This window comes from Micromonospora cabrerizensis, from assembly GCF_022230955.1.
Lineage (GTDB): Bacteria > Actinomycetota > Actinomycetes > Mycobacteriales > Micromonosporaceae > Micromonospora > Micromonospora cabrerizensis.
In genome coordinates this window covers 1-101,913 of sequence record NZ_JAKKFI010000103.1, presented here as the reverse complement: position 1 = coordinate 101,913, position 101,913 = coordinate 1, and the positions used below count along the sequence as shown (strand labels likewise).

Below are 101,913 nucleotides of genomic sequence, written 5' to 3'. Positions count from 1 at the left end.
TCGCGGCCGGCCTCGCCGTGCTGGTCGGCGTCGGCGCCCTGCTCGCCGAGGGTCACCTCGGCACACCGAGCGCACCCAGCTCGCCGCAGGTGGCCGCCCCGCCGTCGTCCTCCGCGCCCAAGCCGACGCCCACAACGCAGTCGCCGACGCCGGCGGCGCCCTCCACGCCCCGACCCAGCGCCACCACCGCGCCGCCGACCGTCGGGCAGCAGGTGCCGGTCAGCCTCCGGGAGGTGACCAGCGGGTTCGCCGCCGTCCTCACCAGCGCGGTGGCCCGCGGTGACGTCGACCGCAGGACCGCCGAAGATCTGCGCGACGACCTCGCCGACGTGAGCCGCCACAGCAGGGACCGGGCCAAGCGCGTCGCCGACCTGCGGGAACGCATCGCCGAGCTGGTGGAACGCGACGAGCTGGCAGCGCGGACGGGTGCCCAGCTCGACGCCCTGCTCGCCCAGACCAGCAGCTTCACCACCGACCGTACGGACGACTGATATCCCCGTCGATCCCGCTGGCATGATGTCCCGATGCGGACACGTCTGATCTTCGTGCGACACGGCGAGTCGCTCCACCAGCTCGAAGGAATCGTGGGCGGACCACGTGGCTGTCGGGGTCTCACCGCCCTCGGTCACGAGCAGGCACACGATCTCGCCAACCGGCTCACCACCGAGGTCGCCGCCGACCGGCCGGTGGCGGTCTACTCGTCCGTGCTGCGAAGGGCGGTCGAGACCGCGCAACCGATCGCCACGGCCTTCGGCATCCGGCCCGTGGCCGACTGTGGCCTGTGCACCTGGCACACACCCCCGTACGCCGACGGCCTGCCCACCGCCCGCTTCCGCACCGAACACGCGGTGCCCGGCGGGGGAGTGTTCCGGCCGTTCGAGGAGGGAAACGAGAGTTGGGCCGAACTGGTGGTCCGGGTCAGCCGCGCGATCATGGAGATCGCACACCGGCACCGGGGCGCCACAGTGGTCCTGGTCGGTCACAGCGAAACCGTCGAGGGCGCGTTCCACGCGCTCGCCGCGCAGCCGGTCTTCCGGGCGTTCGACCTGGACGTGCCCCCGGCCTCGATCACCGAGTGGACCACCGACCACGACCCCGGCGGCTGGCCGCCGGCCCGCTGGACGCTGCGCCGCTTCGGTGACGTCGGCGGCTGGGCTAAAGCGTGATCCAGTACCGCCGTGCCGGGCCGAGCTCGGTGTCCCGGACGCCCTCCAGGACGCCACCGCAGCGCTCGATCGTTCTCGACGACGCGTCGTTGCCCGCCTCGCAGACCAGCAGCACCCGATCCAGGCCGAGCGCCCGCGCCTGGACGAGCATCCGGCCCAGCGCCCAGCTCGCCAGCCCCCTGCGGCGCGCGGACCGGCGGATGCCGTAGCCGATGTGGCCGGCGACCCGCAGCAGATAGTCGTTGAGCTCGTGCCGCAGCGCGATCCCGCCGAATACACGGTCGTCCTCGACGATCCACCGGTACGTGCACGGCACGCGACCCGCGTCCAACGGCTGCGCCGGATCCGGCCCGTCGGTCAGGCGGGCCACCCAGGCCGCGAACCCTTCCGGCGAGCGCACCTCGTCGGTCGACCGCAGCCCGAAACCGTCCTCGTGGAGACCGGGGCCCCACTCGTCGTGCGCCTCCAGCCAGGCGGCGTGCAGACGGACGGTGGGCGCCAGCAACTCGGGCATGGCCCCGACGGTATCGGTCCGCAACCCGGCAGGCACACGACGGATCTCGCCGGCACGTCGTGACCGCCCATCGGTTTCCGCCGGCCGTAGTCTCACCGACATGACGACACCGCAGACACACACCCTCGCCGTACCCGGCGTCGACCTGGTCTACGACGTCCGCGGCCCGCTGCCCCCGTCCGGCGGGCACCCCGTGCTGCTCATGATCGGTCAACCGATGGCGGCGGAGGGCTTCACCGCGCTCGCCCCGCACTTCACCGACCGCACCGTCGTCACCTACGACCCGCGCGGGCTCGGCCGCAGTGTCCGCACGGACGGCCGCATCGACCACACGCCGCAGCAGCAGGCGGCCGACCTGCACCTGCTGATCAAGGAGCTCGGCGCCGGCCCGGTCGACCTGTTCGCCAGCAGCGGCGGCGCGGTGACGGCACTCGAACTCGTCGCGACGTACCCGCGCGACGTCGTCACGTTGGTGGCGCACGAGCCACCGATCAACGCGGTGCTCCCCGACGCCGGGGCAGCCGAGCGTGCCCGGGCCGGCTTCTACGAGGCGTACCAGGCGAAGGGCAGCGGTGCCGGCATGGCCGCGTTCATCGCGATGACGTCGTGGCAGGGCGAGTTCACCGATGCCTACTTCAACCAGCCCACGCCCGACCCGGCGATGTTCGGCATGTCGACCGACGACGACGGCACCCGCGACGATCCGCTGCTGTCGCAGAACTCGTGGGCGATCACCGACTACCGGCCCGACGCGGGCCTGCTCACCGCGGCACCGACCCGGATCCTCATCGCGGTCGGCGAGGAGTCGACGGGGACGTACTGCGCACGGACGGCCCTCGGCATGGCGGCCCTGCTCGGTCAGGAGCCAGTGGTGTTCCCGAGTCACCACGGCGGCTTCCTCGGGGGTGAGTTCGGCTACGCGGGCAAGCCCGAGGAGTTCGCGGCACGGCTGCGGGAGGTGCTGGACGCCGGCTGACCGCCCGCGCTACTCCGCCAGGAGTTGCTCCCGCAGGATCTCGGCGTGCCCGCAGTGCTGCGCCAGCTCGCGCAGCACGTGCAGGTACACCCAGCGCAGCGGCAGCGGGCCGCGTCGGTTGCCGCGCAGCACGTCGTCCAGGCCCAGCGACGCCGTCGCGCGCCGGGAGGCCTCGCACGCCTCACGGTGCGCTCGCTGGACCGAGGCGATCGTGTCGTCGTCACCGAGGACGAACGACTCGTCCGGCGTCGCGGGAATGCCGATCTCGGAGCGGGGCCGACACGTGACAGCCTCGTCGAACCAGACCTTCTCCACGAACGTGGCGTGCTTCACCAGACCCAGCAGCGTGGTCCGGGACGGCACCAACGACCGGCGCGCCTGCTCCTCGGTCAGCCCGTCCAGGTAACCGTTGAGCGCCCTGCGGTGCTCGTCGACGAACGTCTCGATCTGCGCCCGCGCCGGCTGGTCGATGACATCGTCGGCGAAGGTCGGGGGAAAGGCTGTCATTCCCGAAGCATTCCAAGGTCATCGCCGCCGTGCAAACAGCACACTCAGCCAAAGGAGAGAAGAGCGCCGCGCTCGTCGAAGCGGGCGGTGCCCGCCCAGGCGATCTCCCACCGGTTGCCCTCCGGGTCGGCGATGTAGCCGGAGCGCCCACCCCAGGACCGGTCGGTCGGCTGCGCCACCACCGTCGCCCCCGCCGCGACGGACGCCGCGAAGGCCGCGTCGACCTGCTCGGGGCTGTCGACATTGCAGGCCAGGGTGACGCCGGACCAACCACCGGCCGGCGCCGGTGCTCCCGGCGCCGCCTCGGCGGCCAACTCCGGCAGCGGGTACAGCGCGAACAGCACACCGCCGAGCAGGAAGGCCGACCAGTCGTCGTCACTGGCCGGCAGCTCGGGCCACCCCAACGACCGGTAGAACGACCGCAGCGCGGCGATGTCGCGTGCTGCCAGCGTGACCACTGACAGTCGGGAGGGGACGGTGCTCATGAGCTGATCCTGCCCGAGGCGTACGACAGCGGCCAGGCGTCGCCGTTCAGTCGGCGCGGCCGGAGAAGTGGTCGGCCAGCACCGGCGCCAGCACCTCGTCCGAAACGCCGTGCCACTCGCCGGGCAGGGTGCGGTGCCGACCTGCAGGCAGCTTCTCGGCCACCCCCTGTGCCCAGCCTCGCAGCCGTGCGTCGCTCTGCGCACTGTTGAGCACCAACGTCGGGATCGTCAGTGTGGTCAGCGCCTCGGCCGGCAGGGCCGTGAGCAGGGTGAGGTCGTAGACCAGCGTGTGCGCCAGGGCTTCCATGGCCGGCCAGCCCGGCCCGTCGCGCATGGCGTCGACGAACTCCGCCGGCACCCCGATGCTGCGCTGGAAGTGCAGCACCGCATCGCCCCGCCGGCCGGCGGCGACCAGCTCGGTGATGTCCGCGGCCAGGTCCGGCTCGTCCGGCGACCGCTCGCCCTGCTCGAACGGCGGCTCCAGCACGGCCAACCGGGTGACCGGCAGCCCACTGGCCGCGGCCAGCAGCGCCAGCACCGCACCGGAGGAGAAGCCGTACAGGGCGGCCGACGCGCCGGCCACGTCGTCGATCAGCGCACGAAGATCCTCGACCTCCCGCTGCGGCGCGTACGGCACCGTGTCGGTGCTCTGCCCACGGCCCCGCCGGTCATAGGTCAGCACGGTGAACTCCTCGGCCAACTGGGCCGCCAGAGACCTCATCGGACCCATCTCGCGGAACCCGCCCGCCGCGTCCACCAGGATCACCGCAGGGCCGGTGCCGCTGCGCTCGTACGCGATGGTGGTGCCGTCCGCCGAGCGGACCGTGCCGGTCGTCGCGGCCTCGCCCATGGCCTCTCCTCGTGTCGATGACGGTGGCCCCACGGTAGGCGATGGGTCCGACGTCGACAGCCCGTTCAACCGAGTCTGACGCTGACCGACTCGCCCGGCTCGGTGCCCGCACGCCCGACCACCTCGCCCTGCGGCGTCCAGACCCCCGACCGCCCGGCCGCCTCGGTGAAGCCACCGCCGGTCGAGCCGGCGAAACTCGCCACCGCCACCCAGACCCCGTGGGCGGTGACGATCCGCCGCACCCGCTGGTCCGTCACGGCGGCGTCGCGCGCGGACTCCAGGACACCCGCCGCGTAGACGTCGATCCCGAGCGCCGCGGTGCGCTGCGCGTGGGCGGCGACGCCGGTGTCCCTGCAGACCGCCAACCCGACCCGCCAACCGTCCACATCGAGCACCACCGGCACGTCGCCTGGTCGGAACCGGCGGGCCTCCGCGTCGCCCAGCCACATCTTCCGGTACGCCACCGTCACGCCGGCCCCGGTCACCGCCAGCACCGCGATGTGGTCGCCCGCGATCGGCGCACCGGCCAGGGCCAGCGTGCCCGAGTCGGCGCACGCCTCGACCAGCGGCGCCAACCGCGGGTCGTCGACCGACACGACCGGGGCGTCCAACTCGTACCCAGTCAGCGACAGCTCCGGAAAGACCACCACCCGGGCACCCGCCGCGCGGACCGCGGCGGCGTGCGCCCGCGCGTTCGCCGCGACATCCAGGGGTACGCACAGCGGCTGCGCCACCGCGAGCCGCAGTGGGGTGCGGGTTTCCGCACCCCCGCGGTGGGGGTCGAGCCGCGCAGCCGGGTGGTCGGCCCCATGGTTGGCTCTCAGGATGACTTCGTAACGTGGGCGCATGATTCGAACGTCCCACGCCGTGTTCGCCACCGGAACCCCCACCGCTGCGGCCGAACCACCCCAGGATGGAATGGTCGGCTACGTCAGTGACCTGGTGGAACGACTCGGCGGGCCGGGTGCCGGCCTGGCGGTGGCGCTGGAGAACCTCTTCCCGCCGATCCCCAGCGAGGTGATCCTGCCGCTGGCCGGGTTCGTCGCCGCCCAGGGGCGGATCAGCCTGATCGGTGCGATCTTCTGGACCACACTGGGCTCGGTGGTGGGCGCGCTGGCGCTCTACCTGATCGGGGCGTCGCTCGGCCGGGACCGGATGCGCGCCATCGTGGCCCGACTGCCGCTGGTGAAACTCGCCGACGTGGACCGGACCGAGGCGTGGTTCCTCCGGCACGGCGTGAAGGCGGTCTTCTTCGGCCGCATGATCCCGATCTTCCGGAGTCTGATCTCCATCCCGGCCGGGGTGGAGCGGATGCCCGTCGCCACGTTCCTGCTCTACACCACGCTGGGCAGCCTGATCTGGAACACCACCTTCGTGCTCGCCGGCTACCTGCTCGGCGACAACTGGCATCTCGTCGAGGGGTATGTCGGCGTACTCCAGAACGTGGTGATCGTGGTCTGCGTGGCGGGGTTGGCCTGGTTCGTCGGGTCCCGTGTGCTGCGGGCACGACGTGCCGCCCGCAACCCCGAAGCCGACGACGTCGACGCCGGCCGGTCGGTCGGCATGTCTGGTGGGTCCGGCCCGGCTGGTGGCTTCGGGGCCGAAGGTGGGTTCGGGGCCGATGGTGGGTTCGGGGCCGAAGGTGGTTCTGAGGTGAATGGTGGGATTGGGGCCAGCGGTGGTGTGCGTGATCCGGGTGGTCGCGGGACGCTCTACCGCAGCGGTTCGTGGGGCTCGGACCAGCGGTAGGCTCTTGATCGACTCGGCTCTGATCGACTCGGCTTTCAGGAAGTCGGGGCATCCAGGCGCCTTGGATGCCCCGACTTCCTTGAAGACGAGTGGATCATGTCCGGTCCGGCAGGCTCATGACTGCCGGCGCGGGGGTCTTGGGTTTTTTGTCTGTTTCTGGGGGTCGCTGGGTTGTGACCGGTCGCACCCGTGGGTCGGAATGATGGCCGGGGCGGGGTCGTTACACACCCTGACGATCGCAGGACCACCGGTTCACCACCCCGCTCATGGGGTTGGGGGCGCTGGTGGCGGGGTTGGAATGGCTGCCCCCGCCGGGTCGTTGGAGCCTTCCGTAAGCGACCGCCCGAGTGCCCTGCCCGATCGGGTGCTGGTGGATGGGCGAACCCCGGAATGACCCGGGCCCCCCGGTCGTTACACATGGACCCGGCGCCACAAGCCCCCGGCTCGCGCCCCCGAACCGCGGTGCCCGAGCCCCGGCTCGCAGGCCGCCGACCCGGCGCCATGAGCCCCCGGCTTGTCAGGCGCCGACTTCCCCCAAGACTTTCTCCTTGAATCTGATGCGCCGGACGAGGTGCTCACACCCTGTACCGTCGACCCCCATCGGTGGCCTGGGTGTTTCCTACCCCCGAAGGAGCTACCCCCATGAACACGATCATCCGTAAGAGCATGCTGTCCGTTGCTGGCCTCGCGTTCGCCGGTGGTGTCTTCGCCGGCCCGATCGCCGCGCACGCCAACCCCGTGGATGCCAAGCCCGTCGCGGTGGCGGTGCAGTCGGGTGCGCCGAAGCCGCAGGGCGACCAGTCCCGAATCGCGTTGAATGACGAGCAGACCGCCAACGTTAAGGCGATCATCGCCGCGACGAAGAAGGCCGGCCTGCCCGAGCGCGCCGCGGTCATCTCGATCGCGACGAGCCTGCAGGAGTCGAAGTTGGAGAACCTGGGTCACCTCGGTGACGCCAACGACCACGACTCGCTGGGCCTGTTCCAGCAGCGCCCGTCCAGCGGTTGGGGCACCCCGGAGCAGATCACTGACCCGGAGTACTCCACGACAGCGTTCCTCAAGGGCCTGCGTCAGGTCGACGGGTGGCAGGACATGCCCCTGACCGACGCCGCCCAGACCGTGCAGGTCTCGGCGTACCCGGACGCGTACGCCCAGTGGGAGCAGCAGGCCACCGACCTGGTCGCCCAGCACTGGAACAGCTGACCCGCACACCGAACGACCCGACCACTGGCCGGCACCCCCATTCCGGGGTGCCGGCCAGTGGCATGTTCCGCACCTCGCGCGTCCCGGCTGGGGTCGTCGATCATGGAGTTGTGGTGCCGGACTGCTTCGGGCGACTTGTCCAGCACCACAACTCCATGATCGACCCCACTAGGCGGGGCCGGGCGGGGTGGGTCGGGTCGGGCGGCGCGGCGCGGCGCGGCGGGGCGCGGCGGGGCGCGGCGCGGGTAGGGCTAGGGCTGGCTCGGGTGGGGTGGGAACACGGGTGGGGTCTGGTTGGTTGTGGTCAGTGTCGGTGTGACTCAGTGTCCCCGGGCCTCACCTAATATCGCCTTCGCGGAATACCGTTCGGCTGGAGCCGCGTCGTGCCACTCGCCGAGAGGCGACCTGCACACCGACACCAGCGCCGCCCCCGAGCCCACACGGCCCGGGGGCGGCGCTGTCTGTGCCCGTGGGTCAGGCAGGGGCGGCACAATGCTCGGATGACCGAGCCGCAGCCATGGTCCGAGCAGACGGGTTTACTCGTACTCCCCAGCGGGGCGACGGTGCGCGGGCGCCGCATCGGTGCGGTGACCTCGCCCGCCGACTTCGCCCTGCTGTTGGCGCCTGGCCCGGAGCCGACCTGGCCGCACCGGAAGATCCGGTGGCCCGATTTCTGGGTACCGCTTGATCGGGCGGACGCTCTCGATGCCCTTCGGGTGGCTTTGCGGCGGGCGCACGACGGCGAGCGCATCGAGGTGGCCTGTCGGGGTGGGGTGGGGCGCACCGGAACGGCGTTGGCCGCGCTGGCGATCCTCGACGGACTGCCGGCCGACCGGGCGGTGCCGTGGGTGCGGGCGGGCTACCACCCGAAGGCCGTGGAGACGCCCTGGCAGCGACGCTGGCTGCGCCGCGTGGCCTGACCGCCCGTGCGACTGCGACGCGCCGCCGGTCCGCAGGCGACCACACGCGGCATGACCCACCGCCGCTCGCCCGCCGCTCGCCCCGTGCCGCCGCCCCGGCCGGTTGACCGTCGGTCACGCACCCCTAGGCGACCGCCACCGGCTCGTTGACGTACGCGCGCAGGTGGGTGGCGGTGAGGGTGTCTCCGTGGGCGACCAGGTCGGCGGGCGTGCCGGTGAAGACGATCCGGCCGCCGTCGTGCCCGGCGCCGGGGCCGAGGTCGATGAGCCAGTCGGCGTGCGCCATGACCGCCTGGTGGTGCTCGATGACGATCACCGTGTTGCCGGCGTCGACCATCCGGTCGAGTAGGGCCAGCAACTGGTCCACGTCGGCGAGGTGCAGGCCGGTGGTCGGCTCGTCCAGCACGTAGGTGGTGGTCTTCTCCGCCAGGTGGATGGCGAGCTTGAGTCGTTGCCGTTCCCCGCCGGACAGGGTGGTCAGTGGTTGGCCGAGGCTGAGGTAGCCGAGCCCGACGTCGACCAGCCGACCGAGGATGACGTGCGGGAAGAAGGCGTGCGCCTCGGTGACCGACATGGCCAGCACCTCGCTGATGTTCTTGCCGCGCAGTGTGTACGTGAGCACCTCGTCGGTGAAGCGTCGCCCCTCGCACCGTTCGCAGACGCTGGCGACGCCGGCCATCATCGCGAGGTCCGTGTAGATCAGCCCGATTCCCTTGCACGCCGGGCAGGCGCCCTCGGAGTTGGCGCTGAACAGGGCCGCCTTGACGCCGTTGGCCTTGGCGAAGGCGGTACGGATCGGGTCGAGCAGCCCGCTGTAGGTGGCCGGGTTGCTGCGTCGGGACCCGCGGATCGGGGACTGGTCCACGATCACCACCCCGGAGCGGCCGCGCAGCGACCCGTGGATCAGTGAGCTCTTGCCGGAGCCGGCGACGCCGGTGACCACGGTGAGCACCCCGAGCGGGATGTCCACGTCCACGTCGTGCAGGTTGTGCAGGTCGGCGTGGCGGATGGCGAGCTGCCCGGTGGGTCGGCGTACCTCGTCGCGCAGGGTCACCCGGTGGTCCAGGTGCCGGCCGGTGAGCGTGTCGGAGCGGCGCAGTCCGGGGATGTCGCCGGTGAAGCAGATCCGGCCACCGTCGGCGCCGGCCCCCGGACCGAGGTCGATCACGTGGTCGGCGATCGCGATGGTCTCCGGCTTGTGCTCGACCACCAGCACGGTGTTGCCCTTGTCGCGCAGCCGCAGCAGCAGGTCGTTCATCCGGGCGATGTCGTGCGGGTGCAGGCCCACGGTGGGTTCGTCGAAGACGTACGTGACGTCGGAGAGGCTGGAGCCGAGGTGCCGGACCATTTTCACCCGTTGCGCCTCACCTCCGGAGAGGGTGGCCGACTCCCGGTCCAGGCTGAGGTAGCCCAACCCGATCTCGACCAGGGAGTCCAGCAGGTCCCGCAGGTTGGCGATCAGTGGTGCGACCCCCGGGTCGTCGATGCCCCGGACGAACGTCGCCAGGTCGCTGATCTGCATCGCCGAGCAGTCGGCGATATTGCGTCCGGCGATCCGCGAGGACAGGGCCGCCGCGTTGAGGCGGGTGCCGCCGCAGTCGCCGCAGGTGGTGAAGGTGACCGCCCGGTCGACGAAGGCGCGGATGTGCGGTTGCATCGACTCGCGGTCCTTGGCCAGGAGGAGCCGCTTGACCTTGACGGCCAGACCCTCGTACGTCCAGGTGTTGCTGCCCACCTTGATCTTGGTGGCTGGCTTGTGCAGGAAGTCCTCCCACTGTTGCGGGGTGAAGTCCTGGAGTTTGACGTCCGGGTCGAACAGGCCGGAGCCGACGATGGTCTGCCAGTACCACGAGTCGACGGCGAAGTTGGGCACGGTGATCGCGCCGTCGTTGAGGGAGCGCTCGACGTCCACCAACTCGTTGATGTCGAGGTCGGAGACCCGGCCCAGCCCTTCGCAGGTGGGGCACATGCCCTCGGGCAGGTTGAAGCTGAACGCCCCCGCGCCGCCCACCGCAGGCACGCCGAGCCGGCTGAAGAGGATCCGCAGCATGGCGTACGCGTCGGTGGCGGTGCCGACGGTGGAGCGGGAGTTGACGCCCATCCGCTCCTGGTCGACGACGATGGCCGCGCTGAGGTTGCGCAGCGAGTCGACGTCCGGCCGACTGAGGTTCGGCATGAACGACTGGAGAAACGCGCTGTAGGTCTCGTTGATCATGCGCTGGGACTCGGCGGCGATGGTGCCGAAGACCAGCGACGACTTGCCCGATCCGGAGACGCCGGTGAAGACGGTCAACCGGCGCTTGGGGATGTCGACCGAGACGTCGGCGAGGTTGTTCTCCCGCGCTCCGCGTACCTCGATCATGTCGTGGCTGTCGGCGGCGGACCATGCTGGCTGCGACATGCGAACCCTTCACAGAGTCGTGGCGGGACTCTGCCCCGCCGATGCTGGCGGGTTCCATTGTCTCATTCATCCCCATGTAGACAGTTCTGCCAAACTCCGAGCGTGCATGAAAGCACTACGCCCCGTAAAGTCTCAAATCACGTCGTAAGCGGTAGGGTGGCTCGCGTGGACGGCGCCCCGAAGGATCGGCTCCGCGCCGTGGACCTGGCGGCCACCGTCGGGATCTCGGTGCAGCAGGTGCGCAACTACGTCGAGCTGGGGGTGCTGCCACCGGTGCGGCGCACCGCGAGCGGCTACCGGATCTTCACGAGCGAGCACGCCCGTGCGCTGACCGTGGCGCGGCGGTTGGCCGAGGGGCACGGCTGGAGTCGTACCCGGGAGATCATGGCGGCGGTACACGGCGGTGACCTGCCGGCGGCCCTCGCGGCGCTCGACGGCGGTCACGCCGAACTGGACCGGGAACGCGCCGAGATCCGCCGGGTGCTCGGCGCCTTCGAGACCGTGCTGGCCAGCGCACCGGCGGCCCGGCCCGCACCGCGCCGCGCCGCCCGCATCGGCGAGGTCGCCGCCCTGGTCGGGGTCCGCACCTCGCAGCTACGGCTGTGGGAGCAGCGCGAGCTGCTGCGGCCGCGCCGCACCCCGGGCACCAACTACCGGGTGTACGACGAGGCGGAGCTGCGCGCCGCGCAGGTCATCGCGCTGCTGCGCCGGGGCGCGTACCCGTTCGAGATCATCGAGGCGGTGCTGGGGGAGTTGCGGACCACCGGCAGCCCGCAGCGGGTGCGCGCCGAGCTCGCCCGCCGCGAGCAGGAGCTGCACACGCGCAGTCTGCGCCGGCTGCGGGGCAGTGCCGCCCTGCACGACTACCTGCGCGGGCGCGACGAGGCGGGCTGACCGAGCAGGGCAACCCGTCCCGCCGGAGGATCTTGTTGACTAGGGTCGGGCACATGAGGACTGCGCTGCTGGCGGCCACCGCGTCCGCCGTCCTGCTCGCTCCCACGCCCGTCGCCGCCGCGGGAGCGTCCGCCGCGTCGGCCGTGCGGTGCCCCCGCGCCCCGGCGCCGGGGGTGTCCCGTCCGCCCCGCCCCTCGCCCCCGCCTGCCGTGCCCGAGCAGCGGGTCGTCGGTGGCGCGGGGCTGGACACGACCGGCCTGGTCACGCCCGCCGGCGTCGTCGCGCCGCCGGGGGTCAGCGCCACCTCGTGGCTGGTCGCGGACCTGGACAGCGGCCAGGTGCTCGGCGGTTGCGGCCCCCACGAGTACGGCACGCCGGCCAGCGTGCAGAAGCTCCTGCTGGCGGCCACGATGCTGCCCCGGCTCGACCCGGAGCAGACGGTCACCGTCACCGAGGACGATATGAATATCGAGCCCGGCTCGTCGGCCGTGGGGCTGGTCGCGGGCGGCCGCTACAGCATCGAGACGGTCTGGTTGGGGTTGCTGCTCAACTCGGGCAACGAGGCGGCGAACGTGCTGGCCCGGCTGGGCGGGGGAGCCGACGGTGCGGCGGGCGGGGTCCGCGCCATGAACGAGCAGGCGCACCGCCTCGGCGCGCTCCAGACGCATGCGGTCACCCCGTCGGGGCTGGACGGCCGGGGGCAGTTCACCAGCGCGTACGACCTGGCGCTGATCGCCCGGGCCTGCTTCGCCGAGCCGACCTTCCGCCGGTACGCGCTGACCGAGCAGACGCAGATTCCCGCCCAGCCGGCGCAGCGCACCAAGGGTTTCGAGATCCAGAACGAGAACCAGCTCGTCTACCGGTACCCGGGCGCGCTCGGCGGCAAGACCGGCTTCACCGACCTGGCCCGGCACACGTACGTGGGGGCGGCGGAACGCGACGGGCGACGCCTGGTGGTGGCGTTGCTGGGCGCGGAGTCCACGCCGATGCGCGGTTGGGAGCAGGGCGCCACCCTGCTGGACTGGGGCTTCACCCTGCCCCGGGACGCCACCGTCGGCCGGCTGGTCGAGCCGGGCGAGCTGACCGCCACGCCGTCGGCGGCGCCGTCCGCGCTGGTGGCACCGGGTGCGCCCCGGCCTGCGGCAGCCAGCGGGCCGACGCGTACCGGCTCGGGATGGCTCTGGTCGGTGGCCGCGGTGAGCGCCGCGGGCGTGGTGATGCTGCTGGGCGGGCTGCTGTGGCGCCGCCGCCGCCGGCTGCCCTGACGGATCGACATCCGGCGCTGCCCTCCATAGACTCCGGTCTTTGTGGCCCCACGAGTCCAGGAGGATCCCTGTGTCGAGTGAACTCCCACCGCGCCCCGGCGTGGCGGCACCCCGCCGACCGGTGCGCGCCCTGACCCGCCTCGCGGGGGTGACCGTGCTCGCCGGGGCGCTGGTCGTCGGCGGGTCCGCCGCCGCGGTCGCCGCGCCGGGCCCGTCCGGCGATGCGGTCACCGCGTCCGCCGCGCCGACCACCGGTGTCGACACCGCCACCCGACCGCCGCGCACCACCCACGGGCCCTGCGCGTACACCGAGACGCCGGACGAGCCCGCGGCCCGGCCGGTGCCGCTGCCGCCCGACCCGCGACGCACGCCGGCCCGGGGCACCGTCCGGGTGACCCTGGCGACCAACCACGGGCCGATCGGGCTGACCCTGGACCGGGCCGCCGCGCCGTGCACGGTGCAGAGCTTCCTGCACCTGGTGGGCAAGCGCTTCTACGACCGCACCCCGTGCCACCGGCTCACCGCGTACCCGACGTTGAGCGTGCTGCAGTGCGGTGACCCGTCGGGCACCGGCGAGGGGGGCCCGGGATACCGGTACCGCGACGAGCTGCCGACCGACCTGCCGCCGGCGCCCACCGACCCGACCGGGGAGCGCCGGGTGTACGCCCGGGGCGTGCTGGCCATGGCCAACGCCGGGCCGGACACCAACGGCAGCCAGTTCTTCCTGGTCTACGCCAACTCGGCGCTGCGCCCCAACTACACGATCTTCGGCGAGGTCGACGCGGCCGGGCTGGCCACGCTGGACCGGATCGCCGCCGGGGGAGTGGCGCCGACCGCCGAGGACCCGGCACCGGTCGACGGCGCGCCGGCGCTGCCGGTGACCATCCGCAAGGCCGCCCGCACGCACCACCACCACTGACGGGCCGGCGCGGTGGGTGACCCCTCGGTCGCTCACCGCGCCGTAGGTGTCGACTGGCGTCAGCCGGGCAGTGCCGGAATTCCCGGAAGCGGACCGGAAGCGGTCCACCCGGTCTCCGGCGCAGGTCCGGCCGTCACGACGGGTCGGGCGACCCGGTCGGTGGGGCGGCGGTGCTGTCGCGGACGACCAGTTCGGTGGCCAGTTCCACCCGGGGCGAGTCGATGCCCTCGCCCTGGGAGAGGCGCAGCACGGTCCGGGCCGCCAACCGTCCCATCTCGACCAACGGTTGGCGCACGGTGGTCAGCGGTGGGGATGCCCAGCGGGCCTCCGGCAGGTCGTCGAACCCGACGACGCTCACGTCGTCCGGGACGCGTAGCCCTCGGCGCCGGATGGCCTCGTAGACGCCGAAGGCCATCTGGTCGCTGGCGGCGAAGATGCCGGTCGGCGGGTCAGCGAGATCGAGCAGCGCCGTACCGCCGGAGAACCCGGAGGCGTGGTAGAAATCGCCCGGGTAGATCAACTTGTCGTCCACCGGCACTCCGGCGGCCTCCAGCCCGGCCCGGTAACCGTCGAGCCGGGCGCGGCTGCACAGCAGGTGCGTCGGCCCGGCCACGAAGCCGATGCGCCGGTGCCCGATCGAGAGCAGGTGTTCGGTCGCGGCGAGACCACCGGCCCAGTTGGTCGCACCGATGGTCGGAACGTCCATGGCCGGAACGCCGGCCGGGTCGACGACCACCACCGGCACGTTGAGGCGGCGCAGTTGCGCGTGCAGTGGCGGGCTCAGGTGAGAGGTCACGAAGATGACGCCGTCGGTGGCCCGGGTGCGCAGATTCTGTAGCCACTGCCGGGCCGCGGTGGGCTGCCGGTGGATCGCGGAGACCACGGTGCCGAGGCCCGCACCGTGCCCGACATCCTCCACACCTCGGATGATTTCCACAGCCCAGGGGCTGTCCAGGTCGTTGAAGACCAGGTCGACGAGGCCGGCACGGCGAACGCTGCGGCTGGTGCGCCGCCGGTAGCCGTGGTGGCGCAGCAACTCCTCGACCCGCTCCCGGGTGCCGGGGGCCACATCGGAGCGACCGTTGAGCACCCGTGACACGGTCGGCACCGACACCCCGGCCTCCCGTGCGATCGCGGTGATGGTCACCCTGCGTCCGTCGTCCGCGCCCACCCGCGTCTCCTTCACCGAGCCGGAGGAACGACCACAACACGTCGTCCACCGTGTGTCCCGAAACGGCGTGCCCGTCTCACGCGTCATCTTGCCTCACGGGAGCGGGTTGTCGACATGCCAGGTGGGTGCTGATGATCACCGAAGTTGCGGAAATCTTCCGGAAACGTATCGGCGCAGTTGCCGCGGCGACCCGAGCGCGGCTGATAGACAGGGTTGGTGGGTAACCGCTTCGGGGTCATGCTCGCGCTCGTCGCACTGCTCGGCGGCTGTTCGCGGCCGGAGCCCCGCCCAGCGCCCGCCGCGCCACAGCCGGCGTCGGTGAGCCCCTCGCCGACGCCGGCGCCGGTGAGCCCGCCGACGCCGACCCCCGGTGAGCGGCTACCGGGGTTCGTGGTCCTGACCGACCTCGACCCGCGCATCCACGCCGACATCCGGTACGCGACACCGCACAACTTCGTCGGCCGCCCGATCACCGGTTACCGCGAGCCGCTGTGCCTGCTCACCCGGAAGGCGGCCGAGGCGTTGCGCCGCGTGCAGGACGCCGCACTGGCCGGTGGGCACAGCCTGAAGGTGTACGACTGCTACCGCCCGCAGCCCGCGGTGGACGACTTCGTCGCCTGGTCGAAGCGCCCCGGTGAGCAGCAGACCAAGGCCGAGTTCTACCCGGACGTGGCCAAGAACCGGCTCTTCGCCGAGGGGTACATCGGGGCGCCCACCGCGCACAGCCGGGGCAGCACCATGGACCTGACCCTGGTCGACGAACCGGCCGCCAGCCAACCCCCGTACCGGGCCGGGCAGCCGCTGGTCGCGTGCACCGCGCCCCCGGGGCAGCGATTCGCCGACAACAGCATCGACATGGGTACGGGCTTCGACTGTTTCGACTCCCGGGCGCACACCGCCGACCCCCGGATCACCGGGACGGCACGGGACAACCGCCGGTTGTTGCAACGGCTGATGACCGACGCCGGGTTCGTCAACTACGACCGCGAGTGGTGGCACTACAGCCTGCGCGACGAGCCGTACCCGGACACGTTCTTCACCGCCCCCGTCGCCCGCTCGTCGGTCGGCTGATCGTCGCGGGATCAGGTCCAGTAGAGGATGCGGCAGGCGGGCACGCGGGCGGCCAGCTCATCGGTGAACCAGCCGCGCAGCTCGGCCATCGTGTCGCGGGGGTAGACGTACTTGACCGCGCCGAACTTGCCGTGCTTGCGGCTGCGGGACTCCTCGTCCATCTCCAGCCGGGTCCGCGGGTACCAGCCGAGCAGCACCTCCTTGCTGCCCGGGGTGAACCGGTGGGTGATCAGCTCGGCGGTCAGGTCCAGCTCCGGGACCCCGTCGACCGCCGCGCGGACCTGGTCGAGCAACTCGCCGTAGCGTTCCCGCCAGTCGGGCAGCGCGATGATCGGCGCGATGGTCAGCCCGACCGGGTAGCCGTCGAGCGCGAGCCGACGCAGCGCGGCCAGACGGTCCGGCACCCGGGCGGTGCCGCCCTCGAACCGCTCGCTGACCGGGGCGCAGTTGACGCTGAACCGGACCCGGGTGCGGCCGGCGTGCGGCAGCCCGACGAAGGTGCCCACGTCGGCGTACTTGGTGGTCCAGCGCAGTTGCACGGGCGCGTCCCAGTCGGCGAAGTGTTGCACCGCCCGCCGCCAGCTCCCGGTCAGGTGCTCCAGCGCGAGCGGGTCGGTGTAGCAGGACGCCTCGAAGGTGGTGCCCTCGTCGGCGCGTCGCGTGTTGCGGCTGGTCACCGTGCCCCGACCGGCGTACGCGGCCAGCCCGGCCAGGATGTCGTCGAGGTCCGCGTACACCCGGGTGACCGGCGGGCCGGACAGTGATCCGGCGAGGTAGCAGTACTGGCAGTGCGCCGGGCAGCCCTCGGCGAGGTCGACCCGCCAGTCGGCGCTGGGCGCGATGGGTTGCAGGTTGCGCCGCGACGGCGGGCTCACCACGATCGCCATGGTCCCCTTGGCGCGCGCGTACGTCTCCCGGTCGGTCTGCCCGCGTACCCCGGTGAGCCGGTTGGACCGCAGGTGTTCCACCTCGATGCCCTGCGCCTGCACCCGCTCGACGATCCGCTGGCCGTGCGGGTGGTCGAGCGCGGCCGGGGTGGCCACCACCCGGCCCGGGGTCCAGCGGCGCGCCGGTCGGGCCGTCGGCGCGAGGCCGGCCAGGTCGCGGATCGGCACCCGCTCGCCGCTAGCGTCGTGCGGAGCGGCGGGTGCGTCCACGGCGAGCGGTTGGTCGACGTCGACCGCGTCCGGGCTGGTCATTGCGCTGGGGTACCCGCTGCCGCAGGAATCCCACCCGAATCGGTCGGCTCACGATTGACGCCACCCGGTGCACGACATAATCTTTCGTCTATCTGTAAAGCTTGTGAACAGAAGCAGGCCGACGCGGCGGCGCGCGTCCCCACCGAAGGGACGATCAGGTGATCGCAGAACTCTCCTCCCGTACCAGACGAGTCTTGTCGCTGTTCGTCGCTCTGCTGGTCGCGCTGAGCGCCGGCCTCGCGGTCAACGCCTCGCGTTCCGCGCAGGCCGCGCCGACGTTCAAGGTCCTGGCCTTCTACAACGGCACGTGGGACGCCGCGCACATCGACTTCGTCAGGGACGCCCGGGCCTGGTTCCCGCAGGCCGCCGCCCAGCACGGCTTCTCCTGGGAGGCCACCAACAACTGGGGTCTGCTGAACACCGCCAACCTGGCCCAGTACAAGGTCGTCATGTTCCTGGACGACGCGCCGCCCACCGCGCAGCGTGGCGCGTTCCAGCAGTACATGCAGAACGGCGGGGCGTGGATGGGCTTCCACGTCAGCGCGTTCACCACCAACCCGTCGAGCTGGAGCTGGTACTACAACACCTTCCTCGGCACCGGCTCGTTCCAGACGAACACCTGGGGACCCACCCGGGTCACCATGCGTGCCGACAACCGCACCCACCCGGCCACCCGGAACCTGCCGGCGACGTACCCCTCCTCGATCAGCGAGTGGTACTCCTGGAGCAACGACCTGCGGCAGAACCCCAACATCGACATCCTCGCCTCGGTCGACCCGTCCAGCTTCCCGGTCGGCACCGACCCCAACCAGTCCTGGTACGGCGGCTACTACCCACTGGTCTGGAGCAACCGGCAGTACAAGATGCTCTACGCCAACTTCGGGCACAACGCGATGAACTACAACACCAACACCGGGCTGTCATCCACCTTCGACAGCGCCCAGCAGAACCAGCTGCTGATCGACGGGCTGCACTGGCTCGCCGGCGCCGGCACCGTCCCCCCGACGACGCCCCCGCCGACGGACGGCCCGATCTCGCCCACCGCCTGGCACACGGTGGTCAACCGGGGCAGCGGCAAGTGCGTCGACGCCCGGGCCGCCGCCAGCGCGAACGGCACCGCCATCCAGCAGTACGCCTGCAACGGCAGCACCGCCCAGCAGTACCAGTTCGTGCCGACCAGCGGCGGCTACCTGCGGGTCAACAACCGCAACAACAGCGCCCAGGTGCTCGACGTGACCAACGTGTCGACGGCGGACTCCGCGCCGATCCAGCTCTGGTCCTACAGCGGCGGCAACAACCAGCAGTGGCGCGCCGAATCCGAGGGCGGCGGCTACTACCGCCTGGTCAACCGACTAAGCGGCAAGTGTCTCGACGTGCCGGCGGCGTCCACGGCGGACAGCGTCCAGCTCGTCCAGTACGCCTGCAACGGCACCGCGGCGCAGTCCTTCCGGCTGGTGCCGCAGGCATAGATCGGCTGCAGTACTGTCCCGGCATGGCAATTCCCGACCGCGTGCCGATCGCGTACGAAGCCGACTACCACACCGGCTCCATCGGCCGGTACGACAAGGGCCAGTTCTTCGGCTCCGTGACCGCCACCCTCGAGGACGGTTCCGGAGCCGAAGACGACTGGTACCGCCACAAGCGGTGGTACGCGGTGCTGCACCGTTTCGACGCCGACGGCGTGCACACCGACTCGGACATCTGGTTCGCGGGCACCAGTGAGGACGAGGAGGCCTCGATCGACCGGGCCGAGGCTCGCCTCGCCGAGTGGCTCGACACACTGCCCGGTCGGGAGTTCACCGACATCGCGATCGCGCTGTTCCAGGTCGAGGTGGACGGGCACGTCTTCGGGTTGATCGACGGATCGGAGGACTACGACGGCGAGGACCACGCCGAGTTCGTCCCCGACGAGCTCGGGTTCGACCCGCCCTGGGACGGCCTCTACGACACCTGAGCGGCCCGACCGAACCGGGTGGCGACGTCGCGGAGGACGGCGCGCAGCTCCGGCGGGTCCAGCACGTCGAAGTTGACCTCGAGGGTGCCGAGGAAGGCGGCGAGATTGCCCAACGACTCGCCGCCGGTGTGCAACAGGCAGGTCTGCCCGTCGATCGCCTCCAGCAGGCCCGCCGTGGTCGGTATCCGTTGCGCCATCTGCTCGGCCGAGGCGTGCAGGCGTACCCGTGCCGGGTGTGGCCAGGCGGTGGAGCCGACGCCGCGCAGCACGTGCGCGACCGCGTCGCCACCTGGCGGCTCCCGGGGCGTGAAGCGGGGGCCGGTCGGCACCCGGGGTCGGATGCGGTCGGCGCGGAAGGTGCGCCAGTCGGCCCGGTCGGTGTCCCACCCCAGCAGGTACCATCGCCGCCCGGTGTAGACCAGCCGGTACGGCTCGACATCGCGCACGGTGGCCGTGCCGTCGTGCCCGGCGTAGTCGAACCGCAGCCGCTCCCGGTGATGCACCGCCGTGGAGACGGCGGTGAGCGTGTCGGCGTCCACGGTCGGGCCGCCGCCCGCGGCGGAGACCGTTGCCGCGCGCAGGGCGTCCACCCGGTGCCGCAGCCGCGACGGCAGCGACTGTTCCAGCTTCGCCAGCGCCCTCAGCGACGTCTCCTCGATGCCCGTCACCGACCCACCCGCGGCCGCCCGCAGCCCGACGGCCACCGCCACTGCCTCGTCGTCGTCGAGCAGCAGCGGTGGCAGCGCGGACCCGGCACCGAGCCGGTAGCCGCCCGCGACACCGGGGTGTGACTCGATCCGGTAACCCAGCACCCGCAACCGCTCCACGTCGGTGCGGACCGTGCGGGTGGTGACCGCAAGTCGTTCGGCCAGCTCCGCTCCGGACCACTCCCGGCGGACCTGGAGGAGGGTCAGCAGCCGCAGCAGCCGTACGGAGGTCTCCACCATGCCCGCGAGTCTGCCCCACGGCTTCCCGGGAGTGCGCCGCGCCGACGGCGCGGATATCCATTGCGGACGCGCCGTGGCGCTCCTAGTCTCGTCCGTGCAAGGTCAACCGATCACACCCCGAGGGGAGTACGCCGTGCCGCGACGCGTCCGCACCGATGCCGCCTCGCGCCTGCTCCCCGTCGGCGCCGCTGTGCTCACCACTGCCAAAAATCTTGTCTGCCGCCCATTGCGGCGCAGCGAGTCGGGGTGCCGCGACTGACGTCGACGCTGACGCGTCCGTCGGCCGCCCATCCCACCGGGATCGGGCGGCCCTTTCGTCTCCGCGAACCGCCGCCGCGGCCCGGCCAATCAGCGCATGATCTTTATCGGTCACCGCACGACAGAAGGAGACCACGATGGGATTCACCCCTCTCGCCGGCACCCGGGCGCCGGTCCGGGTCTGGGCCGACCCGTACGCCATCGAGCCGCAGGCCGCGAAGCAGCTGCGCAACATCGGCGCGCTGCCCTGGGTGCAGGGCGTCGCCGTCATGCCCGACGTGCACTTCGGCAAGGGCGCCACGGTCGGCTCGGTGATCGCGATGCGACAGGCCGTCTCACCGGCCGCGGTCGGCGTCGACATCGGCTGCGGGATGTCGGCGGTCCGCACCTCGCTGACCGCCGCCGACCTCCCGGACGACCTGGTCGCGCTGCGTTCGGCGATCGAGGCCACCATCCCGGTCGGCTTCGCCCAGCGGCAGGACACCGTCGACACCCGTCGGATCCGTGGTCTGGAGCAGGCCGGCTGGGACGACTTCTGGGGCCGGTTCGCCGGCCTGGACCGGCGGGTGGCGCAGCTGGAGACGCGGGCACGGCGGCAGCTCGGCACCCTCGGCGGGGGTAACCACTTCATCGAGGTCTGCCTGGAGCAGGGCGGCGCCGACGAGGGCCGGGTCTGGCTGATGCTGCACTCCGGGTCCCGCAACATCGGCAAGGAGCTGGCCGAGCGGCACATCGGGGTGGCCCGGGGCCTGCCGCACAACGCCGACCTGCCGGACCGGGACCTGGCGGTGTTCCTCGCCGGCACGCCGGAGATGGACGCGTACCGGCGGGACCTGTGGTGGGCGCAGGAGTACGCGCGCCGCAACCGGGCCGTCATGGTGGCCCTGCTCTGCGGCGTGGTGCGCGAGCAGTTCCCGCAGGTCTCCTACGACGAGCCGATCTCGTGCCACCACAACTACGTCTCGGAGGAGAGCTACGACGGGGTGGACGTGCTGGTCACCCGCAAGGGCGCGATCCGGGCCGGCCGGGGTGACCTGGGCATCATCCCCGGGTCGATGGGCACCGGGTCGTACATCGTGCGGGGTCGGGGCAACCCGGACGCGTACTGCTCGGCGTCGCACGGGGCCGGGCGGCGGATGTCGCGGGCACAGGCGAAGCGGACGTTCAGCACGGAGGACCTGGCCGCGCAGACCTCCGGGGTGGAGTGCCGCAAGGACGCCGGGGTGGTCGACGAGATCCCCGGCGCGTACAAGGACATCACCGAGGTGATGGCCCAGCAGGAGGACCTGGTCGAGGTGGTGGCGCACCTCAAGCAGGTGGTCTGCGTGAAGGGCTGACCACGGGGTCGCGCCCCCGCCGCGTTCGGCGGCGGCGGCGCGAACCCGTGGCCGTGCTCTCAGGCGGCCGTGTCGAGCACGACACGGAACCGGGCCTCGCCCGACAGCATCCGGTCGTACGCCTTCGGCGCCTCGGACAGCGGCAGGACCTCGTTCATCGAGTGGACGCCCTGCCGCTGGCTGAACAGCAGGTTGTCCTCGTTCTCGATGGAGCTGCCGGTCAGGCTCCCGCTGACCGTCCGCGTGCCGAAGATCAGGTCGCTGGTCTGCACCTCGATCGGGTCGAACGCGGCACCCAGGACGACCAGCCGGCCGCGCGGCGCCAGCCCCGGGATCAGGGGCGACATCGACGCGCCGCTGGCCGCGGTGGCCACGATCGCGGCCGCGCCACCGAGGCGCTGCAGCGCCACACCGGGGTGCTCGGCAACGCTGTCGATGTAGTGCTCGGCGCCCAGCTGGGCCGCCAGCTCCGCCTTGCCGGTGCCGCGGGCGATCGCGGCGACCCGGAAGCCGAGCCTGGTGGCGTACTGGATGGCCAGGTGTCCGAGGCCGCCGATGCCCTGTACCGCCACCAGGGCGCCCGGACGGGCGTCGATCTGCTGCAACCCCTTGGACACGGTCAGCCCGGCGCAGAGCAGTGGCGCCGCGTCGACGGCGGACATCCCGTCCGGGATCCGGACCAGTCCGCTGGCCCGGGCGAAGGCGACCTCGGCGTACCCGCCGTCCATTGTGGTGCCGGTCGCGGGCTGGTCGGTGCAGTTGACGAAGTCGCCGCGCCGGCACTGTTCGCAGGCGCCGCAGTGACCGTTGAGATAACCGACGCCCACCCGGTCACCGACCTGCCACGTCGTGACCCCCGCGCCGACGGCGTCGACCACTCCGACGATCTCGTGGCCCGGCACGATCGGGACGGCAGGGTCCGGCCGCAGCAGTCCGTTGACGGCGAGAGCGTCGCTGTGGCAGACGCCGCAGGCCTCGACCCGCAGGCGTACCTGCCCGGGGGCGGGCTCGGTCAGCTCGCGCTCGACGAGGGCGAAGTGTCCCGCCCCCTGGACCTCGTACGCGCGGTACACAGACATGATCAGTTCCTCGTGGTCGTGGCGTGACGGGTCGGTCATGCCTGGGTGGCGTCGAAGGTGAGGAGCACCTTGCCGGCGCGCTCCGGAGAGGCGTCGCGGGCGAGGGCCTCGGCGTAGCGGTGCAGCGGGAAGGTGGAGTCGACCGGGACGGCCAGCTGGCCGCTGGCCACCAGCTCGACGAGCTCGGCGATCACCGCTTCGATCTCGGCGCGCGGTGCGTTGTGGAACCAGCTGACGACCCACAGCCCGCGCAGCGCCAACTCGCCGAAGACGAGGTTGCCCAGTGGGAGGGTCGGGGGCTCGCCGGTGGCCGACGAGTAGCTGACCACGGTGCCGCCGGTCTCCAACACGGTCGCGAGCCTGCCCGCGGTGGCGCCGCCCGCCCCGTCGAGGACCATGCGCAGCCGGGCACCGTCCAGCGCCTTCGTGGTCTGCTCGGCCAGGTCGTCGCCGTCGACCAGCACGACGTCCGCACCGGCGGCTCGGGCCTGCTCGGCGGCCTTCTCGCTGCGGACGACGCTGACCGTCCGGACGCCGGCGATCCGGGCGAGTGTGGTCACGGCGCGCGCGACGGCGGAGTTGCCGAGCGTCTGGCCGATCCAGTCGCCGGGCTTGAGGTCGACGTACCTGTTGAGCATCAGGTAGGCGGTCACCGGGTTGATCACCGCCATGGAGAGTTGCAGGACGTCGATGCCCTCGGGTACGGCGACCACGTTGCGAGCGGGGACGACGACCCGGTCGGCCCAGACGCCCTGCTCGTAGCTGCCGAGGATCACCACTCGCCGTCCGGTCAGGGACTGGTCGGCGGCCGGTCCGACGGTGAGCACCCGTCCGACGCCCTCGGAGCCGATCGAGCCGGGGATCGTCGGCTGCACGGCGTACCAGCCGTTGGCGAAGAGGTTGTCGACCGGGTTGATGGGTGCCGCCTCCATCTGGAGGAGCACGTCGTGGGCACCGACGGTCAGGTCGCCGTCCTGGTCCAACCGGACATTCTGCGCGGCGTCGCCGACTCCGGTCAGGGTGAGCTTGCTCATGGGGGGTGCTCCTTGCGGTGTGATGCGCCGGGCGTAATGGGCTTCCGCCCGTCGGCCATTACGACATTAGCAGTGACATCCGCAGGATGTAAGGGGTGTTCGGGTTTTACCTCTGCGACGTATGCTCAGGGCCATGGCGACCAGCACCGCACGCACCGGCGACGACGGCTCGGTTCCCGCCCGAGCGGCGGCCGTGGTGGACCTTCTCAACTCGCGCTTCTACGCGTTTTCCCCGGACAAGCTCGACACCGCGCAGGAGGCCGCCGCCGTGCTGCTGCCCTTCGGGCAGGAGGGCGTGCCGTCCCCGCAGCGGCTGGACCTGGTCCGCGCCGTGCGTGCCGACCTGCTCGACGTGGTGGACCCGGCGGACCGCACCGATTCCGCCGGGCACTGGGCCGCCCTCGCCGGGCGAACGGCGTCCATCACCTTCCGGCAGGACTTCAGCGCTCCTGGCCACGCGGAGCTGCGCCAGGTCACCGGCGACCCGGTGGTCGGCGAGATCGTTCGATCCGTGGCCGCGCTCGTCACCGAGGGCAACTGGTCGAGGCTGCGGCTCTGCGCCAACGAGGACTGCCGCGTCGTGTTCTACGACACGAGTCGCAACCGCAGCCGTCGCTGGCACTCCTACGAGTTCTGCGGCAACCGCGCGAACGTCGCGGCGTACCGGGCCCGCTCGGCCGGGAGCCGGCCCGGTACGTTGCCGGCCCGCTGAGCTGCGGGCGCGGCCAGGTCGTCAGAAGCCGACGAACACCCGGCGCAGGTCGTCCAGGCTGACCGGGCCGGTCACCCGCACCCCGTCCGGCGTGTGCTGAGGGCCCAGCCGGCCGGTGGCCAGCCGCAGCCACGCCTCGGCGGGGGCGGTCAACTCGCCGTCGGGCTGCTCCGGTGCGTCGACCAGCTCGACCTTCTCGCCCAGCCGCAGCCCGAACGTCCGCTCGGGCTCGTCCAGGCGGACCAGCAGGGTGGCCTCCCGACCACCAAGCTCCTGCGGGCGGCTGGTCCAGGCCAACATGCCGCCGATCTGGTCGAGCAGCAGCGCCACCGCCCCCGGGGTCACCGCCGCGAACGAGTTGAAGCCCACCTCGACGTCCCACTGGTGCAGGGCGAACTCGCTGAGCCGGAACCGGGCCGCGGTGGCCACGTCGACCGGCTCCGGCAGGAAGCCGAGGTCGATCCGCATGGAGGCCCGGGTCCCGGCGTCCAGCGCCTCGTACGCCTCGACCAGCCGCTCGTTGGTGGCGAGGAACCCGGCGGCGTGCTCGGCCGGGGACATCGCGTCCCACCGTGCCCAGACGCCACGGTTGAAGTCCCCGTCCGGGCCGGGCGCGCCGGTGCGGGCGGCGTCCAGCGTCGCCAGGTTGATCTCTGCGCCGCTGCCCAGGTGGCTCAGCACCTGGGACACCTGCCACTCGCTGGCCCCCGACGGCCGGAGCAGGTCGTCTTCCTTGAGGTCCCGTACGAGCGCGGCGAGCTCCTCGTGGCCCGCACGCAGAGCAGTGATGATCTGGTCAGCAGGGGTTGACATGGATCTCCTCAAACGGATTTTCGACGATGGTCGGGACGTTACCGGAAACGGCCGCCGGCCGGGCCAACCCCACGTCGGGGCGGTCCGGCCGGCGGCCGCGTCGGTCGGCTCAGCCCATGTGCACGGTGTTGCCGGTCGGAACGTCCTCCTTGCGCACCTTCACCAGGACCAGGGTGGCCAGCCCGGCGAGCACGATCAGCGCCGCGCCCCAGGCGAACGCCACGCGGTAGCCGTGCACCAGCGCCTCGACCTGGTTGACCGGGTTGGGTGCGCGGCCGACCAGATAGGCGGCGACCGCGCTGGTGTAGAAGGTGTTCAGCAGGGCGGTGCCGAGCGAGCCACCGATCTGCTGGGTGGCGTTGAGCGTCGCGCTGGCCGCGCCGGCGTCGTGCTCCGGCACCCCCACCAGGGCGAGACTGGACAGCGGCACGAAGGTGAAGCCCAGGCCCAGGCCCAGGATCACCTGGGCGGGCAGCAGGTGGGTGAGGAACGAGGTGTCCACGTCGATCTGGGTGAGCACCAGCATGCCCACGGCGGCGAGCACCGACCCGGCGACCATCAGCGGCTTCGCGCCCAACCGTGGCATCAACTGACTGGCACCACCCGCGGCGATCAGCACACCCGCGGTGACCGGAAGCGACGCGAGCCCGGCCTCGAGGGGCTTGTACTGCAACACCACCTGGAAGTAGAAGGTCAGGAAGAGGAACGCCCCGAACAGGCCGGCGCCGATCAGCGTCGAGGTGAGGAACGCCCCGCCCCGGTTGCGGTCCAGCAGGATGCGCAGCGGCAGCAGCGGGTGGCTGGAGCGCAGCTCGATCACCACGAAGGCGGCAAGCAGCGCCACGCCCGCGGCGATGAAGGCGAGCGTCGCGGTGGCGTCCCAGCCGTCCTCGGCGGCCTTGGTGAAGCCGTAGACCAGGGAGACCAGGCCGGCGGTCACCACGATCGCACCGGGCACGTCGTAGCGGGTGTTGCCGTGCGCCCGGCTCTCCGGCACCAGCGGGAGCGCGAAGGCGATGGCGATCGCGGCGACCGGGATGTTGACCAGCAGGCACCAGCGCCAGTCGGCGTACTCGGTGAGCACCCCGCCGAGCAGCAGACCGACCGCCGAGCCGCCACCGGCGATCGCGCCGTACACCGCGAAGGCCTTGGCCCGCTCGGTGGCCTCGGTGAACAGGACGGTGAGCAGCGCCAGCGCGGCCGGCGCGAGCAGCGCGCCGAAGGCGCCCTGGAGCGCACGGGCGGCGAAGAGCATGCCGCCCGTGGTGGCGAGGCCGCCCAACGCGGAGGCGAGCGCGAAGCCGGTCATGCCGACGATGAAGGTGCGCTTGCGCCCCCAGTAGTCGGCGATCCGGCCGCCGAGCAGCAGCAGCCCGCCGAACGCCAGCGTGTAGGCGGTGACCACCCACTGCCGGTTCGCGTCGGTGATGCCCAGGTCGACCTGGGCCTGTGGCAGCGCGATGTTCACGATGGTGGCGTCGAGCACGACCATCAGCTGCGAGACCGCGATGACCGCCAGCGCGATCCAGCGACGCGGGTGCGGCGCTCCTGTCGACGTCCCGGCGCCGGGCGCGCCGGGGGCGGTCGAGGTGGTTCCGGACATGGTGAAGCCTTCCGTGGTGCGAATGTCGAGAGAAATCAGGCCTGAGACGGGCGGTCGTGCTGGTAGCGGAGAACCGGGATCAGCACCTGGTCGACGACCTGGGTGAGGAACGCGTCATCGGCGGGTAGGCCGTGCGCGACGATGCGGGACATGGTGAGCGCGGGCGCCAGATCGTGGAACAACTCGCGCTCGCCGGCCTCCGGCGGGATCTCCCCGCGGGCGGCGGCTCGGACCAGGATGGCGGTGCTGGCCACCCGCCCGGCCGGCAGCACCTGGTGGCGTACCAGGCGTTCCAGCTCGGGGTTGGTGCGCATGGCGAACGTCAGCGCCTGCATGAGGTCGCAGTCGGCCACGCAGATCGCCGCCGTGGCGCGCAGCAACTCGATCAGGTCACCGCGCAGGGAGCCGGTGTCGGGCGGATTGTGCACCCCCACGTGCCGGTCGCGCAGGGCGGCGACGACCAGCTCGGCCTTGCCGTCCCAACGCCGGTAGATGGTGGCCTTGCTGACGTGGGCGCGAGCGGCGACGGCGTCGATCGTCATCCGGTCGTAGCCGACCTCGCGCAGCAGCTCGGTGACGACGGCGAACAGGTCGCTCGCGGTGCAGCGCGGGGCCCGGGCCGCCGGCACTCCGGCACCCGCACCCACCTGCTGACCACCCAGCATCCCCGCACCCCCATGAAACGATGTCGTACTGACCCTAGTTCGCGCAGGTGGGAACGTGCAGGCTTTCGTGAGTTGCGTCGCAGGGCGTGCACGAAACGATTGCGTTTCCAGGTGGAGTCCGGCGGGTGAACGGGGTGGTCAGGCACCGGGTGCGAGGATCACCGGCACCGCCGTCGTGTGGATCCGTGAGCCGTCGTGGGCGGACACCTCGTACACCTCGACCGTGCCCTGCTGCTCCCGTGCCGTCGGCCAGGCGACCACCACGCGGTAGCCGCCGCGGCAGCCGCTGCCGCAACTGGCGGTGCCGAAGCCGGTGGCCACCTCCCGGCCGGCGGCGTCCAGCACCCGGACGCTCACCGTGGCCTCGAAGACCGTGGCGGTGCCGGTGACGACGAGCGGGGCGGCGACCCGCTCACCAGCCGTCGGGCTGGTCACCACGATCGGCGGCAGCAGGTCCGCGTAGTCCGATCGACCGACCGGGCGCGCGCCGTCCAGGCTGACCTGACGCACGGTGGGGAACTGGGTGAGCGTCCACACCACCTGGGCTTCGCGTAGTCGCCGCCGCACCGGGTCGCCGACGGACGGCACCCGCAGCGTCGCCGTGCCGTCGGTGATCCGGCTGACCTCGATGCCGGCCGGGACGAGAGTGGTCAGCCCGGCGGCGGCCTCCGCCGGTGTTGGTCCGGCGGCCAGCTCGGTCAGCGCCAGCCGCGACGTCGCCAGGGTGGCCGGCCGGGCCCGGGTGGTCGGCACCAGCTGCCCGGCGCGGACGAGCCACAGCTCGATGGTCACGGTGTCGCGAGGGTCGGCCGGCCCCGGCGGGGACGTCGTGGGTGATCGTGGAGGCCTCACCGAGGCGGTCGGATCCGGGCGTTCGGTCGCTGGGGCGCTCGTCGGTGCCGCGCTCGTCGGTGCCGTCCTGGAGGGTGCCGCCGTGGGTGCCGGGCCGAGCGCTCCGGAGCGCGGGGTGCCGCACCCGTTCACCAGCAGGCCGGCGACGAGCACCCAAGCGATCACGCCGGTGCGGTTCATGTCGTGTCACCGGCCGGCGCGCCGTCGTCGTTCGGCAGCGCGGGGGGACCGTCCGTCGGCAGCTCCAGCCGGAAACAGGTGCCGGCGCCGGGCTCGCTGCGGACGCTCAGCACACCGCCGAGCAGCGCGGCGTGTTCCCGGGCGATGGCCAGCCCGAGCCCGCTGCCCGGCGACGAGCGGGACGGGTCGACCTTGTGGAACCGGTCGAAGACGTGGGGCAGGTGCTCCGCCGGGATGCCCGGCCCCTGGTCGGTGACCTCGAAGACGACCAGCCGGCCGGCCCCGGTCACGGTGGCCCGGATCTCCCCGCCGCCGTGTTCGACCGCGTTGGCGACCAGGTTGGCCAGCACGCGCTCCAGCCGGCGCGGGTCGGTGCGCAGCATGATCGCGTCGCCGCCGACCAGAACCCGCTCCGACCAGCCGCGGGTGGCGACGATCCCGTGCAGCAGCGCCGACGCGTCGACGGGCCCGACGGCCAGCCGCTCCCGTCCGGCGTCCAACCGGGAGATCTCCATCAGGTCCTCGACCAGCCGGCGCAGCCGGACCACGTCGCCGACCAGCAACCGCGCGGCCGGTCGCGCATCGCCGGGTAACTGGTCGAGGTGCTCGCCCAGCAGCGACGCCGCCGCCACCAGCGCGGTCACCGGGGTACGCAGCTCGTGCGCCACATCGGCGGTGAACCGCCGCTCGCGGGCCTGCGCGGCGGACAGTGCCGCGATCTTCGACTCCAGTGCCTCGGCCATCTCGTTGAACGTCGCCGCCCAGACGCTGAACTCGTCGCGCCCGCGTACCGGCAGGCGGGTGGCGAGCAGACCCTCGGTGAGCGCCCGGGCGGCCCGGCTGGCCCGGCCCACCGGCTCCAGCGTGCGGCGGGCGAGCGCATGACCCACCCCGGCGGCCAGCAGCACCACGAGCACCCAGCCCGCCACCAGCGCGGAGCGCAGTTGACCGAGGTCGCCGGCGACGTCGTCCTCCACGGTGAGGACGTACAGCTCGGCGGTCGAGCCGGGGATGCGCCCGCCGACCACCAGCAGCCGAGGGCGTTGCGCCGGTGCGGAGCGCTGGTAGCCGAGTTGTCCGCCCGCGACGGTGGCCCGCAACCGGGTGCCGAGCGTCGGGGCGTACGCGGGGTGCGAGGGGCGGCTCGGGCCGTCGACGAGCACCACGTGCCGGCCGCTGGCCTCGAAGCTGGTGAGCAGTTCGGCGCTGCGGTGCTCGGTCAGCGGAAGGAACTGTCCGGCGAGCACGAGTTGGTAGCGGGCGTCGGCGGCGGCCTGGTGCAGCGACGCGTCCCACCAGGACTGCCGCAGCAGCAGCCCCGTGCCGCCGGCCAGCAACCCGGCCGAGACCCCGGCGACCAGGACGAACGCGATGGTCAGCCGGCGCCGCAGGCGGCCCGGGGTCACCACGCGTCCGGCCATCGCCGCCCCTCCCGTCAGCCCACGGACAGCTTGTAGCCGGCGCCGCGCACGGTACGGATCAACCGTGGCTGTGCCGGGTCCTCTTCGATCTTGGCGCGCAGCCGTTGCACCGCCACGTCGACCAGTCGGGAGTCGCCGAGGAAGTCGTGGTGCCAGACCAGGTCCAACAGCAGCTCCCGGGTGAAGACCTGGCCGGGTCGGCGGGCCAGCTCCAGCAACAGGCGGAACTCGGTGGCGGTCAGCGCCACCTCCCGGCCGTGCCGGCGGACCACGAAGCTGCCCGGGTCGATCTCCAGGCCGCCGACCTCGATGATGGTGGACGGGGTGACAGCGCTCGTCCTGCGCAGCACCGAGCGGACCCGGGCCACCAGCTCGGGCAGGTCGAAGGGCTTGCGCAGGTAGTCGTCGGCGCCGCACTCCAACCCGACCACCACGTCGATGGTGTCGGTGCGCGCGGTCACCATCAGGATCGGCACCTGACTGGTACGCCGGATCTCCCGGCAGACGTCCAGGCCGTCCAGGCCGGGCAGCATGACGTCGAGCACGATCAGGTCGAGCGGGTGCGCTCGCCATGCCGCCAGGGCCTGCCGCCCGTCGACGGCGGTGTCCACCCGGAATCCGGCGCGGCGCAGCCCGAGGGCGGTGACCTCCCGGATGGAGGCGTCGTCCTCGACCACCAGCACGCGGCCCTCCATCACCCGAGAGTAGACCCGCCGCCACGGTGCGCAGCCTGGCGAAACGGTCGGGTTCCACGGCCCGGCCGGACCGTCGGGTGGCACCTCGTGCCGGCGGAGCGTTGATCTCGACGTGGGCTACTGAGATCATCGGTCGCTCGGATCAGCACACCGCCTGATCCGGCGGTCAGCGCGCACCGCCCGCCACGCCCACCGGCGGCGGACGGTTGCGCGCCGTTGAGGGTGACCCCCGGCCACCTCGATCCGACCAGCTCACACGAAGGGGCACGACGTGCAACGTCACGGCTGCGTGATCCGACTCCGCCCGGACCAGCGGGAAACCTATTTACGGCTGCACGCCACCGTCTGGCCGAGCGTCGAACAGACGCTGCGCGAGGCGAACTTCCGCAACTACACCATCTTTCTGCACAACGACCTGCTCTTCGGCTACTACGAGTACGTCGGCGACGACTACGACGCCGACCTGCGGCTCATCGCCGCTGACCCGCAGACCCAGGAGTGGTGGAAGCTGACCGACCCGTGTCAGGAGTCGCTCGCCGAGCCCGGCTCGGGGCACTGGTGGGCCCCGATGCGGGAGGTCTGGCACCTGGCCGACGAGGCGGTCGGGCCGGTGCCCGACCCGGCGCCACAGGGCTCCGCGAGCTGACGGGTGCTGCCCTCGGTGGGGTGACAACTCGGCCTCCGCATTGAAGAATATCTCCATTCACTCATGGGGATCAGTCAACATCTTGCGGAGGAAGCGTGCTCACGAGAAGGAACCTGCTCGTCGCCGCCGGTGCGGCTGTGGTCGGCGCCGTCCCGCTGGCCGGCCCGGCCACGGCCGCGTTGCCGCAGCTGGACATGGAGGCGCTGATCAAGGCGGCGCAGATCGACCCACGTCGGCCGGACACCGCACTCACCGACGGGGCCAAGGACAGCGTCCTGCTGGTGGAGCGCGCACTCCAGGCCAGAGGGCTGCTCTCGTCGGCGTACGTCGACGGGCACTTCGGCACCAGCACGATCGCCGCGTACGCGGCGTACCAGCGGTCCCTCGGCTACACGGGTCTCGACGCGACCGGCCTTCCCGGCCCGTCGTCGCTGCGGTCGCTCGGCGAGGGGCGCTACACCGTGGCCCGGGCGATCTCGCCCGGCAGTGTGGTGACCCTGCGCGGTGTGCAGGTCAACACCCGCACCAGGACGATGCTGTTCGAGGCCGAACGTCTGCTCGGCCGTCAGCTCGGCATCACGCAGGGCTCCTACAGCAGCGGTGTGGGCGCCTCCGCCGGCACCCACGACGGCGGCGGCGCGCTCGACCTGTCGGTCAGTGGCCTCTCGTCGGCCGTCCGGACGGACGTGCTGCGTCGACTGCGGACGGTGGGCTTCGCCGCCTGGCTGCGGACGCCGGCCCAGGGGGACTGGGGCTACCACATCCACGCCATCGCGCTCTCCGACACCGACCAGTCGACCGGCGCGCAGAACCAGGCCGGCGACTACTACCTCGGTCGTAACGGCCTGGCCAACCGGGGTGCCGACGACGGACCGGCAGTCAGCCCCAAGCGGACCTGGGAGGAGTACCAGCGGACGCTCTGAGGCGCGCTGACTCGCCCCCCATCTCTGCGGCACAGAGGAGCACCGTTGTCCATCCGTACCAGCCGTCTCCTGCGCGGCACCGTCGCCGTGCTGACCACGGCACTCACGACCGCGGCGATCAGCATCGCCAGCTCGACCGGGGCCCAGGCCGCCGTGAACACGTCGGCCAGTTACCTGGTGGTCTACAACAACAACATCGAGAACTGGCTGCCGAGCTCCTGCGCGGACGGCTACAGCTGGGACCGCCTGATCACCTACATCAAGGGCCGACCGCTGAGTCCGGACATCTTCACGGTGCAGCAGGTGTCCAACCAGACGCAGCTCAACACCCTGACGCGGCGCCTCTCCGACGAGCTGCCCGGCACGTACGCCGGGCAGATCGCGATCGCGAGCCCTGGTTCGATGGGTTACACCAGCACCTGCGGCAGGTTGAAGAACCAGCAGACCAACGCCGTCATCTACCGCACGGACCGGTTCACCTACGAGGACGCCACCCGATGGCGCTCCGACGCCCCCGAGGACTACGACGCCGGCACCGGTGGGTGCCAGAACCTCGAACCCACCCGCAGCAGCCAGGACCGCGTCCACAACATCGCCGTCCGGCTGCACGACAACGTACGCAACGAGGACGTGTCGGTGGCCTCGATCCACTGGCCGACCAACACCTGGCACGGCCCGAGGTGCGCCGACGAGAACATCAAGGAGGCCGACGAGGCGATGGACCGTCTCGGTGGCGGCCTGAAGATCGTCGCGGGTGATGCCAATGCCGAGCCCGAGGACGCGGGCTGGTGGGACGACGGCAAGGCCGACGGCTACCGCGACCCGATCGCCGAGAGGTGCGGTAGCCGCGACTGCTCCTCGGCGTACGACACCAACGGCAGCCGGCGGATCGACTTTCTGCTGGTCAAGAGCGGCAACGGCTTCAGCAACGTCGCGACCGTCACGCCGTCGATGACCGGCGGCGAGTACTCCGAGCACCGCGCTCTCACCGCCCACGTGAATTACTGAGGACCGACACGGCGGCACGGCACGTCGCCCGACGTGCCGTGCCGCCGCACCATCCCCGAGGTCGATGATCGACTCGCGTTCCTGGCGGCCGGGATATCCGAGGTGTCCCGACCCCGACACCACCACAACCGGGTCGATCACGTTCAGCGGTACGCCGGGGTCAAGAAACTTTGGGCGTACCTGTCGATCGGGGTTGATCCTCTTCGTAGCCCTGGTGAGAGCCCGGCACCGCGACGGGCCACGCACCCACTGGAGGGCACGATGACCAGCACAGCGACCACCACCCCCGCCGCCACGTCGACCTTCGGCGCGCTGATCCGGACCGGTCTCGTCGCCACGGTTGCCGCGAGCGCCGCCACCATGGCCGTCGCCGCCGTCGGCCACGCGGCAGGAGTCAGCCTCGACGTGGCCGACGCGCCGATTCCGGTGACGGGCTTCGGCGTGCTGACCGCCGCCTTCTCGCTGGTCGGGGTGCTCCTTGCCGCGTTGCTGTCCCGTTTCGCCCGGCGTCCGCGGCGCACGTTCGTCCGTACGACGGTGGTGCTGACGGCCCTGTCGCTGGTGCCGGACGTCATCGCGGACGCCGGGGCCGGCACCAAGGCGCTGCTGATGCTCACCCACCTGGTCGCGGCCGCGATCGTGATTCCCGCCCTCGCGCGCCGCCTGGCCGCCTGACCTGCCGTCATCCACCCGCCGACCCACCGGAGGATCGTCATGAAGCAGTACCTGCTGTCCGTTCACCTCGTCGAGGGCGCGCCGGCCCCGTCCGACGAGGAGATGCAGACCATGTTCGCCGAGACCGGCCGGATCAACGACGAGATGCAGGCCTCGGGCGCCTGGGTCTTCGGCGGAGGGCTCCTCTCGCCGGACAGCGCCACCGTCGTCCGGATCGAGAACGGCGCCACCACCATGAGCGATGGGCCGTTCGTCGAGACGAAGGAGCACATGGCCGGGTTCTGGGTCATCAGGTGCGCGGACCTGGACCAGGCGCTCGCCTGGGCCGAGAAGTGCGCGGCGGCCTGCGGCCCGGTCGAGGTACGCCCCTTCGACGACCTGTCCCAGGCCTGAACAGGAGTCGGTCCCCGACATGGACCTGGCAGGGATCTACCGCGCGGAGTACGGCCGCTGCGTCGCCACCCTGGCCCGCATCCTCGGTGACATCAACCTCGCCGAGGAGGCGGTCCAGGACGCCTTCACCACGGCGTTGCAGAAGTGGCAGACCCCGCCACCCAACCCGGGCGCCTGGATCGTGACCACCGCCCGCAACCGGGCCGTCGACCGGCTCCGCCGGGAGTCGACCCGCGAGGCCCGGCACGCCCAGGCACTGCTGTTGCACCACCAGGACGAGCCGCGAGAGGTGGGACCGGTGAAGGACGACCAGCTGCGACTCATCTTCACCTGCTGCCACCCGGCGCTCGCTCCCGACGCGCGGACCGCCCTCACGCTGCGCCTGCTCGGTGGCCTCGACGTGTCGGAGATCGCCCGGGCCTACCTGGTCCAGGAGGCCACCGTCGCCCAGCGGATCGTGCGCGCCAAGAAGAAGATCCGAGACGCCACCATCCCGTACCGGGTGCCAGCCGAACACGAGCTGCCGGACCGGCTGCCGCCGGTGCTTACCGTGCTGTACCTGATGTTCAACGAGGGCTACGCGTCCACCGCCGGGCCGCTGATCAGAACGGACCTGTGCACCGAGGCGATCCGGCTCGCCCGCGAACTCGCCACGTTGATGCCCGACGAGCCCGAGGTCCTGGGCCTGCTCGCCCTGTTGCTGCTGACCGAGGCCCGTCGCCCGGCCCGGCTCGACCCGACCGGCGAACTGGTGCTGCTGGCCGACCAGGACCGCTCACTGTGGAACCGTGCGCTCATCGCCGAGGGCCACGACCTGGTCCGCCGCTGCCTGCGGCGCAACCGGCCCGGCGCGTACCAGATCCAGGCCGCGATCAGCGCTGTGCACACCGACGGCGCCGCCACCGACTGGCCACAGGTCCTGGCACTGTACGACCAGCTCCTCGTGCTCACGCCGACCCCGGTCGTCGCGCTCAACCGTGCCGTCGCCGTCGCCGAGGTGCACGGGCCGGCGGTGGCCCTCGCCAGTTTGGAGGGTGTCGACCTCCCGGGCTACCACCGGCTGCCCGCCACCCGGGCCGAACTGCTCGCCCGCCTCGGACGCGACGACGAGGCCCGAGCGGCCTACGACCAGGCCGTGGCGCTGGCCACCAACGAGACCGAGCGGGCCTACCTGCAGAACCGTCGTACCGCACTGACCCACCCGTGAACGGTGCACATCATGACCGCCACCCGCACCGAGGACCAGACACCGCGGCTCCCGCCCCGGCGACGAGCGCGTCTGCCGGGGCGGCTCGGTGTCCGGAACTGATCACCACTGGTGGGCCACGTCGAGCACCACCCGACTGTGTGCGCCGGGACCGGCGAGGACGAACGCGCGGAACGGCAACCGTGCCCGTACGCCGACCGCGAAGGTGCTGTAGCCCTCGAAGCTGCCGCCGAAGACGACGTCCCGCAGCGTCGGGTAGCGCAGCAGGTTCGCGACGTGCTCGCCGACCGCGTACGGCACAGTGCCCTGGTGGGCGTCGTCGTACGCCGGTGCCCGCAGCGAAACCCGCAGCAGCGCACCTCCGGCGGTGTACGGCGACAACGCCAGCCCTTCGCCCTCGGTCCACGTCTCGCCGTAGCCGACCGCGTAACCGTCGACCGGGCCGGCGAACTCGAACACCACCCGGTCGTAGCAGTCGTGCCGGCCGGCGCGGACGTCGACCAGCGGGGCGTCGCTGAGCGCGCCGGCCGACTTCTCCGCGCTGCCCCAGGTGATGCCGCAGGACGCCGACCCGGTCGTGGCGCCCGCCGTGGTGCTGCTGCCCGCGCCGACGACCAACCCGGCGAGGACGACCACCAGTGCCGTCAGTGAGCTTCTGATCCTCATCGTGGTTCTCCGTTCGAGAGTCGGGGTCACGTGACGGCGGCGCTGCCGGTGACCCTCTGCCGTCACCGTCGTCGTTTCTCGGCACGGGCACTTCGCCGCGGCGTAACCGCCGTGTAACAGCCGATCGCCTCGGCGGTATGACGCTTCCGCTATGTCGGACATCGACCGCCTGGGCTCTAGCATTCACGTACATCGATGACCGGTGGCCGGTGGCCGCCGGACGACCGCAGGGGAGTGCGTGATGTTCCGACGACAACTGAGACGTACGGCGATGGCCATGATGGTGGCCGTGCTGGCGGCAGCCGGGGTGCAGCTCGCCACGGGCGCTCCGGCCGCCGCCGTGCGGACCGTCTACTACGACGCGAGCCGGACCGGCGAGTTCCGCACCAACTTCGACCAGGCGGCGCAGATCTGGAACAGCCGGGTCAGCAACGTCCGGCTGTTGGCCGGCACCCCGGCCAGCATCACCATCTACGTCGACGAGGGCTGGCCCCGGGCGCAGCCGACCGGCCTCGGCTCGGGACGGATCTGGATGGGCCGCCAGGCCGTCAACCAGGGCTACGACCGCACCCGCATCGCCACCCACGAAGTCGGCCACATCCTGGGCCTGCCGGACCGGCGCACCGGGCTGTGCTCCGACCTGATGTCCGGCAGCAGCGCCCCGGTGTCCTGCCGCAACGCGAACCCCAGCTCGGCCGAGGCGAGCCGGGTGAACTCGCTGTTCGCCGGCAGCCTGGCCGCTCCGGCCAGTACGACGTACACCTGGACCGGCGCCTCCGACATCGAGCCGTTGGTGGTCGGCGGCCGGCCGGCGTCGGAGAACTACCCGTTCATGGTCTACGTCTCCGGCTGCACCGGCACGCTGATCAAGGGCAACTGGGCGGTCACCGCCAAGCACTGCTCGACGCCGTCCTCGGTGCGGGTGGGCAGCGTCAACCGCTCCAGCGGCGGGACGGTGGTGCGGGTGACCCGTGCGGTCAACCACCCGAGCGTCGACGTCAAGCTGCTGCAACTGGCCAGCTCGGTCACCTACGCACCGGCCCCGATCCCGAGCACCTCCGGCGCGGTCGGCACCGCCACCCGGATCATCGGCTGGGGCCAGACCTGCGCGCCCCGGGGCTGCGGATCGGCCCCGGCGGTCGCCAACGAGCTCGACACGTCCATCGTGGCCGACAGTCGGTGCTCGGGCATCAACGGCCCGTACGAGATCTGCACCAACAACACCAACGGCAACTCCGGCGCCTGCTACGGCGACTCGGGTGGGCCGCAGGTGCGCCGGGTCAACGGGGTGTGGAACCTGATCGGCGCGACCAGCCGCGCCGGCAACAGCAACTCCACCTGCGCCACCGGCCCGTCCATCTACGTCGACCTGCCGTCCATCCGGACCTGGATCTCCACCCAGGTCGGCGGGCTGCCCGTCTGACCATCGAGGACGCCGCCAGCGGGGACGCGCACACCCGCGCGTCCCCGCTGGCGGCGTGGCGGTGTCACCCCACCCGATCCCACCATGCGATACGGTGCGTGGCATATCCACGCATCGGAGGTGCACCCCGTGCCTGCCGTCGTCGCCCTCGCGCTGACCCTCGCTCTCGCGCCCGCGCCGTCCCCGTCGGCCACCCCGGGTCCGGTCGCCGACCTCCTCGGTGGCGTCGGCCGGATCGTCGACGACCTCCTCGAAGGCGACGGCGCACCGAGCGCGGCGCCGACCGCGCCCCCCACGCCGAGGCCGCCGGCGGTCACGAGCCAACCCGGCCCGGTGAGACCGACCGCGGCCCCCACGTCCGCGGGCTCGCCGGCCGCGGTCCACGTCCCGGCTGCTCCGGTCGCACCCGCTCGCCCCGTCGGTGGCGAGGTCACGGGCACCCGTACGGCAGCCGTGCCCCGCCGCGACGGCGCCCCTCCCGCTCCGGTCACCCCGCCGGCGCTCGCCAGCCCCGCCCGCGACAGCTGGCCGCCCGTCTCCTATCTGCTGGTCCTGGCAGGCCTGGTGGTGCTGGTGCTGCTCCTGCTGCGCCGCCGTCCCCCGGCCGCCGCTCCCGCGCCAGCCCCGGGTCCCGCGCCAGCCCCCGCTCCCACGCCGGATCCCGGCCCGGTGCCGGACAATGTCAGCCGGTTGCCCACCAGCCTCAACGCCGTCTACGAGCTGGGTCGGCTGGACGAGCGGCTCGCCCAGGAGCGCGGTCGCCCCACCTGAGGCGTGCCCGCAGCCTCACTGCGCCGAGTAGGCACCCTCGCGCCGCGGGATCTCGTCGTCGTAGGCCCCGACCGGCCCGCTGTGGCGGACCCTGCCCTCCGGGTACGGCCAGGCGTTCGCGGTGCAGCCGTGCCGGCCCAGCGTCTGTTGCTGCATCACCGGCGCCGGCCGGCCCCGCCCCGGGCACCGCTCGTGACCGAACCCGAGCTTGTGCCCCACCTCGTGGTTGACCATGTACTGCCGATAGGTGGCCAGGCTCGCGCCGTAGCCCGGTACGCCCTTGACCCAGCGCGCCACGTTGAGCACCACGCGGCCACCGTTGCGGCACGAGGTGTAGCCGTCCGGCACGTCCTGGCAGAGTGTGTCGCGGGTGCCGGGGGTGGCCAGGTAGATGGTGAAGTCGGTGGCTTCGCCGGCACCCACCCGGCGCAGCCGCCACGCCCCGCCGGCCGTCCACCCGCGGGGATCGTTCAGTGTCGCGGTGATCGCCGTGGCGACGTCGCCCACCGGCAGCCCCCGGATGTCCCGTTCCACGACGATCCGGTACCGCAGCAGCCGACCGCCGCCCGGGCGTCCGGGTGCCGTCTCGCCGGCTGCGGTGGACCAGCGGTTGCCACCGACGGCCGGGTAGCTGATCGGGACGACGGGCAGGGGACTGGGCGTCGCGTCGGCGCTGCCGGTCGGGCGCCCGGTGGCAGCCACCGTGGGCGACCCGGCGGGGCCGGCACCGGTCGGGGGCTGCCCGGCCGCTGGCATCCCGCATCCGGTGAGCAGCGCCACCACCACCGGCAACGCCGCCGAGGCGGTACGCCACCGGTGGGTAACCTTCGTCGACATGTCTCTCCCCTCGCGCGTCGCTCGGCGGCGGCGCGGAGGAGAAGACGGGTGACCGTGGCGAAAAGTTGATGTGACCCACCGCTCAACCTTTTGCCGACCTGACCCGTCCATAGCGGTGTGGGACGGGGGAGGGTTCGCGGTGGCGCGGGGTGACAGGGAGTTCGTCGAGTTCGCGAGGGCGGCGTCCGCGCGGCTCGTGCACGCCGCGTTCCTGATGACCGGCGACCACCACCAGGCCGAGGACGCCGCGCAGACCGCCCTGGTCCGTACCTATGCCTCGTGGTCCCGCATCCATGACGACGACGCCTACGGGTACGCCCGCCGCACCCTGGTCAACCACCTGGTCGACGGGTGGCGGCGGCCGATGCGGGAGTACCCGACCGACGAGGTGCCGGAGCAGCGGCGCGGCGACGTGGCTGACGAGGTGACCACCCGGCGCTGGCTGATCACCATCCTCGGCGCGCTCAGCCCCCGGGAGCGGGCCATCGTCGTGCTGCGCTACTACTTCGACCTCCCGGAGGCGCAGGTGGCCCGGGAACTCGCCGTGTCGGTGGGCACGGTCAAGAGCACCAGCTCACGAGCCCTGGAGAAGCTGCGCAGCGCCGGGCCGCGGACATCCGACGAGGAGGCGCGCCGATGAGCGAGCTGGAACGGCTCCGCCAGGCCATGCGGGACACCGAGCGCCCCGACGCATCGCTCGATCTGGCCGTGGTGATGCGCGAGGGGCGGCGGTTGCGGACCCGTCGGCGGGTTGCCGGTGCCGGGGCGGCGACGCTCGCGGCCGGCGTGGCCGCCGTTGTCGTCGTGGTGGCGGTCGGCGCCCTGCCGGGTGACCCGCCGACGCCCGAGCGTCCGCCACCGGTCGCGGTCGCTCCGCCACCGGCCGGCGTCTCGCCGACGGCGTCGACCTCGTCGGAGCCCACTCCACCGCCGACGGTGGCCCGCGACGTGCCGCCCCCCAAGCCCCTGGGCCAGCTGATCGACAGCGGGGTGCGACACGGTGCTGACCAGCGGGTCTACTACTTCGTCGGGGTGTCGGTGCCCGGCGAGCCGAAGGTCTCCATCGGGCTGGCCGCCGGTCGCCGCGCCGCCAACGGCATGCTGACCACGGACCTCCTGGTCAACGACGTCGACGGGGCCGACCGCAGCCCCGGGTTCCATCAGATCGGGTACGACGAGGGCTCGTCGACCGTGCCGGTGCCCACCTTCGGCTATTTCGTCGGCCCCGCCCACCGCATCGTCGGCACGGTCGGTGGTCGGCAGGTCGACGCCCGACTGGCCCGGTGGAGCATGGACAAGCAGGTGCTGATCTTCTGGTTCGACCCGGTCGAGCTGACCCCGGGGGAGCGGCTCGACGGCATCATCGCCCGCGACGCCAGCGGCCGCCGGCTCTGACGCGCTGCCGGCCGGTCACTCAGGCGGGGTCGGCGGCCAACCGGCGCTCGATGGTCACCGTCGTCCCCTCGACGGTGGAGACCAGCCGCACGTCGCCGTACGCGTTCATCAGCAGCGCGCCGCGCCCCCGGTCCATGGCGGGTCGCCGGTCCCGCCAGGTGCCGAAGTCCCGCACCGAGATCCGGACCAGGTCGACACCGACCTGGACCCGCACCCGCACCTCCGGGCGGCTGGGCCGCTGCGCGTGCTCGACGGCGTTGTTCATCGCCTCGGACGCGGCGAGCAGCAGATCCTCCAGCACGTCCGGGTCGACGTCGAGGTCGCCCAGCGCCCGCCGGACGTCCCGACGCATGACCGCGGCCGAGGTGGGCACGGACGGGTACGCCCACCCGACGTCCAGGACGTCGCCCAGCCTGTGCCGGTCGGCCGGAGCCTGCGCAACCACCGGAACGTCGCCGACGGGTTCGACCGCCGGGGCCGGCGCGGCGTCGGTGACCGCGGCCGGTCGCGTCGTCGCCGGTGCGGCGTCGACCGTCGCCGGGCTGGCGGCGGTGCGGACGCGGGCCCGCCGGATGGCGGCCCGGATCCGGGCGATCAGCTCGGCCGCGGCGAACGGCTTCACCAGGTAGTCGTCGGCGCCCAGGCTCAGGCCCTCCACGCTGGCCTCACCGCCGGCACGGGCGGAGAGCACCAGCACCGGCAGCGCCCGGGTCGCCGGATCCGCGCGAAGCCGGCGCAGCAGGTCGAAGCCGTCCAGCACCGGCATCATCACGTCGGTGAGGAGCAGGTCGGGCCGCTCGCGGCCGATCTCGTCGAGGGCTTGCCGGCCGTCGGTGACGGTCCGCACCCGCCAGCCCTGCCCGGTGAGCAGCCGGCTGAGGTACGCCCGCATGTCGCTGTTGTCGTCGGCGACCAGGATCCGGGACCCGGCCAGCTCGTCCACCGGCGGGCCGCTCGTACGGTCGGGCTCCGTCACGCTGCTGTCCGGTTCGGCGAGCCAACCCATCGCCTCCTCGGCAGCGGCGCGGGCGGCGTCGCCCCGCCCGTCCACCGGCGGGCCGGTCAGCGCCGTGCGGCGCGCCGCCGACCAGGGAAGCGCCACGGTGAAGGTGGTGCCTTCGCCCACCCGGCTGGCCACCCGGACCTCGCCGCCCTCCAGCCGGGCCAGCTCGTGCACCAGGGCCAGGCCGATGCCGGTGCCCTCGTGGCTGCGTGAGCGGGCGCCCCGTACCCGGTGGAAGCGTTCGAAGAGTTTCGGCAGGTCCTGGTCGGCGATGCCGATGCCGGTGTCCGCGACGGTGAGGCGTACCTCCTCGTCGTCGGCGTCCAGGGTGACCCGGATCCGACCGATGAACGTGTACTTCAGGGCGTTGGAGAGCAGGTTGGTGACGATGCGCTCCCAGTTGACCGGGTCGATGGTCACCGGCCGTGGCAGCGGTGGGCAGGCCACCTCCAGGGTCAGCCCGGCCCGCTCGACGGCGGCCCGGAACACACCGGCCAGCTCGGCGGTGAGCGCGGACAGGTCGACCGCGCGGGCGTCGCTGCGCGCCCGCCCGGCCTCCAGACTGCTGAAGGTGAGCAGGCTGTTGACCAGCGTCAACAGCCGGGTGGCGTTGCGCCACGCGGTCTCCGCCCGCTCCCGCTGCACGGGGGCCAGGGGCGCGGTCGCGTCGCTGAGGGCGTCGGCCAGCGGGCCGAGCATGAGGGTCAACGGGGTACGGAACTCGTGGCTGACGTTGGCGAAGAAGTCGGTCTTGACCCGGTCCAGTTCGGCCAGCGCCTCGACCCGGCGCCGCTCCTCCTCGTGCTCCTGGGCGTTGCGCAGCGCCACGGAGATCTGCTGCGCCAGCAACTGGTCGAAGGACCGGTACGCCTCGTCGAGCCCTCGGCTGGGGCTGACCCCCGCCAGCAGGACACCGAGCGGCTGGTCCTCGTCGCCGGAGGGGAGTGGCAGCGCCAGCGCGGTGTGGACCAGGTCGCCCCACGGGCCGGCGGGCAGTGGCAACCGGGCGGCGACGTCGCTCACCGGGGTCGGGCGGCCCTCGGCGGCGTCCGGCAGCCCCCACGCGTACGCGACCGGGCCGGGGTCGGCCAGCTCGACGGTGTCCGGTAGCGCCCCCTCGTGCCCCTGGTCGCCGCCGGTGCAGGCGAGCCGCCGCAGCACCGCGCCGTCGCGCAGGTAGATGGCGGCGAACGGCACGTCCAGTGGGTGGCTGTCGATCGTGCCGATCAGTCGGGCGGCGGTGGCGTCCACGTCGACGGTGCGCCCGTCGCCCAGAACGGACAGGTCGCGCAGCAGGCGCAGCCGGCGTTCGCCGACCACCTGCTCGGTGACCTCGCTGCACACGGTGAAGACGCCGACGGTGCGGCCGTCGTCGTCGCGGGCGGGCGCGTGCGAGACGCTGAAGTACGCCTCCTCGCGGTAGCCGGCCCGCTCCAGCAGCAGTTGCAGCGCGGGGACCCAGCTGGCGACCCCGGTGGCCATGGCCTGCTCGATCAGCGGGGCGAGCACGTCCCAGCCCTCGGCCAGGGTCACCCGCACGTCGTTGCCGAGCGCGGCGGGGTGCTTGTCGCCGATCAGCGTGGAGTACGCGTCGTTGTAGAGCTGGGAGAGGTCGTCCCCCCAGAGCAGCAGCATGGGATAGCGGGAGGAGAGCACGAGCCGGACCGCGGCGCGCAAACTCTGTGGCCATCCGCTGACCGGGCCGAGTGGCGTGTGGGCCCAGTCCAGCTCCGCCATCAGCCGACCGGTGTCACCGCCGCCGCTGAACAGGTCGATGCTGGGTCGTGTCACGCTCGACCCGGCCCCATCGCTAGCCCCCGTTCCGGGCCCGACGACCCCTGCTGCGTTACCTACCCATCCTGGCATCTCTACTCACCTGTGCCGACGCCGGTACCCACCGTCGAAGCGGCGGCGGTTCGGGACGAACGACCGATGCTCAACGGATCGACATCTGTAAGTGTCTCGGGTATCTCTCCAACCCCGAGGAGCCCCCATGAGAGGCAGAACGCTGAGCGCGGGAATCGCGCTTGCCGTGTTCGCCGGGATGACGGTGACGCTGGCCGCCCAGCCGGTAGCCGCGTCACCGAGGACCACGACGACGGAGGCCCGGCCGATCGCCGCGACCGCCGCCGCGTTGGCAGCACCGGACATCTCCGTCAGCAACATCCAGGCCCACCTCACCCAGTTCAACAGCATCGCCACCAGCAACGGCGGCAACCGCAGGGCCGGCTCGGCCGGCTACACCGCCTCGCTGACGTACGTCAAGACCAGGCTCCAGTCGGCCGGCTACACCGTCAGTGAGCAGTACTGCTCCAGCTGCACGTACCCCTCGAACAACCTGATCGCCGAGTGGCCGGGCGGCCCGACCGACCAGGTGGTCATGTTCGGCGCCCACCTCGACGGCGTCTCGGCCGGCCCCGGCATCAACGACAACGCCACCGGCTCGGCGACCCTGCTGGAGAACGCGCTGGCTCTGGCCGCGCAGAGCCCGACCATGACGAAGAAGGTCCGGTTCGCCTGGTGGACCGACGAGGAGCAGGGGCTCAACGGCTCCCGGTTCTACGTCAACTCGCTCAACGCCACCCAGCGCGGCTACATCAAGGGTTACTACAACTTCGACATGGTCGGCTCGGTCAACGGCGGCTACTTCATCAACCGGGTGACCTCGACCACGGCGGCGCCGCTGAAGGCGTACTGGGACTCGTTGGGCCTCCAGCCGGAGGAGAACGTCGAGGGTCAGGGCCGCTCCGACGACTACTACTTCCAGCAGGCCGGCATCCCCACCTCGGGGTACGCCGCCGGCGCGAGCGCCCGCAAGACCAGCTCCCAGGCGGCCAAGTGGGGCGGCACGGCCAACTCCGCGTACGACCCGTGTTACCACCGCGCCTGCGACACCACCGCCAACGTCAGCGCCACCGTGCTGAACCGGGCGGCCGACGGTGTCGCGTACGCGCTGTGGCAACTCGCCGTGGGCGGCGGCACCCCCACCAACGACTTCTCGGTCGCGGTCAGCCCCACGACGCGCACCGTCGCGCGGGGCGCCAGCACCACCGCGACGGTAGCCACCGCCACCACGGCCGGCTCGGCGCAGTCGGTCAGCCTCTCCGCCTCCGGCGCGCCCAGCGGGGTGAGCGTCTCGTTCAGCCCGTCCGCGGTGACCTCCGGCAGCTCGTCGACGATGACCCTGACCGCGTCGTCAAGCGCCGCGACCGGCACCTTCACGGTGACGGTCACCGGCACCGGCTCGGTCACCCGCAGCGCCACCCTCACTCTCACGGTGACCGGCACCGGCGGCTGCGCGGCCACCCAGGTGATCGGAAACGGCGGCTTCGAGAGCGGCGCCACGGTGTGGACGGCGTCCTCCGGCGTGATCACCAACGCCAGCAGCAAGCCGGCCCGAACCGGGTCGTACAAGGCGTGGCTCAACGGGTACGGCAGCACCCGCACCGAGACCCTGTCCCAGTCGGTGACAGTGCCGGCCGGCTGCGCCAGCTACACGCTGTCGTTCTGGACGCGCATCGACACCGCCGAGACGACCACGTCCACGGCGTACGACAGGCTGACCGTGCGGATGGGCTCGACCACGCTGGCGACGTACTCGAACCTCAACGCCTCCACCAGCTACGTCCAGCGCACGCTCAACGTTGCCGCGTACGCCGGGCAGACGGTGACGCTCACGTTCACCGGCACCGAGGACTCGTCGTTGCAGACCAGCTTCGTGATCGACGACGTGACGTTGCAGGCGAGCTGACCGCGTACCCGAAGGGGCGAGCCGCCGCCGGGGTTCCCGGCGGCGGCTCGTCGCGTCGCGGGTCAGGGAAGCTGCGGGTAGAGCGCGGCGACACCGCCGGCCAGCCCGGCCTGCACCTGGCGGCTGAGGTCGTCGGCGAGGATCTCGTACGCGTCGGCCTCGATGCCGTCCACAGCGATCCGGGCGATCGTCGCCGGGTCCAGTTTCGGGCCGGTGACGTCGGCGGCCATGTCGGTGTCCAGGTAGCCGACGTGCAGGCCGGCGACCCGGACGCCCCGCTCGGCGAGCTGGACGCGCAGCACGTTGGTCATCGACCACTCGGCCGACTTGGCGGCGCTGTAGGCCCCGTGGATCGGGGCACCGAACCAGGACAGCACGGAGAGCACGTTGAGGATCGTTCCGCCGCCGTTGCCGGCGATGACCGGCGCGAACGCCCGGACCGTCGACAGGGTGCCGATGTAGTGCGTCTCCAGCTCCAGCCGGACGAGGTCCAGGTCGCCGTCGAGCAGATCGGTGCGGGTGTCGATGCCGGCGTTGTTGATCAGCAGGTTCACGTTCCCGGCCAGCGTGGCGGCGGCGGCCACCGAGGCGGGGTCGGTGATGTCGAGGCGTACCGGCGTCACGCCGGGCAGGTCGACGCTGTCGGGGTTGCGGGCGCCGGCGTAGACGGTGGCGCCCCGGGCGAGGAGTTCGGCGGCCAGGTGTCGGCCGAGGCCGCGGTTGGCGCCGGTGACGAGGGCGGTGGTTCCTGCGATCTTCATGGCCGTCACGCTATCCGACCTGACTTGCGTTTACCAAAGTCAGCTACGTCACGAGGGCCACCCCCTGAATCGGGAATGCGACCCCGAGGCGGCCACAACCCGGCCGGTGACGGCTCGTATCCTTTCCGCGAACCTCCGCACGAGCCGAGATGGGAGACGGTGTGAGCAACCAGGCCGAAACGTTGGAGTTCCAGGCCGAGGCGCGTCAGCTCCTCCAGTTGGTGGTCCACTCGATCTATTCGAACAAGGACGTCTTCCTACGGGAACTCATCTCGAACGCGTCCGACGCACTGGACAAGCTGCGACTGGCCACGCTGGTCGACAAGGACCTCGTCGCCGACACCGACGACCTGCACGTCACCCTCGAGATCGACCGGGACGCCCGCACCCTCACCGTGCGGGACAACGGCATCGGGATGACCCGTGACGAGGTCGTCCAGCTGATCGGCACCATCGCCAAGTCGGGCACCGCCGAGCTGCTGCGCAAGCTGCGCGAATCCGCCGACGCCCACGCCTCGCAGGATCTGATCGGCCAGTTCGGCGTCGGCTTCTACGCCGCGTTCATGGTCGCCGACCGGGTCACCCTGCTGACCCGCAAGGCCGGCGAGACCGGCGGCACCCGCTGGGAGTCCACCGGCGAGGGCACCTACTCGATCGAGTCCGTCGACGAGGCGCCGCAGGGGACCACGGTGACCCTGCACCTCAAACCGGTCGACACCGAGGACAACCTGCACGACTACACCGCCGAGTGGACCGTCCGGGAGATCGTCAAGCGATACTCCGACTTCATCGCCTGGCCGATCCGGATGAGCGTCGAGCGGCCGGGCGCCGACGGTGAGGCCGCCACCAGCGAGGTGCAGACCCTCAACTCGATGAAGGCGCTGTGGGCGCGGCCCCGCGACGAGGTCGACGCCGCCGAGTACAACGAGTTCTACAAGCACGTCAGCCACGACTGGGCCGACCCGCTCGAGGTCGTGCACATGAAGGGCGAGGGCACCTTCGAGTACGAGGCGCTGCTGTTCCTGCCCAGCCACGCCCCGCTCGACCTGTTCTCCCCGCAGGGCCGCCGGGGCGTGCAGCTCTACGTCAAGCGTGTCTTCATCATGGACGACTGCGAGGCGCTGGTCCCGACGTACCTGCGCTTCGTCAAGGGCGTGGTCGACGCGCACGACCTGTCGCTGAACATCTCCCGCGAGATCCTCCAGCAGGACCGGCAGATCCAGATCGTCCGCCGTCGCCTGGTGAAGAAGATCCTCGCCACGGCCAAGGACCTCAAGGCCAACCACGCCGAGCGGTACCGCACCTTCTGGACCGAGTTCGGCGCGGTGGTCAAGGAAGGGTTGATCGACGACACCGACAACCGCGACACCCTGCTGGGCCTGCTGTCGGTCGCCTCCACCCACGACCCGGCCGAGACCACCGACCTGGCCGGCTACGTCGCACGCATGAAGGACGGCCAGAGCGACATCTGGTACGCCACCGGCGAGTCCCGGGCCGCCATCGAGAACTCGCCGCACCTGGAGGCGTTCCGGGCCAAGGGCCACGAGGTGCTGCTGCTCACCGACCAGGTCGACGAGGTGTGGGTCGAGCGGGTCGGCGCGTACGACGGCCGGCCGCTGCGCTCCATCGCCAAGGGCGAGATCGACCTGGACACCGACGAGGAGAAGCAGCAGGCCGAGGCCGAGCGCGAGCAGCAGCGACAGGAGTTCGCCGCCCTGCTCGACTGGCTGGGCACCACCCTGACCGACAGCGTCCGGGAGGTGCGTCTGTCGTCACGGCTGACCACCTCGCCGGCCTGCGTCGTCGGCGACGCCCACGACCTCACCCCGACCCTGGAGAAGATGTACCGGGCGATGGGGCACGAGGTGCCCCCGACCAAGCGGATCCTGGAGATCAACCCCGGTCACCCGCTGGTGTCCGGGCTGCGCAAGGCCCACGAGCAGGGCGGCGACCAGGCGGCGCTGACCGAGACCGCCGAGCTGCTCTACGGTCTGGCGGTGCTCGCCGAGGGCGGTGAGCTGACCGACCCGGCCCGCTTCACCCGGACGCTCGCCGACCGGCTGGCGCGCACCCTGTAGCTGGCGTACCCCCTCCGACGGCGGCGGGCTTCCCGGATCACCGGGTGGCCCGCCGCTGTCGCAGGGCGGCTACGGCTACCACCGGTTCCAGTGGGCGAAACCGTCCGCGTCGGCCCGCGGGCCGGGCTTGAAGTCGGTGCCCAGGGTGTACGCCACGGGCGTGAGCGCCACCTGCACGACGGTGTCGTAGGGGATGCCGAGCAGGTCTGCCATCTCCCGTTCGTAGCTGAGGTGGCTCGTGGTCCACGCGGTGCCGAGCCCGCGTTCCCGGGCGGCCAGCATGAAACTCCAGAACGCCGGGATGACCGAACCCCAGGCCCCGGCCTGCCCGCGCACGCTGCTCAACTCGGCGCGGGACTCGACCCGCAGGCAGGGGATGAGCAGCAACGGGACCTCGTGCAGGTGGTCTGCCAGGTGTTGCAGGCTGCCGGCGATCCGGCCCCACTGCTCGGAGGCGAAGTTCATCCGACTGAAGGCCGGCCCCGTGGCGCCCGACGCCGGTGGGGGCGCCATCAGGCCGAGTCGCCACAGCCGGGCGACAGCGGCCCGGGTCTGTGGGTCCTCGACGAAGATGAAGTCCCAGCGCTGCCGGTTACGGCCGCTGGGTGCCTGGAGCGCGATGCGCAGGCAGTCCTCGATCACGTCACGGGGGACCGGGCGTCCCAGGTCGAGACGCTTGCGGACGGCGCGGGTCGTGCTCAGGACCTCGTCGGCCGACAGGCCCAGTGTGCGCGGCCCGCTCTGCCCGGCCGGTGCGGTGTCGCTCATGCGGGAACTCCCACTCGTTCGGCCAGGTCGAGGTTGGCGACGATCGCGGGAAGGAGCCCGGGAAACCGGTCGTTGATCTCGTCCGCACGCAGTTCGTGTCGGCGGAAGCTGCCGTTGGGCGTGACACGGAGGACGCCGGCTGCCCGTAGCACCTTCAGGTGATGCGACAGCGTGGACATGCTCACTTCGGACAACGCGTCGAATTTACCGCAGACGACCCCGCCGGCCTGGGCCAACTGTCGGACGACACTCAGGCGCACCGGGTCGGCGAGGGCGCCGAGCACGGTGGCGAGGTCGACCGAGGCGAGATCGGGATGATGCAGGGCTCTCATGGAGGCCATGCTAGCTTTGGTTTCGTGATTTCGAAAATCTTCCAAATGATGAGCGGAGCACGGTCATGCCTTTCGACACTGTGATCTTCAGCGGGGAGGGCCCGCACGGCGATCCCTGGCACCCGTTGGCCGAGACCAGCGCGGCGATCGCCAACCTCGTCGGCGACGGCGACCGGGTGGCGATCGTGACCACGGTCGACCAACTCGCGGCCGCGCTCGACGGCGCTCGCCTGCTGGTGGTGAACGCCAGCGCCGACCGCACCGCCCCGATCCCCGAGGACGAGGAGTTCGGTCGCGTCCTCGACGACTTCCTGGCCCGTGGCGGCAGCCTGCTCGCCATGCACAGCGCGACGATCGCGTTCCCCCAGCTCGCGGCCTGGCGGTCGACGGTCGGCGCCGCCTGGGAGCACGGCCGGACCTTTCACCCGCCGATCGGGTCGAGCCTCATCCGACGCACCGACGTCGAGCACCCGATCACTACCGGTCTCGTGGACTTCGAGGTGCACGACGAGCGCTACACCGACCTGGAGGTGCTCGACGGGATCGACGCGGAGACCCTCTACGTCCACGACGAGGGTGGCGACACCCACCCGCTCGTCTGGGCCCGCACGGTCGGGAGCAGCCGGATCGTCTACGACGCACTCGGTCACGACGCCCGGTCGTACGAGTCGCCGGGGCACGTGGAGCTGCTGCGGCGCATCGTGCTGTGGCTCCGTCACGGCATCTGATCCGCAACGGTCCATGGTGGTCACTGCACACTGACCGCCCGCCCGCAACCGCTGCGGGCGACGCCCCGCGTACCCCGGTGAAGAACTTCACAGGGGTTGGGCGATCGTCACCGACCGTGCCTAACGTCGGTCGGGTTCGCCAATGCGGACACCACGGCCGGCAACGCCAAATCCTGCCCCCGGTCGTCGGAACCCAGTCACCCGGGCAGGAGCGGGGGACCCAACGTTCCTCGGTGCATGTCACCTCGGGGTGAAGCCGCCACCGCGCGGCCGGGCTCCTCGGCCCGAACCCGACAGCTCACCTCGCCGGCGCGGAGGAAGTTCACATGACGTCTGTCCACACGCCCCGTCACCGACGGGTCACCACCCGCCGCCTCGCCCTGGCCGTCGGTGCCGTCACCGGTGCCGTCGCCCTGTTCGGCCCGGCCGCCCCCGCGCAGGCCGCGGTCAACTGGGACGCGATCGCCCAGTGCGAGTCCGGTGGCAACTGGAAGATCAACACCGGTAACGGCTACTACGGTGGCCTCCAGTTCTCCCAGAGCACCTGGGCCGGCTACGGCGGCAAGAAGTACGCCGCCCGCGCCGACCTGGCCAGCCGCGGCGAGCAGATCGCGGTCGCCGAGAAGGTGCTCGACGGGCAGGGCATCGGCGCGTGGCCGACCTGCGGCAAGAAGGGCGGCTCCTCGGCCGGTTCCGCCACGAAGCCGTCGACGAAGTCCACCGCGAAGCCGTCGACGAAGTCCACGCAGAAGTCCACCGCGAAGCCCACCGAGCAGCAGGAGCGGCCCTCCCGGCGGGAGCAGCCGGCGACCCGCAACCACGAGCGCACCGCGCCGACCACGGGCGGCCAGACGTACCTGGTCAAGCCGGGTGACACCCTGTCGGAGATCGCCGACAGCCACCGGGTGACCGGCGGTTGGCAGGCGCTGTACGAGCACAACCGGCAGCTCATCGGGGCCGACCCGGGTCTGATCTTCCCGGGTCAGCGGCTCAGCCTCTGACGGTCTTCCCGCATCAGCGGCTCAGCCTCTGACGGATGACACACGAACGCTCGGCCGGGTCACCGGCCGAGCGTTCGCGTGTGTGGATCAGCCCGAGCGTTCGTACTCCCGAGGGGTCGCCGTCACGCGGCGGAGGCGGACGCCTTCGGCCCTCGGTGTGACGTGACCGGGCCGGCGTTCCAGCCCCAGCGGGGAGCCGGTGCGCTGCTCTCCCCGGTCCAGGCCGTGCCGCCATCCGCGCTGTCGTCGCCGTCGATGGTCATCTCGACCGAGGTGGATGTGCTGCGGGCCAGTCGGATCGACTGCTCGGCGCCGGCGCGCGCCGCGCACGGCCAGGACTGCCCGGCGCACTGGAGGTTGCGGCACTGACCCTCGTCGTCCGGCTCGTGGGCGCTCAGCACGTCGATCGCCAGTTGCCAGAGCAGCGGGTCGGTCACGTCGTGCGGCCGCTCGGCACTGCGACTCGGCCGGTTGCTGGTGTCGTCGTCGGACATTGTGGGTCCCCCCTCGTCAGGCTGTACCCCACAAGGGTCACCCGTCAGCCGCCGGTTAAACCGCCGACCTGCTGTGATGTGTCTCCGGTCGCAGCGGACGCGGGGACACCGCACGCAGATCGGTCAATCCGGCAACAGCGGCATCTCGACGCCCGGCTCCCGACCGAGCAGCACCGCTCGGGTGAGCGCCGTCGAGCCGAACCGGTCCCGGACCGCGTCGACCGCGGCGTCCAACTCCGCGCCGGGATCGCGGTGGAACGGCAGCTCCGGTTGCACCGGGTTGTCGTCCAGATTGCCCACCGAGACACCGATCAGGGTGACACCACGGCGATCGATCTCGGCCAGTGCGGCTCGCAGCAACGTGCGTGCGGCTGCCAGCAGCGGCGTCGTGTCGGCGGTCGCCTTGCCGATGGTGTGCGAGCGGGTCGCCCGGGTGTAGTCGCCGAAGCGCAACCGCAACACCACCGTGCGACCGGACCGCCCGGCCGCCCGCATCCGGCGGCTGACCCGGTCGACCAGGCCGGCGAGGATGGCATCCAGCTCCGCCGGGACATGCGGGGTACGGCTCAGCGCGTGCTGCGCGCCCATCGAGCCGCGTCGGCGGCCGACCAGCACCGAGCGGGGATCGCGGTTGTGCGCCAGGGCGTGCAGGTGCCGGCCGGCGCCCGACCCGAGCAACGACACCAGGGCGGCCTCGCCGAGCCGGGCCACGTCGCCGACGGTACGGATCCGGCGTTCCCGCAGCTTCGCCGAGGTGACCGGGCCGACGCCCCACAACCGCTCGACCGGCAGCGGGTGCAGGAACGCCAGCTCGGCGTCCGGTGCGACCACCAACAGACCGTCCGGCTTCGCCACCCCGCTGGCCACCTTGGCCAGGAACTTCGTGCGCGCCACACCAACCGTGATCGGCAGGTGGACCCGCTCCCGCACCTCCTGGCGCAGCCGCTCGGCGATGTGGGCCGGCGACCCGACCAGCCGCCACAGGCCACCCACGTCCAGGAACGCCTCGTCGATGGAGAGCCCCTCGACCAGCGGGGTGGTCTGCCGGAAGATCTCGAAGACCGCCCGGCTCGCCTCGGTGTACGCCGACATCCGCGGCGGCACCACGATCGCGTCCGGGCACAGGCGGCGCGCCTGCTGACCGCCCATCGCGCTGCGTACGCCTCGCGCCTTCGCCTCGTAACTGGCCGCGAGGACCACGCCGCCGCCGACGATCACCGGCCGCCCCCGCAGGCGCGGGTCGTCACGCTGCTCGACCGACGCGTAGAAGGCGTCCAGGTCGGCGTGCAGGATGCTGGCCCCGGTCGACACGTACACATGTTCGCATGGCGGCCGGTCATCGCGGCAGTGAGCTGGGCGAACGCCCGATCAGTCGAGGCAGAACTCGTTGCCCTCCGGGTCGGCCATCACGAGGTGACCGGCACCCATCGGGGGAGCGGGCTCGTGCCGATCGAGCCGGGTGGCGCCGTGCGCGGTGAGGCGCTGCGCCTCCGCCTCCAGGGCCGCCATCCGCTCGTCGCCGGTCAGCCCGGGAGCGGCCCGCACATCGAGGTGTACGCGGTTCTTCACCTGCTTGGGCTCGGGCACCCGCTGGAAGAACAGCCGCGGTCCCGCACCGTCGGGGTCGACCACCGCCGAGGCGTCGTTGCGGTTCTCCGGCGGCACCCCCATCGCGTCCAGCGCCTGCTCCCATGTCTCGAAGTTTCCGGGCGGGCCCTGCAACCGGTAGCCGAGGGCCTCGGCCCAGAACGCGGCCATCCCGGCGGGGTCGGCGCAGTCGAACGTGATCTGCACATCGCGTGCCATGTCAGCTCCCTGTCTCGTGATCTGCTCGGTCATGATCCCAGCGTCTCGTGGATAGCGGACAGGGCCGTTCCGCAATTCGTGCGACGATCGGCGCGTGACCGTCGAGGCAACGACCGAGCGGGTGCTGCGGTTGCTGGCCCTGCTCCAGCGGCGACCATCCTGGACGGCCGCCGACCTCGCCGCCGAGCTGGGCGTCACCGACCGCTGCGTCCGCCGTGACGTGCAGCGACTGCGCACACTGGGCTATCCCGTGCAGGCGGTGTCGGGCGTCGGCGGTGGCTACCAGCTCGGCGCGGGCACCCGGCTGCCGCCGTTGCTCCTCGACGACGAGGAGGCCATCGCGACGGCGGTCTCCCTGCGGCTCGCCTCGGGCGGCACGATCGCCGGGGCGGGCGAGGCCGCCCTGCGGGCACTGGCGAAGCTCGACCAGGTGATGCCGTCGCGGCTGCGCGCCGAGGTGCGGGCGGTGCACGGCGCGACAGAGACGCTGATGGGCCCGGTGGCCGAGATCGACGCGGAGCTGCTGGTGACCCTCGCGCGGGCCTGCCGAGACGCAGTGCGGGTCCGCTTCACCTACGCCGGCCGCGACGGTGGGGACCGCGAACGGACGGTGGAACCGATCCGGATGGTCACCACCGGTCGCCGCTGGTATCTGATGGCCTGGGACGTCGACCGCGACGACTGGCGTACGTTCCGGCTCGATCGAATGGGTGCGGCGGTCACGACGACCTGGCGCTTCCGCGCGCGCGAGCACCCGGATCCGGTCGCCTTCGTGCAGAGGTCGGTGACCGCTGCGCCGTACCGCTATCTCGCTCGGGTGCGGGTGCACGCCCAGCCGGACCGGGTACGGGCGTTGGTGCCACCGCAGGTGGGGCGGGTCGAGGACGACCGCGACGGGTGGTGCGTGCTCATCGTCGGCGGCGAGAGCCTGGACTGGCTCGCCGCGCATCTCGCACGCCTCGATCACGAGATGGAGGTGCTGGAGCCTCTCGAGCTGCGCGAGGCCGTCGGCCGCCTCGCCCGTCGCCTCGCGGTGCTGGCCGCCGGGCCGTCGGCGCCAAGCGGGTAGTGGCGCAGCGCGTAGTGCCGCAGCGACACCGGGCTGCCGTCCGGGGCGGTCCACGGCGCCGTGCCCGTGCCGACGTGCCGCCAGCCGGTGCGCTCGTAGAGCGCCGTGGCCGCGGCACCACCACCGGCCACCTCCAGCACCAGGTCCGTCGCGCGTCTGCTCGCCCACTGACGGGCCCGGCCCAGCAGTGCGCTGCCCAGCGCCAGCCCTCGGGCGGACGGCACCACGAAGAGACGGGCGACCTCAGCCGTCGGCCGGGCCAGCGGCCCGTCCGCCGGGTCGGACACCCGGTGCACCGCGACGTGCCCCACGACGGCCGCGTCGGCGTCGACCGCGACCCAGGCGCGCGCCGGGTGCGGCTCGCGCAGCCAGCGGCGCGGGTCGGCGGGCCAGTTCATCGGGTACCGGTCGACCCGGTGAACCTCGGCGAGCCCCGCGACGCAGCCGTCCAGGTCGGTGGCGCGCCGCCGACGGATCCGAGGCTGGCTCACAGGTCGTCGAACGGGCCGGCGTAGCGGAACTCACCGCGGATCGACTCCCGCCACGCGGTCAGCGGCCGGGCCAGGAAATACTGCGGCCCCCACGGCTGCGGCGGGGTGACTCCCAACTCGACAGCGGGCCGGAAGCCGAAGCGCGGGTAGTAGTCAGGGTGCCCGAGCAGCACCACCAGCGGCTCGTCCCGCGCGTCGGCCGCGCCGAGCACCGCGTGCATCAGCGCGTGGCCGACCCCGCGACGCTGCCAGTCGGGCAACACGCCGAGCGGTCCCAGCCCGAGCGCCACCGGCTCGCCGGCCACGCGGCCGCGCGTGGCCACCACGTGCCCCACCACCCCGCCGTCCGAATCGGTCGCCACCAGGGAGTACGCGGGCAGCCAACCCTCGTCGGCGCGCAGCGCGTCGACCAGCGTCGCCTCGACCGGTACGCCAGCGCCGTCGGTCGTGGCGAAGGCGGCGCAGTGAACCGCCCGGATAGCGTCCGCGTCGGCGTCGGTCTCGCGTCTGATCAGCACCGCGCCACCATAGGCCCACCGTGTCCCCAGCTCCACGCCTTTATCGCCGGCGCCGATGGGTCATGACGGGACCTGGGACCTGGGACCTCAGCCCACGGCGGTGGCCGACGGTGGGGCGCTGCCGCCCTGGGGCACCTCCGGAGTCATCAGCCGGATGATCTCCGCCTGGTCGGCCGGCGAGGGCAGACCCCATTCGGGCCGGTAGCCGTACACCTCATGCAGTGGGGTGGAGCAGGTGCGGCCGTCCAGGATCTCCACGGCGTCGGTCCCGATCAGGCCAGGGTGTTCGACGCCGCAGGCCTCGGCGACCTTGGTGAGGTCGCGGCGCAGCGTTCGCAGGTAGTTGGCCGCCCGCACCGACTTCAAGGTCGGGTCCAGGCCCCGGGTGAGCCACGCGTTCTGCGTCGCGACGCCGGTGGGGCAGGTGTCCGTGTGGCACTTCTGTGCCTGGATGCAGCCGATCGACAGCATCGCCTCACGGCCGACGTTGACCATGTCGCAGCCGAGCGCGAAGGCCACGATGGCGTTGTCCGGCAGGCCGAGCTTGCCCCCACCGATGAAGACCACCTGCTCGTGCAGGTCGTGCTCGGCGAACACCTTGTAGACCCGGGAGAAGCCCTGCTGGAACGGGAGCGACACGGAGTCGGTGAAGATCAGCGGCGCGGCGCCGGTGCCGCCCTCGCCACCGTCGATCGTCACGAAGTCGACGCCTCGGCCGGTGTCGCGCATCAGGGTGGCCAACTCCTGCCAGAAGTTCAGGTCGCCGACCGCCGACTTGATGCCGACCGGCAGACCCGTCTCGGCCGCCAGCAACTCCACCCAGTCGAGCAGGCTGTCACAGTCGGAGAACTCGGCGTGCCGGGACGGGCTCACACAGTCCTGACCGGCCGGGATGCCTCGGGTGGCGGCGATCTCGGCGGACACCTTCGCCCCGGGCAGCAGCCCACCGAGGCTCGGCTTGGCCCCCTGGCTCAGCTTGATCTCCAACGCCTTGACCGGTGCGCCGGCGACCAGGTCCTTCAACCGGTCGAGGCTGAACCGGCCCTGTTCGTCGCGGCAGCCGAAGTACGCCGTCCCGAGTTGGAAGACCAGGTCACCGCCGTTGCGGTGGTACGGCGACAGGCCACCCTCGCCGGTGTTCTGCAGGCAGCCGGCGAGTGCGGCCCCCTTGTTGAGGGCGGCGATGGCGTTGCCGGACAGCGAGCCGAAGCTCATCCCGGAGATGTTGACCACCGACTCGGGGCGGAACGCGCGGGCCCGACCCCGGGCCGCGCCGAGCACCTTCGCGGACGGCAACCGCACGTCGTGCCCGGCGGCGGGCGTCGACGGCGGCACGGCCCGGCCGAACGTGCGGTGCTTGATGATCGGGTACCCGGGGGTGTACTCGATGTCGTTGTCCGTGCCGAAGCCGAAGTAGTTGTTCTCCTGCTTCGCCGACGCGTACACCCAGCGGCGCTGGTCGCGGGTGAACGGCCGTTCCTCGTTGTTGCCGGCCACGATGTACTGCCGCAGCTCCGGGCCGATCGCCTCCAACAGGTAACGGGCGCGACCGAGCACCGGGTAGTTGCGCAGCAACGCGTGGTCGCGCTGGATCAAATCCCGCGCGGCGAGCGCCGCGACGGCGGCAGCGACAGCGGGTACGGCTCGACGGGCCCATTTCATGCCCGGCACTCTTTCCGCCCGCGCCTCTGGCCAAACCGGCCCCGCCGATCCAGTGCGCTGGTCAGGGACGACGTGGCGCGTCCGGCGGCGGTGCGGGTACGCCCCGCACCGCCGCCGCCGGCTCACCGGCGCCGGAAGGACTCGCGGACCGACCCGCCGACCACCGTGCACCACGTGCTCGTGCTGAGCTTGCCGTTGCGGGGCAGGCCGTGCAGCGCCTGCAGGTCCTGCACCGCAGCCCGGGTCGCGTGGTCGTACGCCCCGGTGACGGTGACCGCGTACCCCTTGGTGGCGAGGATCTCCTGCACCGCCGTGACCGGCGCGCCGGTGGCGTGCTGGTTCAGCTCGGGGGCCAGGGTCTCCCAGGTCGGCGTGGTGAGGGTGGCGTCCACGTCCACCGCGATGCCGTTGCGGGCCTGCCAGTCCTGCACGGCGGCCACGGTCGCGGCGTCGAACGTGCCGCTGACCGTCACCGCGTAGCCCCGGTACGCGAGCAGGTGCTGCACCACCCGGACCGAGGGGGAGTTGACGAAGCGCCACAGGTCCGGCCAGCGGCGGGCCGGCACGTCGCCCAGTGGCGTGCCGAGGGCGGTGTGCACCCGCCGACGCAGTTCGGGGAACTGCCGGTAGAAGGCGGCGCCCGGGCACTCGGTGGTGCGGAAGTCCCAGTGGCCGAAGATGTCGTGGGCGTGCAGCCCGTACTGCCGGCAGATCGCGACACAGAGCTTGACCAGCGAGTCGGTCAGCGCCTTCGGCGGCGTCTCGGTGACGTAGGTGCCCTCGTTCTCGATGCCGATGGCCCGGCCGTTCTCGCCCGGGCAGTGCGCCGAGATCATCTGGCGGTCGCCGGCCTCGAGGCGCTCCAGGCTGCCCCGGCGGCCCTCCAGCAGGTGGCCGCCGCGGCTCACCGTGAAGTGCTGGCCGGTGTCCGACCAGCCGTTGCCGTCCATGTGCAGGTCCTGGCAGTCGTGGGCCAGTTTGACCGCCTGCTCGCGGGAGTAGTCGGTGACGTTCGGGAACGCCATGTGGTGCACGATGATCTTGTTGGTGGCGATGGCGCTGACCGACAGCGGGTCCTTCGGCGGGCGGGCGGCCCACTCGTCGCAGCTGATGATCCAGTCCAGGTCGGTGCCGGGGGCGGCCTGCGCCGAGGCGGGGAAGGCCAGTTCGCTCCCGACGACGGCGACCGTGGCGGCGCCGAGACCGGCTCGCAACAGGGTTCGGCGATCCACTTCGGAATGGTCGACGTGCATGACATCTCCTCCTGCGGCCGACGGCGGGGGGATGAAAAGTAGCTCCAGTGGCCGCACGCACTCCGGAGAATATTGCCAAGACTCGACGGCGCGCTAGAGGTGCGCGCCACTTCATGATCACTCGGGTTTCCGCAACTCGGGTCGGGGGTAGGTCGGGGCTGACCATCCCGGCTGCGCCCACACTGAAGGAATGACCATATGAGTGACAACGTCAGCGACGCGGTGGGCGACGCCCTCCGCTCGGTGATGCTCTTCCTGCCCAAGGCCGTCGCCTTCCTGGCGATCCTGGTGGCCGGATGGCTGATCGCCAAGGCCGCGCTGAAGATCGTGGAGAAGGTCCTGGAACGGGTGGGCTTCGACCGCGCCGTCGAGCGTGGCGGCGTCCGCCGCGCGTTGAGCCGCTCCCGGTACGACGCCAGCGACATCGTCGCGAAGCTCGTCTACTACGGCTTGCTCCTGTTCACCCTTCAGCTCGCCTTCGGCATCTGGGGTCCCAACCCGATCTCCGACCTGCTCGGCGCGGTGATCGCGTGGCTGCCGCGCGCGTTCGTCGCGATCGTCATCGTCGTGGTGGCCGCCGCCATCGCCAACGCGGTCAAGGACATCATCAGCGGCGCGCTCGGCGGCCTGTCGTACGGCCGGGTGCTGGCCACCATCGCCTCGGTGTTCATCCTCGGCCTCGGCGTCATCGCCGCCCTCAACCAGATCGGGGTCGCCACCGCGGTCACCACCCCCGTTCTGATCGCGGTGCTGGCCACGATCGGTGGCATCCTCGTCGTCGGCGTCGGCGGTGGCCTGATCCGTCCGATGCAGAGCCGTTGGGAGGCGTGGCTGACCCGCGCCGAGCAGGAGTCGCAGCTGATCGCCGCGCACACCCGCGCCTACCGCGAGGGTCGCCGCGACGCCGAAGCCGAGCTGGCCCGGGCGGCGGCTGCCCCCGCCGAGCCGACCCGGCCGTCGTTCGGGACCGACGACCCGGAGAGCACCCAGATGCTGACCCGACCGACCGACGCGGAGGCCACCCAGGTGGTGACCCGACCGGCCGACGTGGAGGCCACGCAGGTGGTGACCCGGCCGACCGACGGGGACACGACCCAGGTGGTCTCGCGACCGACCGACGCGGAGGCCACTCAGGTGGTCAGCCGGGGCGGCGTCGATGCGGACACCACCGAGAGGCTCAGCCGGGGCGGCGGCGACGCCGACACGACCCAGGTGGTGAGCAGCGGCGGCGCGGTGCCTAGCCCGCGTACCAGCGACGACAGCGAGAGCACCACGGTCATTCCGCCGGTGGACCGGCGCTGACCATCAGTCGTTCAGGCGGGGCGGGATCGATCGGATCCCGCCCCGCCTCGCGTTGCGCGGCACGTTGAAAGCGCTGGCCGGAGCGGCGGTGCGCGTCTAGCATCGCTGACATGACCTGGCGACATTGATCCAGCAGCGTTGGCCGATCCCGTGGGCCACCACCGGCACCGCACGTCCGGTGTCCGTCTCCACTCCCACGGGAAGGCCCCATGATCCTCATCGCTTCGCGCGTGCCCGACCCGGCGGTCCGCCGGCTGACGGCCACCCTCTACGGGTACGCGTTCCTCAGTGACCTCGTCCTGCTCTATCCGCTGTACGTGGTGTTCTTCGCCGACACCGGGTTGTCGGTGGGGCAGATCTCGTCGCTGTTCGTCATCTGGTCGGCCGCCGGCATCCTGTTCGAGGTGCCGTCCGGCGCGTGGGCCGACGTGGTGTCCCGTCGGCTGCTGTTGTGCCTCGCCCCGCTGGTGGCCGCCGCCGGGTTCGCACTGTGGGTCCTGCTGCCGTCGTACCCCGCGTTCGCGGTCGGTTTCCTCCTCTGGGGTGCCGGTGGAGCGCTCGTCTCCGGTGCGCTGGAGGCGCTGGTCTGGACCGAGTTGGACCGGCTTGGCGCGGTCGGCCGGTACGCCCGGGTGCTCGGGCGTGCGCGCACGGCCGGTGTGCTGGGCGTGGTGGTCTCCGGAGTGCTCGCCGGCCCGGTGCTCGCCGTCGGCGGGTACCCGGCGGTCGGCGCGGCCAGCGTGCTCGCCTGCCTGCTCGCCACGATCGTCGCCGCCCGGTTCCCGGAGCACCGCGCGCCCGCCGACAGCCCGGCCGACGTGCCCGGCCCGGCTGTGCCCGTCCCGGCTGTGCCCGTCGCGGCCAGCGGGCACGGCCCGGTCGCTGCCGTACGGCCCGTGGCCGCGGCGTTGCCGGCGAGCCGGGAGCCGGAGGGCTCACAGTCAGCCCACCCGGACGACGACGGCGACCTCGGTTGGTGGGACACCCTGCGGGCCGGGGTGACGCAGGTGCGCACCCGTCCGCCGGTACGGTCAGCCGTGCTGCTGGTCGCCCTGGTCGCCGCCGACTGGGGCGCCCTGGACGAGTACAGCCCGCTGCTGGCCCTGGACACCGGCGTGCGGGCGGAGGTCGTGCCGCTGCTGCTCCTGCTGCTCTGGGCCGGGGTGACCGTCGGTGGGCTGCTGGCCGGAGTGGGGGAGCGGCTGGGCCGCCGGGGCTACGCCGCTTTGCTGGGCGTGGTCGGTGTCGGGTTGGCCGGTGGCGCGTTGACCGGGCGACCGGCCGGCTTCGTGCTGCTCGCACTGGGGTTCGGTGCCGCGCAGCTGGCCACCGTGCTGGCCGACGCGCGGCTCCAGGCCAGGATCACCGGCAACAGCCGCGCCACCGTCACGTCGCTGGCCGGGATGGCCACCGACCTGCTGATCATCGGGACGTACGCCGGCTACGGTCTGCTCGCCACGGCGGTCGGCAACGCGGTGGCGTTCGCGGTGGCAGCCGGGCCGTACCTCGTCCTGGGCCTGGTGCTGCTGGCCCGCCGGCGCCCGACGGTCGTGCCCGCCAGCAGCACGGCGGCTGCGGCGCGCGGCCGGCAGTGACCGGGGCCCGGCGGCGGCCCGAGGAGGCCGCCGCCGGGCCGCACGGTCAGCCGGCCATGTGCAGGAACGACCACTGGTGGCCGTCGAGGTCGCGGAAACCGCGCATGTACATGGGCCCGTTGGCCATCCCCGGCCCGAGCGACTGCCCGCCGGCGACCGCCGCCTTGTCGACCAGCTCGTCGACCTGCTCGCGGCTCTGCGCCGACAGCCCGACGACGACCTCCCGGCTGGTCTCCGTGTCCGTCGCGGCGACCCCGGTGTACGACTCGAAGCCGGAGCGGAGGTGCAGCACCAGCCGAGTGTTGTCGGAGACGGTGAGGACCATGGTGTCCCCGTCCAGGTCTGCCTGGTCGCTGCTGAACCCGAGCGCCCGGTAGAACTCGGCGGCGGTGGTCAGGTCGCGCACCGGCAGGTTGATGAACGTCATGGTCATCGGTGGTCTCCGTTCGACTCGAGCAGGGCCTTCAACGCGGCGAGCCGCTCCCGCCAGTACGCCTTCAGCTCGGCGGCCTGCTCGGCTCCGGTCAGCTTCTCGTGCAGCACGCTGACCCGGGCCTTCGACTCGCCGACAGCGTCGAAGCCGACGACGATCCGGGTCGGGCCACCGGCCCAGTCGGCCCGGAAACTGCGCGGCGCGGTGGCGGTGCGGACGCGCAGCTCGACGTCGGGCAGCCAGCGGGCGCGTGCCGTCTCGTCGGCGAACGCCTCGAACAGGCGCAGCGCCGGCACGGCCACCGTGCGGCTCGCGCTGGCCTCGAAGCCACCGCCGCGTCGTTGACCCGGCGCGCGCAGGCCGCGTGCCTGCTCGTACCCGACGGTGATGGTCTGTGACCACCAGCCCGGCACCTCGTGCTCGGTGACCAGGTGGCGGGCGATCTGGGTGTGGGTCAGCTCGGTGGCGGTCGCGGCGTCGAGCAGGGCGAACCAGTCGGCCCAGCCGCGGCCGGTCCGGGCGCGGATCAGGTCGTCGGCGATCCGCTCGGTCTGCGCCGCGGCGGACGAGGGAGACGGGGCCGTGGCCGGCTCGGCGGCCAGGGCGGTGGCCGGCTCGGCGGTCAGGGTCGTGGCCGGCTCGGCGGTCAGGGTCGTGGCCGGCTCGGTGGCCTTGTTGATCAGGTGCCGGCGGGCGGCGGTGTAACTTTCGCCGGTCTTCTGCATCCGGGTGCGGACCCGGGCCTTGAACGATCTCTGGTTGGTCATCACACATGCTCCCGGTCAACGGCACGGTCACCGGGACTCACGCTCCCGTCGACCCCGCCGGAGTGGGGCATGTGGCACCACGTCCCGAGGGCTCCGGGCCCCCTTTGCCTCCGCGTTGCCGGCGGCGTGAGCGCCGGGAGGGAGGTGCGGCGTAGGACGACGCCAAGGAGATCCTACGCCAATTCGACAGTCAGGGTTGGTCACCGTCGACGTAGACCCATCGGCCGTCCTCGCGGACGAACCGGCTGTGCTCGGTCAGGGTGCCGGGCCGTCCCGCGGCCCGGTAGTGGGCGTGGAACGTCACCGTGCCGGCGGTGTCGAGCAGGCCGCCCCGCTCGGTCCTGACGATCTCCAGTCGGGTCCACCGCTGCCCCGGGTCGAGCTCCAGAGCGGCGGGCCGGGTCGAGGAGTGCCAGCTGCGCAGCAGGTAGCCGGTGTCGCCGAGGGCGAAGGCACTGAACCGGGAGCGCATCAGCGCCTCGGCCGTCGCCGCCGGGCTGTCGCCGCCGTGCGCCGGGGCGCAGCAGTCCGCGTACGCGTGGCCGGAACCGCACGGGCAGGCCCGTCCCGCCGTCGTGTTCGCCCGTCGGCGTCCCGCACCCTTACCCACGTCGCCATCCTGCCCCACCGCCGGGCATCGACCGGCGACGGCTCCCGCCGGTCGGTGCGGCACGCGGTCCTTGCGTGATCCACTCGCCTTCAGGGAAGTCGCGGTATCCGGGAGGGTCCGACACCCCGACTTCAAGGAACCCGAGTCGATCAAGCCGGCCCGGGCGGTCGGGGCCGGCCGGGGCGGTCGGGGCCGGCCGGGGCGGTCGGGGCCGGCCGAGACGGTCGGGGCCGGCCGGAGGACCGTCGGGGCCGGTCGGGGCGGTCAGGCCTACCGGGGAGGGGTCAGAGCCAGCCGGAGCGGCGGAACAGCCGGTACAGGAACAGGGCGGCCGCCGCCATCAGGGCGAGGGCGCCGGCGTAGCCGTAGCGCCAGGCCAGCTCCGGCATGTGGTCGAAGTTCATGCCGTAGATGCCGGCGATGCCGGTCTGGGTGGCCGCGATCGCCGCCCAGGCCGCGATCTTGCGCATGTCGTTGTTCTGCTCCACGGCGAGCTGCGCCAGTCGCGACTGGACGATCGAGGTGAGCAGGTCGTCGTACGCGGCCACCCGGTCCACCGCCCTGCTCAGCCGGCCGTCGACGTCGACGAACCAGCGGTGCAGGGCGCGGGGCGGGCCGTCGGGGTCGAGCAGCGTCCGCATCGGCGCCTGCAACGGCAGGACCGCCCGCTTGAACTCCACCACCTCCCGTTTGAGCTGGTAGATGTGCTGGATGTCGGCCGAGCGGTCGCGGGCGAACACCGCCTCCTCGACCCGTTCCAGGTCCCGTTCCACGTGCCCGGCCACCTCCAGGTAGGAGTCGACCATCCGGGCGCACACCGCGTAGGCCACCGCCCACGGGCCGGCGGCCAGCAGCGTGGGGCGGCCCTCGATGTCGGCGCGGACGGTCCGCAGCGCCCCGGCAGCGCCGTGCCGCACCGTGATGGCGAACCGGTCCCCGAGCAGCACCATCACGTCGCCGGTGTCGATGACCTCGGAGGTCTCGGTCAGCTCGTCGTGCTCCACGTACCCGGCGGTGCGCAGCACCAGCAGCGTGACCGACCCGTGGCGTTGCACGGTGGGTCGGTGCCCGTCGGCGAGCGCCTGTTCGACGGTCAGCTCGTCCAGGCCGAAGGTGCGTCCCACCGCGGCGAGCACGGCCGGGCCCGGGTCGTGCAGTCCCAGCCACACGAAGGCGTCGCGAGCGTGCCGCGCGCGGGCGTACGCGTCGGCGTAGTGCGGTCGACCGGGCTCGCGCTGACCGTTGACGTAGACGGCGCAGTCGACCACCGCGTCCGGATTGGACCGGCGGGGGCTGGGCGCGACACCCTCGGGCCGGCCGAGCAGTCGACGGGCCAGCGCGCGTACGCCCTGACCGGCCCGGTCCCGTACCGGTCGCTGATCCACCGCGTGCCTCCCCGTCGCCCGCGCACGCCCCCGTTCGCGGTGTGCCCGCAGGGATGGTGCCACCGCATTCTGCCGAGCAGGGTCCGGCTCCCGACAGCGGGGCGGTGGCTGAGGCGGTGCGGCTGTCTCAGCCCGTGCCGGGTGGCTCAGGCGGGCGGGCGAGTCAGGCCGTGCGGGTGGCGAAGACGACGACGTTGTCGACGTAGTTGCCGGTCGAGGCGTCGAACCGGCCGCCGCAGGTGATGAGGCGCAGCCCGGCCGCGTCCGCCGGGCCGTAGACCAGCGTGCTGGGAAAGCTGTCCTTGGGGTACGACTGGACGTCGTCGACCGTGAACGTGGCGACCTGCGCGTCGGCGCGGGTGACCTGGATCTGCTGGCCGGCGCGCAGCCGACCGAGGTCGAAGAAGACGGCCGGACCGGCCGGTGAGTCGACGTGTCCCACCAGGACGGCGTTGCCGGTCTCGCCGGGGCTCACCCCGTGCCGGTACCACCCGGCGAGGGCGGGCTTGTCCAGTGGTGGCACCTCCAGCACCCCGGCGGCGTCCGCGCCGACCGGGACGACCTCGGCGCGTACGCCGATGGCGGTGATCTGCACCCGGACCGGCGCGGCGCGGGACAGCGGCGCCAGGTCCGGTGCGGGATGGGTGCGTCGCGGCGCGTCGGCCGGCGGTCGCGGTGGCCGCGCCGGGTCGGCGGTGAGGCCGACGGTGATCAGCCCCAGCCCGGTCACGCCGAGCAGGGCCACCACGGCCGGTAGGGTCCGCCGCCACCACACGTGGGCACCTCCGCGCTGGATCGTCCGGGTGCCCGCGCCGGTGTCACCGGTGCGGGCACCCGTCCTCAGGGATGGAGCAGTCGCCGATCAGGCGACAGTGGACACCGGACGTCGCCGGCGGATCAGGATCACCGCGCCGGCCAGGGCGGTGCCGAGCAGCGTGCCGCCGGCGGCCAGGGTGCCGGTGTCGCGGCTGTCGCCGCCGGAACCGGCGGGTGCGCCGCCGATCGGGGTGACGGTGAACGTGGCCGTGCCGGCCGAACTGCCGTCGCCGCAGGTCGCCGCCACCGTGTACGTGCCCAGGGTGAACCCGGCGGTGAAGAGTTCGGCGCTGAGCCCGCCGCCGGCGGCGGCCGTGGTGGATCGGACGTTCTGATCGCGGTTGGGGCCGGTGACCCGGAAGAGGGCGTCACCCGACTTCGGGTTGCAGGTCGTCGCGGTGAGCACGACGGTCCCACCGACCGGGGTGGTGGCCGGTGACACCGTGGTGTCGGCCAGTGCGGCGCCTGGCAGCAGGAGCGTGCCGAGGCCCACGCCGAGCGCCGCCGAGCAGAGTGCTGTTGAGACCTTCATACGCGTCTTCCCTCACTTTTCGTCCGCTGACTGCGTGGGACGTCGTTCGGGTGGCCAACTCCGTGACTAGCACCGGTGTGCCCAACACTAGGTGGGTTGGGCCCACGATCAGGTGAAAATGAGAATTCCTCGTTGCCGTCACGTGTCCACCCGAAGGCGGGGAGAGCTGCGGAAAGGCCCGGACGGCCCGACCGGCACCGGGACTCCGATCGATGTCCGCTCCGGCCGGGCTGTCGCCGCTGGGTCGATGGCGAGGTATGGCGTCGGCTGTCCACCATCCGCCGGTCGCCGGCGGGTTACGCGGGGATCGGCTCGCCGGTCTCCAGCAGGGTCTTGAGGCTGGCCAGCAGCTCCGGCCAGCCACCGCTGCCGTCGAGCTGCCCGCTGATCGCCCGGTGCATCTCGCTGTCGGGGGAGAAGTCGTCGTGGATGACGGTCAGCCGGACGGCCTCGTCGCCGTGTGGCTCGATCTCGAAGGTCACCGTCGACCGACGCTCACCGAGCCGGCTGGCCAGTTGCTCGGGTGACCAGCCGAAGTGTTCGGCGTGCTCCGGCTGGAAGCCGTGCCAGCTGTACGACAGGCGACGGTACGGCTCGGCGACGAGCACCCGCTGACCGAGATCGCGTGGCTCGCCGTCCGGCGTGTCCTGCCACAACACCGGCGATCCGACCTGCCAGTCGGACGCCAGCGCGACCCCACCCCAGTAGCGGCGGGTGAAGGCCGGTTCGGTGAGCGCGGCCCAGAGCCGCTGCGGGGTGGTCCTGACGTAGGTGGTGTAGACGAAGGCGGGACTCTCCATGGGCTGTCGCTCCAATGCGGTGCTCAGGTCGGCGAGCGCGGCGGCTCGCTCGCGGTCGTATCGGCTGAGCCATCTGTCGGCGATGGCGTTGATCGGCGCGGCGTTGAGGTAGTGCACCTTCTCCCGACCGCGCCGAACGCTTGTGACGAGGTGGGCCGCCTCCAGCACTGCGAGGTGCTTGCTGACCGCCTGCCGACTCGTCGCCAGCCCGTCACAGAGCTCCCGCAGGGTCTGGCCGTTGCGGTCGTTGAGCCGGTCGAGCAGTCGACGCCGGCTGGGATCGGCCAGCGCCCGGAACGCGTCGTCCATCGACCCTCCGTTAAAGGCAACCAAGCGGTTGCCTGTCAACATAGGCAACTCTGCGGTTGCCTGTCAATTGGTGCCCTGAGCGGGGCGTCGGGTGGTGACGCGCGCCCGAGCGCGGCGGTGTGGCAGCGTGGTGCGGTGACCGATTCCGCGCCGCTCGACGTCGACCTCGCGCTGCTCGGCGGTGGCGGCGCGGCGTCGTTGCTGCTCGCCGCACTGGATCGCCACGGCGTCCGGGGCCTGCGCATCGCCGTCGTCGATCCGGTCCGCCGACGCGGTCAGGACCGCACCTGGGCGTTCTGGGGCCACCCGGGCACCGACCTGGACCCGCTGCTCAGCGCGAGCTGGCAGCAGGTCGAGGTCGCGACGACGGCCCGGCGTCGCGTCCTGGACCTGACCCCGCTGAGGTACGCCATGCTCCGCTCCGGCCCGGTCTACGACCGGGCTGCCGCAGCCGAGCGCCGCCTCGACGCCATCCGGATCGTCGCACCGGCCGAGACGGTGACCGACGACGGCACGCGGGTGCTGGTGCGCACCGGCGACGGGCGGGCCGTACGGGCCGGTTGGGTGCTCGACTCCCGCCCCCGCCCACCGGCGCGAGCGGGGCGGACGACCTGGTTGCAGCACTTCCGCGGCTGGTGGCTGGAGGCCGAGCGGCCCGCCTTCGACCCGGCGCGCGCGGTGCTGATGGACTTTCGCACCCCGCAGCCGCCCCGGGGTGTCTCGTTCGGGTACGTGCTGCCGGTGAGTGACCGGTACGCCCTGGTCGAGTACACCGAGTTCTCACCCGACCTGCTCACCGACGCCGGGTACGACGCGGCGCTGGCCGGGTACCGGGACCTGCTCGGTCTGGACCCGACCGGGCTGCGCGTGCGCGAGGTGGAGAACGGGGTGATCCCGATGACCGACGCGCCGTTCTCGGCCCGGCCGTCACCCCGGGTGGTCCGGCTGGGTACGGCCGGTGGTGCGACCCGGCCCTCCACCGGCTTCACCTTCTCCGCCATGTACCGCCAGGCCGACCAGGTGGCCCGTGCCCTCGCGGCGGGACGGCCGCCGGTGCCGCAGGCGGCGTACCCGCGCCGGCACCGGTGGATGGACGCGGTGGCCCTGCGGGCGCTGGACCGGGGCGGAGTCGGCGGTCCGGATTTCTTCGACCGGCTCTTCGACCGCAACCCGGCCGAGCGGGTGCTGCGCTTCCTCGACGGCGTCACGACCCCGGCCGAGGAGGTCGCGATCATGAATTCGACCCGGCTGCTGCCGATGATCGCCGCCACCGCTGGCGACGCGGCGCACCGCGTCCGCGACCGGCTGCGCCCGACCCGCCCGGCACCGGCCGTTCCACCCGCCGTGGTGGGCGACCCGCTGGGCTCGGAGCCCGGTGCGGGTGGGGCACCCCGCCCGACCTGACCGGCGTGGTGTCCTGCGTCGCCTGTCGAGCTGCCCCGCGAGCGGGGCAGCGTGCGTGGGGCAGCGTGTGCGTGGGGCAGCGTGTGCGTGGGCGGTGTGCGTGGGGCAGCGTGTGCGCGGGCGGTGCTGGGGCAGCGTGTGCGCGGGCGGTGTGCGTGGGGCAGATTGTGTGAGGCAGTTTGTGCGGGGCTCACGTCTCGGGGTCGACGCCCCGCGGGCACCCGACTCCTCGGCGCGCCGGCCCCCCGCGAGGGGAGGGCGAGGTCAGCGCCCGGTAGGTTGCCGGGCATGGTGGACGCGGCGGCCGGCAGGGGCGTGCAGATCTGGACCGACGGGGCGTGCAGTGGCAACCCCGGGCCGGGTGGTTGGGGCGCGCTGTTGCGTTACGGCGACCACGAGCGGGAGTTGTGCGGCGGCGAGGCCACGCCGACCACCAACAACCGGATGGAGCTGATGGCGGCCATCCAGGCGTTGGAGAGCCTGAACCGGCCGGTCACCGTGGAGTTGCACACCGACAGCACGTACGTGCGCAACGGCATCACCAGCTGGCTGGCGTCCTGGAAGCGCAACGGTTGGCTGACCGCCGCGAGGCAGCCGGTGAAGAACGCCGACCTGTGGCAGCGACTGGAGGCGGCCTGCGAGCGGCACGAGGTCACCTGGCTGTGGGTCAAGGGGCACAACGGCCACCCGGAGAACGAGCGGGCCGACGGGCTGGCCAACAAGGGCATGACCGAGGCGCGAGCGGCACTGACCAGCCGCTGAGCCCGGGTCAGCGGGTCGCGTCGGGGTGCCCCGGCATGCTCGACCCGCCGCCGCTGCTGCCGGACGAACCACCGGCGACACCCGAGTTGTCGGGCTCGGTCACGATGTCCGGCCGGACGTCGGTGTCCGCCGGCGCGGGCACCTCGGTGTCTGCCTCGACCTGCACCAGCGGCACCTGGCCGGCCTCGTCCTCGCTGTGCTGCGGGTCGCCCGGCAACTCACCGTCGCGCTTTCGGTAGCCCACGCCGTGCCCCCCCGTCGATGCCGTCCGCGTCGGCGCTGGCTACCCGGCGTCGTCCCGGCCGAAACCTCGCCCACCGGCGGCCACCGCTGGTCCGACCGTCTCGGCCGGTGGGGCAGCGGACGGCAGCCGCAGCGTCCGGCGACGGCTGAGCGCGACGATCAACGCCACCGCCAGCGCGCCGCAGACCACCAGGAACGCCGGAGTGTTGCCGACGTGGTCGTTGACCGCGCCGCTGGTCGCGGACCCGGCGGCGATGCCGAGCTGACCGGCCGTCTGCAACCACCCGTACGTCTCGGGGAGCCGGGCCGCCGGGGTGGACCGGGCGAGGATCTCGTCGGTGACGGCGAGGAATGGTGCCAGCGCGAGGCCGAACACCGCCAGCGCGACGGCCATCTGCGGCACGCTGCGGGGCAGCAGCAGCGCCAGCGAGGTGGCGGCCAACGTGCCGAGCAGCGCCAGGTACGCCGCCGCCGGGCTGCCGGGTCGACCCCAGCGGGCCAGCAACACGCCACCGGCCAGGCTGCCCACCGACCAGATGGTCACCAGCAGCCCGGCCTGGTCCGGGTGCCCGACCGTGGTGGCGAACGCGGGCACCAGCACCCACATGGCGCCGATGCTGACCATGTAGCCGATGTGGGTGCCGACGACGGTGCGGCGGGTGGCCTGACCCGGCAGCGCGGAGCGCTTCGCGCCGATGTGCCGTTCGACCTCGCGTGGCGGCAGCACGGCGACCATGCCGAGCAGCCCGGCGGTGCCGATGACGGCGAAGACGAGCAGTGCGGCCGTGGGACCGCTGATCAGCAGGCTCAGCGTCACCGCGAGGGGGCCGCCGACGTACAGCAGCTCCTGCCCGACGGCGTTGACCGCGTACGTGCGGGCCAGCGCGGGGGCGGGGACCATCCGGGCCAGTTGGGCGCGTCCACTGCCGACCGCCGGTGGCGTGCTGAGCCCCGCCACGGTGGCCAGTGCCACGAACGCCGCCGGCGCGGTGGTGACGGCCAGTCCGAGCAGGGCGAGCAGGTGGGCGAGGCCGGTGGTGAGGAGCACCGGCCGGGCCCCGAGCCGACCCAGGAGTCGGCCGACCAGCGGCGCGGTGAGCGCCAGCCCGATCCCGCAGCCGGCGCTGGCCACTCCGGCGGTGGCGAAGCTGCCGGTGTTCTGGTGACCGAGCAGCACGACGAGCAGTTGCCGCAGCGCGACGGGGAGCTGCGCCACGGTCATCAACACGATGAGGAGCATCGCCCGCCGGGGTACATTCATGACTTATGAATCTACCCGAGGACGGCTCGCCCAACCTGCTCGGCGCACTCGCCCTGCTCGTCGGCTCGCGCGTACGCGCGTCGGCCAGCGCGTCCGTCGGGGCCGGCGGAGCGCTCGCCGAGGCGCTCATCGTCCTCAAGGACCAGCCGGGGGTGACCGCCGAATGGTTGGGGCAGGTGCTGGGGCTGACCCAGCCCGGTGTCGCACACCTGGTCCGGCGACTGCGGGAGCAGGGCTGGGTGGAGAGGCGTCCCGGCGCCGACGCGCGCAGCCGTGCCCTGCACCTCACCACCGACGGGACGGCCGCCGCCGCCCGCGTCCTGCACGAGCGGCAGGAGGCGCTGACCGCGTTGCTCGCCCCGCTGACCGCCGAGCAACGCCACCAACTCGCCGACATCGCCCGCGTCCTGCTGCACGACGAGGTGGCGGATGCCCGCAGCCTGGCCCACCTCTGCCGGCTCTGCGACCGCGAGCGCTGCCCGCAGTGCCCGGTTCACGCCGGCTACCTGGAGTTGGCGCAGGACTGACGCGACGAGCGTCGGGCCGCTATCGGCGCCGGCCGCGACGGGCCGTGGCGCGGGACGGCTGGCGGACCGGGTTGAGCGGCAGCGCCGTCCAGTGCGGTGGCCGGGCGCGCGTTGCCGGCAGGCCGGTGCGGACATCGCCCCGAGCGGCATCCAGCTGGGACTGGTGCAGGAAGAGCGTGCTCCGCAGATCGCTGCCGCGAAGGTCGGCCCCGCGCAGGTCCGCGCCGGTGACGTCGGCGAGGCTCAGGTCGACGCCGCGCAGGTCGGCGCCGATCAGCAGCGCCCCGCGCAGGTTGGCGCGGCGCAGGTCGACCCGGCGCAGGTCGGCGCCGGGCAGGTGCGCGCCCCGGTGGTCGACGCCCCCGGGGGAGCGGGCCGCGTCGCTGGCCCGCGACAGCAGGGGGTTGACCCGGTCCCGGTGGGCGGCGACGTCCACCGTGCGCAGGTGCGTCGGGTCACCCTCGGTGAGTGCCGTCGTCTCGGTGAGGGCACGGGTCAACTCGTCGCGCAGGTCGGCCGGTGGGCGCAGCGTCAGCGCCTCGGTGAGGTACCAGAGCAGTTCGTGCAGGGGACGCAGCACGGCGAACGCCTCCGCCATGCCCGACAGCGTCTCCGGTGCGTCCCGCCAGTCCCGCCCGCCGAAGGTGACCTGGGAGACCTGCTGCCCGGCACCGAAGCAGTCGAACACCGTGCAGCCGGGGAACCCGCGTTGCCGCAGCTCGGTGTGGATGCCGCAGCGGTGGTCCGGGCCCAGGTTGGGGCAGGCCTGCCCGGCCGGCTTGTCGATGGCGAAGTCCGCCGATCGGGCGAACGCGGGCACCACGCAGCACAGGCCGAAGCATCGTCCGCAGTCGGCACGCAGCTGCGCCGAGCCGGACGGCGGTGCGGGGCTGGGCGACACGTGGTCGGTCCTCCTGGCGGTCGGGACGAGGCCACCATTGTTTCGCGCGCCGCGCCGACCGGTCCGGTCGGGGTCACCGTCCGTGCGTGTCGCCGGCCGCCGCCGAGCGGGGAGTCGGGGTACGCGAGTGGCCCGCCGGCGGCACCAACCGGTAGATCGCCCGCTCCCCGTCGTCGTGCCCGTACTTCTGGTCGAAGTGCCGTCTCACGGCGTCGGCCGGCGTGTGGTCCCCGTCGGCGGGCTCGGCCAGCGCGAACACCGCGGGAGACGCCCCGGGTGCGCGGGGCGGGAGCATGGCTCGCACGGTCAGCGGCCCGGTGACCCGGAACCCGCGGCAGTCGACGTAGTGCTGCCCGTCCACCGTCACGTACGGCACGCGCACCTCGACCACGTCGGAGTCGTCGTGGCGCAGCGTGACCACGACCGACCAGTACCGCTCCAGGTTCAGGGTGGCCTGCTCGTGCTCCCACAACTCCTCGAACCGGGCGTGCACGAAACCGCCCCAGGGGCTGTCCATGTCCACCTCCAGTTGGGGCACGTTGAACGACAGCTTCCCGATCGGGAAGAACGAGATCAGCGCCCGCCCGTCCCACTGGTAGAGCTGGATCGACGGGGACGCGTCGTAGAGCCGGACCTGCAGGCGTTGCCGTAGCCGGGAGTCGAGGGCGTCGGTGAAGGCGGCCAGGTGGCGCAGGTTGGTGCGGATCTGCCGGGGCACGTCCACCCGCTGCCGTTCCAGCTCCTCGGAGCGCTGCTGGGCGGCGGTGCAGTCCGGGTCGAGCAGGAGCAACTGCACCTGGGCGCCGTTGCCGAGTGCGGCTCGGATCGCGGTCAGGGTCTCCTCGCGGTGCCGCTGCTCCAGCAGGATCGTCCAGGTGTCGAGGATGCGCACCCGGCGTGCGGAGCGGTGCAGCCGGGCCACGAACGCCTGCTGGTCGAAGCGCAGGTGCTCCTGCACGCGCGCCTTGCGGGCCTCCTCGAACAGCGGGTCGAAGATGACGTACGAGATGGCCGCGAGCACCACGCTGGCACCGAGGTTGAGCAGCAGGTCGCTGAGGAAGCCGGTGCTGCGCCACGCGCCCACCAGCATGACGACGGCGACCCCGAGCAGTGCACCACCGACGACGAAGGCGCGTCGTTGCCGCCCGCCCCGAACAGCCCACCCGGGCATCCGGTCCCCTTCCGTCGTCGGCCGGCCCGCCGCCGCCCACAAATCACCAGAATGCGGAGGATACGTGCCCGCTTTGCCGCTCGCTGCCCCGTTCGGGGCCGGCGGTTTCGCCGACCGGACCGTCACCACCGCTCCTAGGGTGACGGTAACGGCAGCGTGCGACTACGGAGAGTGGGCTCGGATGAACGAGAGTGAGCGCGAGCAGGCGCTGCTGACCGCCCTGACCACCGAGCACTTCGCCCTGGAAACGGCCCGCTCCGGCACCATCGCCGAGTCCACCGGTCGGGCCACCATCTACCTGTCCGTCCTGTCGGCCGCCCTGATCGGGCTGGGCTTCGTGGCCAGCAACGACAAACTGGTCCGGCCCTACCTGGGCGCGGTGCTGCCAACCCTGGTGGTCATCGGGCTGCTGACCTTCCTGCGGCTGGTCGAGACGACCGTGGAGAACGCGTTGGACCTGTGGAGGATCCAGCGCATCCGCGCGTACTACCACCACCGGTTCGCCGGCCAGCACGACTTCTTCGCCGACGCCGTGACGGACGAGGGCACGATGCGGGCGGCCTGGTCCCTGGTGGGCATCGAGCGTGGGCGGTGGGAGTTCCTGCTCACCACGGCGGCGCTGGTCGGCGCGGTCAACGCGTTGCTGGTCGGGCTCGGGGTCACCCTGCTGGCCGGCCTGGCCGGGGCCGGGCACACCCTCGCGATCCCGGCCGGGGTGGTGGTCGCGCTGGCGGCGTTCGCCGCGCAGTTCCTCTACATCCTGCGCACGGCCGCTGCCGAGCGGAAGTGACCGCCGCTCAGACCGAACGCCAGTCGTCGCTGGTCAACGCGTCGGCCTGCGGACCCATCAGCAGCATGCCGCCGTCGACCGGCCAGGACGCCCCGGTGACGTAGCTGGCGGCGGGGGAGGCGAGGAACGCGACCACGGCGGCGACCTCGCGGGCGTCCCCCGGTCGCCCCACCGGTACGCCGGGCCGGTCCTGGGTGTACGGGTCGACGTCCTCCAAGCCCGTCATCGGCGTGGCGATCTCACCCGGGGCGACCGCGTTGACGGTGATCCCATCGGCGGCCAGCTCCTGTGCCATCACCCGGGTCAGCAGACCCAGCCCACCCTTGGCGGCGCAGTACGCGGCGGAGCCCACCCGGGGCGCGTGCTCGTGCACGCTGGTGATGTTGACGATCCGCCCTCCGGTGCCGGCGGCCCGCATCCGTCGCGCGGCCCGTTGCGCGCACAGGAACGGCGCGTCCAGGTCGACGGCGAGCACCTCGCGCCACTGCTCCCATCCGGTGTCGACGAACGGCGTCGAGGCGCCGATGCCGGCGTTGTTGACCAGCACCCCCATGCCGCCGAGCCGATCGGCCAGCTCGTCCACCACCGCCGCCGCCTCCGGCAGTCGGGTCAGGTCCACCTCGGCCACCTCGCAGCGGCGACCGGTGGCGCGGACCTCGGTGGCGGTCCGTTCGGCGCCGTCGGGGTCGCCGTACCAGGTGATGCCGATGTCGAAGCCGGCCTCGGCCAGCGCGACCGCGCAGGCCTTGCCGATGCCGGAGTCCGCACCGGTGACCACGGCGATCCTCGGGTAGTTCGCGTAGCGCTGGGGCATGGGGTTCGCACTACCCCGAGCGGGCCGGCCCAATCGCAGCGTCGGTACGGCCCGGACGCGCCCTCGGGGTCATCCCGGACCGCGCCCGGAAAGCCAGCCGTTTCGGTGGCCGCCACTCCAATAAGAAGACAAGCTACATGTAGTGACTCTTCAGGAGGTGGTTCCTGTGCCTACTCGACGACGACGCGTGGTCCGGGTGCTCATCGGCGTCGTGGTCGGCGTGCTCGTGCTCGGCGGCGGCCTCGCCGTCGGCGCCTGGACGCTGACCCGCCCCACCGACACCGTCGGCGAGGTGACCTTCGCCAACCCGCTGGCGGTGCCGCCTCTGGCCCCGTCCCGCCTGGACGACCGAGGCCGGCGGGTCTTCGACCTGGTCGCCCAGCAGGGCCGGCGTGACTTCGGTGGCGACGGACGGATGACAGCCACCGCGGGCTTCGGCGGTGACTTCCTCGGCCCGACGCTGCGTGCCAAGCGGGGCGAGCAGGTGCGGGTGAACGTCGTCAACATGTTGGGCGAGGAAACCAACGTGCACTGGCACGGTATGCACCTGCCGGCCCGGATGGACGGCGGCCCGCACCAGATGGTCCGCCCGGGTGCCACCTGGTCACCCACCTGGCAGGTGGACCAGCCGGCCGCCACCCTCTGGTATCACCCGCACCCGCACGGGGCCACCGAGGACCAGGTCTACCGGGGTCTGGCGGGCATGTTCCTCCTGGACGACGACCGGGAGGCGGCGCTGCCGCTGCCGCGCACCTACGGGGTGGACGACGTGCCGGTGATCGTTCAGGACCGCAGCTTCTCCGGCAGCGGCCAGTTCGACAAGACCCGCAACGCCTTCGCCGGCATCGGCGTGCTCGGCGACACCCTGCTGGTCAACGGCACCGTCGGCCCCTACCTGGACGTACGCACCGAGCGGGTCCGACTGCGACTGCTCAACGCGTCCACCGCGCGGACGTACGACTTCGGGCTCTCCGACGACCGCCCGTTCGCGCTCGTCGGCACGGACGGGGGGCTGCTGGCCCGGACCACCCGGCTGACCCGGGTACGACTCTCGCCCGGGGAACGGGCGGAGATCGTGGTGGATGTCCGGCCGGGTGAACGACCGACCCTGCGCAGCACACCGCCCGACCTGGGCATCGGCGGGTTGTCCCGGCGTTCGGCGGGCGGCGCGGACCGGTTCGACGTGCTGCAACTGCGCGCCGCCGACACCCTCGCTCCCGCCCCGCCGGTGCCCGACGAACTGGTGCCGACGGACCGGCTGGACCCGGGCGCCGCGGCCACCACCCGCCGACTGGAGTTTCGCGGGCGGGGCATCAACGGCCAGTCGATGCGGATGGACCGGATCGACTTCGCCGCCACCCGGGACAGCACCGAGGTCTGGGAGGTGACCAACGCAGACGGCACCCCGCACAACTTCCACGTCCACGACGTGCAGTTCCAACTGCTCTCGGTGGACGGCGCCCCGCCACCGCCCGAGCTGGGCGGATGGAAGGACACCATCTTCCTGCCGCCGCACCGGCCGATGAGGATCGTGCTGCGGTTCACCGACCACAGTGACCCGAACCTGCCCTACATGTACCACTGCCACCTGCTCTGGCACGAGGACAGCGGGATGATGGGGCAGTTCGTCGTGGTCGACCCGGGGCAGGCGCCCGGTCGGCCGCCCGCGCACGCCGACCACGGTGACCATGACTGATCCAGCTCCGACGGCGTACCGTCGCCGGATGCGGATCACCCGATTCACGCACGCCTGTGTCCGCGTCGAGCACGACGGCGGGGTCCTGGTGATCGACCCGGGGACGTGGAGCGAGCCACGCGCCCTGGTCGGCGCGGACGCCGTCCTGGTCACCCACGAGCACACCGACCACGTGGACGTCCTGCGCCTCGCCGGCCTGGGCGTCCCGGTGTACGCCCCCGAGGGTGCCCGACTGCCCGACATCGCGCCGCTGCCGGTGACGCGGGTCCGCGCCGGGCAACGCTTCACCGCGGCCGGCATCGAGGTCAGCGCCCACGGCGGCCGGCACGCCACCATCCACGAGGGTCAACCGGACTGCCCCAACCTCGGCTACCTGGTCGGTGCCGGGCTCTACCACCCCGGCGACTCCCTGCACGTGCCGGACGAGCCGGTGCACACCCTGCTCGTCCCGGCCCAGGGGTCGTGGCTGCGGCTCGACGAGGCGATCCGGTTCGCCGCCGCCGTGGGCGCGGAGGCCGCGTACCCGATCCACGACGCGCAGCTCAACGAACGCGGCCTGGCCAGCGTCGCCGGCTGGTTCACCGAGACGATCCCCGGCTACCGCCACCTCGCCCCCGGCGACACCGCCTGACCCCTGCCGTCGCGCTCGTCGCCCCCATCGGGCGGAGCCCGGGGGTGGCTACGGGGAACACACCGGCGGCGTCGACCGTGTCGACCGCGCTCATATCTGATGTGCTCAATGTCACGGTAGCTTCGTCGCGCGCCGACGCCCCTGTCGGCGCTGCCGAGGAGCGCCCATGTCCACACCGCTGAAAGCCGCCACCACCCTTCTCGCCGTCCTCCTGCTGGCCCTGACCACCGCGGCGCCCGCCCAGGCCGCGACCCCGTCGACCAGGCCCCCGGTCGCCGGGTCACTGGGCACCTACAACGTCTCCGGCGTCTACGTCGCCGGTGTCTCCTCCGGTGGCTACATGGCCACCCAACTGCACGTCGCCTACTCGTCGCGCATCCGCGGCGCGGCCGTGTTCGCCGCCGGCCCGTACTACTGCTCCCAGAACACCGTCGCGCAGGCGCTCAACGGTTGCGGCAACAACGCGTACCCGACGAATCTGGCCGCCCTCCAGGCGTACACCCGGACGTGGGCGTCGTACGGCTGGGTCGACCCGGTCGGCAACCTGTCCGGCGATCCGGTGTACGTGTTCCACGGCGGCAACGACACCACCGTCAAGAAGTCCGTCACCGACGACCTGGTCCGGTACTACCAGCACTTCGGGGCCAGCGTGCAATACGACAGCGGCTCCGCAGCCGGTCACTCCTGGGTCACCCCGTACGGCACGCTCGGGTGCACGGCGACCGCGTCGCCCTACCTCAACGACTGCGGCACCGACCCGCAGAACGCCCTGCTGCGCAAACTGCTCGGCGGGGTGAGCGCACCGAACACCGGCGCGCTCGGCGGCACGCTCATCCGCTTCGCGCAGAACACCTTCGCGGTCAACGGCTGGGCCAACGGGTTGAGCATGGACGCCAACGGCTACGCCTACGTGCCGTCGGCCTGCGCGGCCGGCCAGTCGTGCCGGTTGCTGGTCGCCCTGCACGGCTGCGTCCAGGCCTCCGGCGCGGTGGGCACGGCCTTCGTCGACCGGGCCAACCTCAACCAGTACGCCGACACCAACAACCTGATCGTCCTCTACCCGCAGGCGAGCACCAGCCTCAGCAACCCGAACGGCTGCTGGGACTGGTGGGGCTACCTGGGCGCGACCAACTTCCCGATCAAGGGCGGCGCGCAGGTGGAGACCATCATGAACATGGTCCGCCGGTTGGACGGCTGACCGGCCCGAGGGCGGGGCGGGCCCACTCCGGGCCCGCCCCGCCTCAGCGTGGGCCCGCCCCGCCTCAGCGTGGGCCCGCCCCGCCTCAGCGTGGGCCCGCCCCGCCTCAGCGTGGGCCCGCCCCGCCTCAGCCCAGGAACAGTTGGACGAGGACCAGCACGGCGAGCAGCGCAGGCCCGCGAGACCCCTGACGCATCAGGTCGACCGGGATCATCCCGAACGGGGTGTTGACCGTCGCGCCGCCGTAGTTGATCGGCGGGCGGGTGCCGGCCCGGAACGCGGCGAGCACCACCCCGACCGCCAGCGTCGGTGCGAGCCACGCCGGCCCGGGGTCGACCGTCGGAAGGGTCAGCAACCACCACAGGCCCGCGCCGATCGCCGGCACCACCACGTGGATCCCCCGCAGCAGGGCGTCGCTGCCCCCGAGCGCGCGGCGCAGCCCGGGTGAGCGGCTGATCGACCGCAGGCCACCCGTCAGCCGGTCGGCGGCGAGGTAGGCGAACACCACCTGCGTGGCCCCGGCCAGCCCGGGCAGGGCGAGCGCGGCAGCGTACTGCACTCCGATCAGGGCGGCCCAGATCAGCACGGCGCTCGGGTGCCGGCGCAACCGGCGTACGTCGGCCTGGAGCAGCGCCCACCAGGCGGGGCCGGGCAGGAACCGGCTGCTGCGAACCCGGCCGATCCGGCGCCAGCGCCGGCTCTCCACCAGGCCGGCGAGCAGACTCGGGTCCAGCAGGATCATGGCCGTGGAGGCGGCATTGGCGAACTGGGCGCCGGTGGTCAGCGTGGCCCGGTCGACCCGGGGCAACGCGCGGACCGCGAGGATCGTGCCCAAGCCCACGAGGGGCAGCGCGGCGGCGAACAACGCGACCCTCGGCGTCGCCGCCGGCCGGGGCAGCCCGTCGCCGAGGCGACCGACGAGCACCACCAGGGCGGTGATGGCGGCTGCCGCCCCCATCGGCACCGCACCGGCCAGGGTCGGCCACCGCCGGCCCGCCCGGCTGCTCTGTGCGACGACGCTGAGCGCCAGCGCGGCCGCGCCCCACCCCGCGCCGGCCCCGGCGGCCCAGCCCAGCGCGGCCAGGTCGGTGACACCGCCGAGCGCCGCCACGGCCGCCCCGAGCGCCGCGGTGCCGGCCGCGGCCCCCAGCAGCAGCAGGACGAAGCGCGGTGCCAGCCAGGCCCGCCGGTCCACCGGTGCGCTGGTCGCCCAGCTCTGCGTGGCCGGGGTGACCAGCAGCGGCCCGAGCGCGCGCAGACCACGCCAGGCCAGCCCGGCGCCGGCCAGCAGCGCGGCGACCGCCAACCACCACCGCACCCCCGGCTCGGCCCGCCCCACCGTGGGAGAGTCCAGCAGGTCGCGGCTCGCGCTGATCGCGAACCAGCCGTACATGCCCACGAACAGGACCATCACGTACGCGTCACCCAGCACGTCGCCGAGGGAGTGGTCGTGGTGCCGGCTGCGCGCCTTGCGCAGGTGTGTCCGCAGCTGCCGGGCGGTGGGCACCCCGGCCGGCGCGTCGGCGATCGTGGCCGGCGGGGCGGTCACCGGCCGATCTCGATGCGCTCGTCGACCACCGCGTCGATCAACTCCGGGTCGTGCGAGGCCAGCAGCACGGCCGTCCCGGCTTCGCGTTCCCGCAGCAGCCGCTCGGCGAGCCACTGCCGCCCACGGACGTCCAACCGCTGCTCGGGCTCGTCCAGGATCAGCACCCGGCGCGGCCGGACGAAACACGAGGCCAACGCCAACCGGCGGCGCTGCCCGCTGGACAGGGTCACCGGCAGCTGGTCGCGGGCCGGCTCCAGACCCAGCTCGGCGAGGACCTCCTCGACCGGCTCGGCGTCACCCCCGTGGGCGTACGCCACCAGCTCCAGGTGCTCGACCACGGACAGGTCGGGAAAGAAGTCGATGTCGTCCAGGGCTGCCGCCACCAGCGCCCGCACCTGCGGGTCGGTCTCGTCGGCCCGGCGGCCCTGCACCAGCACCTCGCCCGCGTCCGGTCGGTCCGCGCCGACGACACAGCGCAGCAGGGTGGTCTTGCCGCTGCCGTTGGGGCCCAGCACCACCGCGATCCGCCCCGGCGCGAGCGTGAAGCTCACCTCGTCGAGCACGACCAGGTTGCCGAAGTTGCGACTGAGTCCCCGTACCGAGAGCGCGTCCACGATCACAGAGTCTCCCAGAGCCGTGCCACCGACCAACCCGAGCGACCTACGTCACGCGATCCGTGGCGTCGGCCTCGAGTCGGGCGTCGGCGGCGGCCAGCCCCTGATCGTCGGCGACCTCCTCGGCGACCGCCGCCGCGTCCGCCCAGTGCCGCCGCGCGTCGGCCTGGTCGCCCAGCGCGGCGGCAGCGTCGCCCAGGTAGAGCAGGGTGCGCGCCAGCCCCGCCGTGGGCCGCGCCTCCTCGCGCAGCCGCCGGCTCTCGGCCAGCATCTCGTACGCCGTGTGCGCCTGCCCCGGGGTGCTGCTCAGCAGCGTCGCCCCGGCGTTGAGCAGCGCCGTCGCCCGGCTGGTCGGGTCGTTGACCGACTCGTACTCGCGCAGTGCGGCCCGCCACGCCTGCGCGGCGTCCAGGTGCTCGCCGAGCGCCGCGTGCACCAGCACCAGGTTGGTCAGCGCCGCCGCGTACCCGCGAGCGTCACCCACCGACCGGAACGCGTTCGCCGCCCGCACCAGGTGGTGGTGCGCGATGTCCAACTCACCCCGGGCGAGCTGCGCCGCGCCCAGGCCCAGGTCGGTGAGGGCGTGCCCGGCGCGGTCGGCCCCCGAGCGGTGCCGACGCGACATCTCCAGGTGCTCCACCGCGTCGTCGAGCTGCCCCAGGTCGAAGAGCGCCAGGCCCAGGTTCATCCGGGCCTGGGCGGTGCCCCGGCGACCGCGTTCGTTGACCGCGAGGGTGAGCGCGGCCGCCGCACCGTGCGGGTCGTGCCGGCGACGGCGCAGCACACCCAGCTCGTTGTGCGCCCACCCGGCGATCTCCGGTCGGTCGTCGGCCGTGGGGGTGGCCAGCACGGTGCGACAGACCTGCTCCCACTCGTCGAGCCGCTCGGCGTACGCCAGCCAGCCGCACAGCGCCACGGCCAGCCGGAACCACCAGCGGCGCACCCGGCGGGGCAGTGTCTCGGCCGCGCCGGCCGGCACCCGCACCACCGCCAGCAGCAGCTCCTGGTGCAGGTCGAACCAGCCGTACGGGTCGTCGTCCAGTGGCAGCGACCACTCCCGGTCCGGTGGGGTGCCGAGCACCGCCAGGTTGGCCGCGTGTCGTTCGGCTCGGCGGGCCAGGTGCCGCGTCAGTCGGGCCTGCGCGGCGACCCGGGCCCGGGCCGGGTCCGCGTCCCGCAGGTGCAGCCGGGCGCTGGCGGCCAGCAGCGGGCGGATCTCGTACCGGTCGCCGGGCGCGCCGACCACGAACGCCGCGGCGGCCAACTGGTCGAGCAGCGCGGTCACCCGCTCGGGGTGCCGCCCGGCCAGCGCGGCGATGGTCGGCCGGTCCACCGGGGCGGGGATCAGCGACATCACCCTGTACAACCGGCGGGCCCCGCGGGTCAACGCCCGGTACGCGGTGTCCCGCTCGGTGATCAGGCGTGCGGCCGGCGAGACGGTCAGCCGCTGGTGTGGCGGCGTCTGCACGGCGCGGCGCAGCGCGTCCAGCACGTCGGAGTGCCGCCAGCCGTGTTGTGCGGTGCGGTAACCGAGCGCACGGACGGTGCGTGGCTGCCGGCCGCACAGGTCGACGATCTCGCGGACCTCCGGGTCGGTGCGGGGGTCGGCACGGCGAACCCGGGCGGCGGGGGCGGCCCCACCGGCGGTGGCGAACAGCTCGACCGCCTCGGAGGTGCCCGGCTCGGCGATCCAGTGCGCGACCACACCCTTGAGCCCCACCAGCGCCGGGCCGCCGGCCAGCAGCAGCCGGCAGGTGCGCGCGGTGGGTGGCAGCAGTGGCCAGACCTGGTCGGGCCGGTCGACGTTGTCCAGCACCAGCAGGATCCTGCGGCCGTCGAGCTGGCCGCGCAGCGCGTCGGCGGCGGCGGCGAGCGCGTCCGGCCGGCCGGAGACCGGCGGGGCGGTGCCCAGGATCCGGGCCAGTGCGGTGAGCACCTGCCGGGCCGAGTGAGCGCGACCGCGCCGCCGCAGGTCGAGGTAGTACTGCCCGTCGGGGAAGTCCTCCCGGCACAGGTTCGCGGCCTGCACCGCGCACGCGGAGGTGCCCACCGCGCGTCGGCCCAGGACGGCCACCGCGTGCTCGCTGGCGAGCAGCCCGAGCACCGCCTCGACATGGTCCTCGCGGCCGGTGAACTCGGCCGTGTAGGGCAGGGTGGGCGCGCCGGTGGCCGGCGCGGTGAGCACATCCGTCGGTTCGGGGTCGACCTCCCGGTCGGCCCGGCGGCGGCGCACCTCGTAGACCACGAAGCCGACGATGCCCCCGGCGGCGAGGGCGATGCTCGTCGGCCCGAGCACGCTGGCCGCCAGCTCGGAGAGCAGGTCGCTGGCGAGGTTGCTGACCAGGTTGGCGAGGACGCCGCTGACCACGCCGCCGATCGCGATCAACGCCGGCCAGCGCGGGCTGCGGCGGCCACCGCCCGGCCTGGTCAGCGGACACCTCCGGAGACGAGCCCGGCGACCAGGTGTCGCCGCGACAGCACAATGAGCACCACCGGGAGCACCGAGGCGAGCACCGAACTGGCGGCCAGCGCGCCGCTGTTGCTCACGAAGCTGCGGGTCTGCTCGGCCAGGAACGGGCCGAGCGGCGACGCCCCCGGCCCGCTGAACAGCCGACCCACCACCAGGTCGTTCCAGACCTGGACGAACTCCAGCACGGAGACCGCCACCACCGCCGACAGGTTGTGCCGCGCCAACCGGCGCAGGGTGTGCCACCACCGCCGCCCGCCCAGCCGGGCGTCGCGCACCTGCTCGACCGGCAGGTCGGCGAACGCGTTGCGCAGCACCAGCACCGCGAACGGCACACCCAGCGCGATGTGCACCAGGGCCAGGCCCTGAGCCGTGCCGGAGGAGAGCACCAGGCCCAGCACCTCGTTGACCGGCCCGGCGATGACCTGGATCGGCACGACGCTGGCCGCCAGCAGCACCAGCCCGGTGGCCTGCGCGGCCGGCCCGGTCAACCAGGCCAACGGGTACGCGGCCAGCAGCGCGACCACCAGCACCGTGGCGGTCACCGCGGTGGCCAGGAGCAGCGTGAAGCCCAGCGTGTGCCACAGCTCCGTGCCGGTGACCACGGTGCGGTAGGACTCGGCGTTCGGCGGCGCCGACCACCAGCCGCGCGCGGCGGCGTCCACCCGGCCGTGTGCCGACGTGGCGACCAGCACTCCCAGCGGCACCAACCAGGCGACCGCCGCGCCCGCCGCGAGCAGCCGGAACACCCGCCGGGGCGGGGCGACGGGACTGGGCTCCGGTGCCTTCTCTGCGGGCGGTGGGGGCCAGGCCTGTCGGACGAAGAGCGCGGCCACCATGATCCCGCCGACGACCGCCACCAACCACACGACGCCGAGCGCGGCGCCGTCGCCGGTGGTGGTGCCGCCCGAGGTCTGCCAGATGCGCAGCGCGAGCACGGAGGCCTCGTCGCGGACCGAGCCGGGGGTCATCACGAGGATCAGGTCGAACGTGCGGCTCGTGCCGACCGCCACCAACGCGAAGACCACCGCGGTCGTGCGCAGCAGCAGTGGCCGCCACTGCGCGTCCCACAGGACGTGTCGTCGCCCCCCGCCGTAGGCGCGCACCGCGTCGGCGAGACTCGACGGCACCGCGTCCAGCGCGGACCGGAAGACCAGCACGGCCAACCCCACCCAGGCCCAGACGAACGCCGACATCAACGCCACGGTGACCAGCCCCGGCCCGAGCAGCTGCGGCGCGTCGTCGTACGGGCGGCCGGTCAGTCGGGCCGCGAGCAGGGTGGCCAGCCCCCGGGTCGGGTCCGGGTCGTACATCAGCCGGAAGGTGACCCCGGTGACGACCAGCGGCAGCGCCACCGGCACCAGGAGGATCAACCGGACCAGCCCGCCCTCCTGGGAGCGGCGGGAGGCGGCGGCGAGCAGATAGCCCAGGGCCGTCACCACCGCCGGCACCAGCAGCGCCCAGAGGAAGGTCCGGCCGACCACCGCGCCGGTGCCCGGGGCGGCCAGCGCGGTCTGGAAGTGTTCCGCACCGACCCAGCGGCCGTCGGTGGTGACGCTGGCGTGGATGGTCCGCAGCACCGGCCACAGCACGAGCCCACCGAGCAGCACCGCGGCCGGCAGCAACAGCGCGGAGGTCGCCCCCGCCGCCGGATATGCCCGGCCGCGCCGGGGCGGCCCGACGTCGTCGAGCACCGCCAGCTCGCCGAGGACACGCACCTGGCTCATCGGCCGCCACCCGCGCTGCGCGCCGCCGAGGCGAGCTCACCGGTGGCGCGCCGGATCGCCTCGCCGGCGCCGACGCCGTCGGTGACGTCGGCGAAGAAGCCCTGCATGATCCGCCAGATGCCGACCCCGTCCGAGCCGGTGAACGCGCCGGGCAGCTGGTCGGAGAGGTCGAAACGCAGCGTGCCGGGCGCCTGCATCTCCCGGGCGAGCTGCTGGCCGACCTGGTCGGTGTAGCTGCTGATCGGGACGTTGGTGTTGGGCGAGAGGTAGCCGCCGGCGCGCAGCCACGGCCGGAACGAGTCGGCCCTGGTGAGCCACTCGACCAGCTCGACCCCACCCCGGGCGCCGGTGAACGCCACCGCGGCGTCGCCGCCGACGATCAGCGGGCCGCCGCCCGGCCGGGCGCCCGGGAACGGGAACGTGGTCGGTGCCTCCGGGCCACGCTGGAACGGGCCGACGACGTCGGCGGTGAAGTCGGCCCCGAAGAGCATCACCGCACGCCGGGTGTGCACCACCTGGATCACCGACTCCTCGTACTGGGTGAGCAGGGCCCGACGCCCACCACCGAGGAACGCGCCGTCGACGCTCCACAGCTCGGCGAGCCGGCCCAGCGCGTCGCGTACCGGCTGTGCCCGCCAGTCGGCCTTCGGGCGGGCGAGGATGTTGTAGCCCTCGGGCGCCACGTCGGCCAGCACGTTCTCGAACCAGTCGGTCAGCACCCACCCGTCCGCCGCGCCGACGGCCAGGGGTGCCGGGCCGCCGTCGCGCCGGGCGGCAGCGCCGAGCCGGCGGGTGAGCGCGACCAGCTCGTCCCAGTTGGCCGGCTGCTCGGACAGCATCGACGGCAGGTGCCAGACGAGCGACTTGTGTGCCGCCTTCACCCAGACGCCGTAGCGCCGGCCCTCGGCGGTCAGCAACTCGCCCAGCCCGTCGGGCACCGCGTACTCGCTGGAGGGGCGCACCGGGCTCAGCCAACCGCGCTGCGCGTACTCGGTGACCAGGCCGGGGCGCGGCAGGATGGCCACGTCCGGGCTGGTGCCGGCGAGGTGTCGGGCCCGCAGGAACGCGTCGATGTCGTTGCCGGCGCTGACCACCTGCACATCGCCGGGATAGTGGGCGACGACGTCGCGGAACCGGTCCAGCTCGCTGGTGCTCCAGACCACCGCGACCTGCACCGACCGGGTCCCGCCCGAGCAGCCGGCGGCCAGGGCCGTGGCACTCGCGGCGGCGGCCCGCAGCAGGGCGCGGCGACCCAGCCGGACGCTGGGCGTCATCGGGTGGCCTCGCTCGGCTCGGTGACCAGCTCGTGGCGCACCGGGATCTCGGCGAGGGTGGCCGGGTCGGCGGTGCAGACCAGCACCGCCACCCCGGGGGAGTCCGGTGGGGAGAGCCGGGGCATCAGGTCACCGAGTCGGCTGTCGCCGGCCGACCCGGCCGGCAGGTCGATGACGAGCACCTCGGGCAGGCACACCGCCGCCCGGGCGAGCGCCACCCGGAACCGCTGGGCCGCGTTGATCTGGTGCGGCAGCAGGGTGAGGGAGAACGCCAGCTCGAGGCGCTCGACCACGGTGGCCGTCCAGTCGTCGGCCACCTCGTGCACCCGCTCACGTTTGCGCTGGCCGTACTCGATGTTGCGGCGCACGGTGAGCTGGGGGAGCAGCGCGCCACCGGCGGGCACGTAGCCGATCTGCCGGCGCGGTGGCGGCAGGACGGTGACGTCCCGGTCGCCGACCAGGACGCGACCGGTCACCGGGGCGGCGAGCCCGGCGAGCACCCGGGCGACCGCCGTGCCGAACCGGGGCGGCGCCACCAGGGCGGCGAGCGTGCCGGCGGGGACGTCGAGGGTCACCGGCCCGGTGCCGGGCACGGCGACCAGTGCGCGTAGCCGTAACGTGACCCTCACCTCCGGTGACCGCTGGGCGAACGTCCCCAGGGTGGCACATCGTGCCGACAATCGATGCCCGCGCCACCTCCACTGTGGAGATGTCGGGGCTGCTCAGCCGGGCCGGTAGAGCGCGGCGAGCCCGGCCGCCGTGGCGGCCAGGCGCTCGCGGAGCGCCACCGGGGTCAGCACCTCGACGTCGGCGCCCAGGCGCAGCAGGTCACCGTGGGCGTGGGTGAGCGACTCGATCGGCAGCACCGCGGTCACCCAGCCGCGCGCGTCCGGCGGCCCGGCGCTGGCGTCCACCGCGGTCACCACCGGGTCGCTGCCGATCTCCCGCAACCGCTCACGACCGGCGGGGGAGAGCCGGACGGTGGCCTCGTCGCGGTGCAGCCGGGCGCGGAACCGCACCACGTGCGCCCGCCACCAGGCCGGCAGGTCGAAGTCGGCGGGTCGGTCGAACTCCTGCGCCAGCGGGGTCAGCGCGAGGATCTGGTTGACCCGGTACGTCGCCGGTGAGCCCCGACCGGGCTGGTCGGCCACCACATACCACCGGCCGCCCTTGAGGACCAGGCCGTACGGCTCCAGCACCCGGGTCACCTCACCGTTCCAGCCGCGGTAGCGCACCTCGATGCGGCGCTGCCGCCAGACGGCCTCGGCCGTGCGGGCCAGCTCGGGGGAGGCGTCGCCGTCGGCGTACCAGCCGGGGGTGTCCAGGTGGAAGCGTTGCTGGAGTCGGGCGGCCCGGTCGCGCAGCGGCGCGGGGAGGGCGGCCTGCAGCTTGAGTTGCAGCGCGGCGACCACGTCGCCGTAGCCCAGCTCGTCGGCGGGGCCGGGCAGCCCGGCCAGGAAGAGCCGGTCGGCCTCGTCGGCGGTCAGCCCGGTCAGGCGGGTCCGCCAGCCGTCGATTAGTTGGTAGCCGCCGGCGTGCCCGGCCTCTCCGTAGAGCGGGATGCCGGCGGCGTGCAGCGACTCCACGTCCCGGTAGATGGTGCGGGGGGACACGGCCAGCCGGTCGGCGAGCTGCGCGGCGGTCAACCGACCGTGCGACTGGAGCAGCAGCAGGACGGAGAGAAGTCGACTGGCCCGCACTTCACTGACACTAGCTGTCAGGGGAGCGGTCGTACCGTCCCGGCATGGCTTTTCGCGACAAGGATCTGAGAACACCGGGACCGATCACGGTGGACGGTCGTCAGCTCAAGCGCTACCACATCGACCAGCCCGAGCGGCCGATCGAGCCGGAGGTGGAGAAGGCCGCGTACGACCTGCTGCCGGCGCTGCTGGCGGAAACCGTCGACGACGGCACCCCGGCCGCCGGGTGGGTCGTGCTGCACCGGGGCGCGGACACCGGCGCCTACCTGCTGGCGTACACCTGGATGTTCGACAACGCGGTGGAGGTGCGCGTCGCGGTGGCCGGTCAGCCGGCACTGGACTGCCCGGACGACGACCCGGCACACTTCGTCCGCCCGCCCCACGTCGGGGTGGGCTGCGTCTGGGAGTTGGCGGTGCTGGAGCACGAGCGGGCCGCCTGGGTCCGGCACATGCTGACGCCGGAGAACCCGAATCTGACCGATTATCTGCGTGACACGCGAGCGGAAGGGCCGGTGGGCCGCTGATGGGCGACTTCGACTTCTTTGTGGGCACCTGGAACGTCGTGAACCGGCGGCTGCGCAAGCGCCTGGTCGGCTCCGACGAGTGGGAGGAGTTTCCCGGGGTGTCGGTCGCGCACGGCTTCTTCGCCGGTGGCGGCCACTTCGACGAGATCACGTTCCCGACCAGGGGCTCGGCCGGCGCCACGATCCGGATCTTCGACCCGGCGAGGCAGGAGTGGTCGATCTACTGGATGAGCAGCGACAGCGGCGTGCTGGGGCAGCCGCCGATGGTGGGCCGCTTCGTCGACGGGGTCGGCCGTTTCTACGCCGACGACCAGCACGAGGGGCGGCCGGTGCGCTGCCGGTTCATCTGGTCGGACATCAGCGCCACCACCGCCCGCTGGGAGCAGGCGTTCTCCGTCGACGGTGAGCAGACCTGGGAGACCAACTGGATCATGACTTTCACCAAGGCGTCCGACTAGTCGCGACCGGTCTCGCGCCAACTTTCGGCCATCCGGGTGCGGTGTTAGTGTCCGTCCACCGCCCCGGATGGAGGAACGCCTTGGCCTCCGACCACGTCGACGTGCTGATCATCGGTGCCGGTCTGTCCGGCATCGGCGCCGCCTGCCACCTGCGTCGGGACTGCCCCGACAAGACGTACGCGGTGCTGGAGGCGCGCGACGCCGTCGGCGGCACCTGGGACCTGTTCCGCTACCCGGGCATCCGCTCGGACTCGGACATGTTCACCCTCGGCTACTCGTTCAAGCCGTGGACCGCCCCGAAGGCCATCGCCGACGGCACGACCATCCTCCAGTACGTGCGGGAGACCGCCCGCGAGTACGACGTGCAGCGGCACATCCGTTTCGGGCACCGGGTGCTGCGCGCCGACTGGGACAGCGTCGCCGCCCGCTGGACGGTGCACGCCCAGCGCACCGACACCGCCGAGACCGTGGTGCTGACCTGCTCGTTCCTGTTCGCCTGCACCGGCTACTACCGCTACGACGAGGGTTACACCCCGGCGCTGCCCGGCCTCGACGCGTACACCGGGCAGGTGGTGCACCCACAGCACTGGCCCGACGACCTCGACCACGCCGGCAAGCGGGTGGTGGTGATCGGCAGCGGCGCCACGGCGGTCACCCTGGTGCCGGCCATGGCGCAGCAGGCCGCCCACGTGACGATGCTCCAGCGCTCGCCCACGTACGTCATGGCGCTGCCCTCGCGTGACCGGCTGGCCGACGCGCTGCGGCGCTGGCTGCCGGCGACGGCCGCGTATGCGGTGGTGCGCTGGAAGAACGTGCTGTTCTCCACCGTCAACTTCCAGCTCAGCCGGCGTGCGCCCGGCCTGGTGAGGCGGGTGCTGCGCCGGGCCGCGAGGGGCCGGCTCCCGGTCGGGTACGACGTCGACCGGCACTTCTCGCCCCGTTACGACCCGTGGGACCAGCGGCTCTGCGTGGCACCCGACGGCGACCTGTTCACGGCCGTCGCGCAGGGCAGGGCGTCGGTGGTCACCGACACCATCGACACCTTCACCGCGCACGGCGTGCGGCTGGCCTCCGGCGACGAGCTGCCCGCCGACATCGTGGTCACCGCGACCGGGCTCAACCTGCTGGCCCTCGGTGGCCTGACCCTGCGCGTGGACGGCGTCGACGTCGACCTCGCCAGCAGTGTCGCCTACAAGGGCATGATGCTCTCCGGCGTGCCGAACTTCGCCCTGACCATCGGCTACACCAACGCGTCGTGGACGCTCAAGGCCGACCTGGTCGCCGGGTACGTCTGCCGGCTGCTGCGCCACCTGGACCGCACCGGCCAGCAGGTCGTCACCCCGCTCCCGCCGCCCGACGCGCGGCGGGTGCCGCTGATCGACCTGCGCTCCTCCTACGTGCTGCGCGCCGTCGACGCGCTGCCCAAGCAGGGTGCGGCCGCGCCGTGGCGGTTGCACCAGAACTACGCCCGCGACGTGCTGCTGATGCGACACGGCCGGCTCACCGACGAGGGGGTGCGGTTCTCGCGCGCCGGCTGCCTGACCGCGCCCGACCACACCCCACGTCCCGTCGCGTCCGAGCGTCGGTAACCGCCAGCAGAGGAGCACCCATCGTGCAGAGGTTCGACTTCGCCGGTGCCACGGCCGTGGTCACCGGCGCGGCCAGCGGCATCGGCGCGGCGCTGGCGCACGCGCTGGCCCGCCGGGGCAGTGATCTGGTCCTGCTGGACCGCGACGCCGAGCGGCTGGACGCGGTCACCACCGCGATCCGCCTCGACCACCCGACCCGCCAGGTGCACACACACCTGCTGGATCTCGCCGACGTGACGGCCACCGCCCAGGTCGCCGCGGAGATCGTTCAGCGGCACCCGCGCGTACGACTGCTGGTGAACAACGCCGGCGTGGGCCTCGGGGGCCGGTTCGACCAGGTGACGTTCGACGAGTTCAGCTGGGTGATCGACGTCAACTTCCGGGCCGTGGTGCAGTTGACCCACGCGCTGCTGCCCACCCTCAAGGCGGAGCCGGGCGCGCACCTGGTCAACATCTCCAGCCTGTTCGGGCTGATCGCGCCGGCCGGGCAGACCGCGTACTCGGCCAGCAAGTTCGCGGTGCGCGGTTTCACCGAGGCGCTGCGCCACGAGCTGGTCGACGACGGCATCGGGGTGACGTCGGTGCACCCCGGCGGGATCCGCACCCGCATCACCGAGAACGCCCGGATCGGCAGCGGGGTGTCCCACGAGGAGTACGCGGCCGGCCGGGCGCAGTTCGAAAAGCTGCTCACCATCGCGCCGGAGCGCGCCGCCGAGGTGATCCTGCGGGGCGTCGAGCGGCGTCGGGGCCGGGTGCTGATCGGCTGGTCGGCGAAGCTGCCCGACCTGCTGGCCCGGGCCCTGCCGGCCTCGTACAACCGGCTTCTGGTCACCGGGCTGAACCGGGGCGTCGTCCGCTCCGCGCCGCCGACCCCCGGCGTGCCCGCGCAACGCCCCGGCGACGCCGCCGTCGACCCGGCCCGTGAGGTGGCCTGACCGGGGGCCCGGTCACGGCGGTGTGCTGCCCCGCTTCTCCTCCTGGGCCAGCACCGCCTCGCGGTGCTCCGGCTCGTCGCGGCGGGCCAGCTCGGCGGCGAGCCGCGGGTCGCCCACCAGCCGACCCCGGTTGCGGTGCAGAAAACTCTCGAAACCCCCGGTGTACGGGCAGGCCAGCTCGCCGAGCGCCCGCTCCGGCGTGTAGCGGCAGCCGCCGCAGTAGTCGCTGATCTCGTCGATGTCGGTGCCGTCCACCGCGTACGGGCGGGTGTCCAGGCGGGCCAGGTCGGCGTACTGGCTCATGCCGATCACCGTCGCGTTCATCACCCAGTCGGTGCCGTCGACGAAGCAGCGCTGGAACCAGTCCGCCAGCTCGGTCGGCCGCCAGCCGCGCTGCAACGCGTAGTTGCCCAGCACCAGCAGCCGGGGCGTGTGGTGGGTCCACGCGTGGTCCCGGACGGCACCGAGGACGTCGGCCAGGCAGCGGGCCTCCACGGCGTCCGCGTCCAAATCGGCGAACCACTCCGGCAGGGGCTCGGTCGCGGCCAGCCAGTTCACCCCCCGGAAGCGCGGCTCGAAGTACCAGTACAGCTGCCAGAGGAACTCCCGCCAGCCGAGCAACCCCCGGATGAAGGGCTCCACCGCCGTCCGCGGGGCCGTCCCGTCCCGCCACGCCTGCTCGGCGGCCCGCACGGCCGGCTCCGGGTGCAGCAACCCGAGGTTGAACGAGGACGACAGCACCGAGTGCGCGAACACCGGGTCGTCGCCGCTCATCACGTCGGCGTAGCGGCCGTACCCGGGGAGCCGGTGGGTCAGGAAGTGCGTCAACCGGGCCTGCGCCTCGGCGTGGGTGGCGGGGTGCCGCCGGGGGCCGTCCCGGCCGACGAACCGCACCCCGTCAGCCGCCCAGCGGTCCAGGTCGCGGCGGACCTCGGCGTCGATGTCGTCCTCGACGATCGGCGGGGGCGGTGGTGACACCGCCGGCACGTCCCACTCTTCGGCGCGGAGTCGACGCCCCGGCCCGGTCGTGGCGGCCGGCGTGCTCAGGATGTCGTGCCGCCGCTTCGCGTACCGGTAGAAGTCGGTCATCCGCAGCGGGCCGCGTCGGCTGCGGTCCGCCCAGCCGGCGAAGTCGGCCTGGCTGGTGACGAACCCGCGGGGTGGCAGCACGGTCAGCCCCGGCACCGACCGGGCGAAGCGCAGGGCCGACCGGGAGTGCGGATGGCAGACCTCCACCGGCTCGCCGACCTGCGCCAGCGCCTCCCGGAACGTGCCCGTCCGCAGCAGCAGCGCCCGGTCGCCCAGCTCGGCCGCCCGGTGCCGCAGCGCGGACAGGATCAGATGCGCCTTCTGCCGGTGTATCGGCCGTCGGCGGAACAGTTCTCGGATCTCCACCAGCAGCACCGGCTGGTCGGGGTCGTCGAGGAAGTGTGGCCCGAGTTGGTCGGCCAGCAACCATCGGCGGCGATACATGGCGCAATTCTGCCCAATGTCCGGCCGTCGCAACCGACGCCGGCCCGGCAGGTCGGGCACCGGATTCCGTGCGGCGTCGGTCAGGCCGGCTCGGCCACCCTCGCCCGGGGTCCGATGTCGCGGCGGCGCAGCACCACGGTCAGCGTCACGAGGACGACCAGCAGGGCCGCGACCACGTACACCGGGGCCGGGCCGAGCGGCGCCAGCAGCACGAGCAGCGCCACCACCGGGAAGGCGACGACCACCGCGCCGTGCTGGTCCTGGCGGTCGTGCAGCAGCCAGATCGTGAGCAGGAAGACCGCGACCGGGATCGCCACCGCGTAACCGGCGGTGGTCCCGGAGATGTGCGCGAGGTGCCGCTCGACGTCCACCGCCGCACCCAGGCCGGCGCCGACCGCGGCCACCGCCCCGAAGATCAGGTAGTGGCCGTACCCCCAGATCAGGGAGTACGGCATCCGGTCGGGTGCGTCGATCGGCCGGTCGAAGTAGAGCCACCAGAGCGCGAACACGATGAGCGCGCCGGCCGCCGCGAGCGACCACAGGTCGTGCTCCCCGGCGTCGAGGCCGGTCTGGATCGCCATCGAGATCGCCAGCACCGCCTCGCCGAGCACGATGAGGGTGAACAGCCCGTACCGCTCGGTGATGTGCCGGGGGTGCCAGGGGGTCATCCCGGGGCGTTCGGCCACCGCCGGGACCAGCAGATCGGCCAACACCAGCAGCACGAACGCCGCGATGCCCCACTCGGCGGGCACCAGCAGCCGCAGCAGCCACCCGACCTGCACCACGCTCACGCCGATCGCGTAGCGGCGCGCCGCCGCCCGGTGCCGGGGATCGCCGACCGCCGCGCGGCTCCAGTGCACGACGGCGGCCAGCCGCATCACCACGTACCCGTAGGTGATGACGGTGAAGTTGCCGTCGGCGAAGGCCGGTGGCACCCCGGCGGCCAGGATCAGCGCCCCGGAGATCTGCACCAGCGTGGTGATCCGGTAGACGTCGTCGTCGGTGTCGTAGGCCGAGGCGAACCAGGTGAAGTTCACCCACGACCACCAGATCGCGAAGAACACCATGAGGTAGCTGGTCGCCGCGTGGCGGAGGTGCCCCTCGGCGACGTCGTGGTGCAGGCTGCTGGCCGCCTGTGCCACCGCCACCACGAAACACAGGTCGAAGAAGAGTTCCAGTGGGGTGGCCGCCCGGTGCGGCTCGTCGCGGCGGCGAGGCCGCATCGGCCGGTAGAACGGCCGCACCGAACGGGAGACGGTCACCGGAACGTCTCAGCGCTCAGCGGTGCCGCCGACGGCCGTGGGTCAGCCCCTCCAGCACCAGGGTCAGCCCGGCGCCGATCAGCCAGACGTCCTTCGCGAGCCCCGCGCCCTGCTGCGTCGGGCGGATGCTGCCGGGCTCCCGCATCCCCGGCGTCTTCAGGTAGAGCTGCGCCAGGCCCGCGCCGAACCCGGTCAGGCCGAGCCCGACCAACGGCGCCGGGACGAACGGCGCGAGCAGCGCGGCCCCCAGCGCGATCTCCGAGTACGCCAGCAGCTTGGCGAAGCGCGCCGGCTCGAACTGGCCGAGCTGGGGCATGGCGGCGACCGCCATCCCGTGCATCCCCTCAGCGGCGGCGCCCTCCAGGTTGCGCTTGCCCAGACCCGAGTTGAGAAAGTACGCGCCGATGCTGACCCGCAACGGCAGGTGTGCGAGCTTCATGGTCACTCCCGATGGCCGTGGTCGCAATGCGGCCCGCGTACCCGGGACCGCCCCCGATAACCGCCGGGCCGGCTGGGCTGGCCGTGGTGGTCGCGGTAGGTTCGCCGGGGGCCCGCCGCCGAGCCCGTGGCGCACCCGCCCACCCGGCGCCCGGCCCTGCCGCAGACCACCAGCAGGAGGCGAAGTGAGCCAGGAAGTCCGGGGAGTCATCTCCCGCAGCAAGGGAGCACCGGTCGAGGTCACCACCATCGTGGTGCCCGATCCCGGCCCCGGTGAGGCCGTCGTCCGGATCCAGTCCTGCGGCGTCTGCCACACCGACCTGCACTACCGCGAGGGCGGCATCAACGACGACTACCCGTTCCTGCTCGGCCACGAGGCGGCGGGCATCGTCGAGCAGGTGGGTGAGGGCGTCACCGACGTCGCCCCGGGTGACTTCGTGGTCCTCAACTGGCGTGCGGTCTGCGGGGTCTGCCGCGCCTGCCGCCGGGGTCGCCCCTGGTACTGCTTCAACACCCACAACGCCACCCAGCGGATGACCCTCACCGACGGCACCGAACTCGCACCGGCGCTGGGCATCGGCGCGTTCGCCGAGAAGACCCTGGTGCACGCGGGGCAGTGCACGAAGGTCAACCCGGCGGCCCGACCGGCCGCCGTGGGTCTGCTCGGCTGCGGTGTGATGGCCGGGCTCGGCGCGGCGATGAACACCGGCAACGTCACCCGCGGCGACTCGGTCGCGGTGATCGGCTGCGGCGGTGTCGGGGACGCGGCGGTCGTCGGTGCGGCCCTCGCCGGCGCCACCACGATCGTCGCGGTGGACACCGACAGCCGCAAACTGGAGTGGGCGCGTCAGTTCGGCGCCACGCACACCGTGAACGCCTCGGAGACCGACCCGGTCGAGGCCATCCGGGCCGCCACGGGCGGCTTCGGCGCCGACGTGGTGATCGACGCGGTGGGTCGACCGGAGACGTGGAAGCAGGCGTTCTACGCCCGGGATCTCGCCGGCACGGTGGTGCTGGTCGGCGTACCGACCCCGCAGATGCAGATCGAGCTGCCGCTGCTGGACGTCTTCGGGCGCGGCGGCGCCCTCAAGTCCAGCTGGTACGGCGACTGCCTGCCCAGCCGGGACTTCCCGATGCTCACCGAGCTGTACCTTCAGGGACGCCTCGACCTGGACGCGTTCGTCACCGAGGAGATCGCGCTCGACCAGGTCGAGAACGCGTTCGAGCGGATGCACCACGGCGACGTCCTCCGCTCGGTGGTGGTGTTCCCGTGACCGCCCGGATCGACCGCGCGGTCACCTCCGGCACGTTCTCCCTGGACGGGCAGACCTTCGACGTCGACAACAACGTCTGGGTGATCGGCGACGACCGGGAGTGCGTCGTCCTGGACGCGCCGCACGACGTGGCCGCGATCCTCGCCCTGGTGGGTGACCGCCAGGTCCGGGCGATCCTGGCCACCCACGCCCACGACGACCACGTCCGGGTCGCACCCGAGCTGGCCGAGGCCACCGGCGCGCCGGTGCTGCTGCACACCGCCGACCGGGTGTTGTGGGACATGGTCCACCCGCACCTGCCGCCGCACGGCGAGTTGCTCGACGGGCAGGACATCGAGGTCGGCGGCACGACGCTTCGGGTGCTGCACACCCCCGGGCACAGCCCCGGCGCGTGCAGCTTCCACGCCCCCGATCTGGGCGTGGTGTTCACCGGCGACACGCTCTTCGCCGGGGGTCCGGGTGCGACGGGCCGCTCGTACAGCGACTTCGACACCATCGTCCAGTCGATCCGCACCCGCCTGCTCACCCTGCCGGCGGAGACGGTCGTGCACACCGGTCACGGCGACGACACCACGATCGGCGCGGAGGCGCCCCACCTGCCGGAGTGGCTGGCTCGCGGCCACTGAGCCTCGGCGCGCCCGCCTGTCGACCGCGCGCCCGCCTGCTGGCGCGCGGTCGACGGCTCAGCGTTCGTCGACCGCGCCCAGCACCGGCTTGACGTCCAGGACCGGGGTCCCGTCGAGGGCCTCCAGGTCGGCCACCTGGACACGCAGGCCGTCCACCGCGAGGACCCGCACCCGGTGCAGCCCGATCGGGTTGGGCCGGTGCGGGGAGCGGGTGCTGAACACCCCGGTCTCCGGCCGGCTCCCGTCGCCGCGCGGGTGCACCGCCAGCACGTCGCGCCGGGCGCGGTCCAACCAGGTCAGCACCAACACCTCCGCGCCGACGCGCAGGTCGCGCAGGGCCCGTTCGACCGGGGCGTCGAAGATCAGCCACGCCGCCGGCGCACCCTCGTCGCCCTGCCGGGGCGCGCTGGCCGCGTCGGTCAACGGCGAGGCGACCCGCCCGACCGGGCGCAGCAGGTACGTGTCATCGCTCGCCGCCTCGACCACGCTCGCTCCCCTCTGGACGGTCCCAACCTAACCGCACGGCGGGGCTAGGTCTTCTGCCCAGAGAGGTTGGGGACGCGGCTGGCGGTCCGGCAAGGCGGATATTCGTTCGGATACCGGTGTCGTATCTGGGCGAATATCCAACGCGGCCGGTCGTCGTGCGGGCCCGCCGCAGGCCGGCCAGGGGCTTTGACACAGACCCTAGGATCCCGAACATGGCCGCCGACTCGCCCGCCCCCGTTGTCCGCCAGCTGCGACTCGTGGTGGAGGCCGCCGACCACGACGCTGCCGTCGCGTTCTTCCGGGACGCACTCGGCCTGCCCGAGGAGGCGGCGTTCACCGGTGACGGCGACGCCCGGGTGGTGATCCTCGACGCCGGCCGCGCCACCCTGGAGATCGCCAACCCGGCGCAGAAGCGCATGATCGACGAGGTCGAGGTGGGTCGGCAGGTCGCGCCCCGCCTCCGGGTGGCCTTCGAGGTGGACGACGCCGAGGCGACCACCGCCCGGTTGGTCGCCGCCGGGGCGAGCGAGGTCGCCCCGCCCACCCGCACGCCGTGGCAGTCGCTCAACTCCCGCCTCGACGCCCCGGCCGACCTGCACATCACCATCTTTCAGGAGCTGGGCCCCGGGCGGGACGGCGATGGCCCCGGACGTGACGGTGACGTCTGAGCGGGGCGGGCTGCGCGTCGCCGCTCTCACCCCGGCGCAGACGGCTGCCGTCGCGTACGTGCGGTCGTTGGCCGTGGTCGAGCGTCCTGCCGCGCTGGCCACCATCGCCCGGCACCTCGCCACCGCCACCGCCGACGACGTCCACCGCCCGGAGCATCTGCTGGCCGCCATCGGGTCCGGGCGGCTGACCGTCAACTTCCACCCCGACCGGTTGTGCGCCGACGGCCGGACTGTCGCCGACGCCCTGGCCGGGGACGGGGCGTACCGCAGCCAGTTCGTCACCGGCATCTCCAACGGTGGGCTCACCGCGTACCCCGGTGGTGACCGGGACCGCTGGGAGCACCGGATGTTCGACGGTGCGTACCAGCGGCCCGGCGTGACATCGGCGCAGCGGCCCACGTACGGCGGCCTGAACCTGCTCGACCACGCGGACGGCGCCTGCCCCCGCTTCGGCTCCTGCCACCTGCGGCTGCGCCCCCCGGTGCTGAGCCGGGCGACCTTCTGCCTCGGGGACAGCCACCTCAGCCCGACAGTGGTGGGCACGGCCGACGCGTTCGAGGCGGTGCTCGCCGGGCTCCTGGCCGGCGTCGCCGCCACCGGCGAGTGCCTGGGACGTGCCGGGACCGACCTCGCCACGCTGGCGCGGACGTTGCTGGACCCGCCGACCGGCCCGGGCACGGTCGGTCGCGCGTTGGACGACTACGTGGAGGCCCAGGTCCACGGCACGCTCGATCTCGCGTACGACGTCGAGGCGCTGGTGGTGGACCCGTCCTTCGCCGGCACCCCGACCGGCGCGACGCTGGAATCGATCGCGCAGCGGCACGGTTTCCCGTTGCGGTGGCACCCGGGCTTCGTGCTGGCCGTCGACCGGGTCGACGCGGAGTTCCGGGGTCCCGCGATCCCGGTGTTGGCAGCTCGGGTGCACCGGGAGTTCGCCCGGGCGGGTGAGCCGGTGGACGCGGCGCTGATCGGTCGGGCGGCGGCCTCGGTGGTCGCCGAACCGCACCGGTGGGCGGACCGCGGCCCGATCGCGGACACCCTGCAACACCTCAAGCAGCTCTGGCACGTGCTGGTCCGCCACGGCACGGCGTACGGCACCTGATCTGCCGGGTCGTCACCCCTGCGTCGAACGTCCGTTTCGGTGCGCCGCTGCGGTCGACCGTCCCATTTCCCGGGGTGACCGGGACCGCACCGCACCCCGGCCCCGGCATTTCCGGAATGACCGACACGTGAACCTGGTTGTGTCCCCCGTACCGCCGGAGCCCAAACGCTTTTCCGCGGTCATCTCCCGAGGAGTGTTCACCCCGGAGCGCTCCGCACGATCGAGAGGGCAACCATCGTGAAGGTCGACTTCACTCGATGGCTCCCCGCCATCGCTAAGGACTCGTACCGCAAGACCGCACTGAGCGTGGCGGGTGTGGCCGCCCTCGGTGGTCTGGCGCTCGCGCCGACCGCGGTCGCCGCCCCCGTCACCACCGGCCCGCACCAGGGCGCCGTCGCCGCCATCGACCGCGCCACCGGCAAGGCCGCCACCACGGCCAGCCAGGACGACCAGCCCGTCGAGTCGGGCCTGACCACCGGCTCCGCCACCGGCAAGCCGCCGGCGGGCAAGCCGAGCCGCGACCAGCTGATCCCACACGGCATCGAGGGTGCCCAGTCGCGGGTACCGCTCGACGACGCGCAACTGGCCAACGCCCGCAAGATCGTCGACGCCGCCAAGAAGACCGGCGTCGGTGACCGGGGCGCGGTGATCGGCGTCGCCACCTCGCTGCAGGAGTCGAAGCTGTACAACCTCGGCCACCTCGGCGCGTACAACGACCACGACTCGCAGGGCCTGTTCCAGCAGCGCCCGTCGTCCGGTTGGGGCACGCCCGACCAGATCACCGACCCGGAGTACGCCGCCACGGCGTTCTTCACCGCACTCAAGAACGTCGGCGGCTGGCAGGACCTGCCGCTGACCACCGCCGCGCAGACCGTCCAGGTCTCGGCCTTCCCCTACGCGTACGCGCAGTGGGAGGAGCAGGCGGCGGACATCGTCCAGCAGATGTGGTGACACCCGCACAGAAACCGGCCGGCTCCCCTTGACGGGAGCCGGCCGGTTTCGTGCTGTCCGGGTTTCGTGTCGGTCGGGTGGCTCAGCAGGCGGGGTAGAGCCGTCGGGTGCCGACGCCGGCGGCGTACGCGTCGCGGTCGCTGAACCGGCAGCCGTAGTCCGGCCGGGCCACCACCGCCGGGTCGGTCACGGTGTCACCGGCCGGGCGCTTGCCGGTGCGTACCCAGGAGGTCAGGTCGTCCCAGGCGGCGCCGGCCTCCGCCGGGGAGAACTCGCAGTGCTGCGTGGCCCGGATGGCCCGCTGGACCACCAGCTTGCCGCGGCCGTTGCGCGCCACGTCAGCGGCGTACGCCTGCTCCATGCTGAACGGGACGAACAGGTCACCGAGGCCGTGCAGGCTGAGCACCGGCGCGGTGGGTCGACCGGCGATCCGCGGCACCTCGGTCAGCGTCGGCAGGAGCCGCTGCACGACGTTCTCCGGGGCGACCCGCGGCACGGCGGCGTTGACGTTCACCGGGCTGTTCGGGGCGTACCGGGTGAGCAGGTTCGTGGACAGCTGACCGGGCCGCTGGGCGGGGGAGTTGCCGCTGCTGGTGGGCACGCTGATCGAGAAGAGGAAGTCCTTCCACACCGCGAACGCGGCGTCGGCTCCCGGGCGCGGCCCGCCGGAACGGTTCACCGTGATCGCCCGCAGTTGCTGGCCCCGCTCGGTGGTGGTGTCCGGCCCGGTGGGAGTCAACCCGGCCAGACCGAGCGCCACCTGGATGCGGGGCACCGCGTTGGTCAGGTAGTCGGCCGGTGTCGGATAGGCCGGCACCCCGGCGAGTGTCTGCGCGACCAGGTTGTAGTCCAGGTAGAAGTCCAGCAGGGTCTGGTCACCGAGCACCCCGCACATCGGCAGCGCCCCGTCGTAGAAGCCGGGATACTGCTCCAGCGAGCGCCCGATGACGTACCCACCCATCGACACCCCGGCGACGTAGGTGTGCTGCGGCCGGCGGACCGTCCGCCCGAAGTGGTCGGCGAGATCCTTGGTGCCCAGCACCCCGGACCGGATGTCGAAGCCGTTGCGGTCGTACGAGGACGACGCCCACGCGTACCCCTGTTCCAGCACTCGCTGGCGCAGCCCGAAGCCCGGCTGCTCCGGCGAGAGCACCGTGCCCTGGCCGCGGTAGCCGTGCGCCCACATCACCAGGTCACCGTTCCACCGGGCGGGGACCTCGATGATGTACCCGGCGTGGCGGTGCACGCCCTGCCGTACCGTCGTCGGTTTGCCGCCCACGACCAGCGGAGCCAGCGGCGGATTCTCGATGGTGTACCCGGGTAGCGGCTCGCCGCCCCTCGGGTCGCGACCGGTGGCGCTGGCCGGCGCGGCACCGGCCAGCCCGACCGCGAGGGTCAGCGTCGCGGTGGTGGCGAGCAGCCGGCGGAGGGTACGAACGGGTGCGGACAGCATCGATGCTCCCCATCGGACGGACGTCGCCCGGGGGCGACCAGGCGGGACGGTTGCCTACCGGCCGGTAGCGTCCTGAACCTAGGACCGCCGTCGACCAGTGTCAATGGCTGTGCTGATCGGCCGGTCAAGCGTGGCTGTCCGGCCGATCAGACCGGGGCCCCCTCCTCGTGCCGCGCGGTGCCGGCCGCTGGCCGGGGCCGGCTACCTGCGGTGGCTGACCTGGCGGGCGCTGTGGTTGGGCATCCGGGGTTCGCCCGCACCCGGTCGCACGGGTCGGTGGGCCGGTCGGGTTGACTGGTCGCCGTGGACGAGTCGATCTGGGAGGCGGCCCGCGCGTCGCGTAGCTGGTTGGACGCGGCGAACGGCGCCGGGCAAACCGAACTGACCTGCCGCATCCTCAAGCTGACCGAGGAGGCGGGGGAGGCGTCGGCGGCCTGGATCGGCCTGCTCGGGCAGAATCCGCGCAAAGGCGTCACCCACACCCGCGATGATGTCGCGGCAGAGTTGGCCGATGTCGCCTTCACGGCGCTGGTCGCCATCGAGAGCCTGGGGCTGGACGCGCAGACGGTCCTGGACGCCTGCGCCGCGAAGGTGCGCTCCCGCCTCACGGACTGAAAGCGGCGCGCACTCGTACCAGCCGTCGCGATCCGACCCGGCCTCGGTCGTGGGTCCTGTCCGGCTGGCGTTTCCGTCCTGCCTGGCTGGCGTTTTTGGTCCTGTCCGGCTGGCGTTTCCGTCCTGCCTGGCTGGCGTTTTTGGTCCTGTCCGGCTGGCGTTTCCGTCCTGCCTGGCTGGCGTTTTTGGTCCTGTCCGGCTGGCGTTTCCGTCCCGCCTGGCTGGCGTTTTTGGTCCTGTCCGGCTGGCGTTTCCGTCCTGCCTGGCCGCGTCGTTTTGGGC

Annotated in this window: 102 protein-coding genes, 1 pseudogene and 1 riboswitch; of the genes and pseudogenes, 49 read left to right on the top strand and 54 right to left on the bottom strand. The window is 72.7% G+C overall.

The features are described 5' to 3' along the window. Together LADH09A_RS27825 and LADH09A_RS27820 are read left to right on the top strand one after the other, a co-directional pair. Positions 1-491, top strand: a pseudogene (locus LADH09A_RS27825) (serine/threonine-protein kinase); the annotation flags it as partial. A 33-nt stretch (positions 492-524) separates the two neighbouring features. Next, complete coding sequence (locus tag LADH09A_RS27820; protein ID WP_238648626.1) at positions 525-1,166, top strand: histidine phosphatase family protein; 642 nt, start codon at positions 525-527, stop codon at positions 1,164-1,166. On the opposite strand, the gene LADH09A_RS27815 is transcribed toward LADH09A_RS27820, so the two are convergent. Next, positions 1,156-1,680 (bottom strand): GNAT family N-acetyltransferase, encoded by a 525-nt coding sequence (locus tag LADH09A_RS27815; RefSeq protein WP_238648624.1) that lies wholly within the window; start codon positions 1,678-1,680, stop codon positions 1,156-1,158. The two genes, LADH09A_RS27820 and LADH09A_RS27815, sit on opposite strands and share 11 nt — an antisense overlap. 100 nt (positions 1,681-1,780) lie before the next feature. Here LADH09A_RS27815 and LADH09A_RS27810 point away from each other — a divergent pair, with 100 nt between their 5' ends. Next, positions 1,781-2,656, top strand: a complete 876-nt coding sequence (locus tag LADH09A_RS27810; protein ID WP_238648622.1) for an alpha/beta fold hydrolase — start codon at positions 1,781-1,783, stop codon at positions 2,654-2,656. Between the two features lie 9 nt (positions 2,657-2,665). On the opposite strand, the gene LADH09A_RS27805 is transcribed toward LADH09A_RS27810, so the two are convergent. From LADH09A_RS27805 to LADH09A_RS27790, 4 genes are all read right to left on the bottom strand, one after another. Beyond that, positions 2,666-3,163, bottom strand: a complete 498-nt coding sequence (locus LADH09A_RS27805) for a DinB family protein (protein WP_238648620.1) — start codon at positions 3,161-3,163, stop codon at positions 2,666-2,668. Between the two features lie 44 nt (positions 3,164-3,207). Next, complete coding sequence (locus LADH09A_RS27800) at positions 3,208-3,648, bottom strand: VOC family protein (RefSeq protein WP_238648618.1); 441 nt, start codon at positions 3,646-3,648, stop codon at positions 3,208-3,210. A gap of 46 nt (positions 3,649-3,694) precedes the next feature. Further along, the gene (locus LADH09A_RS27795) at positions 3,695-4,498 is read right to left on the bottom strand and encodes an alpha/beta fold hydrolase (protein WP_238648617.1); all 804 of its coding nucleotides are present in this window, start codon (positions 4,496-4,498) and stop codon (positions 3,695-3,697) included. A 65-nt stretch (positions 4,499-4,563) separates the two neighbouring features. Then, positions 4,564-5,346: a carbon-nitrogen hydrolase family protein gene (locus tag LADH09A_RS27790; protein WP_238648616.1), complete on the bottom strand. Its 783-nt coding sequence runs from the start codon at positions 5,344-5,346 to the stop codon at positions 4,564-4,566. Between LADH09A_RS27790 and LADH09A_RS27785 the strand changes: the two genes are divergently transcribed. The 3 genes from LADH09A_RS27785 (at position 5,345) to LADH09A_RS27775 (ending at position 8,370) form a co-directional block, all read left to right on the top strand. After that, positions 5,345-6,247, top strand: coding sequence for a DedA family protein (locus LADH09A_RS27785; RefSeq protein ID WP_238648615.1), 903 nt, complete (start codon positions 5,345-5,347; stop codon positions 6,245-6,247). The two genes, LADH09A_RS27790 and LADH09A_RS27785, sit on opposite strands and share 2 nt — an antisense overlap. Before the next feature lie 642 nt (positions 6,248-6,889). Continuing rightward, entirely contained in the window at positions 6,890-7,450 is a 561-nt protein-coding gene (locus tag LADH09A_RS27780; protein ID WP_238648614.1) for a hypothetical protein, read from the top strand. Between the two features lie 500 nt (positions 7,451-7,950). Further along, complete coding sequence (locus tag LADH09A_RS27775; RefSeq protein ID WP_238648613.1) at positions 7,951-8,370, top strand: protein-tyrosine phosphatase family protein; 420 nt, start codon at positions 7,951-7,953, stop codon at positions 8,368-8,370. A gap of 124 nt (positions 8,371-8,494) precedes the next feature. Here LADH09A_RS27775 and LADH09A_RS27770 read toward each other — a convergent pair whose 3' ends face one another. After that, positions 8,495-10,771, bottom strand: coding sequence for an ATP-binding cassette domain-containing protein (locus LADH09A_RS27770; protein ID WP_238648611.1), 2,277 nt, complete (start codon positions 10,769-10,771; stop codon positions 8,495-8,497). Positions 10,772-10,936: 165 nt separating this feature from the next. On the opposite strand from LADH09A_RS27770, the gene LADH09A_RS27765 reads away from it, so the two are divergent. The 3 genes from LADH09A_RS27765 to LADH09A_RS27755 all read left to right on the top strand — a co-directional run bounded on the left by LADH09A_RS27765 (position 10,937) and on the right by LADH09A_RS27755 (position 13,849). Then, positions 10,937-11,665 (top strand): MerR family transcriptional regulator, encoded by a 729-nt coding sequence (locus tag LADH09A_RS27765; RefSeq protein WP_238648609.1) that lies wholly within the window; start codon positions 10,937-10,939, stop codon positions 11,663-11,665. 53 nt (positions 11,666-11,718) lie between these two features. After that, complete coding sequence (locus tag LADH09A_RS27760) at positions 11,719-12,930, top strand: D-alanyl-D-alanine carboxypeptidase family protein (protein WP_238648608.1); 1,212 nt, start codon at positions 11,719-11,721, stop codon at positions 12,928-12,930. 70 nt (positions 12,931-13,000) lie between these two features. Further along, positions 13,001-13,849 (top strand): peptidylprolyl isomerase, encoded by an 849-nt coding sequence (locus LADH09A_RS27755; protein WP_238648607.1) that lies wholly within the window; start codon positions 13,001-13,003, stop codon positions 13,847-13,849. Between the two features lie 133 nt (positions 13,850-13,982). On the opposite strand, the gene LADH09A_RS27750 is transcribed toward LADH09A_RS27755, so the two are convergent. Beyond that, a complete protein-coding gene (locus LADH09A_RS27750; RefSeq protein ID WP_238648606.1) occupies positions 13,983-15,020 on the bottom strand; it encodes a LacI family DNA-binding transcriptional regulator in 1,038 nt (345 codons plus the stop codon). A gap of 237 nt (positions 15,021-15,257) precedes the next feature. Here LADH09A_RS27750 and LADH09A_RS27745 point away from each other — a divergent pair, with 237 nt between their 5' ends. Next, a complete protein-coding gene (locus LADH09A_RS27745) occupies positions 15,258-16,091 on the top strand; it encodes a M15 family metallopeptidase (protein ID WP_238648628.1) in 834 nt (277 codons plus the stop codon). An 11-nt stretch (positions 16,092-16,102) separates the two neighbouring features. Here LADH09A_RS27745 and LADH09A_RS27740 read toward each other — a convergent pair whose 3' ends face one another. Then, on the bottom strand, positions 16,103-17,290 hold the full coding sequence (locus LADH09A_RS27740; protein ID WP_238648605.1) for a spore photoproduct lyase family protein: 1,188 nt from the start codon (positions 17,288-17,290) through the stop codon (positions 16,103-16,105). A gap of 194 nt (positions 17,291-17,484) precedes the next feature. Here LADH09A_RS27740 and LADH09A_RS27735 point away from each other — a divergent pair, with 194 nt between their 5' ends. After that, on the top strand, positions 17,485-18,759 hold the full coding sequence (locus LADH09A_RS27735; protein WP_238648604.1) for an RICIN domain-containing protein: 1,275 nt from the start codon (positions 17,485-17,487) through the stop codon (positions 18,757-18,759). A 23-nt stretch (positions 18,760-18,782) separates the two neighbouring features. Next, entirely contained in the window at positions 18,783-19,244 is a 462-nt protein-coding gene (locus tag LADH09A_RS27730; RefSeq protein ID WP_238648603.1) for a hypothetical protein, read from the top strand. Here the strand turns inward: LADH09A_RS27730 and LADH09A_RS27725 are convergent. Then, on the bottom strand, positions 19,232-20,191 hold the full coding sequence (locus LADH09A_RS27725; protein ID WP_238648602.1) for a helix-turn-helix transcriptional regulator: 960 nt from the start codon (positions 20,189-20,191) through the stop codon (positions 19,232-19,234). The two genes, LADH09A_RS27730 and LADH09A_RS27725, sit on opposite strands and share 13 nt — an antisense overlap. Positions 20,192-20,586: 395 nt before the next feature. On the opposite strand from LADH09A_RS27725, the gene LADH09A_RS27720 reads away from it, so the two are divergent. Next, a complete protein-coding gene (locus tag LADH09A_RS27720; RefSeq protein ID WP_238648601.1) occupies positions 20,587-21,786 on the top strand; it encodes an RtcB family protein in 1,200 nt (399 codons plus the stop codon). 59 nt (positions 21,787-21,845) lie between these two features. On the opposite strand, the gene LADH09A_RS27715 is transcribed toward LADH09A_RS27720, so the two are convergent. Together LADH09A_RS27715 and LADH09A_RS27710 are read right to left on the bottom strand one after the other, a co-directional pair. Beyond that, positions 21,846-22,865, bottom strand: coding sequence for an alcohol dehydrogenase catalytic domain-containing protein (locus LADH09A_RS27715; RefSeq protein ID WP_238648600.1), 1,020 nt, complete (start codon positions 22,863-22,865; stop codon positions 21,846-21,848). Between the two features lie 35 nt (positions 22,866-22,900). Further along, positions 22,901-23,899 carry a zinc-dependent alcohol dehydrogenase family protein gene (locus LADH09A_RS27710; RefSeq protein WP_238648599.1) on the bottom strand — a complete coding sequence of 333 codons (999 nt, stop codon included), beginning with the start codon at positions 23,897-23,899 and terminating at the stop codon, positions 22,901-22,903. A gap of 133 nt (positions 23,900-24,032) precedes the next feature. Here LADH09A_RS27710 and LADH09A_RS27705 point away from each other — a divergent pair, with 133 nt between their 5' ends. Then, positions 24,033-24,611, top strand: a complete 579-nt coding sequence (locus tag LADH09A_RS27705) for a CGNR zinc finger domain-containing protein (protein WP_238648598.1) — start codon at positions 24,033-24,035, stop codon at positions 24,609-24,611. A 21-nt stretch (positions 24,612-24,632) separates the two neighbouring features. Here the strand turns inward: LADH09A_RS27705 and LADH09A_RS27700 are convergent, their stop codons facing one another. The 6 genes from LADH09A_RS27700 to LADH09A_RS27675 form a co-directional block, all read right to left on the bottom strand. Beyond that, positions 24,633-25,424: a maleylpyruvate isomerase family mycothiol-dependent enzyme gene (locus tag LADH09A_RS27700; RefSeq protein WP_238648596.1), complete on the bottom strand. Its 792-nt coding sequence runs from the start codon at positions 25,422-25,424 to the stop codon at positions 24,633-24,635. Between the two features lie 109 nt (positions 25,425-25,533). Next, positions 25,534-27,027 (bottom strand): MFS transporter, encoded by a 1,494-nt coding sequence (locus tag LADH09A_RS27695; RefSeq protein ID WP_238648595.1) that lies wholly within the window; start codon positions 27,025-27,027, stop codon positions 25,534-25,536. A 35-nt stretch (positions 27,028-27,062) separates the two neighbouring features. Then, entirely contained in the window at positions 27,063-27,692 is a 630-nt protein-coding gene (locus LADH09A_RS27690; RefSeq protein WP_238648594.1) for a TetR/AcrR family transcriptional regulator, read from the bottom strand. Between the two features lie 138 nt (positions 27,693-27,830). Then, positions 27,831-28,484 (bottom strand): Gmad2 immunoglobulin-like domain-containing protein, encoded by a 654-nt coding sequence (locus LADH09A_RS27685; RefSeq protein ID WP_238648593.1) that lies wholly within the window; start codon positions 28,482-28,484, stop codon positions 27,831-27,833. A 236-nt stretch (positions 28,485-28,720) separates the two neighbouring features. Next, positions 28,721-30,145: an ATP-binding protein gene (locus LADH09A_RS27680; protein ID WP_238648592.1), complete on the bottom strand. Its 1,425-nt coding sequence runs from the start codon at positions 30,143-30,145 to the stop codon at positions 28,721-28,723. Positions 30,146-30,159: 14 nt separating this feature from the next. After that, positions 30,160-30,840 (bottom strand): response regulator, encoded by a 681-nt coding sequence (locus tag LADH09A_RS27675; protein WP_238648591.1) that lies wholly within the window; start codon positions 30,838-30,840, stop codon positions 30,160-30,162. Between the two features lie 289 nt (positions 30,841-31,129). On the opposite strand from LADH09A_RS27675, the gene LADH09A_RS27670 reads away from it, so the two are divergent. The 6 genes from LADH09A_RS27670 (at position 31,130) to LADH09A_RS27645 (ending at position 35,692) form a co-directional block, all read left to right on the top strand. Then, positions 31,130-31,486, top strand: coding sequence for an L-rhamnose mutarotase (locus tag LADH09A_RS27670; protein ID WP_238648589.1), 357 nt, complete (start codon positions 31,130-31,132; stop codon positions 31,484-31,486). 95 nt (positions 31,487-31,581) lie between these two features. Continuing rightward, entirely contained in the window at positions 31,582-32,409 is an 828-nt protein-coding gene (locus tag LADH09A_RS27665) for a peptidoglycan-binding domain-containing protein (protein ID WP_238648587.1), read from the top strand. A gap of 45 nt (positions 32,410-32,454) precedes the next feature. After that, positions 32,455-33,417 carry an exonuclease/endonuclease/phosphatase family protein gene (locus tag LADH09A_RS27660; protein ID WP_238648586.1) on the top strand — a complete coding sequence of 321 codons (963 nt, stop codon included), beginning with the start codon at positions 32,455-32,457 and terminating at the stop codon, positions 33,415-33,417. Between the two features lie 261 nt (positions 33,418-33,678). After that, positions 33,679-34,092 carry a DUF6069 family protein gene (locus tag LADH09A_RS27655; RefSeq protein ID WP_238648585.1) on the top strand — a complete coding sequence of 138 codons (414 nt, stop codon included), beginning with the start codon at positions 33,679-33,681 and terminating at the stop codon, positions 34,090-34,092. 39 nt (positions 34,093-34,131) lie between these two features. Beyond that, positions 34,132-34,485, top strand: coding sequence for a YciI family protein (locus LADH09A_RS27650; RefSeq protein ID WP_238648584.1), 354 nt, complete (start codon positions 34,132-34,134; stop codon positions 34,483-34,485). A gap of 19 nt (positions 34,486-34,504) precedes the next feature. Next, complete coding sequence (locus LADH09A_RS27645; RefSeq protein ID WP_238648583.1) at positions 34,505-35,692, top strand: RNA polymerase sigma factor; 1,188 nt, start codon at positions 34,505-34,507, stop codon at positions 35,690-35,692. Between the two features lie 102 nt (positions 35,693-35,794). Here LADH09A_RS27645 and LADH09A_RS27640 read toward each other — a convergent pair whose 3' ends face one another. Continuing rightward, a complete protein-coding gene (locus LADH09A_RS27640) occupies positions 35,795-36,358 on the bottom strand; it encodes an AMIN-like domain-containing (lipo)protein (RefSeq protein WP_238648582.1) in 564 nt (187 codons plus the stop codon). A gap of 241 nt (positions 36,359-36,599) precedes the next feature. Between LADH09A_RS27640 and LADH09A_RS27635 the strand changes: the two genes are divergently transcribed. Both LADH09A_RS27635 and LADH09A_RS27630 read left to right on the top strand, forming a co-directional pair. Further along, the gene (locus tag LADH09A_RS27635) at positions 36,600-37,781 is read left to right on the top strand and encodes a snapalysin family zinc-dependent metalloprotease (protein ID WP_238648581.1); all 1,182 of its coding nucleotides are present in this window, start codon (positions 36,600-36,602) and stop codon (positions 37,779-37,781) included. Between the two features lie 129 nt (positions 37,782-37,910). After that, positions 37,911-38,552 carry a hypothetical protein gene (locus LADH09A_RS27630; RefSeq protein ID WP_238648629.1) on the top strand — a complete coding sequence of 214 codons (642 nt, stop codon included), beginning with the start codon at positions 37,911-37,913 and terminating at the stop codon, positions 38,550-38,552. Between the two features lie 15 nt (positions 38,553-38,567). On the opposite strand, the gene LADH09A_RS27625 is transcribed toward LADH09A_RS27630, so the two are convergent. Further along, on the bottom strand, positions 38,568-39,389 hold the full coding sequence (locus tag LADH09A_RS27625) for a DUF3152 domain-containing protein (protein WP_238648579.1): 822 nt from the start codon (positions 39,387-39,389) through the stop codon (positions 38,568-38,570). A 139-nt stretch (positions 39,390-39,528) separates the two neighbouring features. On the opposite strand from LADH09A_RS27625, the gene LADH09A_RS27620 reads away from it, so the two are divergent. Beyond that, positions 39,529-40,029 carry a SigE family RNA polymerase sigma factor gene (locus LADH09A_RS27620; protein WP_238648578.1) on the top strand — a complete coding sequence of 167 codons (501 nt, stop codon included), beginning with the start codon at positions 39,529-39,531 and terminating at the stop codon, positions 40,027-40,029. Further along, positions 40,026-40,784 (top strand): hypothetical protein, encoded by a 759-nt coding sequence (locus LADH09A_RS27615; protein WP_238648577.1) that lies wholly within the window; start codon positions 40,026-40,028, stop codon positions 40,782-40,784. Before LADH09A_RS27620 ends, LADH09A_RS27615 begins: the two co-directional genes overlap by 4 nt. A gap of 19 nt (positions 40,785-40,803) precedes the next feature. Here LADH09A_RS27615 and LADH09A_RS27610 read toward each other — a convergent pair whose 3' ends face one another. Beyond that, positions 40,804-43,578 (bottom strand): ATP-binding protein, encoded by a 2,775-nt coding sequence (locus LADH09A_RS27610; RefSeq protein WP_238648576.1) that lies wholly within the window; start codon positions 43,576-43,578, stop codon positions 40,804-40,806. 202 nt (positions 43,579-43,780) lie between these two features. Between LADH09A_RS27610 and LADH09A_RS27605 the strand changes: the two genes are divergently transcribed. Further along, positions 43,781-45,538: a M28 family peptidase gene (locus tag LADH09A_RS27605; RefSeq protein ID WP_238648575.1), complete on the top strand. Its 1,758-nt coding sequence runs from the start codon at positions 43,781-43,783 to the stop codon at positions 45,536-45,538. A 62-nt stretch (positions 45,539-45,600) separates the two neighbouring features. Here LADH09A_RS27605 and LADH09A_RS27600 read toward each other — a convergent pair whose 3' ends face one another. Next, positions 45,601-46,299 (bottom strand): SDR family oxidoreductase, encoded by a 699-nt coding sequence (locus LADH09A_RS27600; RefSeq protein WP_238648574.1) that lies wholly within the window; start codon positions 46,297-46,299, stop codon positions 45,601-45,603. Between the two features lie 149 nt (positions 46,300-46,448). Between LADH09A_RS27600 and htpG the strand changes: the two genes are divergently transcribed. Further along, complete coding sequence (gene htpG / locus LADH09A_RS27595) at positions 46,449-48,377, top strand: molecular chaperone HtpG (RefSeq protein WP_238648573.1); 1,929 nt, start codon at positions 46,449-46,451, stop codon at positions 48,375-48,377. A 75-nt stretch (positions 48,378-48,452) separates the two neighbouring features. Here the strand turns inward: htpG and LADH09A_RS27590 are convergent, their stop codons facing one another. Together LADH09A_RS27590 and LADH09A_RS27585 are read right to left on the bottom strand one after the other, a co-directional pair. After that, the gene (locus LADH09A_RS27590) at positions 48,453-49,145 is read right to left on the bottom strand and encodes a nitroreductase family protein (protein ID WP_238648571.1); all 693 of its coding nucleotides are present in this window, start codon (positions 49,143-49,145) and stop codon (positions 48,453-48,455) included. Continuing rightward, positions 49,142-49,477 (bottom strand): ArsR/SmtB family transcription factor, encoded by a 336-nt coding sequence (locus LADH09A_RS27585; RefSeq protein ID WP_238648569.1) that lies wholly within the window; start codon positions 49,475-49,477, stop codon positions 49,142-49,144. Before LADH09A_RS27585 ends, LADH09A_RS27590 begins: the two co-directional genes overlap by 4 nt. Before the next feature lie 65 nt (positions 49,478-49,542). Between LADH09A_RS27585 and LADH09A_RS27580 the strand changes: the two genes are divergently transcribed. Beyond that, positions 49,543-50,205 (top strand): ThuA domain-containing protein, encoded by a 663-nt coding sequence (locus tag LADH09A_RS27580; protein ID WP_238648568.1) that lies wholly within the window; start codon positions 49,543-49,545, stop codon positions 50,203-50,205. Positions 50,206-50,359: 154 nt separating this feature from the next. Continuing rightward, positions 50,360-50,531: riboswitch (cyclic di-AMP (ydaO/yuaA leader) on the top strand. Then, complete coding sequence (locus LADH09A_RS31810) at positions 50,532-51,206, top strand: transglycosylase family protein (protein WP_274530243.1); 675 nt, start codon at positions 50,532-50,534, stop codon at positions 51,204-51,206. A gap of 122 nt (positions 51,207-51,328) precedes the next feature. On the opposite strand, the gene LADH09A_RS27565 is transcribed toward LADH09A_RS31810, so the two are convergent. The 3 genes from LADH09A_RS27565 to LADH09A_RS27555 form a co-directional block, all read right to left on the bottom strand. Next, entirely contained in the window at positions 51,329-51,700 is a 372-nt protein-coding gene (locus LADH09A_RS27565; RefSeq protein ID WP_238648567.1) for a hypothetical protein, read from the bottom strand. A gap of 123 nt (positions 51,701-51,823) precedes the next feature. Then, a complete protein-coding gene (dinB, locus tag LADH09A_RS27560) occupies positions 51,824-53,011 on the bottom strand; it encodes a DNA polymerase IV (RefSeq protein ID WP_238648566.1) in 1,188 nt (395 codons plus the stop codon). Positions 53,012-53,068: 57 nt separating this feature from the next. Further along, positions 53,069-53,506 (bottom strand): VOC family protein, encoded by a 438-nt coding sequence (locus LADH09A_RS27555; RefSeq protein WP_238648565.1) that lies wholly within the window; start codon positions 53,504-53,506, stop codon positions 53,069-53,071. Positions 53,507-53,600: 94 nt separating this feature from the next. Between LADH09A_RS27555 and LADH09A_RS27550 the strand changes: the two genes are divergently transcribed. Then, the gene (locus tag LADH09A_RS27550) at positions 53,601-54,575 is read left to right on the top strand and encodes a helix-turn-helix transcriptional regulator (RefSeq protein WP_238648564.1); all 975 of its coding nucleotides are present in this window, start codon (positions 53,601-53,603) and stop codon (positions 54,573-54,575) included. On the opposite strand, the gene LADH09A_RS27545 is transcribed toward LADH09A_RS27550, so the two are convergent. The 4 genes from LADH09A_RS27545 to LADH09A_RS27530 all read right to left on the bottom strand — a co-directional run bounded on the left by LADH09A_RS27545 (position 54,470) and on the right by LADH09A_RS27530 (position 58,478). Continuing rightward, on the bottom strand, positions 54,470-55,066 hold the full coding sequence (locus LADH09A_RS27545) for a GNAT family N-acetyltransferase (protein WP_238648563.1): 597 nt from the start codon (positions 55,064-55,066) through the stop codon (positions 54,470-54,472). The genes LADH09A_RS27550 and LADH09A_RS27545 overlap by 106 nt on opposite strands. Continuing rightward, positions 55,063-55,584 (bottom strand): GNAT family N-acetyltransferase, encoded by a 522-nt coding sequence (locus tag LADH09A_RS27540; protein ID WP_238648562.1) that lies wholly within the window; start codon positions 55,582-55,584, stop codon positions 55,063-55,065. Before LADH09A_RS27540 ends, LADH09A_RS27545 begins: the two co-directional genes overlap by 4 nt. 87 nt (positions 55,585-55,671) lie before the next feature. After that, complete coding sequence (locus tag LADH09A_RS27535) at positions 55,672-57,246, bottom strand: FMN-binding glutamate synthase family protein (protein WP_238648560.1); 1,575 nt, start codon at positions 57,244-57,246, stop codon at positions 55,672-55,674. 122 nt (positions 57,247-57,368) lie between these two features. Further along, positions 57,369-58,478 (bottom strand): peptidoglycan recognition protein family protein, encoded by a 1,110-nt coding sequence (locus LADH09A_RS27530; protein WP_238648559.1) that lies wholly within the window; start codon positions 58,476-58,478, stop codon positions 57,369-57,371. A 219-nt stretch (positions 58,479-58,697) separates the two neighbouring features. Between LADH09A_RS27530 and LADH09A_RS27525 the strand changes: the two genes are divergently transcribed. After that, positions 58,698-59,801 (top strand): mechanosensitive ion channel family protein, encoded by a 1,104-nt coding sequence (locus tag LADH09A_RS27525; protein ID WP_308194700.1) that lies wholly within the window; start codon positions 58,698-58,700, stop codon positions 59,799-59,801. A gap of 209 nt (positions 59,802-60,010) precedes the next feature. Then, positions 60,011-61,396, top strand: a complete 1,386-nt coding sequence (locus LADH09A_RS27520; protein ID WP_238648558.1) for an MFS transporter — start codon at positions 60,011-60,013, stop codon at positions 61,394-61,396. Positions 61,397-61,442: 46 nt separating this feature from the next. Here LADH09A_RS27520 and LADH09A_RS27515 read toward each other — a convergent pair whose 3' ends face one another. The 7 genes from LADH09A_RS27515 to LADH09A_RS27485 all read right to left on the bottom strand — a co-directional run bounded on the left by LADH09A_RS27515 (position 61,443) and on the right by LADH09A_RS27485 (position 67,048). Further along, positions 61,443-61,829: a VOC family protein gene (locus LADH09A_RS27515; protein ID WP_238648557.1), complete on the bottom strand. Its 387-nt coding sequence runs from the start codon at positions 61,827-61,829 to the stop codon at positions 61,443-61,445. Then, the gene (locus LADH09A_RS27510) at positions 61,826-62,596 is read right to left on the bottom strand and encodes a hypothetical protein (RefSeq protein WP_238648556.1); all 771 of its coding nucleotides are present in this window, start codon (positions 62,594-62,596) and stop codon (positions 61,826-61,828) included. The genes LADH09A_RS27515 and LADH09A_RS27510 overlap by 4 nt, the downstream gene beginning before the upstream one ends. A gap of 190 nt (positions 62,597-62,786) precedes the next feature. Next, positions 62,787-63,206 carry a YchJ family protein gene (locus LADH09A_RS27505; protein ID WP_238648555.1) on the bottom strand — a complete coding sequence of 140 codons (420 nt, stop codon included), beginning with the start codon at positions 63,204-63,206 and terminating at the stop codon, positions 62,787-62,789. 284 nt (positions 63,207-63,490) lie between these two features. Further along, positions 63,491-64,591, bottom strand: a complete 1,101-nt coding sequence (locus LADH09A_RS27500; protein ID WP_238648554.1) for a magnesium and cobalt transport protein CorA — start codon at positions 64,589-64,591, stop codon at positions 63,491-63,493. Between the two features lie 163 nt (positions 64,592-64,754). Continuing rightward, a complete protein-coding gene (locus tag LADH09A_RS27495) occupies positions 64,755-65,366 on the bottom strand; it encodes a class F sortase (protein WP_443677162.1) in 612 nt (203 codons plus the stop codon). An 87-nt stretch (positions 65,367-65,453) separates the two neighbouring features. Next, positions 65,454-65,939 carry a hypothetical protein gene (locus LADH09A_RS27490; protein WP_099852881.1) on the bottom strand — a complete coding sequence of 162 codons (486 nt, stop codon included), beginning with the start codon at positions 65,937-65,939 and terminating at the stop codon, positions 65,454-65,456. Positions 65,940-66,235: 296 nt separating this feature from the next. Then, positions 66,236-67,048, bottom strand: a complete 813-nt coding sequence (locus LADH09A_RS27485) for an ArsR/SmtB family transcription factor (RefSeq protein ID WP_238648551.1) — start codon at positions 67,046-67,048, stop codon at positions 66,236-66,238. Positions 67,049-67,165: 117 nt separating this feature from the next. Between LADH09A_RS27485 and LADH09A_RS27480 the strand changes: the two genes are divergently transcribed. Both LADH09A_RS27480 and rnhA read left to right on the top strand, forming a co-directional pair. Further along, positions 67,166-68,452, top strand: coding sequence for a lycopene cyclase family protein (locus LADH09A_RS27480; RefSeq protein ID WP_372492364.1), 1,287 nt, complete (start codon positions 67,166-67,168; stop codon positions 68,450-68,452). Positions 68,453-68,740: 288 nt separating this feature from the next. After that, a complete protein-coding gene (gene rnhA / locus LADH09A_RS27475; protein WP_238648549.1) occupies positions 68,741-69,214 on the top strand; it encodes a ribonuclease HI in 474 nt (157 codons plus the stop codon). A 7-nt stretch (positions 69,215-69,221) separates the two neighbouring features. Here rnhA and LADH09A_RS27470 read toward each other — a convergent pair whose 3' ends face one another. Further along, a complete protein-coding gene (locus LADH09A_RS27470; RefSeq protein WP_238648548.1) occupies positions 69,222-69,458 on the bottom strand; it encodes a preprotein translocase YidC in 237 nt (78 codons plus the stop codon). A 39-nt stretch (positions 69,459-69,497) separates the two neighbouring features. After that, the gene (locus tag LADH09A_RS27465; RefSeq protein WP_238648547.1) at positions 69,498-70,718 is read right to left on the bottom strand and encodes an MFS transporter; all 1,221 of its coding nucleotides are present in this window, start codon (positions 70,716-70,718) and stop codon (positions 69,498-69,500) included. A 5-nt stretch (positions 70,719-70,723) separates the two neighbouring features. On the opposite strand from LADH09A_RS27465, the gene LADH09A_RS27460 reads away from it, so the two are divergent. Continuing rightward, positions 70,724-71,245, top strand: a complete 522-nt coding sequence (locus tag LADH09A_RS27460) for a MarR family winged helix-turn-helix transcriptional regulator (protein WP_238648546.1) — start codon at positions 70,724-70,726, stop codon at positions 71,243-71,245. A gap of 19 nt (positions 71,246-71,264) precedes the next feature. Here the strand turns inward: LADH09A_RS27460 and LADH09A_RS27455 are convergent, their stop codons facing one another. Then, positions 71,265-72,146, bottom strand: a complete 882-nt coding sequence (locus tag LADH09A_RS27455) for a pentapeptide repeat-containing protein (protein ID WP_238648545.1) — start codon at positions 72,144-72,146, stop codon at positions 71,265-71,267. A gap of 73 nt (positions 72,147-72,219) precedes the next feature. Next, positions 72,220-73,317, bottom strand: coding sequence for a DUF5919 domain-containing protein (locus LADH09A_RS27450; RefSeq protein ID WP_238648544.1), 1,098 nt, complete (start codon positions 73,315-73,317; stop codon positions 72,220-72,222). 181 nt (positions 73,318-73,498) lie between these two features. On the opposite strand from LADH09A_RS27450, the gene LADH09A_RS27445 reads away from it, so the two are divergent. After that, complete coding sequence (locus LADH09A_RS27445; RefSeq protein ID WP_238648543.1) at positions 73,499-74,107, top strand: hypothetical protein; 609 nt, start codon at positions 73,499-73,501, stop codon at positions 74,105-74,107. A gap of 7 nt (positions 74,108-74,114) precedes the next feature. Here the strand turns inward: LADH09A_RS27445 and LADH09A_RS27440 are convergent, their stop codons facing one another. Continuing rightward, positions 74,115-74,921, bottom strand: coding sequence for an SDR family oxidoreductase (locus tag LADH09A_RS27440; RefSeq protein ID WP_238648542.1), 807 nt, complete (start codon positions 74,919-74,921; stop codon positions 74,115-74,117). 166 nt (positions 74,922-75,087) lie between these two features. Between LADH09A_RS27440 and LADH09A_RS27435 the strand changes: the two genes are divergently transcribed. The 3 genes from LADH09A_RS27435 (at position 75,088) to LADH09A_RS27425 (ending at position 78,446) form a co-directional block, all read left to right on the top strand. Further along, complete coding sequence (locus LADH09A_RS27435) at positions 75,088-76,617, top strand: multicopper oxidase family protein (RefSeq protein ID WP_238648541.1); 1,530 nt, start codon at positions 75,088-75,090, stop codon at positions 76,615-76,617. 28 nt (positions 76,618-76,645) lie between these two features. Next, positions 76,646-77,248, top strand: coding sequence for an MBL fold metallo-hydrolase (locus LADH09A_RS27430; protein ID WP_238648540.1), 603 nt, complete (start codon positions 76,646-76,648; stop codon positions 77,246-77,248). Positions 77,249-77,414: 166 nt separating this feature from the next. Further along, positions 77,415-78,446 (top strand): extracellular catalytic domain type 2 short-chain-length polyhydroxyalkanoate depolymerase, encoded by a 1,032-nt coding sequence (locus tag LADH09A_RS27425; RefSeq protein WP_238648539.1) that lies wholly within the window; start codon positions 77,415-77,417, stop codon positions 78,444-78,446. 127 nt (positions 78,447-78,573) lie between these two features. On the opposite strand, the gene LADH09A_RS27420 is transcribed toward LADH09A_RS27425, so the two are convergent. The 7 genes from LADH09A_RS27420 to LADH09A_RS27390 all read right to left on the bottom strand — a co-directional run bounded on the left by LADH09A_RS27420 (position 78,574) and on the right by LADH09A_RS27390 (position 87,777). After that, positions 78,574-79,995, bottom strand: a complete 1,422-nt coding sequence (locus LADH09A_RS27420) for a DUF6297 family protein (RefSeq protein WP_238648538.1) — start codon at positions 79,993-79,995, stop codon at positions 78,574-78,576. Next, a complete protein-coding gene (locus LADH09A_RS27415; RefSeq protein WP_238648537.1) occupies positions 79,992-80,609 on the bottom strand; it encodes an ABC transporter ATP-binding protein in 618 nt (205 codons plus the stop codon). Before LADH09A_RS27415 ends, LADH09A_RS27420 begins: the two co-directional genes overlap by 4 nt. A 46-nt stretch (positions 80,610-80,655) precedes the next feature. Then, positions 80,656-82,995, bottom strand: a complete 2,340-nt coding sequence (locus LADH09A_RS27410; RefSeq protein ID WP_238648535.1) for a tetratricopeptide repeat protein — start codon at positions 82,993-82,995, stop codon at positions 80,656-80,658. Positions 82,996-83,036: 41 nt separating this feature from the next. After that, entirely contained in the window at positions 83,037-84,803 is a 1,767-nt protein-coding gene (locus tag LADH09A_RS27405) for an ABC transporter permease (RefSeq protein WP_238648533.1), read from the bottom strand. Continuing rightward, positions 84,800-86,077: an extracellular solute-binding protein gene (locus tag LADH09A_RS27400; protein ID WP_238648532.1), complete on the bottom strand. Its 1,278-nt coding sequence runs from the start codon at positions 86,075-86,077 to the stop codon at positions 84,800-84,802. The genes LADH09A_RS27405 and LADH09A_RS27400 overlap by 4 nt, the downstream gene beginning before the upstream one ends. Next, positions 86,074-86,706 (bottom strand): ATP-binding cassette domain-containing protein, encoded by a 633-nt coding sequence (locus tag LADH09A_RS27395; protein WP_238648531.1) that lies wholly within the window; start codon positions 86,704-86,706, stop codon positions 86,074-86,076. The genes LADH09A_RS27400 and LADH09A_RS27395 overlap by 4 nt, the downstream gene beginning before the upstream one ends. A 93-nt stretch (positions 86,707-86,799) precedes the next feature. Beyond that, the gene (locus tag LADH09A_RS27390) at positions 86,800-87,777 is read right to left on the bottom strand and encodes a helix-turn-helix transcriptional regulator (protein WP_238648530.1); all 978 of its coding nucleotides are present in this window, start codon (positions 87,775-87,777) and stop codon (positions 86,800-86,802) included. Between the two features lie 44 nt (positions 87,778-87,821). On the opposite strand from LADH09A_RS27390, the gene LADH09A_RS27385 reads away from it, so the two are divergent. From LADH09A_RS27385 to LADH09A_RS27370, 4 genes are all read left to right on the top strand, one after another. Further along, complete coding sequence (locus LADH09A_RS27385; protein ID WP_238648529.1) at positions 87,822-88,301, top strand: hypothetical protein; 480 nt, start codon at positions 87,822-87,824, stop codon at positions 88,299-88,301. Next, positions 88,301-88,759, top strand: coding sequence for a hypothetical protein (locus LADH09A_RS27380; RefSeq protein WP_238648528.1), 459 nt, complete (start codon positions 88,301-88,303; stop codon positions 88,757-88,759). Before LADH09A_RS27385 ends, LADH09A_RS27380 begins: the two co-directional genes overlap by 1 nt. An 80-nt stretch (positions 88,760-88,839) precedes the next feature. Continuing rightward, positions 88,840-90,348, top strand: coding sequence for a flavin-containing monooxygenase (locus tag LADH09A_RS27375; RefSeq protein WP_238648527.1), 1,509 nt, complete (start codon positions 88,840-88,842; stop codon positions 90,346-90,348). Positions 90,349-90,371: 23 nt separating this feature from the next. Continuing rightward, positions 90,372-91,283: an SDR family NAD(P)-dependent oxidoreductase gene (locus tag LADH09A_RS27370; protein ID WP_238648526.1), complete on the top strand. Its 912-nt coding sequence runs from the start codon at positions 90,372-90,374 to the stop codon at positions 91,281-91,283. Between the two features lie 12 nt (positions 91,284-91,295). Here the strand turns inward: LADH09A_RS27370 and LADH09A_RS27365 are convergent, their stop codons facing one another. From LADH09A_RS27365 to LADH09A_RS27355, 3 genes are all read right to left on the bottom strand, one after another. Continuing rightward, positions 91,296-92,756: a cryptochrome/photolyase family protein gene (locus LADH09A_RS27365; RefSeq protein WP_238648525.1), complete on the bottom strand. Its 1,461-nt coding sequence runs from the start codon at positions 92,754-92,756 to the stop codon at positions 91,296-91,298. 80 nt (positions 92,757-92,836) lie between these two features. Beyond that, positions 92,837-94,018, bottom strand: a complete 1,182-nt coding sequence (locus LADH09A_RS27360; protein ID WP_238648524.1) for a low temperature requirement protein A — start codon at positions 94,016-94,018, stop codon at positions 92,837-92,839. 16 nt (positions 94,019-94,034) lie between these two features. Then, positions 94,035-94,457: a hypothetical protein gene (locus LADH09A_RS27355; RefSeq protein WP_238648522.1), complete on the bottom strand. Its 423-nt coding sequence runs from the start codon at positions 94,455-94,457 to the stop codon at positions 94,035-94,037. A gap of 184 nt (positions 94,458-94,641) precedes the next feature. Between LADH09A_RS27355 and LADH09A_RS27350 the strand changes: the two genes are divergently transcribed. Both LADH09A_RS27350 and LADH09A_RS27345 read left to right on the top strand, forming a co-directional pair. Beyond that, positions 94,642-95,730 carry an S-(hydroxymethyl)mycothiol dehydrogenase gene (locus tag LADH09A_RS27350; protein ID WP_238648521.1) on the top strand — a complete coding sequence of 363 codons (1,089 nt, stop codon included), beginning with the start codon at positions 94,642-94,644 and terminating at the stop codon, positions 95,728-95,730. Next, positions 95,727-96,356 carry an MBL fold metallo-hydrolase gene (locus tag LADH09A_RS27345; RefSeq protein ID WP_238648519.1) on the top strand — a complete coding sequence of 210 codons (630 nt, stop codon included), beginning with the start codon at positions 95,727-95,729 and terminating at the stop codon, positions 96,354-96,356. Before LADH09A_RS27350 ends, LADH09A_RS27345 begins: the two co-directional genes overlap by 4 nt. 57 nt (positions 96,357-96,413) lie before the next feature. On the opposite strand, the gene tsaA is transcribed toward LADH09A_RS27345, so the two are convergent. Further along, positions 96,414-96,842 (bottom strand): tRNA (N6-threonylcarbamoyladenosine(37)-N6)-methyltransferase TrmO, encoded by a 429-nt coding sequence (gene tsaA / locus LADH09A_RS27340; RefSeq protein WP_238648517.1) that lies wholly within the window; start codon positions 96,840-96,842, stop codon positions 96,414-96,416. A 212-nt stretch (positions 96,843-97,054) separates the two neighbouring features. Here tsaA and LADH09A_RS27335 point away from each other — a divergent pair, with 212 nt between their 5' ends. The 3 genes from LADH09A_RS27335 (at position 97,055) to LADH09A_RS27325 (ending at position 99,563) form a co-directional block, all read left to right on the top strand. Then, positions 97,055-97,510 carry a VOC family protein gene (locus LADH09A_RS27335; RefSeq protein ID WP_238648515.1) on the top strand — a complete coding sequence of 152 codons (456 nt, stop codon included), beginning with the start codon at positions 97,055-97,057 and terminating at the stop codon, positions 97,508-97,510. Further along, positions 97,494-98,612: a DUF3626 domain-containing protein gene (locus LADH09A_RS27330; protein WP_238648513.1), complete on the top strand. Its 1,119-nt coding sequence runs from the start codon at positions 97,494-97,496 to the stop codon at positions 98,610-98,612. Before LADH09A_RS27335 ends, LADH09A_RS27330 begins: the two co-directional genes overlap by 17 nt. A gap of 237 nt (positions 98,613-98,849) precedes the next feature. Continuing rightward, positions 98,850-99,563 (top strand): hypothetical protein, encoded by a 714-nt coding sequence (locus LADH09A_RS27325; RefSeq protein ID WP_238648512.1) that lies wholly within the window; start codon positions 98,850-98,852, stop codon positions 99,561-99,563. Positions 99,564-99,645: 82 nt separating this feature from the next. Here the strand turns inward: LADH09A_RS27325 and LADH09A_RS27320 are convergent, their stop codons facing one another. Continuing rightward, positions 99,646-101,016 (bottom strand): hypothetical protein, encoded by a 1,371-nt coding sequence (locus LADH09A_RS27320; RefSeq protein ID WP_238648511.1) that lies wholly within the window; start codon positions 101,014-101,016, stop codon positions 99,646-99,648. 303 nt (positions 101,017-101,319) lie between these two features. Here LADH09A_RS27320 and LADH09A_RS27315 point away from each other — a divergent pair, with 303 nt between their 5' ends. Together LADH09A_RS27315 and LADH09A_RS27310 are read left to right on the top strand one after the other, a co-directional pair. Next, a complete protein-coding gene (locus LADH09A_RS27315) occupies positions 101,320-101,631 on the top strand; it encodes a MazG-like family protein (protein ID WP_238648509.1) in 312 nt (103 codons plus the stop codon). A 95-nt stretch (positions 101,632-101,726) separates the two neighbouring features. Next, positions 101,727-101,913, top strand: a 187-nt coding sequence (locus tag LADH09A_RS27310) for a hypothetical protein (protein WP_238648508.1), incomplete at its 3' end; no start/stop codon positions are given.

Coding starts and splice junctions, on each gene's coding strand:
- LADH09A_RS27725 (WP_238648602.1), bottom strand. CDS start 20,191: ATGGTGGAGACCTCCGTACGGCTGCTGCGGCTGCTGACCCTCCTCCAG.
- LADH09A_RS27795 (WP_238648617.1), bottom strand. CDS start 4,498: ATGGGCGAGGCCGCGACGACCGGCACGGTCCGCTCGGCGGACGGCACC.
- LADH09A_RS27590 (WP_238648571.1), bottom strand. CDS start 49,145: ATGAGCGACACCGCACCGGCCGGGCAGAGCGGGCCGCGCACACTGGGC.
- LADH09A_RS27745 (WP_238648628.1), top strand. CDS start 15,258: ATGCTCGCGCTCGTCGCACTGCTCGGCGGCTGTTCGCGGCCGGAGCCC.
- LADH09A_RS27380 (WP_238648528.1), top strand. CDS start 88,301: ATGGGCGACTTCGACTTCTTTGTGGGCACCTGGAACGTCGTGAACCGG.
- LADH09A_RS27525 (WP_308194700.1), top strand. CDS start 58,698: ATGAGTGACAACGTCAGCGACGCGGTGGGCGACGCCCTCCGCTCGGTG.
- LADH09A_RS27760 (WP_238648608.1), top strand. CDS start 11,719: ATGAGGACTGCGCTGCTGGCGGCCACCGCGTCCGCCGTCCTGCTCGCT.
- LADH09A_RS27465 (WP_238648547.1), bottom strand. CDS start 70,718: ATGAATGTACCCCGGCGGGCGATGCTCCTCATCGTGTTGATGACCGTG.
- LADH09A_RS27615 (WP_238648577.1), top strand. CDS start 40,026: ATGAGCGAGCTGGAACGGCTCCGCCAGGCCATGCGGGACACCGAGCGC.
- LADH09A_RS27440 (WP_238648542.1), bottom strand. CDS start 74,921: ATGCCCCAGCGCTACGCGAACTACCCGAGGATCGCCGTGGTCACCGGT.
- LADH09A_RS27585 (WP_238648569.1), bottom strand. CDS start 49,477: ATGAGAGCCCTGCATCATCCCGATCTCGCCTCGGTCGACCTCGCCACC.
- LADH09A_RS27320 (WP_238648511.1), bottom strand. CDS start 101,016: ATGCTGTCCGCACCCGTTCGTACCCTCCGCCGGCTGCTCGCCACCACC.
- LADH09A_RS27770 (WP_238648611.1), bottom strand. CDS start 10,771: ATGTCGCAGCCAGCATGGTCCGCCGCCGACAGCCACGACATGATCGAG.
- LADH09A_RS27730 (WP_238648603.1), top strand. CDS start 18,783: ATGGCAATTCCCGACCGCGTGCCGATCGCGTACGAAGCCGACTACCAC.
- LADH09A_RS27700 (WP_238648596.1), bottom strand. CDS start 25,424: ATGTCAACCCCTGCTGACCAGATCATCACTGCTCTGCGTGCGGGCCAC.
- LADH09A_RS27805 (WP_238648620.1), bottom strand. CDS start 3,163: ATGACAGCCTTTCCCCCGACCTTCGCCGACGATGTCATCGACCAGCCG.
- LADH09A_RS27775 (WP_238648613.1), top strand. CDS start 7,951: ATGACCGAGCCGCAGCCATGGTCCGAGCAGACGGGTTTACTCGTACTC.
- LADH09A_RS27600 (WP_238648574.1), bottom strand. CDS start 46,299: ATGAAGATCGCAGGAACCACCGCCCTCGTCACCGGCGCCAACCGCGGC.
- LADH09A_RS27605 (WP_238648575.1), top strand. CDS start 43,781: ATGAGAGGCAGAACGCTGAGCGCGGGAATCGCGCTTGCCGTGTTCGCC.
- LADH09A_RS27785 (WP_238648615.1), top strand. CDS start 5,345: ATGATTCGAACGTCCCACGCCGTGTTCGCCACCGGAACCCCCACCGCT.
- LADH09A_RS27625 (WP_238648579.1), bottom strand. CDS start 39,389: ATGTCGACGAAGGTTACCCACCGGTGGCGTACCGCCTCGGCGGCGTTG.
- LADH09A_RS27690 (WP_238648594.1), bottom strand. CDS start 27,692: ATGCTGGGTGGTCAGCAGGTGGGTGCGGGTGCCGGAGTGCCGGCGGCC.
- LADH09A_RS27515 (WP_238648557.1), bottom strand. CDS start 61,829: ATGACCATGACGTTCATCAACCTGCCGGTGCGCGACCTGACCACCGCC.
- LADH09A_RS27820 (WP_238648626.1), top strand. CDS start 525: ATGCGGACACGTCTGATCTTCGTGCGACACGGCGAGTCGCTCCACCAG.
- rnhA (WP_238648549.1), top strand. CDS start 68,741: ATGGTGGACGCGGCGGCCGGCAGGGGCGTGCAGATCTGGACCGACGGG.
- LADH09A_RS27790 (WP_238648616.1), bottom strand. CDS start 5,346: ATGCGCCCACGTTACGAAGTCATCCTGAGAGCCAACCATGGGGCCGAC.
- LADH09A_RS27460 (WP_238648546.1), top strand. CDS start 70,724: ATGAATCTACCCGAGGACGGCTCGCCCAACCTGCTCGGCGCACTCGCC.
- LADH09A_RS27335 (WP_238648515.1), top strand. CDS start 97,055: ATGGCCGCCGACTCGCCCGCCCCCGTTGTCCGCCAGCTGCGACTCGTG.
- LADH09A_RS27580 (WP_238648568.1), top strand. CDS start 49,543: ATGCCTTTCGACACTGTGATCTTCAGCGGGGAGGGCCCGCACGGCGAT.
- LADH09A_RS27655 (WP_238648585.1), top strand. CDS start 33,679: ATGACCAGCACAGCGACCACCACCCCCGCCGCCACGTCGACCTTCGGC.
- LADH09A_RS27715 (WP_238648600.1), bottom strand. CDS start 22,865: ATGTCTGTGTACCGCGCGTACGAGGTCCAGGGGGCGGGACACTTCGCC.
- LADH09A_RS27705 (WP_238648598.1), top strand. CDS start 24,033: ATGGCGACCAGCACCGCACGCACCGGCGACGACGGCTCGGTTCCCGCC.
- LADH09A_RS27720 (WP_238648601.1), top strand. CDS start 20,587: ATGGGATTCACCCCTCTCGCCGGCACCCGGGCGCCGGTCCGGGTCTGG.
- LADH09A_RS27815 (WP_238648624.1), bottom strand. CDS start 1,680: ATGCCCGAGTTGCTGGCGCCCACCGTCCGTCTGCACGCCGCCTGGCTG.
- LADH09A_RS27695 (WP_238648595.1), bottom strand. CDS start 27,027: ATGTCCGGAACCACCTCGACCGCCCCCGGCGCGCCCGGCGCCGGGACG.
- LADH09A_RS27365 (WP_238648525.1), bottom strand. CDS start 92,756: ATGTATCGCCGCCGATGGTTGCTGGCCGACCAACTCGGGCCACACTTC.
- LADH09A_RS27710 (WP_238648599.1), bottom strand. CDS start 23,899: ATGAGCAAGCTCACCCTGACCGGAGTCGGCGACGCCGCGCAGAATGTC.
- LADH09A_RS27565 (WP_238648567.1), bottom strand. CDS start 51,700: ATGTCCGACGACGACACCAGCAACCGGCCGAGTCGCAGTGCCGAGCGG.
- LADH09A_RS31810 (WP_274530243.1), top strand. CDS start 50,532: ATGACGTCTGTCCACACGCCCCGTCACCGACGGGTCACCACCCGCCGC.
- htpG (WP_238648573.1), top strand. CDS start 46,449: ATGGGAGACGGTGTGAGCAACCAGGCCGAAACGTTGGAGTTCCAGGCC.
- LADH09A_RS27355 (WP_238648522.1), bottom strand. CDS start 94,457: ATGAAGCTCGCACACCTGCCGTTGCGGGTCAGCATCGGCGCGTACTTT.
- LADH09A_RS27385 (WP_238648529.1), top strand. CDS start 87,822: ATGGCTTTTCGCGACAAGGATCTGAGAACACCGGGACCGATCACGGTG.
- LADH09A_RS27675 (WP_238648591.1), bottom strand. CDS start 30,840: ATGGAGGGCCGCGTGCTGGTGGTCGAGGACGACGCCTCCATCCGGGAG.
- LADH09A_RS27445 (WP_238648543.1), top strand. CDS start 73,499: ATGAACGAGAGTGAGCGCGAGCAGGCGCTGCTGACCGCCCTGACCACC.
- LADH09A_RS27510 (WP_238648556.1), bottom strand. CDS start 62,596: ATGACCAACCAGAGATCGTTCAAGGCCCGGGTCCGCACCCGGATGCAG.
- LADH09A_RS27535 (WP_238648560.1), bottom strand. CDS start 57,246: ATGAAATGGGCCCGTCGAGCCGTACCCGCTGTCGCTGCCGCCGTCGCG.
- LADH09A_RS27430 (WP_238648540.1), top strand. CDS start 76,646: ATGCGGATCACCCGATTCACGCACGCCTGTGTCCGCGTCGAGCACGAC.
- LADH09A_RS27740 (WP_238648605.1), bottom strand. CDS start 17,290: ATGACCAGCCCGGACGCGGTCGACGTCGACCAACCGCTCGCCGTGGAC.
- LADH09A_RS27520 (WP_238648558.1), top strand. CDS start 60,011: ATGATCCTCATCGCTTCGCGCGTGCCCGACCCGGCGGTCCGCCGGCTG.
- LADH09A_RS27680 (WP_238648592.1), bottom strand. CDS start 30,145: ATGGCCGGACGCGTGGTGACCCCGGGCCGCCTGCGGCGCCGGCTGACC.
- LADH09A_RS27555 (WP_238648565.1), bottom strand. CDS start 53,506: ATGGCACGCGATGTGCAGATCACGTTCGACTGCGCCGACCCCGCCGGG.
- LADH09A_RS27450 (WP_238648544.1), bottom strand. CDS start 73,317: ATGCCCGGGTGGGCTGTTCGGGGCGGGCGGCAACGACGCGCCTTCGTC.
- LADH09A_RS27640 (WP_238648582.1), bottom strand. CDS start 36,358: ATGAGGATCAGAAGCTCACTGACGGCACTGGTGGTCGTCCTCGCCGGG.
- LADH09A_RS27645 (WP_238648583.1), top strand. CDS start 34,505: ATGGACCTGGCAGGGATCTACCGCGCGGAGTACGGCCGCTGCGTCGCC.
- LADH09A_RS27490 (WP_099852881.1), bottom strand. CDS start 65,939: ATGAAGGTCTCAACAGCACTCTGCTCGGCGGCGCTCGGCGTGGGCCTC.
- LADH09A_RS27635 (WP_238648581.1), top strand. CDS start 36,600: ATGTTCCGACGACAACTGAGACGTACGGCGATGGCCATGATGGTGGCC.
- LADH09A_RS27425 (WP_238648539.1), top strand. CDS start 77,415: ATGTCCACACCGCTGAAAGCCGCCACCACCCTTCTCGCCGTCCTCCTG.
- LADH09A_RS27405 (WP_238648533.1), bottom strand. CDS start 84,803: ATGAGCCAGGTGCGTGTCCTCGGCGAGCTGGCGGTGCTCGACGACGTC.
- LADH09A_RS27800 (WP_238648618.1), bottom strand. CDS start 3,648: ATGAGCACCGTCCCCTCCCGACTGTCAGTGGTCACGCTGGCAGCACGC.
- LADH09A_RS27400 (WP_238648532.1), bottom strand. CDS start 86,077: ATGACGCCCAGCGTCCGGCTGGGTCGCCGCGCCCTGCTGCGGGCCGCC.
- LADH09A_RS27485 (WP_238648551.1), bottom strand. CDS start 67,048: ATGGACGACGCGTTCCGGGCGCTGGCCGATCCCAGCCGGCGTCGACTG.
- LADH09A_RS27810 (WP_238648622.1), top strand. CDS start 1,781: ATGACGACACCGCAGACACACACCCTCGCCGTACCCGGCGTCGACCTG.
- LADH09A_RS27780 (WP_238648614.1), top strand. CDS start 6,890: ATGAACACGATCATCCGTAAGAGCATGCTGTCCGTTGCTGGCCTCGCG.
- LADH09A_RS27650 (WP_238648584.1), top strand. CDS start 34,132: ATGAAGCAGTACCTGCTGTCCGTTCACCTCGTCGAGGGCGCGCCGGCC.